Annotated in this window: 72 protein-coding genes and 4 pseudogenes; 40 read left to right on the forward strand and 36 right to left on the reverse strand. The window is 70.5% G+C overall.

Annotated elements, in window-relative coordinates; translation table 11 throughout:
• Positions 1–81: 81 nt before the first annotated feature.
• Together ACFWSK_RS16100 and ACFWSK_RS16105 are read right to left on the reverse strand one after the other, a co-directional pair.
• The gene (locus ACFWSK_RS16100; protein ID WP_383785772.1) at positions 82–348 is read right to left on the reverse strand and encodes a DUF4235 domain-containing protein; all 267 of its coding nucleotides are present in this window, start codon (positions 346–348) and stop codon (positions 82–84) included.
• A 66-nt stretch (positions 349–414) separates the two neighbouring features.
• A complete protein-coding gene (locus tag ACFWSK_RS16105) occupies positions 415–1,458 on the reverse strand; it encodes an NAD-dependent epimerase/dehydratase family protein (RefSeq protein ID WP_383785775.1) in 1,044 nt (347 codons plus the stop codon).
• A 210-nt stretch (positions 1,459–1,668) separates the two neighbouring features.
• Between ACFWSK_RS16105 and ACFWSK_RS16110 the strand changes: the two genes are divergently transcribed.
• On the forward strand, positions 1,669–3,231 hold the full coding sequence (locus ACFWSK_RS16110; RefSeq protein WP_383785778.1) for an FAD-dependent oxidoreductase: 1,563 nt from the start codon (positions 1,669–1,671) through the stop codon (positions 3,229–3,231).
• A gap of 70 nt (positions 3,232–3,301) precedes the next feature.
• On the opposite strand, the gene ACFWSK_RS16115 is transcribed toward ACFWSK_RS16110, so the two are convergent.
• On the reverse strand, positions 3,302–4,486 hold the full coding sequence (locus ACFWSK_RS16115) for an alcohol dehydrogenase catalytic domain-containing protein (protein WP_383785780.1): 1,185 nt from the start codon (positions 4,484–4,486) through the stop codon (positions 3,302–3,304).
• Positions 4,487–4,631: 145 nt separating this feature from the next.
• Here ACFWSK_RS16115 and ACFWSK_RS16120 point away from each other — a divergent pair.
• Both ACFWSK_RS16120 and ACFWSK_RS16125 read left to right on the forward strand, forming a co-directional pair.
• Positions 4,632–5,167 (forward strand): annotated as a pseudogene (locus ACFWSK_RS16120) (isochorismatase family cysteine hydrolase).
• 261 nt (positions 5,168–5,428) lie between these two features.
• A complete protein-coding gene (locus ACFWSK_RS16125) occupies positions 5,429–6,292 on the forward strand; it encodes an SDR family oxidoreductase (protein ID WP_383785783.1) in 864 nt (287 codons plus the stop codon).
• Between the two features lie 21 nt (positions 6,293–6,313).
• On the opposite strand, the gene ACFWSK_RS16130 is transcribed toward ACFWSK_RS16125, so the two are convergent.
• The 4 genes from ACFWSK_RS16130 to ACFWSK_RS16145 form a co-directional block, all read right to left on the reverse strand.
• On the reverse strand, positions 6,314–7,348 hold the full coding sequence (locus tag ACFWSK_RS16130) for an iron-containing redox enzyme family protein (protein ID WP_383785786.1): 1,035 nt from the start codon (positions 7,346–7,348) through the stop codon (positions 6,314–6,316).
• Positions 7,345–7,569 carry a CDGSH iron-sulfur domain-containing protein gene (locus tag ACFWSK_RS16135; RefSeq protein ID WP_383785788.1) on the reverse strand — a complete coding sequence of 75 codons (225 nt, stop codon included), beginning with the start codon at positions 7,567–7,569 and terminating at the stop codon, positions 7,345–7,347. Before ACFWSK_RS16135 ends, ACFWSK_RS16130 begins: the two co-directional genes overlap by 4 nt.
• Positions 7,553–8,254 carry a HemK2/MTQ2 family protein methyltransferase gene (locus ACFWSK_RS16140; RefSeq protein WP_383785791.1) on the reverse strand — a complete coding sequence of 234 codons (702 nt, stop codon included), beginning with the start codon at positions 8,252–8,254 and terminating at the stop codon, positions 7,553–7,555. Before ACFWSK_RS16140 ends, ACFWSK_RS16135 begins: the two co-directional genes overlap by 17 nt.
• Positions 8,255–8,339: 85 nt before the next feature.
• On the reverse strand, positions 8,340–9,596 hold the full coding sequence (locus ACFWSK_RS16145) for an MFS transporter (RefSeq protein WP_383785794.1): 1,257 nt from the start codon (positions 9,594–9,596) through the stop codon (positions 8,340–8,342).
• 60 nt (positions 9,597–9,656) lie between these two features.
• Here ACFWSK_RS16145 and ACFWSK_RS16150 point away from each other — a divergent pair, with 60 nt between their 5' ends.
• The 3 genes from ACFWSK_RS16150 to ACFWSK_RS16160 all read left to right on the forward strand — a co-directional run bounded on the left by ACFWSK_RS16150 (position 9,657) and on the right by ACFWSK_RS16160 (position 12,188).
• Positions 9,657–10,658, forward strand: coding sequence for an ArsR/SmtB family transcription factor (locus ACFWSK_RS16150; RefSeq protein WP_383785797.1), 1,002 nt, complete (start codon positions 9,657–9,659; stop codon positions 10,656–10,658).
• Between the two features lie 101 nt (positions 10,659–10,759).
• Positions 10,760–11,125: a MerR family transcriptional regulator gene (locus ACFWSK_RS16155; protein WP_383785799.1), complete on the forward strand. Its 366-nt coding sequence runs from the start codon at positions 10,760–10,762 to the stop codon at positions 11,123–11,125.
• 46 nt (positions 11,126–11,171) lie between these two features.
• A complete protein-coding gene (locus ACFWSK_RS16160; RefSeq protein ID WP_383785801.1) occupies positions 11,172–12,188 on the forward strand; it encodes a zinc-binding dehydrogenase in 1,017 nt (338 codons plus the stop codon).
• Between the two features lie 114 nt (positions 12,189–12,302).
• Here the strand turns inward: ACFWSK_RS16160 and ACFWSK_RS16165 are convergent, their stop codons facing one another.
• The 6 genes from ACFWSK_RS16165 to ACFWSK_RS16190 form a co-directional block, all read right to left on the reverse strand.
• Positions 12,303–12,965 carry an SGNH/GDSL hydrolase family protein gene (locus ACFWSK_RS16165; protein ID WP_383785804.1) on the reverse strand — a complete coding sequence of 221 codons (663 nt, stop codon included), beginning with the start codon at positions 12,963–12,965 and terminating at the stop codon, positions 12,303–12,305.
• A 376-nt stretch (positions 12,966–13,341) separates the two neighbouring features.
• On the reverse strand, positions 13,342–13,662 hold the full coding sequence (locus tag ACFWSK_RS16170; protein ID WP_383785807.1) for an L-rhamnose mutarotase: 321 nt from the start codon (positions 13,660–13,662) through the stop codon (positions 13,342–13,344).
• Between the two features lie 83 nt (positions 13,663–13,745).
• Positions 13,746–14,831 carry a rhamnose ABC transporter substrate-binding protein gene (rhaS, locus tag ACFWSK_RS16175; protein WP_383785810.1) on the reverse strand — a complete coding sequence of 362 codons (1,086 nt, stop codon included), beginning with the start codon at positions 14,829–14,831 and terminating at the stop codon, positions 13,746–13,748.
• Positions 14,832–14,948: 117 nt separating this feature from the next.
• Positions 14,949–15,998 (reverse strand): ABC transporter permease, encoded by a 1,050-nt coding sequence (locus ACFWSK_RS16180; RefSeq protein ID WP_383785813.1) that lies wholly within the window; start codon positions 15,996–15,998, stop codon positions 14,949–14,951.
• Entirely contained in the window at positions 15,991–17,046 is a 1,056-nt protein-coding gene (locus ACFWSK_RS16185; protein ID WP_383785816.1) for an ABC transporter permease, read from the reverse strand. The genes ACFWSK_RS16180 and ACFWSK_RS16185 overlap by 8 nt, the downstream gene beginning before the upstream one ends.
• Positions 17,043–18,572: a sugar ABC transporter ATP-binding protein gene (locus tag ACFWSK_RS16190; protein WP_383785819.1), complete on the reverse strand. Its 1,530-nt coding sequence runs from the start codon at positions 18,570–18,572 to the stop codon at positions 17,043–17,045. The genes ACFWSK_RS16185 and ACFWSK_RS16190 overlap by 4 nt, the downstream gene beginning before the upstream one ends.
• 619 nt (positions 18,573–19,191) lie before the next feature.
• Here ACFWSK_RS16190 and ACFWSK_RS16195 point away from each other — a divergent pair.
• From ACFWSK_RS16195 to ACFWSK_RS16210, 4 genes are all read left to right on the forward strand, one after another.
• A complete protein-coding gene (locus tag ACFWSK_RS16195) occupies positions 19,192–21,261 on the forward strand; it encodes a DUF4139 domain-containing protein (protein WP_383785822.1) in 2,070 nt (689 codons plus the stop codon).
• 8 nt (positions 21,262–21,269) lie between these two features.
• Positions 21,270–22,832 (forward strand): DUF4139 domain-containing protein, encoded by a 1,563-nt coding sequence (locus tag ACFWSK_RS16200; RefSeq protein ID WP_383785824.1) that lies wholly within the window; start codon positions 21,270–21,272, stop codon positions 22,830–22,832.
• Positions 22,833–23,188: 356 nt separating this feature from the next.
• A complete protein-coding gene (locus tag ACFWSK_RS16205; RefSeq protein WP_383785827.1) occupies positions 23,189–24,388 on the forward strand; it encodes a PP2C family protein-serine/threonine phosphatase in 1,200 nt (399 codons plus the stop codon).
• A 672-nt stretch (positions 24,389–25,060) separates the two neighbouring features.
• A complete protein-coding gene (locus tag ACFWSK_RS16210) occupies positions 25,061–25,657 on the forward strand; it encodes a hypothetical protein (protein WP_383785830.1) in 597 nt (198 codons plus the stop codon).
• 136 nt (positions 25,658–25,793) lie between these two features.
• Here the strand turns inward: ACFWSK_RS16210 and ACFWSK_RS16215 are convergent.
• Both ACFWSK_RS16215 and ACFWSK_RS16220 read right to left on the reverse strand, forming a co-directional pair.
• Positions 25,794–26,800, reverse strand: a pseudogene (locus ACFWSK_RS16215) (IS5 family transposase).
• Between the two features lie 92 nt (positions 26,801–26,892).
• Entirely contained in the window at positions 26,893–27,159 is a 267-nt protein-coding gene (locus tag ACFWSK_RS16220; RefSeq protein ID WP_383785832.1) for a tetratricopeptide repeat protein, read from the reverse strand.
• 509 nt (positions 27,160–27,668) lie between these two features.
• Here ACFWSK_RS16220 and ACFWSK_RS16225 point away from each other — a divergent pair.
• On the forward strand, positions 27,669–28,109 hold the full coding sequence (locus tag ACFWSK_RS16225) for a hypothetical protein (protein ID WP_383785834.1): 441 nt from the start codon (positions 27,669–27,671) through the stop codon (positions 28,107–28,109).
• A 127-nt stretch (positions 28,110–28,236) separates the two neighbouring features.
• On the opposite strand, the gene ACFWSK_RS16230 is transcribed toward ACFWSK_RS16225, so the two are convergent.
• From ACFWSK_RS16230 to ACFWSK_RS16240, 3 genes are all read right to left on the reverse strand, one after another.
• A complete protein-coding gene (locus tag ACFWSK_RS16230) occupies positions 28,237–28,641 on the reverse strand; it encodes an FKBP-type peptidyl-prolyl cis-trans isomerase (protein ID WP_383786155.1) in 405 nt (134 codons plus the stop codon).
• Positions 28,642–29,476: 835 nt separating this feature from the next.
• Positions 29,477–31,051, reverse strand: coding sequence for a DUF2207 family protein (locus ACFWSK_RS16235; RefSeq protein ID WP_383785837.1), 1,575 nt, complete (start codon positions 31,049–31,051; stop codon positions 29,477–29,479).
• Positions 31,048–31,584 carry a LemA family protein gene (locus ACFWSK_RS16240; protein WP_383785840.1) on the reverse strand — a complete coding sequence of 179 codons (537 nt, stop codon included), beginning with the start codon at positions 31,582–31,584 and terminating at the stop codon, positions 31,048–31,050. Before ACFWSK_RS16240 ends, ACFWSK_RS16235 begins: the two co-directional genes overlap by 4 nt.
• A gap of 129 nt (positions 31,585–31,713) precedes the next feature.
• On the opposite strand from ACFWSK_RS16240, the gene ACFWSK_RS16245 reads away from it, so the two are divergent.
• Together ACFWSK_RS16245 and ACFWSK_RS16250 are read left to right on the forward strand one after the other, a co-directional pair.
• Positions 31,714–31,899: a hypothetical protein gene (locus tag ACFWSK_RS16245; protein WP_383785843.1), complete on the forward strand. Its 186-nt coding sequence runs from the start codon at positions 31,714–31,716 to the stop codon at positions 31,897–31,899.
• 267 nt (positions 31,900–32,166) lie between these two features.
• Positions 32,167–32,689 (forward strand): annotated as a pseudogene (locus ACFWSK_RS16250) (PP2C family protein-serine/threonine phosphatase); the annotation flags it as partial.
• A 590-nt stretch (positions 32,690–33,279) separates the two neighbouring features.
• Here ACFWSK_RS16250 and ACFWSK_RS16255 read toward each other — a convergent pair.
• Positions 33,280–35,523: a PQQ-binding-like beta-propeller repeat protein gene (locus ACFWSK_RS16255; RefSeq protein ID WP_383785845.1), complete on the reverse strand. Its 2,244-nt coding sequence runs from the start codon at positions 35,521–35,523 to the stop codon at positions 33,280–33,282.
• Between the two features lie 589 nt (positions 35,524–36,112).
• Between ACFWSK_RS16255 and ACFWSK_RS16260 the strand changes: the two genes are divergently transcribed.
• Positions 36,113–36,766 (forward strand): DUF6357 family protein, encoded by a 654-nt coding sequence (locus ACFWSK_RS16260; protein WP_383785848.1) that lies wholly within the window; start codon positions 36,113–36,115, stop codon positions 36,764–36,766.
• Between the two features lie 350 nt (positions 36,767–37,116).
• Positions 37,117–38,379 carry a DUF6357 family protein gene (locus ACFWSK_RS16265; protein ID WP_383785850.1) on the forward strand — a complete coding sequence of 421 codons (1,263 nt, stop codon included), beginning with the start codon at positions 37,117–37,119 and terminating at the stop codon, positions 38,377–38,379.
• Positions 38,380–38,550: 171 nt separating this feature from the next.
• Here the strand turns inward: ACFWSK_RS16265 and ACFWSK_RS16270 are convergent.
• Positions 38,551–38,820: pseudogene (locus ACFWSK_RS16270) on the reverse strand (IS5/IS1182 family transposase); the annotation flags it as partial.
• 74 nt (positions 38,821–38,894) lie between these two features.
• Complete coding sequence (locus ACFWSK_RS16275) at positions 38,895–39,317, reverse strand: YjbQ family protein (RefSeq protein ID WP_383785853.1); 423 nt, start codon at positions 39,315–39,317, stop codon at positions 38,895–38,897.
• 94 nt (positions 39,318–39,411) lie between these two features.
• Between ACFWSK_RS16275 and ACFWSK_RS16280 the strand changes: the two genes are divergently transcribed.
• The 6 genes from ACFWSK_RS16280 (at position 39,412) to ACFWSK_RS16305 (ending at position 44,845) form a co-directional block, all read left to right on the forward strand.
• Positions 39,412–39,495 (forward strand): putative leader peptide, encoded by an 84-nt coding sequence (locus ACFWSK_RS16280; RefSeq protein ID WP_350692898.1) that lies wholly within the window; start codon positions 39,412–39,414, stop codon positions 39,493–39,495.
• A gap of 218 nt (positions 39,496–39,713) precedes the next feature.
• Complete coding sequence (locus tag ACFWSK_RS16285) at positions 39,714–40,607, forward strand: ABC transporter permease (protein ID WP_383785855.1); 894 nt, start codon at positions 39,714–39,716, stop codon at positions 40,605–40,607.
• Complete coding sequence (locus ACFWSK_RS16290) at positions 40,580–41,359, forward strand: ABC transporter ATP-binding protein (RefSeq protein ID WP_383785858.1); 780 nt, start codon at positions 40,580–40,582, stop codon at positions 41,357–41,359. The genes ACFWSK_RS16285 and ACFWSK_RS16290 overlap by 28 nt, the downstream gene beginning before the upstream one ends.
• 75 nt (positions 41,360–41,434) lie before the next feature.
• Entirely contained in the window at positions 41,435–42,463 is a 1,029-nt protein-coding gene (locus tag ACFWSK_RS16295) for an ABC transporter substrate-binding protein (RefSeq protein WP_383785861.1), read from the forward strand.
• The gene (locus tag ACFWSK_RS16300) at positions 42,460–43,668 is read left to right on the forward strand and encodes an LLM class flavin-dependent oxidoreductase (RefSeq protein ID WP_383785863.1); all 1,209 of its coding nucleotides are present in this window, start codon (positions 42,460–42,462) and stop codon (positions 43,666–43,668) included. Before ACFWSK_RS16295 ends, ACFWSK_RS16300 begins: the two co-directional genes overlap by 4 nt.
• Positions 43,669–43,759: 91 nt before the next feature.
• Positions 43,760–44,845 (forward strand): NAD(P)-binding domain-containing protein, encoded by a 1,086-nt coding sequence (locus ACFWSK_RS16305; RefSeq protein WP_383785866.1) that lies wholly within the window; start codon positions 43,760–43,762, stop codon positions 44,843–44,845.
• A gap of 16 nt (positions 44,846–44,861) precedes the next feature.
• Here the strand turns inward: ACFWSK_RS16305 and mltG are convergent, their stop codons facing one another.
• Both mltG and ACFWSK_RS16315 read right to left on the reverse strand, forming a co-directional pair.
• Positions 44,862–45,710: an endolytic transglycosylase MltG gene (gene mltG / locus ACFWSK_RS16310; RefSeq protein WP_383785868.1), complete on the reverse strand. Its 849-nt coding sequence runs from the start codon at positions 45,708–45,710 to the stop codon at positions 44,862–44,864.
• A 230-nt stretch (positions 45,711–45,940) separates the two neighbouring features.
• Entirely contained in the window at positions 45,941–47,746 is a 1,806-nt protein-coding gene (locus tag ACFWSK_RS16315; RefSeq protein WP_383785871.1) for an ABC transporter ATP-binding protein, read from the reverse strand.
• A gap of 96 nt (positions 47,747–47,842) precedes the next feature.
• Here ACFWSK_RS16315 and ACFWSK_RS16320 point away from each other — a divergent pair, with 96 nt between their 5' ends.
• The 5 genes from ACFWSK_RS16320 to ACFWSK_RS16340 all read left to right on the forward strand — a co-directional run bounded on the left by ACFWSK_RS16320 (position 47,843) and on the right by ACFWSK_RS16340 (position 56,752).
• A complete protein-coding gene (locus tag ACFWSK_RS16320; protein ID WP_383785874.1) occupies positions 47,843–48,286 on the forward strand; it encodes a MarR family winged helix-turn-helix transcriptional regulator in 444 nt (147 codons plus the stop codon).
• A gap of 37 nt (positions 48,287–48,323) precedes the next feature.
• The gene (locus ACFWSK_RS16325) at positions 48,324–51,260 is read left to right on the forward strand and encodes an FAD-binding and (Fe-S)-binding domain-containing protein (protein ID WP_383785877.1); all 2,937 of its coding nucleotides are present in this window, start codon (positions 48,324–48,326) and stop codon (positions 51,258–51,260) included.
• Positions 51,261–51,448: 188 nt separating this feature from the next.
• Entirely contained in the window at positions 51,449–53,368 is a 1,920-nt protein-coding gene (locus ACFWSK_RS16330) for an ABC transporter transmembrane domain-containing protein (protein WP_383785881.1), read from the forward strand.
• Positions 53,365–55,146 carry an ABC transporter ATP-binding protein gene (locus ACFWSK_RS16335; protein ID WP_383785884.1) on the forward strand — a complete coding sequence of 594 codons (1,782 nt, stop codon included), beginning with the start codon at positions 53,365–53,367 and terminating at the stop codon, positions 55,144–55,146. The genes ACFWSK_RS16330 and ACFWSK_RS16335 overlap by 4 nt, the downstream gene beginning before the upstream one ends.
• A 244-nt stretch (positions 55,147–55,390) precedes the next feature.
• Positions 55,391–56,752 carry an NAD(P)/FAD-dependent oxidoreductase gene (locus tag ACFWSK_RS16340; RefSeq protein ID WP_383785887.1) on the forward strand — a complete coding sequence of 454 codons (1,362 nt, stop codon included), beginning with the start codon at positions 55,391–55,393 and terminating at the stop codon, positions 56,750–56,752.
• A gap of 35 nt (positions 56,753–56,787) precedes the next feature.
• Here the strand turns inward: ACFWSK_RS16340 and ACFWSK_RS16345 are convergent, their stop codons facing one another.
• Complete coding sequence (locus ACFWSK_RS16345; RefSeq protein WP_383785890.1) at positions 56,788–58,323, reverse strand: ATP-dependent DNA ligase; 1,536 nt, start codon at positions 58,321–58,323, stop codon at positions 56,788–56,790.
• 67 nt (positions 58,324–58,390) lie between these two features.
• Positions 58,391–59,182 (reverse strand): metal-dependent hydrolase, encoded by a 792-nt coding sequence (locus tag ACFWSK_RS16350; RefSeq protein WP_383785893.1) that lies wholly within the window; start codon positions 59,180–59,182, stop codon positions 58,391–58,393.
• 138 nt (positions 59,183–59,320) lie between these two features.
• Between ACFWSK_RS16350 and ACFWSK_RS16355 the strand changes: the two genes are divergently transcribed.
• Positions 59,321–61,834, forward strand: a complete 2,514-nt coding sequence (locus ACFWSK_RS16355) for a DEAD/DEAH box helicase (RefSeq protein ID WP_383785896.1) — start codon at positions 59,321–59,323, stop codon at positions 61,832–61,834.
• A gap of 34 nt (positions 61,835–61,868) precedes the next feature.
• Positions 61,869–62,741, forward strand: a complete 873-nt coding sequence (locus ACFWSK_RS16360; protein ID WP_383786158.1) for an acyl-CoA thioesterase — start codon at positions 61,869–61,871, stop codon at positions 62,739–62,741.
• Positions 62,742–62,785: 44 nt separating this feature from the next.
• On the opposite strand, the gene ACFWSK_RS16365 is transcribed toward ACFWSK_RS16360, so the two are convergent.
• Positions 62,786–63,016: a DUF6011 domain-containing protein gene (locus ACFWSK_RS16365; RefSeq protein ID WP_383786160.1), complete on the reverse strand. Its 231-nt coding sequence runs from the start codon at positions 63,014–63,016 to the stop codon at positions 62,786–62,788.
• A 121-nt stretch (positions 63,017–63,137) separates the two neighbouring features.
• Between ACFWSK_RS16365 and ACFWSK_RS16370 the strand changes: the two genes are divergently transcribed.
• Genes ACFWSK_RS16370 through ACFWSK_RS16380 form a run of 3 tightly spaced genes read left to right on the forward strand, consistent with a single transcriptional unit; the run spans position 63,138 to position 64,845 of the window.
• A complete protein-coding gene (locus ACFWSK_RS16370) occupies positions 63,138–63,719 on the forward strand; it encodes a helix-turn-helix domain-containing protein (protein WP_383785899.1) in 582 nt (193 codons plus the stop codon).
• Between the two features lie 59 nt (positions 63,720–63,778).
• The gene (locus tag ACFWSK_RS16375) at positions 63,779–64,324 is read left to right on the forward strand and encodes a GNAT family N-acetyltransferase (RefSeq protein WP_383786163.1); all 546 of its coding nucleotides are present in this window, start codon (positions 63,779–63,781) and stop codon (positions 64,322–64,324) included.
• Between the two features lie 32 nt (positions 64,325–64,356).
• Positions 64,357–64,845, forward strand: coding sequence for a glutathione peroxidase (locus ACFWSK_RS16380; RefSeq protein WP_383785902.1), 489 nt, complete (start codon positions 64,357–64,359; stop codon positions 64,843–64,845).
• Between the two features lie 102 nt (positions 64,846–64,947).
• Here ACFWSK_RS16380 and ACFWSK_RS16385 read toward each other — a convergent pair whose 3' ends face one another.
• A complete protein-coding gene (locus ACFWSK_RS16385; protein WP_383785906.1) occupies positions 64,948–66,177 on the reverse strand; it encodes an acyl-CoA dehydrogenase family protein in 1,230 nt (409 codons plus the stop codon).
• 173 nt (positions 66,178–66,350) lie between these two features.
• On the opposite strand from ACFWSK_RS16385, the gene ACFWSK_RS16390 reads away from it, so the two are divergent.
• Positions 66,351–67,001 (forward strand): TetR family transcriptional regulator, encoded by a 651-nt coding sequence (locus ACFWSK_RS16390; RefSeq protein WP_383785909.1) that lies wholly within the window; start codon positions 66,351–66,353, stop codon positions 66,999–67,001.
• A 7-nt stretch (positions 67,002–67,008) separates the two neighbouring features.
• Here the strand turns inward: ACFWSK_RS16390 and def are convergent, their stop codons facing one another.
• Positions 67,009–67,554, reverse strand: coding sequence for a peptide deformylase (def, locus tag ACFWSK_RS16395; RefSeq protein ID WP_383785911.1), 546 nt, complete (start codon positions 67,552–67,554; stop codon positions 67,009–67,011).
• A 115-nt stretch (positions 67,555–67,669) separates the two neighbouring features.
• Here def and ACFWSK_RS16400 point away from each other — a divergent pair, with 115 nt between their 5' ends.
• From ACFWSK_RS16400 to ACFWSK_RS16430, 7 genes are all read left to right on the forward strand, one after another.
• Positions 67,670–68,908, forward strand: coding sequence for a MurT ligase domain-containing protein (locus ACFWSK_RS16400; protein ID WP_173310908.1), 1,239 nt, complete (start codon positions 67,670–67,672; stop codon positions 68,906–68,908).
• Between the two features lie 34 nt (positions 68,909–68,942).
• The gene (locus ACFWSK_RS16405) at positions 68,943–69,671 is read left to right on the forward strand and encodes a type 1 glutamine amidotransferase (RefSeq protein WP_383785914.1); all 729 of its coding nucleotides are present in this window, start codon (positions 68,943–68,945) and stop codon (positions 69,669–69,671) included.
• Between the two features lie 141 nt (positions 69,672–69,812).
• Positions 69,813–70,838, forward strand: a complete 1,026-nt coding sequence (locus ACFWSK_RS16410; RefSeq protein WP_383785917.1) for a 6-phosphofructokinase — start codon at positions 69,813–69,815, stop codon at positions 70,836–70,838.
• 111 nt (positions 70,839–70,949) lie between these two features.
• Positions 70,950–71,900 carry a cytochrome c oxidase assembly protein gene (locus ACFWSK_RS16415; RefSeq protein ID WP_383785920.1) on the forward strand — a complete coding sequence of 317 codons (951 nt, stop codon included), beginning with the start codon at positions 70,950–70,952 and terminating at the stop codon, positions 71,898–71,900.
• Positions 71,901–71,966: 66 nt separating this feature from the next.
• Positions 71,967–72,125 (forward strand): hypothetical protein, encoded by a 159-nt coding sequence (locus ACFWSK_RS16420; protein ID WP_383785922.1) that lies wholly within the window; start codon positions 71,967–71,969, stop codon positions 72,123–72,125.
• Positions 72,126–72,295: 170 nt separating this feature from the next.
• Positions 72,296–73,006, forward strand: coding sequence for a lysophospholipid acyltransferase family protein (locus tag ACFWSK_RS16425; RefSeq protein WP_383785925.1), 711 nt, complete (start codon positions 72,296–72,298; stop codon positions 73,004–73,006).
• A 64-nt stretch (positions 73,007–73,070) separates the two neighbouring features.
• Complete coding sequence (locus tag ACFWSK_RS16430) at positions 73,071–74,117, forward strand: NAD-dependent epimerase/dehydratase family protein (protein ID WP_383785928.1); 1,047 nt, start codon at positions 73,071–73,073, stop codon at positions 74,115–74,117.
• A gap of 66 nt (positions 74,118–74,183) precedes the next feature.
• Here ACFWSK_RS16430 and ACFWSK_RS16435 read toward each other — a convergent pair whose 3' ends face one another.
• From ACFWSK_RS16435 to ACFWSK_RS16470, 8 genes are all read right to left on the reverse strand, one after another.
• Positions 74,184–75,761, reverse strand: a complete 1,578-nt coding sequence (locus tag ACFWSK_RS16435; RefSeq protein WP_383785931.1) for an alpha/beta hydrolase — start codon at positions 75,759–75,761, stop codon at positions 74,184–74,186.
• Between the two features lie 162 nt (positions 75,762–75,923).
• Positions 75,924–76,691: an urease accessory protein UreD gene (locus tag ACFWSK_RS16440; RefSeq protein WP_383785935.1), complete on the reverse strand. Its 768-nt coding sequence runs from the start codon at positions 76,689–76,691 to the stop codon at positions 75,924–75,926.
• Positions 76,688–77,365: an urease accessory protein UreG gene (gene ureG, locus ACFWSK_RS16445; protein WP_383785939.1), complete on the reverse strand. Its 678-nt coding sequence runs from the start codon at positions 77,363–77,365 to the stop codon at positions 76,688–76,690. Before ureG ends, ACFWSK_RS16440 begins: the two co-directional genes overlap by 4 nt.
• 23 nt (positions 77,366–77,388) lie before the next feature.
• Positions 77,389–78,051, reverse strand: a complete 663-nt coding sequence (locus ACFWSK_RS16450) for an urease accessory protein UreF (protein WP_383785942.1) — start codon at positions 78,049–78,051, stop codon at positions 77,389–77,391.
• Positions 78,052–78,082: 31 nt separating this feature from the next.
• Positions 78,083–79,804 carry an urease subunit alpha gene (locus tag ACFWSK_RS16455; RefSeq protein WP_383785945.1) on the reverse strand — a complete coding sequence of 574 codons (1,722 nt, stop codon included), beginning with the start codon at positions 79,802–79,804 and terminating at the stop codon, positions 78,083–78,085.
• The gene (locus ACFWSK_RS16460; protein ID WP_383785948.1) at positions 79,797–80,108 is read right to left on the reverse strand and encodes an urease subunit beta; all 312 of its coding nucleotides are present in this window, start codon (positions 80,106–80,108) and stop codon (positions 79,797–79,799) included. Before ACFWSK_RS16460 ends, ACFWSK_RS16455 begins: the two co-directional genes overlap by 8 nt.
• Before the next feature lie 15 nt (positions 80,109–80,123).
• Entirely contained in the window at positions 80,124–80,426 is a 303-nt protein-coding gene (locus ACFWSK_RS16465) for an urease subunit gamma (RefSeq protein WP_383785950.1), read from the reverse strand.
• A gap of 137 nt (positions 80,427–80,563) precedes the next feature.
• Entirely contained in the window at positions 80,564–81,184 is a 621-nt protein-coding gene (locus ACFWSK_RS16470) for a TetR/AcrR family transcriptional regulator (RefSeq protein ID WP_383785953.1), read from the reverse strand.
• Between the two features lie 113 nt (positions 81,185–81,297).
• Between ACFWSK_RS16470 and ACFWSK_RS16475 the strand changes: the two genes are divergently transcribed.
• The gene (locus ACFWSK_RS16475) at positions 81,298–82,305 is read left to right on the forward strand and encodes an ABC transporter permease (RefSeq protein WP_383785956.1); all 1,008 of its coding nucleotides are present in this window, start codon (positions 81,298–81,300) and stop codon (positions 82,303–82,305) included.
• The last annotated feature ends 175 nt before the right edge of the window (positions 82,306–82,480 follow it).

The raw sequence follows: 82,480 nt of genomic DNA on the forward strand, positions 1-82,480 counted from the left end.
CCGTCTGTTGGCCCGCAAGGAATCCGTAGGCCCGGGGCGGCAGCACCGCCGCCACGGGCCTCCGTGTGCCGTGCCCGGTCCTCAGCCCGGCCAGGCCCCCGTCAGCCGGCGGACGAACGTCGCGCCGCCCCGGTCGGCTGCCGCCTTGACCGCCGCGAAGATCGCACCCTGGATCGCTGCCGCGAGCAGGATCTCGCGCCACCGCCGGTGCTCGTCGGTCGCGTCGGGCGCGTCCTCCTCGCGCTTCACGTGCTTCCACAGGGTCTTGAACAGGGTGCCGGCGACCAGCCCGCTCATGGACCCGAGAATCAGGCCGACCGGCTTGTACGCCACTTTCGCCTTGTCCATCGCTACTCCCCTTCGCTCTCACCACCCGGTCGGTTCTCACCCGGTCGGTTCTCACCCGGTCGGTTCTCACCCCACCCGCTTGCCGGCCAGCGGAGCGGTGTCCTCGCCGGCCCCCTGACGTACGCCTCGCAGGAAGGCGCTCAACGCCTCGGCCGCCGTGTGGGCGGGCCGCCACCCCAGCACCTCGTGCGCCCTGGTGCAGTCGAGTACCGGCAGGCGCAGCACGGCGTCGAACAAGTGCGGGGACGCCGGTACGGCATGTGCCTGCCACGCGGCCGCCAGCGCGGTACGCACCACCGCCCGCGGGACTCGGACGACACGGGCATCGAGCAGCTCGGCCAGCTGCTGGGCGTCGGTCACCGAATCGGCCGCCAGGTTGAAGGCACCCCGCACGTCCAGGAGGACGGCGAGCCGGTACGCCTCTGCGGCGTCGTCGGTGTGCAGCACCTGGAAGCGCAGGCCCTCCAGATCGGGCACGAAGGGCAGCAGGTCGGGCCTGAGCAGGCCGCCGGGGACGTACCGGCCGGCGAAGATACGGCGCTGTTCGCTCGCAGAGGTCTCCTTGAACAGGAAGCCGGGCCGCATCCTGACCACTCTGATCTGCGGGTGGCGCAGTTCGAAGATGTCGAGTACGCGCTCCAGGTACGCCTTCTCCCGGCAGTAGGCCGCGTCCGGCCAGCCGTGGGTGGGCCAGCGCTCGTCGACTCCGGGTTCCTCCTTCGGGCCCGGCGAGTAGGCGCCCACGGACGAGGCGTGGACAAGCGCGGGGACACCCGCCTCGGCCGCCGCATCGAAGACGCGCATGGAGCCGAGCACATTGCTCTGCCAGGTGACCACGGGATCGTGCGTCGGCTGGAACCGCCAGGCGAGGTGGACGACCGCGTCCGCGCCCCGCAGCAGGTCCTCCAGCGGACCGGCGCACTCGGGCTGCGAGAGGTCGACGGTCTCCCATTCCACACCCTCGGTCCACAGCTTCGGCCGTCTGCGCGCCAGGCCGAGGACGGAGCCGACCTCCGGGTCCTGGGACAGCGCGGTGACCACACTGGTCCCCACGTTGCCGGTGGCCCCCGTGACCACGATGCGCTTGCCGGGGGACGGGTCGATGGCCATGAAGCGCTCACTCACTGCCGTTGCCGGGCCGACGTCCCCGCAGCCCCGGTGGCTGCGGCTCCCCCGCCGGCCCGGGCGTTTCTCGTCGGGTAACCAGCTGCCGGGGGAAATAACCTGAAATCAGGTGGAAACCACGGAGTGTGCCGTCGACCGTGCCGGGCACTCGCAGGGTTCGCCGGCCGACCCGTCACCGATCTGGGAGAGCACACCATGACGCATCCGAGCCGACTGCCCGGACAGGACGAATCGTTCTGGATGGAGACCACCGGTAGTCCCGTGCATGCACCACTCACCGAGGACATCGAGGTGGACGTGGTCGTGGTGGGCGGCGGGATCGCGGGCCTGAGCACGGCGTGGGAGCTGACCCGGGCGGGCCGGCGGGTCGCCGTGGTGGAGGCCGACCGCATCGCCGCGGGCGTCACCGGTTACACCACCGCGAAGGTGTCCGCCCTGCACTCCCTCGTGTACGACCGGCTGCGGCGCACCCGGGGCGCCGAAGCCGCGCGGCTGTACGCGCTGTCGCAGCAGGACGCGGTGGAGCGGGTGGCGGACATCGTCCGGGAGCTGGGCATCGACTGCGACCTCGAACGGGTGAGCGCCTACTCGTACGCGGTCGAGCCCTCGTCCCGTCCCGCGATCGAGGCGGAGGCCGAGGCCGCCGTCGAGGCCGGTCTCGCGGCGTCGTACGTCACCGGGACCGAGCTTCCGTTCGACGTCACCGGGGCGGTCCGGCTGGACGGGCAGATCCAGTTCCACCCACGCAAATACCTGCTCGCGCTGGCCGAGGACCTGGTGGAGCGGGGCGGTCTCGTCTTCGAACGGAGCCGGGTGACCGGTCTGACCGAGGGTGCGCCGTGCCGGGTGACCACCGAGTCGGGGTCGTCGGTGACCGCGCAGGACGTGGTCGTCGCCACGCATTACCCGGTCTTCGACCGGGCGATGCTCTTCGCCCGGCTCTCCCCGCGCCGGGAGCTGGTGGTGGCCGCGCCCATCGACGCGGACCGGGCGCCCAAGGGCATGTACATCACGGAGGACGAAGGGAAGCGTTCGGTACGCTCCACACCGCTCGGCGACGGGCAGCGGCTCCTGATCGTCACCGGGGAGAGCTTCACACCGGGCACCGGTGATCCGCGCGAGGCGTTCCTCCGGCTGGACGCCTGGATGCACGCACGCTTCCCGGTGGGACCCACCGCCTACCGATGGGCGGCGCAGGACAACGATCCCAGCGATACGGTGCCGCTCGTCGGCCCGTTCCGCATCGGCGCCCATCACACGTACGTGGCCACCGGCTTCGGTGGCTGGGGCATGACCGGCGGCGTCCTGTCCGGCCGCCTCCTGAGCGCGCTCATCACCGGGACGGGGGACACGTTGCCGTGGGCGGACCTCTACGACCCGCGACGGCTGGGGAGCACTCTGCGCGAGGCCCCCGCACTGCTCGGCATGCAGGCGGAGGTCGCCAAGCACTTCGCCGGTGACCGCCTGAAGGTCACCCACGTCGACTCGGTGGACGCCATCCCTCCGGGAACGGGTGCGGTGGTGCGCGTCAACGGCCGCCGCCGCGCCGTCTACCGCGACCAGGACGGCACGGCCCATGCCGTGTCCGCCCGCTGTTCGCATCTCGGGTGCCTGGTGGCCTTCAACGAGGCCGAGACCTCCTGGGAGTGCCCCTGCCACGGCTCACGCTTCGGTGTCGACGGTGCGGTTCTCCAGGGTCCGGCCGTCCGGCCCCTGGAACCGCTGGACGTGGACGTGTTCGACGTGTTCGACGACTGAGGCGACGAGACGACTGAGGCGACGAGGTGTGCGCCGGGCGAGGGGTGCGCCCGCGGGCGCGGCGACGGCGTCAGGGCACGAGCAGCGTCTTGATCATGCCGTCGGCCTTCTTCTGGAACGTCTCGTACGCCTGCGGGCCCTGTTCGAGCGGCAGGTGATGTGTCGCGAAGGTGTCCACGCCCAGCGGGTCGCCGTCGATGAGCATCGGCAGGATGTCGTCCACCCAGCGCCAGACGTTGGCCTGCCCCATGCGGAACTGGATCTGCTTGTCGAACATGGTCAGCAGAGGCATCGGGTCGGCGGCACCGCCGTACACACCGGATACGGAGACCGTGCCGCCCCTGCGCACCACGTCGATCGCCATGTGCAGCGCGGCGAGCCGGTCCACGCCGACCGTCTCCATCAGGCGCGTCGCGAGGGCGTCGGGCAGCATTCCCACGGCCGCGTGCGCCGCCTTGGCGACGGGCGCGCCGTGCGCCTCCATGCCGACCGCGTCGATCACCGCGTCGGTGCCCCGCCCGTCGGTGAGATCCCGGATGGCGTCGCCCAGGTGCTTGCCGTGCCTGCGCAGGTCGAGGCACTTGACCCCGTACTCGCTCGCCCGGTTCAGCCGGTCGGGCACGAGGTCCACGCCCACGACCGGTTCCGCGCCCCGGTGCAGGGCGATCCGCGCGGCCATCGCGCCGATCGGACCGAGCCCGAGCACGGTGAGCGAACCTCCGGGCGGGACGTCGGCGTACGCCACGGCCTGCCACGCGGTGGGCAGTACGTCCGAGAGGTAGACGAAGCGGTCGTCCGGCGGGCCGTGCGGCACCTTGACCGGCAGGCTGTTGCCGAAGGGGACCCGCAGGAACTCCGCCTGTCCGCCGGGCACCTGGCCGTACAGCTTGGTGTAGCCGAAGAGGGAGGCACCCATGCCGTGCTTGCGCACCTGGGTGGTCTCGCACTGGGACTGCAGCCCCTGGGCGCACATGAAGCAGTGGCCGCACGAGATGTTGAACGGGATGACGACCCTGTCTCCCGGGACGAGGGCGGTCACCTCCGGGCCCACCTCCTCCACCACGCCCATCGGCTCGTGACCGAGGATGTCACCGGGGTCGAGATAGGGGCCGAGCACCTCGTAGAGGTGCAGATCCGAGCCGCAGATTCCGGTGGACGTGATTTTGACGATGATGTCGGTCGGGTCCTGAATCCGGGGGTCGGGGACGGTCTCGACCCGGACGTCCCGCTTTCCCTGATAGGTCAATGCGCGCATGGTCCAGCTCGCTTTCCACGCTGAGTCGTCATTTCTCCTCCGCTGCGGACGCGTGCCGGGTTCCCCTGAGGGCCCCTGCGAAACGTGACAGGGCGGGACCCGGTCCCGGCCGGAATGCGGGGCGACGCGGTGGGAGCATGGAGCCATGGGAAAAAGTGCTCTCATCGTTTCGACATGATGAATACGTACGACCACCCGGACGCGGAACGCCTGATCCGTTCCGTCCGTACCGCGCTGCCACACCTGGTCCGTGTCCTGGAACGCGCCCGAGAGGAAAACGTTCCCGTCATCTACGTCAATGACAATTTCGGTGAATGGCGGTCCCACCACGGGGAGATCATCGAAACGACACTGGCCGGGGCGTACGCGGATCTGGTCGAGCCGGTACTGCCGGACGGCAATTCCCTGTTCGTCGTGAAAGCCAGACATTCCATCTTCTACGAAACGCCGCTCCGCTATCTGCTCGCGCAGTTGAGCGTGGATCATGTCGTTCTCTGCGGCCAGGTCACCGAGCAGCGCGTGCTGTATTCCGCTCTCGACGCGCACATCCGCCATGTGCGGGTGAGCGTGCCGGAGGATGCGGTGGCCCATATCCACAAGGATCTGGCCGAGGCCGCTCTGCGCATGATGGAGCGCAACATGGGCGCCGCCATCCGGACCGCGGAGACGGTCGAATTCTAGGGTGCCCATCGGGGGGGAAAGACTGTCGTCGAGCCGACGGACCGGCATCACTCACCTGACCAAAGGAGACTTCCCACCATGCGCGCACTCGCGGACAGCCGGCAGGGCCGCCCGGAATGCGCAGGGCTTCGAGCGCTGAAACCATGGGTGGGTGCGGGCGCCGGAGACCGGATGGACGGCAGAACCGGCAGCCGGCCAGGCGGACCGGCGGACCGGATCCGGCACCCCGGCGACCCGGCCGCTCGACAGCGAGGAGTTCCGATGACCGCTGGACAGCACGTGCTGAGAGGACGCACCGCCGTGGTGACCGGCGCCGCACGCGGGGTGGGAGCGGCCGTCGCCGGAGAACTGGCCGACCGGGGTGCCCGGGTGGCCCTGCTCGGGCTGGAGGAGGAAGCACTCGCCGCCGTCGCCTCCGCGCTGCCGACCCCCGCGCTCTACCGGCACGTCGACGTCACGGACGACGCGGCGATGGCCGAAGCGGCCGAAGAGGTACGCCACACGCTGGGCGACGCGTCCGTCGTGGTGGCCAACGCGGGGGTGGCCGAGGGCGGCCCCTTCCTCGAATCCGACCCGGTCACCTGGCGCCGCGTGATCGAGGTCAACCTCGTGGGCAGTGCCGTCACGGCGCGCTCGTTCCTGCCTCAACTCCTCGACACCCGGGGCTACTACCTCCAGATAGCGTCCTTGGCGTCGATCGGCGCGGCGCCGATGATGAGCGCCTACTGCGCCTCCAAGGCAGGCGTGGAGTCCTTCGCCCAGTCGCTGCGCGCCGAACTCGACACCCGGGGCGTCGGCGTCGGCACGGGATACCTCAACTGGACGGACACGGACATGATCCGGGACGCCGATCAGCACGCCGTACTGCGTGAACTGCGCGCCCACATGCCGCGGCCCGCCCGGAAGGTCTACCCTGCCCGGTACGTGGCGGATGCCCTGGTGCGCGCCGTCGAGCGCCGCGCGGTCACCGTCTACGTGCCCCGCTGGCTGCGGGGCGTGCAGGTGGTGCGGGCCGCCCTGCCCGGGGTGGTCGTCCGGTACTCGCGGCAGGAGCTGACACGCTCACAGTTCTCCCACACGGGCCTGCTGGGAGCCGGCGGGCGCGCGGCGGCCGGGGAACTCTGAGAGGGCAGTGGGTACGAGAGGTCAGCGGGAGGGCGGGACGGGCGTGCGCAGGGCGGTACGGCCGCCGCGCCAACTCGCCAGAAGGTGCTCGGCCAGCCGGTCCTCCAGCAGTTCCGTGGCCTCGATGCCCAGAACGATGTCCGGCGCGAGCTGCGGCTCGTCCTCCAGCAGTCCACCGATCACGTCCCGGCGGACGACCTGTTCGTGGACCGCGTCCGCTTCCACGTGCTCGTCGTAGAACCGCTGCGCGGCGGCACCGGCCCCGGCGCGGCGCAGGGCCTTCGCCAGCCGCCTCGAACCCGGTGACGAGGTGATCTCCACGGCGGCGAAATGGCCGACCAGAGCGCCGCGCAGACGCCGGTGCAGCCCGAAGAGGGACATCAGGTTCACGGTCGCCAGGGCCTGGGCGGGGGCGGCTTCGAGGTAGCCGCCGTACGCCGTGTCCAGGCCGAGATCCGCCATCAGGTCGGCGAAAAGCCGGGAGTGGATGTTCTCGGCCCTGCCGGCTCCGAACTCGTCGAACTCGACGGCGACCATGGCCGCTTTGGCCCGGCCCCGGAGCCTCGGCACCACCCACAGATGGGGGTCCGCCTCCTTGAGGTGGTAGAGCGAGCGCAGCGCCGCGTACTCACGGAGCTGTTCGAGCGTTCCCTCGCGCTGGAGGTGGTGGCTGACGCTGTGCCCGTCGTCCCCCACGGGTTCCAGGAGCAGCGCGCCCACCGCCTCCTCCACGTCCTTTCCGCCCGAGGTGCCTTCGCGCAGCGCGCGCAGAAAGGCGCCCTCGGCGGCGGCTCGTACACCCAGCAGCGCGGGGTCCCACTCCAGACTCTCGTCCACCTCCGCGAAGCCGCGGTAGTGGAGCTCGTAGAGGACGTACAGCAGGAGGTGCAGATCTTCGCCGTACGGGTCGGCGCGCCCGGTCTCCTCGTCGGAGGGCAGCGCCCCTCGCCGCCCCGCCAGGGTGGCGAGGACACGCTCGGAGAGGGCTCCTCGCGCCTCCGGAAGGATGGGTTCCGGCTCGGGACGGTGGGCGTGTGCTTCAGGGACGGGCGTCACGATGTGGTGTCCTCACCTTCTTCGGCGGTTTTCCGGCGACGGTGGCTGGTGTCGCACCAGGGGTGTATCCGGCTGCGGCGACAGGTGCAGATCGCCACGACGAAGCGCTCGGACACGACTACCCGCCCATCGTCCGTCGTCACCTCGACCGGGCCCTCCACGAGGATCGGGCCGTTTTGTTCCACCACCACACGACGCGGCGGTTCAGTGCTTCCGGGCACGGATCACCACCAGCTCTTCCTTGTCCATATGGGTCGGCAGCAGACCGCGGGCCCGCAGCCAGGCGAGCCGCCCGCGGGTCACGGGTCCGAACGGGATGACCATCCGGTCGCTGACGGACGCCTCCATCCCGGCGCGCGTGAGCCGTCGCACGGTCTCCCCGGGACCGCTGAGGGCCGAGTGCACGATCAGCATCAGCCCGCCGCGGCGCAGCGCGGCAGGAGCCTCGTCACAGATGCGGTCCACGACGATCCGCCCGTCGAGCCCGGCGTCCCAGGCGCGACGGGCGCCCCGCCGGGGCGGGGACAGGCTCGGCGCGGGCACGTACGGCGGGTTGCTGACCACCGCGTCGAACGAACGGCCGCGCACTCCGGACAGCAGGTCCCCGCGGTGCACGGATACGGGCAACCGGGTGAGGGCGGCGTTCAGCCGGGCCGATGCCACGGCCCGGCGGCTGATGTCGACAGCGGTGACCCGGGCGCCCAGCCGCGCGGCATGGAGCGCCAGCAGCCCGCTGCCCGTGCAGAGGTCCAGGACCTCCATGCCGGGCCCGATGCCCTCACGGCGCATCGCCGCCGCCAGCAGCAGGCTGTCGGCCTGTGGGCTGTACACACCCGGCAGCCGCACCAGCCTGCCCGGCCAGGGAGGATCCTGGATGATCCCCACATCGGCGTCTGGAACGCTCACCGCACCTCCCGCACTGGACGACTGCCCTTCCAGGCTCGGACAAACGGCACAGGCCTGCCACTTCTGCGCCGCTCACTTCCCTGCCTCATTTCTTGGGCACAGGAACCCCGACCACGCCTGCCGGATCAGCGTGCCCCCGATCATGTCCGTCAATCTCCGTCCGCGCGCCCCTGGCCGCCGGTCCCGTCCGCCGGAGACCGGGGACGAGCGCCAGGGTGACCGCGGCGGAGGCGGCGGCCATCACGGTCATGGCGGTCGCGGGCGAGGTGAACTGCGCGATGCCGCCCGCGAGCACCGCTGCGAGGCCCTGCATGGTGAACATCCCCGAGGAGTGCAGTCCGAACGCGTGCCCCCTCAGTTCGCCCGGGACCATGGACATCAGACGTTCCTGGAGCAGCAGGCTGGCGGAGAACCCGACCGAGCCCACGGCGACGGCGGCGAGCGCCACGGGCAGCGCCGGGTGCAGGGCGAAGATCAGATACGGGACGGCGAGCAGTAGGAGCAGGGGCGGCGCCCCGAATCTGTCCCGCCAGTGCCGGGGCAGGAAGCGGCCCGTCAGGGTGTCCCCCGCCAGCATGCCCACCGCGGCTGCGGCGAACAGGAGCCCCGCGTGGCGTGGCGCGTAGGAGACGAAGAGGGACTCGCAGCCGACGACGAGTCCGTTGGGCACCCACAGGGCGAGGTAGACGCGGCGCCGCGGCTTCAGCGCCCACAGGCGGGCGTTGGTCCGCCAGGTCTCGCTCGCCGACGGACGGCCCTGGGCGCGCGGCACCCGTCTCGCGAGACCGATGCGGGCCACGGCCGCGGCGACGAGGAAGAGGGCGGCGCCGGCGAGCAGGGCACCCCTCGGCGTCAGGACGTTGACGAGTACGGCACCGGCGGCGTAGCCGCAGATCTGCAGGGTTCCCGCGCACATGTTGAGCACCGAGCGGCCGAGCAGATAGCCCTCTGTGGGGAGGATGTCGGTGAGCAGGCCGTACCGCACTCCGCCGCCGACCGAGCCGAGCATGCCCTGCACCGACAGGATCGCGAAGATCGCCCCCATGGACAGGCCGGGCAGGGCCAGGGCGGTGGTGGCGACGGCGAAGAAGAGCGCCAGTCCGATGGTCGCGGCGCGGGGCGGCAGGCGGTCCGTCGCCGACAACAGGAGACTCGCGCCGATCATCTGGGCCAGCAACGGGCCGAACATGCTGAGGGCGGCGAGCAGGGGCGACCCGGTCGCGTCGTGGACGAGCGTCCCCAGCGCCGTTCTGCTCACCGTCTGGGCCGCCACGTGTGCGGCGGTCGTCGCGAGCAGCGGGGTGAACTCAGGCGTCTCGAAAAGCTCTTGGTACGTGCGCATGAGCGGAGTGTCGGCAGCCGGTGGGACGCGGAGGTAATGTTTCGCGGGGAGGCGAAACCATTGGGCTGGTGGGAAGTCAACGCGGATACGCTCGCGAACAGCCGATTCGTGGTGTCGCCCCTCTGCGAGACGACAGCGGGTCTGATGGTCCTGGCGAAGGACTCGGCCACGCATCCGGCCGAGCGCCGCTGGCTGGACCGTCACGGGCCCGCCTACCGGGAACGGACCTCCGATCCCGTCACCGCGCTGCTGGTGCGTGTCGCGCTGGGCAGGCACCGGTGGATCGCCGACTTCCTGACGCCGGTGCCGCGCCGCGAGGGACCGGCGCAGGGCGCCGCCGACTTCTACGACGAGCTGGCACGCATACGCGAGACACCGGACGACACCGCCCTGGGCGACCTGGAGCTCGCCCACCGCGGACCCCTGCCGGCCCCGTTGCTGCGCCCCGGTCTGCCGGAGCGCATCGCCGACCTGCTGGAGTGGGTGTGGCGGGAGACCGTGGCACCCGACTGGTCCCGGCGGCGGCGCGTCATCGAGGCCGATGTGGTCGCGCGTACGGGCCAGTTGAGCCGGTCGGGCTGGGCCGCCGCGCTGGACGACATGCATCCGGAGATGCGGTGGCTGGGCGACAACCGGCTGCAGATCAACACGCGGGCCTTCCCTCCCCGCAAACTGATGGGTTCACAGCTGCTGCTCGCGCCGGTCACCCCGCGCAGGGGCTGGATCTCCATCGACCGGCCGGACGCCCACGGGGCGGTGCGCGGGAACGCCGTGGTGTACCCGTGCTCCGGCACACTGACGGAACCCGGACGAGCCGCCGCCGCTCCGGAGGCGCTGGCCAGGCTGCTCGGAACGGGGCGGGCCGGCGTGCTGGCACTCCTGGACAGCCCGATGAGCACGACACACCTGGTGGCTCTGACGGGCCAGGGCCTCGGTTCGGTGGGCCGCCATCTGAAGGTGCTCCTGGACGCCGGGCTGGTCGGCCGCCGCCGTGCCGGACGGTCGGTGCTCTACTACCGCACGGCCGTCGGCGACGTACTGGTGCGGGCGCAGGACGCCTAGCTGTATGAGGCCATGAGGCTGCCGAAACCTGAGCAGGTCTTCACTCCGTCGTGGCGCTGAGTGCTGGAAGATCGCGGTGCGCCTGGATGTTGCCTACAGGTATGAAGATCAGTGAGGCTTCCGGAGTCAGCGGCGTGAGTGCGCGATCGTTGCGGCACTACGAGGATGAGGGCTTGATCGTCCCCGGTCGTTGCAGCAATGGCTTCCGCGACTACTGCCAGTCCACTATCGACCGGGTGCTCGTCATCCGCTCATTGCTGGAGTCCGGGCTGCCCGTGCGATTGATCAGGGATTTTCTGCCCGGCCTCACTGACGAGCCTGATGGCGGCGCGGATGTGGTGTGCGCGGAGTTCCTGGGCGAGGTGCAGAGCCATCGCGATCGGCTCGCCGCACGCATCGCCGTTCTCAGCGATCAGCGGGCGGCACTCGATGCGTACCTGCGAGAGGCCCGTCGCACTGACCGGTGACCGTCGCTTGACCTTGACGTAAGTGTGAGACTCCTACGTTTCGTGCATGGAGATCAACGAGCGGCAACGCGGGGCTGAGCAGACGGTACGAGCACTGGTCCAGCGGTCACATCGGGGACCGAAGGACCTGACCCTCACGACTGATCTGCGCCGCCCCACCCCGGGGCCAGGCGAGTACCTGATCCGCGTGGGCGCCGGCGGGGTCAACTTCGCGGACGTCATGCAGACGCACGGAACGTACGCAGGCGGGCCGCCGGCTCCCTATGTGGCGGGCTTCGAGGCCGCGGGCGAGATCGTGGGTGCCGGCCCGGACGTCGAGAGCCCGCTTCAACTCGGCACGCATGTCGTCGGAACCGGCCCGGGTGCCTTCGCGCAGTACATGACGATGCCGGCCGTGGGGGTACTTCCCGTGCCTTCCGGATGGAGCGATGCCGCAGCTCTCGGCCTGGTGCTGAACTGGGCCACCGCCCTGGCGGCACTGAAGCCGTTGGGCGAGATCAAGAGGGGTGACGTGGTGCTCATTCACGCCGCGGCCGGAGGCGTGGGGCAGGCCGCTGTCCGTCTCGCCCGGCACTACGGTGCGCGCGTCATCGCGACGGCGTCACCCGCCAAGCACGACACCGTCGAAGCGCTCGGCGCCGACGAGGTCCTGGACAGCCGACGCCCCGATCTGGCCAGGGAGATCACCCGCCTGACCGGGGGTATCGACCTGGTCCTCGAATCGGTGGGACAGGCCACGTTCGAGGTCAGCCTGGCGGTCACCAAGCCCTTCACCGGACGCGTCGTGGTCTTCGGTGCCGCGTCCGGCGACGCCACCCTGACCACGCACGACCTGGTCTTCACCCACCAGGTCCAGGTCAAGGGCCTGCACATCGGCGCGCTGGCGGCCGCAGCCCCCTCCCTCTACCAGTCGTTGCTCGTCGAGATCGAGGCACTCATCGCCCACGGCGTCTACCCGCCCGGCACCCCCCAGGTTCACCCCCTGGCCGAGGGACCGACAGTGCTGCGGCAACTCGAAGCGGGCCGGACCCGTGGCAAGCACGCCCTCGATCCCTGGCGCTAGGAACGCCTGCGACCCACCGCGACGCTCCGCGTGTCCCCGAGGGACGATGGCGCCTCGTACAGCGTTGTCTGGGAGCGTCCGCACCGTCCCGCCGCAGCTCATGGACGGCCCCGCTCAGCCCCTCGCTGATCGGTGTTCAGGAGCGGGGGCAGCCGAGTCGACCGTGGTGAGCCAGGCGTCGGCGAGCAGTTCGTGGCCGCGCGGGCTCGGGTGTACACCGTCCGGGGCCAGGGCCGCTGCCCCGCTCTCCTCGGCGGCGCGGGGCAGGAGCAGGTCCGCGCGGACCACCTGGGCACCATGGGCGCGCGCCGTGCGCAGGACGGCGTCGGTGCGGGGTGACAGGTCCTCGTACCAGGCTTCCTGGTCCGGGGTGACCGGGAGCAGGAAGGGCGTGATGACCACCAGCCGGGCGGCGAGCTTTCGTGCGGTGTGGGTGAGGACGCGGTCGAGGGATGCCTCGAACTCGTCGACCGGGCTCACGACTCCGCGGTCGTAACGCCGCCAGGTGTCATTGATTCCGATCTTGACCGTGACCACGGTGGGCCGCTCGTCGATGACATCGGTGGTCCAGCGGGATTCGAGGTCGTACACACGATGTCCGTTGACGCCCTTGTTGATGACAGTGGGCCCCGGGCCGGTGCTCCCTCCGGCCCCGAACGTCCGCGCGATCTCGCGCACGTATCCGCTGCCGAGCGAGGCGGGGTCCGCGTAGTCGCGGCCCGCGTCGGTGATGGAGTCACCGATGAACAGGAGTCTGGCGTCTGCCGTGATGCGCATGTCTGCCGTTCTGACGTCGGGTGGTGGGAGGCAACCGTTCTCAGGGTCAACGCGCGGGTCCGGACGGCCGTTCCGGCCGCACCGGCCGGAGAGCCACCGCACGCCGCAGTGTTTCCGCCTCCCGCGCCAGTACGGCGGGGTCGTCGCCGGACACGAACTCCACCAGGACGTCGGGTCGCAGGTACCGTTCCTCCAGCGCCTCGAAGACGCTCGCCCACAGGTCTCAGGAGCGTCGAGCGGCGGCTGCCAGTAGGTGCGGAGGTTGTCCGCATCCACCTCGTCCAGTAGCCGCAGGGTGACTGCCGCCGATACCGCGAATACGACGGACCGTGCCAGGCGGCGCAATCTCCCGGTCCCGGGGCGCCGGCTCACACCGTCAGGCGAGGTGGAAGACCTCGGTGAGCGGGCGCATGGCGGCATCCGGTGCCTGCCCGTCCAGCTCTTCGAAGAAGTGCGCCATCTCCTTCTGCCAGCGGGCGTTCACCTCGGTGGCCTCCATGGCTGCCCGCGCCCGCTCGAAGTCGGGGGTCTCCAGATAGCCGACGAGCAGGCCGTCCTCGCGCAGGAACAGCGAGTAGTTGTGCCAGCCCGCTTCGGAGAGCGCGGCCAGCATGTCGGCCCAGACGGGCTGGTGGCGCTCGCGGTACTCCTCGGCCTTCTCGGCCCGGACCTTCAGAAGAAAACAAACGCGCTGCATGGGTCACCTCCTGCACGGCAGGGGGCCGCCTCGCGAGGCGGCCCGCTGCCCCGTACGGCTCAGAAGTCGAATCAGAAGTCGAGTCAGAAGTCGAACTTGTCGATGTTGCTCTTGTCGAAGACGGTCGGCTTGCCGAGCGAGACCACGCCGTCCTTGCCGATGGTGAAGGTCCCCAGGTCACCCGCCTCGAAGGTCTGGCCCTCGGCGCCGGTGATCTGTCCGGACTCCAGCGCGACGGCCGTGTGCGCGGCGAGCGCGCCCAGCTCGGCCGGGTCCCAGAGCTCGAAACCCTCGACGGTGCCGTCCTTGACGTAGGCACGCATGTCGTTGGGGGTGCCGAGGCCGGTGAGCTTGACCTTGCCCTTGTACTGGGAGCCGGACAGGTACTGAGCGGCCGCCTTGATGCCCACGGTGGTGGGCGAGATGATCCCCTTCAGACCGGGGTACTCCTGGAGCAGACCCTGGGTCTGCTGGAAGGACTTCTGGGCGTCGTCGTCGCCGTAGGCGGTCTTGACGAGCTTGATGTCCTTGTATTCGGGCTTCTTGAGCTCGTCCTTCATGAAGTCGATCCAGGTGTTCTGGTTGGTGGCCGTCTGGGCCGCCGAAAGGATCGCGATCTCGCCCTTGCCACCGATCTGCTCGGCGAGCAGCTGGAGCTGCGTGCGGCCGAGGTCCTCGGCGCTCGCCTGCGAGACGAAGACCTGCCGGCAGTCGGCCTGGGTGTCGGAGTCGTAGGTGACGACGCTGATCCCGTTCTTCATCGCCTGCTTCAGGGCCGTGCACAGAGCACCCGGGTCCTGGGCGGAGACGGCGATGGCGTCGACCTGCTGCTGGGTAAGGGTGTTGACGTAGGAGACCTGGCCGGAGGTGTCGGTGCCGCTGCTGGTACCGACTTCCTTGTACGTGGAGCCGAGCTGACCCAGGGCCTTCTTCCCCCCGTTGTCCGAGGTCGTGAAGTAGGGGTTGTTGACCTGCTTGGGCAGGAAGGCGACCGTCAGGCCCTTCCTGGTGGCGGCGTTGGGGTCGGCGGATCCGGCGACGGCCTTGCCGGCCTCCTTGTTCGCGGAGTCCTTGGTCGTCCCGGAACAGCCCGTGCCGCCGAGGGCCAGTGCGGCGGTGACAGCAAGAGCGACGGTGAGGCGCCGGTGCCTGGCGATGGTGCCGTACATGGTGTTTCCTTTCGCTGCCGTGGCGGCAGGGAGAGCCGGGCAACCGCCCGAGCGGAGACAAGGCTTACGGGACTTAGGGGGTTTACGGGGTTTACGAGGGGGTGCATGCGGGGCGCCCTAGGGCACGGAAGCCGCTCGTGCGGTGGGCTTCGCGGCGGTTCTCCGGCGGGCCCGGGACCGGGCGATCTCGCGGCCGACGCGGGGGGCGAGGACGGAGATCACCAGCAGGACGCCGGTGACCACGATCTGCGACTGGGCGGAGACGTTGACCAGGCTCATGACGTTCTGCAGGGCGCCGAGCAGGAACACGCCGGCGATGGCGCCGCCCAGGGTGCCCTTGCCGCCGTCGAAGTCGATACCGCCGAGAAGTACGGCCGCGATGACGGAGAGTTCGAGTCCCGTGGCGTTGTCGTAGCGGGCGCTGGCGTAGTGCAGGGCCCAGAAGACCCCGGTGAGCGCGGAGATCGCACCGGTCGTCACGAACATGGACAGCTTGAGCCGCTTGACCCGGATCCCCGCGAACCGGGCGGCCTCCTCGCTCGCGCCGGTGGCGAACAGGGAGCGGCCGATCGGCGTGGCGTGCAGCACCACGACGGCCACGGCGAGCAGGACGGTGAACGGGACGGCGGCGTACGGGATGAAGGTGTCGCCGATCCGGCCGGCGCCGAAGTCGAGGTACTGGGTGGGGAAGTCGGTGACGGAGTCCGAGCCGAGCACGATCTGCGCGATGCCGCGGTAGGCGGCCATGGTGCCGATGGTGACGGCGAGGGAGGGCAGTCCGAGGCGGGTGACGAGGAGCCCGTTGACCAGGCCGCAGACGACGCCGAGCAGAAGACACAGCGGGATGATCGCCTCGATGCTCATCCCGGCGTTCCACAGCGCGCCCATGACGGCCCCGGACAGCCCCGCCGTGGAGCCGACGGAGAGGTCGACCTCTCCGGAGATCACGAGCATGGTCATGGGGAGCGCGATCAGGGCGATCGGCAGGGTGTTGCCGATCAGGAACGACAGGTTCAGCGCGTTGCCGAAGTTGTCGACGAAGGAGAACGAGCAGATCAGCAGCGTAAGCAGTAGGGCGCCGACCGCACTGTCCCAGCGCACCGCGCCGCCGAGGCGCGCCAGGCCGGAGACGACGGTGGGGGTGGGAGCCTTGATGGCGTCAGGCATGGCGGGCACTCCTCATCTGTGCGGCCTTCTTGCGCAGGCCCGCGGCCACGCGCAGGGCCAGGATCCGGTCGACGGCGATGGCGAGCAGCAGCAGGAAGCCGTTGATCGCGGTGACCCAGACCGAGCTCACGCCGATGGCGGGCAGCACGCTGTTGATCGAGGTCAGCAGCAGCGCGCCGAGGGCGGCGCCGTAGACGGTGCCGGAGCCGCCGGTGAAGGCGACACCGCCGACGACGACGGCGCTGACCACGGTCAGTTCGAAGCCGTTGCCGGTGGCGGAGTCGACGTTGCCGAAGCGGGCCAGGTAGAGGGCGCCGGCGAGACCGGCCAGCGCGCCGCAGAGCACGTACGCGGTCATGATGCGGGCGCGGACCGGGACGCCGGCGAGCCGGGCGGCCTCCGGGCTGGAACCGAGCGCGTACATGTCCCGTCCGCCGCGGTAGCTGCGCAGGTAGTAGGCGACCACGACCAGGACGGCGACGGCGAGGAGTGCCAGGTAGGGCACGGCCAGGATTCCGTCGTGTCCGAGGTCGACGAAGCTCTTCGGCAGGGCGTCGGCGGTGATCTGACGGGAGCCGACCCAGATCGAGTCGATGCCGCGGACGATGTAGAGCGTGCCGAGGGTCACGACGAGCGCGGGCACCTTCCCGAGGCTCACCAGCGCTCCGTTGAGGCCGCCGAAGAGCGCGCCGAGCGCGACGGCGAGCAGGACCGCGACGAGCGGGTTGCCGCCGTCCTGGAGGTAGAGGCCGGCGGCGAACGCCGAGATACCGAGGACTGATCCGACCGACAGGTCGACGTTGCGGGTGATGACCACCGTGGCCTGGCCGACCGCGACGAGGACCAGGATGGTCGCGTTGAGCATCAGGTCCTTGATGCCCTGTTCGGAAAGGAACGCGGGGTTGGACAGCTGGGTCGCACCGAGCATCAGCACGAGGACGAGGACCACGGCCAGTTCGCGGGCCTTGAACACCTTGTCTACGAGGCGTCGCGAGGCGACGGACTGGGGTGCGGGCTCGTGCCGCACCGGACCGGCCGTTGTCGTCATGCCGCTTCCCTTCCTCGGTCGGCACGGCCTGTCGCCGCCGCCATCACGGTCTCCTCGGTCGCCTCGGACCGGGGGATCTCGGCGGTCAGCCGCCCCTCGTGCATCACCAGGACCCGGTCGGCCATGCCGAGGATCTCCGGCAGGTCGGAGGAGATCATCAGCACCGCCACGCCTTCGGCGGCGAGCGAGGACAGCAGTCGGTGCACCTCGGCCTTGGTGCCGACGTCGATGCCACGGGTCGGTTCGTCCACGATCAGCACCTGCGGGGCGGTGGCCAGCCACTTGGCGAGGACGACCTTCTGCTGGTTGCCGCCGGAGAGCGTGCCGACGACGTCGCCGAGGCGGGCGTACTTCACCTGAAGCTTCACCGCCCAGTCCACGGCCCGGCTCCGTTCGGCGGCGCGGCTCATCAGTCCGGCGCGGGTGGTGGCCGCGAAGCCGGTGAGGCCGATGTTCCGCTCGATGGACATGTCCATCACCAGGCCCTGGGCCCGGCGGTCCTCGGGTACGAGAGCGAGGCCCGCGGCCATCGCCAGGCTCGGCGCACCGGTGCGCAGCTTCCGGCCGAGCACCTCGACCTCGCCGCCGTCGAAGCGGTCGACGCCGAACACCGCCCGGGCGACCTCGCTGCGGCCCGCGCCGACGAGTCCCGCCAGACCGACGATCTCGCCGCGGCGGACCTCGAAGGAGACGTCGGTGAAGACGCCCTCCCGGGTCAGGCGGCGCACACGGAGGGCGACTTCGCCGGCCTCCGTCCGCTGCTTGGGGTACAGCTCGTCGAGATCGCGGCCGACCATGCGGCGCACGAGGTCGTCCTCGCTCAGGCCCTCGATGGGCTCGCCGGCGATCCAGGCGCCGTCGCGCAGGGTGGTGACGCGCTGGCAGAGGTCGAAGATCTCCTCCAGGCGGTGCGAGATGAAGAGCACGGCCGCGCCCTGCTCGCGGAGTGTCCTGACGACACCGAACAGCCGGGCCACCTCGCTGCCCGTGAGCGCGGCCGTCGGCTCGTCCATGATCAGGACCCGGGCGTCGAAGGAGAGCGCCTTGGCGATCTCGACGAGCTGCTGGTCGGCGATGGAGAGACCGCGGGCCGGCTGGTCGGGGTCGAGGTCGACGCCGAGGCGGGCGAAGAGGCCGGCCGTGGCCCGCTTGACCGCACGGTGGTCCACCCGGCCCAGCGAGCGGCGCGGCTGCCGGCCGACGAAGATGTTCTCGGCCACCGACAGGTCGGGAAAGAGCGTCGGCTCCTGGTAGATCACGGCCACACCCGCGTCACGTGCGTCGGCCGGTCCGTTGAAGTCCACCGGTTCGCCGTCGAGCAGGACCGTTCCGGTGTCGGGGCGGTGGACGCCGGCGAGCGTCTTGATCAGGGTCGACTTGCCGGCGCCGTTCTCGCCGGCGAGGGCGTGGGCCTCACCGGCGTACAGGCGCAGGGAGACACCGCGCAGGGCACGCACAGCACCAAAGGACTTGCTCACCCCCTCCAGCGCGAGCACCGGAGTGGTCGCCGGTTCGGAGTGGGTCATGGGTGTTCTCCCGTGCTTGTGCCGAGCAGAAGGCTCGAAGATGAAATGTTTCAGTGGAGTTGCCGGGAAGCTAGCCCCGTCGGCCAGGCACGTCAAGAGGTCTTCCCCACGGAGCACCCGAAACGTCTGGTGGACTCGCCAGAGACCTGATGCTTTGGCCTTGAACTGCACCGGCACGGATTCTCAACAGCGGGTTTCGCGTCTCCGACGACACGATCCGATAACACGCCGGCCATTCGTCGGGAACCCTTGACGGTCACCGCGTGGAGGACTAGTTTCCGCAGTAAATCTGAAACGATTCATGAAATAGGCGCCGGTAATGGGACCCATTTCCGGGCAACGTTCGCCCAGGCCGGTGTGCCACGGCCCCGTACGAGGTGCCGGACAACGCGGCGTAGGTCCAGGAGTTCACCGGCGTCGCGCCCGATGTGTCGCCGCACGTCCAGGAAGCCACGGGCCGGCCGTGCGTACCGGCGCGGAGGCGCCCCGCGTCGAGATGGGCCGGAACAGACCCAACCTGCCCCGCCACACGACACCTTGGGGCCAAGGCGACGCGGACGCGCGGACCGCCCGGGCGTAGGCTCCGCTCAGCATGAACGCGGCGGGGGGGGCGGGGCACATGACGGATGCGTCAGCACAGCGGTGGGGGTCGACCCTCGATTCGGTCGTGGTGTACGCGCAGGGCGCGGTCTGCCGACGTCTGGCCCGGGGCAGCGTGCCGCCTGACGGGCGGGTGCGGGTGACGGGACTGCCCCGCACGCTGGACCCTGGCTCGCTGCGGGCCCGCGTCCTGGGCACCCCCGGGATGCGCGTCACCGAGGCCCGGGTGGACGTCGAGGCCGAGCCGCTCGGCGCGGGCACGCCCGACGGGTTGCGGCGCGAGGTCGAGCGGCTGAGCGACGCGTACGCGGCGGCGCAGGGACGCCTGGACCGGCAGCTGAGCCGGATCGAGGAGGTCAGGGCTCTCCACCCGGTCCCCCCTGCCCGCAAGTGCGAGGACCCGCACCGCCGGACTCCGGTCGACGCGTGGCTGGAGCTCGCCGACTTCGTCGACGAGCGGCTGACGGGACTGCACCACCGCCTCGTCGAACTGGAGGAGGCGCTGCGCGACGCCGAGCACGAGCTCACCGTCGCAGCCGACAGGTTTGCCCGCGCCTCCACGGACGCGCCGTCGGCGCACGTGGAGACCACCGTCTGCGCGGTCCTGACCCTGGACTGCACCGGTGACGCGCAGGTGGAGCTGGAGTACGGAGTGCCCGGCGCCGTCTGGGCACCGTCGTACCGGCTCACCTACCGTCAGGGTGACGGCAGCGGCCACCTGGTGCTGCGCGCCTCGGTCGCCCAGCGGACCGGCGAGGACTGGACCGGCGTGCGCATCGCACTGGCCACCGCCGATCTTCGGCGCCGCACCGACCTGCCGAGGCTCCGCTCGATCCGGATCGGACGCGGCCAGCCCGCCCCCGCGCCTTCCGGCTGGCGCGAGCCCCCGGCCGGGCTCGCCCACCTGTTCTCCGGGTACGACACGGCGGCCCCTGGCCCAGCCACGACCGCCGCACCCGCGGGCGTCCGGGCCGGCTCCGTGTCCGTGGCCGCCGCGGGCGGCTACGCGCCCGCTCCCGTCCCGCCACCGTCCACGGCGCCGCAGAGCTACGGCGGTCCGCCGGCCGCCATCCCGGTGCCCGGCGGCGCACATCCGGCCGCGTCGCGACCGGGCGACAGACCGCGTGCCGGCAGCATGGCCTTCACAGGTGCTCCCGCCGCCATGGCCCCCGCGCCTCCTGGCCGGGCTGCGCCGCCGCCCCCTCCGGCACCGGTGGCCGGTCCGCCACCCCCTCCGGCACCGGTGGCAGGTCCACCGCACCCGAGCGGCGCCGAGCTCGACTACACCGCCCTCGTCCTGTGCGGCCCCGACGAGCAGGGCGGTCGCAGAGGCCGGCTGTTTCCCGGCTCTCCCTTCGACCCGGTGGCAGCCGAGCACCGCCGCCGTGCCGAAGCGGTGGCCGTGCTGCCGCTGCCTGGACAGGCCGTGCGGCCCCGCGAGTCTGCCGGTTCCTTCGACCACCGCTTCGATGCCACCGCCCGCGCCGATGTTCCGTCGGACGGCGCCTGGCACACCGTCACCGTCGGCGAGATCCCCGTCGGCCTGCGTACCGAGTACCTGTGCGTGCCGTCCGTGGAGCAGAGGGTGTACGCGACGTTGGTGCTCTCCAACGCCACTGACCAGGCCTTGCTGGCCGGCCCGGTGGAGGTCACCGTCGACGACGACTTCCTGCTGACCGCCGCGATGCCCACGCTCGCACCTGGTGGTGTCCGCCGGGTGGGGCTCGGGCCGGCCGAGGGCATCCGGGTCACACGCCGTACGAACCTGCACGAGTCGACAGCCGGCCTGCGCAACACCACCACCGTGCTCGACCACCGCGTCCACGTGGAGCTGGCCAACCAGTTGGCGAGGCCCGTCACCGTGGAGGTCCGCGAACGGGTGCCGGTCACCTCCGATCCGGACGTCCGGATCGAGGAACGGGCCGACTGGGCGACCCCAGAGGAAGGCACGGGGCCCGATCGACATGCGCCGGGCACCCGCGTCTGGCGCACGGACCTGCCCGCAGGGGCCACTGCCGCGCTCGACGGTGGCTACGAAATCCGCATCCCGGCCGGCAAAGCCCTGGTCGGCGGCAACCGCAGGAGCTGACACACGCCATGTCCGGGGCCCCGAAGCCGATCGCCCTCCCCGTCACCGCCGTCACATGCCTGGAGGATCGCGCCCACATCGAGCGCACCGTCGTGCTCGACCTGGAGGCCGGGGTCCAGCGGCTGCGTCTCGGGCCGGTCAGTGCGCTGGCCGTCGACCGGACCCTCCACGCCGAGCTGACCGCCGATCACCCCGCGACCGTGCTCGACGTGCGGATCGTCCGCAGCTGGACACCACGCGGGCCGCTGACGTCCCCGGACGACGACTCCGCCCTTCGCCACCGCGTACGTACTCTCGAAGAGGAACAACTGGCCCTGGAGCAGCGCCGCGACCGGCTGCAGGCCCGCCTGGAGCTTCTCGGCCGCCTCGCCGCCGATCTGCTGCGGGACATCCGCGAAGGCGCCGGCTCCGGGGAGACCGAACGGCCCCGCTGGGCCCGCGAGCTGGACCGGGTCGACGACGAGCGCGACGCGCAGGGCGAGCGACTCCGCACCGTGGAGGCCCGGCTGGCCACCCTCGCCGTCGAACTCGGGGACTCCCAGCGGGTCATGCATCTCTCCGAGGAGGAGCCGGCCGAGCTCGTCGGCCACATCGAGCTGACCGTGCAGGCCGCGGCCGGTGGACCGGTCGGGCTGCGCCTGAGCCACCTCACCCCGTGTGCACTGTGGCGGCCCGCCTACCGGGCCGTGCTCGACGGGGACTCCCTGACACTGGAGTCCGACGCGGTGGTCTGGCAGCGCACCGGTGAGGACTGGTCGGACGTACGGCTGACCCTGTCGACGGCCCGCTCGGCGCTGGCCACCGATCCGCCACAGCTGGGCGAGGACCGGCTGACGCTCAGGGACCGCTCCGCAGCGGAGCGCCGCACGGTCGACGTCGAACTGCGCGAGGAGGAGATCGGGGACCTCGGCCCGGCCCCGGTGCTCGGCCTGCCGGGGGTGGACGACGGTGGCGAGGCGCGGGTGCTGAGATCCCCCGCGCCGGTCTCGGTGCCCGGTGACGGTCGCGCCCACCGCGTGCCGCTCTCCGCGTTCACCACGGCCGCGACCAGTGAGTACGCCTGCTCACCGGAGTTGTCCCCCCTGGTCACCCAGGTGGTGCGGTTCGACAACCTGTCCGGCCACGCGCTGCTCGCCGGACCCGTCGACCTGATCCGCGGCAGCGGATTCAGCGGGCGCGGCACGCTCGGCTTCACCGCCCCCGGCGCCCCCGTCGAGCTGGCCTTCGGCAGCTGCGACGACTACCGGGTGGTCCGGCATGCGGAGGAGTCCCGCGAGACCGCCGGTATCACCCAGCGGACCGTGGTCACGCGCACGGTCCGGTTGCACCTGTCCCGCTTCTCCGCTCCCGGGGAGCACGGCGAGCGGGTGGTCGTCCTTCGGGAGCGGATCCCGGTCTCCGAGGTCTCGGCGGTGGAGACACGCCTGCACAAGGGTTCATGCTCCCCGGCGCCCGACGTGGTCGACACCGAGGGCATCGCCCGCTGGGACGTCACCCTCCCGCCCGGCAGCCGCCGCACGGTCACCCTGGTCTACGAACTGTCGGCGAGCGCCAAGGTCACCGGGCTCTGAGTTCGGTGGGCCGCCGCTCGCCCCCGGCGGGCCTTCGTACCCATGCGGCAGCAACACATCCTGCTCGGTGTCCCAATCACGTCACAGAGCGGAATGCCGGGAAGATGCGCAGGTCAAAGGTGGCTTTCCACGTCCGGGGACGGGTGGGGACGGATGGCGTGTCCTGCGCCGTCGTTCCCCGGCCCCACAGGTTGCCGGGGCCGGTGCCGGGGTAGTGGGGCCACGTCGGTGCGCTACCGGCGCGCCACGCCGAGGGGCCGACCGAAGGAGAGTCCGTGCTGCCGGGTGTGACGGACGTACGGGTGAGGCTGGCGAAACCTGGGGAATAAGCGACGACAGACGAAGGGAGGGTTGCCATGGATGGCAGAGATCTAGAGCTTGGCGAGCTTCTGGCCGCAGCGGAGTCCGCGCCGCCCGGGGAGTCCGTCGGCGTAGTCGCGCACGACCTGCGCAAGCGCTTCGGGGCGGAATGTGTGTCGTTTCTGTTCGTCGATCTCATGGAGCAGCGGCTGCTGCGCCTGACATCGCCCGCCGAGGGCGACATGGCGGACGCCGCGGAACCAATCGACTTGCAGGGCAGCATCTACGACACGGTCCTCCGCAACCAGCGCCAGCACGTGGAACCGGATGGTCAGGGCGGACGGCGCGTGATCTCGCCTGTGAGCAATCGCGGCGACTGCATCGGTTTGCTGGAGGTGACACTGCAGTACGCCGATGACGCCGTGCTCGGACAGATCAGCAACGCGGCCCACGCGCTGGCGTACATCATCGTCACGGACCGCCGCTTCACCGACCTGTACCACGCCGGCCGACGCACCACTCGGACCAGCCTGGCCGCCGAGATCCAGCATCAGCTGCTCCCTTCGGCCTCCTGCTGCGAGGCTCCCCAGTTCACCCTCGCCGCAGGGCTTGTCCCGGCCGACGACATCGGCGGCGACACCTACGACTACACCCTCGATCGGGACACGCTGCACCTCTCCATCACCGATGCCATGGGCCACGACACCGACTCCGCCCTGCTGGCCACGTTGGTTACGGGTGCGTTGCGCGGAGCCCGCCGCACAGGCTGCGACGCGCTCCATCAGGCCCGTCGCGCTCATGAGGCCCTGTTGAGCCACAGTCGTGGGCTGGCCACCGGACAACTGCTGTGCATCCGTCTCGAGACGGGCACCTGCGAACTGGTCAACGCAGGACATCCGTGGCCGCTACGCCTGCGGAGCGGTGCTACCGAGGCCGAGGAGGTCCCGCTCGCCGTGAACCTGCCGTTCGGCGTCGCAGCGCCCACCTCCTACCAGCTCCAGGAGCTTCAGTTGCACCCCGGTGACCGCCTGGTCCTGCTCACTGACGGCATGCAGGACCGCGGTGCCGCAGCTGTCGACCTGGCCTCTCTCGTGGGCGACACCCGCGCCTCGCATCCCAGGGAGGCCGTCCGCACCCTGACCACAGCGGTACTGGATGCCTGCCGGGGCAACCTCAAGGACGACGCCACCGTCCTCATCCTGGACTGGCACGGTACCGAACAGTTCGCTCCGCGAGGCGCGCGCGCAGCGCGGTGAACTCCTCCGACTTCGTCATGCCCAGCATCTTGAGCATGACCTGGCCCGAGACGTTCCGGCCAGGTCATGCAGACCGGTGCGGCTACTGCCCGGAGAGCTGCCTTGGCGCTCCTGCCGGACCACCGGCTGCAGGACCTCTCCACACCATTCGCGGAACGTCGTCGGGCTCGCAGGCTGAAGGATGCGCTGCATGCCGTCATCGAGGGACCTCCCCCGCCCCCGTCCACGAACGGTGGACCAGCAGGCAGACGGCGACGACGTCCCGGGTGCGGTCCGTCGGCTTGTCGGGCGGTCGTCCCGGTCCTGGCTGCCAAGCGCCCTTTCGGGCATCTGGAGCGTTCACACACGGCCAGAGGAGCACTCCGGCCGCGCCATAGCAGCGAGGGTTTCCAACAGCACATCGGCCACCAGCTTCTCGACCACAGCGGTACCGTGCTCCGCCATGACTTCGGCCAACTCGGTCTCCCACGGCGCTTCGGTGACCGTCCGGGCTGCGGACCGTGAAGGTTGCGCTCCCGGACCGGCGATGACAGGGACTACGGCTGCGGTGCTAGGACCTGTTCTGAGTCCGGATCACGGGGGCGGTCGGCAGTCGCCGGCATACCCAACAACTTGTCAGACACCGCTGCTACGTTGACGCGAGGATCTTGCTTCGACGTCTGGAGAGGGCGTATGTACGACGAACGGCTCGCCGAGTTCTCCTGCGACCGACTGGACGGCCGTCCAATACCCGACGATCTGCGCGTGCTGCTGGTGGCGCAGTGGGAAGGCCGCACCGACTTCACCCATCTTCTCGACCTCGACTTCTTCGAGGCGGGAGAGGTCCACCCGCTCCTGGACACCAGCTATCTGAGCGAAATAGAACTCGCGGACCCGGAGATGCAGGCCGTCAACGCCGCAGCCGCGGAGATGGCCAAGTACGTCAAACTCGTGGCGAAGGGCGGAAAGGGGTGGATCGGCTACTGGCTGCACCCCGACGAACCCGCGGACCGCGCCTGGCACCTCATAGAGCTGGACACCGAGTTCACCTTCTGGGGCCTGGTCGGCCTCACCCTGACCGAGGGATCCGCAGCCGAGCAGGCAAGCTACCAGGACGAGCCCGATGAGCGCATCGCGTTCACACAACTGGCCGCCGAACTCGCCGAGCTTGGCCTACCGCTAAGCACCCAGGACTACGACGCCCTCGATGACACCAAGTACATGGTGCACCCGGAAAAACTCATGGAGGAGCTGACCGAAGCCGAACGCGAGAAGCGCGGTCTTCGCTGAGCGGGGAGACACCAGCGCCCCGGGTGCCGCAACGGGAGGTGGTTGCCATATTGGCTGCCGCCGGTCATGAGATATCTCGTTCGTCGGTCGAGCGGGCGATGCGAAGACGTGGCCTGAGGCGTGTTCAGAGTCGTAATCACGTGGCGGGGTGAAGGCTACGCAACCAGATGACCGCGCCGCGCAGCTCAAGCCCCGCCATGTAGCTGTCGGGCCTCTTGTCGAAACGTGTGGCCAGCCCCCTCCAGTCCTTGATCTTGTTGATGCACCGCTCCACAGTGTTGCGCTCCTTATACAACTCGGCGTCGTGCGAGACCGGGCGCCCGCCCCTCGCGCCCTTCTTCTTCCGATTGATCGCCTGGTCCGCCTTCTCCGGGATCACAGCCTTGATCTTCCGCCTCCGCAGGTGAGCGCGGTTGGCGCGGGCGGAGTACGCCTTGTCGCCGGCTACGGCGCCAGGTCGGCTGCGCGGACGTCCGACCGGCCCGCGCACCCGCACCCCGGCCAGCACGGCGGAAAACTGCGGGCTGTCGGCAGCCTGTCCGGCGGTGACCACGAACGACAGCGGACGGCAGCGCCGGTCGGCCGACAGGTGAACCTTGCAGGTCAGACCGCCGCGGGAGCGGCCCAGGGCTGCCGCCTTCAACCGCGCCCGACGTCGGCGCCGCTGTCGGCGGCGCTCCTCGCGCCCCGGATCGGGCTCCGCTTCCTCGGCCGCGACCTGCCGCTTGCGCCGCTTTCGTTCCTTTCGCGGTCCTTCCTTTTCGGCCTCGGCGGCCTTCTCCAGGGCGGACAGGACCTCCTCGTCCACGACCATGCCGACCGCGTCGTGGTGGGCGCGGGCGGTGGTGGAGTCCACGCTGACCAGGGACAAGTCCGCCTGCCCGCGGCGGGCGGCCTCGGCGATCACAGCCTCCATCACGGCGGCGAACACCCCGGCGTCCCGCCACTGGGCGAACCGGTCGTAGACCGTGGACCAAGAGCCGAACGCCTCCGGCACGTCCCGCCACGGGCTGCCGGTGCGAAACCGCCAGATGACCCCCTCCAGCTGGTCGCGCAGGCACTCCGGATAGGGCCGTACTGCCCGATCGGCAGGTGAGGGCAGATCAACTCCCAGGCATAGTCGCTCAGTTCGCGTCGCGGCACACAGGCGTTCTATCAGTTCGATCGCGGTCGCCGGAAGCGATCAACTGAACCAAGATCACGACTCCGCACAGGCCCTAGGGCGATCAGGGGCCTCAGGCCGTCGGACGAGCCGGAAAGGCGTGTGCGGTAGGCGCACCCGCCGCGCGCAGGGAGACTTCGTGAGGTTCGTATTCCAGGCCCTGTACGACGAGGCTCGCGGCTGCGGCGAAGTCGCCCTGCTCGGCACGCACGTCCGCTAGGCCCACGTAGAGGGACCCGTTGGCGGAGTCCAGGAGCAAGGCGCATTCGAAGGCCGCAGCAGCCTGATCCAGGTCGCCCATCACGCGCCAGGTGGCCGCTCGTGCGACTGTGGTCCACATGACCCGATCGACGGCGTCGGCGCGGTCGCACAGAGCGAAGGACAGTTCGCGCCGGCCGCAGGCCCGCGGCAGCCGCGACTGCGGCCAGTGACTCCGGTGCGGGAACCCGTGACCGAACCAAGCTCCATCACCGCGTCGTCCATGTCCCCTTCAAGGAACAAGAAGAAGGAGTACGCCTGCGCCAGCACAGCGCACAAGGAGCCCTCCTCTTCGAGGCTCTCCTTCAGTTCCGGGCGTCGGTCCTGCCACAACTCGGCGAGGGCCGCACGGGATTCCGGAGCCGCCGGTGCCGAGGCTATTGACCCCACCAGAAGCTCCACGGCGCCCACCGGGCTTCCGCGGCAGTGCGCCAGCCTCGATACTTTGGTGGGCCATCAACGTATCGGCATTCACACAGGTCAAAGCATCGGTGATGCTGGTTGCCAGGCGTTGCAGCAATGTTGGCCTGTGTTGAGACCTTGCCGGGCCCTGGTGCGCGGGGTGGCGGCCGGGCAGGCTAGTTTGCTCGGATGAGTCTCCTTGATGATGTGGCCGAGCGCGACGGCTGGCGGTGCTGGGTGTGTGACGAAGCGGTCGACCCCGACGAGTCGGTGAACGACCCGCGGGGGCCCAGCGTCGACAGCCGGACTGCCGACCGGAAGGCCAAGGTCGCCGAGCGGCTCGCGCACCGCGGATGCAACACCCGCAAGGGCGCGGTCAAGGTGGTCATCGCCTGGCCGGACCACCTGTACGTGGTCGAACCCGCGCCGCTGATCACCGTTGCCGGGAGACTGGAGCGCAAGGGGGGCCGTGAGATGGTGGGCCGTTGTCCGACCAGGCGGGACGCCCAAGAGGCGGCGGATTGGCTGGTGGACCGGTTCTCCCGACTGGTACCGGGGCTGCCGGTGACCGCCGACATCGAGCCGGGCGGCGGCCAGTTCCTCGTCATCCTGGCCACCGGCCGTCGCTGACCATCACCAGCGCACACTCGCGTCGAGCTGAACCGTCGGCCCACACCGACCTGTCCTGGCAATCTGTCCTTACGTGGGAGCGGCAGGGCCCCAGCCCCTCAGGAGCGCCAGGTTCAGGCCGAGCCGGTCAAGCCGGGCCTACTCCGGCGGGCCCGCCCACCACCGTGAGCAGGTCCACGACGAAGATCAGCGTCGAGCCCGCCGGGATCAACGGAGAGGGTGACTGCCTGCCGTAACCGAGACGCGGGGGAACGATGATCTCGCGCCGGCCGCCGACCTTCATTCCCCTTACCCCCCGGTCCCAGCCCTTGATGACCTTGCCACCGCCCACGGCGAACTTGAACGGCCGGTCCCGCTCCCAGGAGGAGTCGAACTCCCTTCCGGACGCGAACGTGACCCCTACATAGTGGACCTGGACGACCCTGCCCGGCTGCGCCTCGGGTCCATCCCCAACCACGAGGTCCCGGATCGTCAACTCGGTGGTCGCGACACCCTCCGGAACCTCGATTCTGGGCTTCGTCAGTTCGCTCATCACGATCCAATCGCTCGCCACCGGAATCCCTCGCACGGGCCGACCGGACACATGGACATTCCATGCGGCAGGCGATCACGCTACGGCAATGCCCGTGCTCCAAGGTGCACCCCGGGCCCCGGAGGCGGGTCAAGGACCGGTCGATGCGCGCCCCGGAGTGACCGCGTAGGCACCTGCCCGCCGGACGTAATCCAAACGGACATCGTCCACGTGCGGCGGAGTGCAGGCGGTGTCCACTACAGGGAAATGGCCATAGCAAGGCAGGCTCATCAGCTGACTGTCAGGAAGAACTTCCCGACCTCGAGGAGTTCCATGTCGTCAGTGGACCGCACTCCGTTCGATCTTGAGACATATGAGAGCAGGGCGCGTCTCGGGCCGTCTTTCGTCTGCGAGTTATTCAAGGGAGACCCTGACTACACAAATGAGTCGGTCTACGAGGACGCTGACCAGGGCGCGTTTATGCATCGGTGGCGCCGGGCTCGCTTTCGTAGGCTGTGCACTGGTCCTGCGGCTGCTGTCGTTGATCCTCGCGGACCGCACCGGGACCGCCGCGTACCCCATGTGGTGCGTCATCGGGAACAGGTGCACGGCGCGTAAGGGAGTCTCCCCCACCCTCGAAGTGGAGTGAAGCTCAGTGGCCGGCGGACCGGTGGGCATCCGTGCGCGCTACTCAGTCGGTGCGGCCGGACTTCCCCTCTACAGTCCCACCGAAGCGACTCACTGACCGAGAAAGCTCAACCACACCTGGCAGTCCGCATTATCGACGTTCGTGTCCACCAACTTCCGTTGAGGAAACCGTCAGGGTTGCCACCGAATACCCCGAGCATCTTCTTCCTTACAAGGCGTCCTGCTCGGGGGCCCTCACTCGGTCGCCTTCGGGCATCGCGGCCCTCACCAGCTCCGCGGAGCGGATGGTGCGGGTGCCCCGCGAGACCCTCAGCCGCACCTGTGCGCCGGTCGCGATGTCATGCGAGGCCGCGGGCAGCGCCCAGGCGGTGGTCAGGTCCGTGTTCCCTTCGTCCAGGGCCAGGAACCGGGCCACCTCCTTGCCCTTGCGCGACTCCATCCGCAGCACCTCACCGGTGATCGTGTCGGGCTCCCGCCGCTCCATGCAGGCGAGTGCCAGGAAGTACGCCGCCAGCGCGCCGAATGCCGCGATCGCCGCCAACTCGACGAGCAAAGGCCCCTCGTGGGCCGCCGCATCTCTGAACCAGCCGTGGCTGCCGCTCGCGAAGTTGCCGGGCATCATCGCCAGGAACGCCACGAGCGGCGTCCAGCGGCTGAACTTGCCGGCCACCACAAGGCCGAGCAACGCACTGCCCACCCAGCCGGCGCTCAGCACCAGTCCCGGCCGGCGCAGCGAGCCGCCGCTGTGCGCGTCGACCGCTACCGCCCAGTCGGGCTGCCGCAGCATCGCGAAGGCGCAGAGCCCCACCGCGACCACGCCCGCCGCGGCCGCGAACTGCAGCAGCCGGCTCGTCGAGCCGCCGAAACCGGGGCGCAGCCGCGGGTAGCGGATACGCACCGGGCGCCAGGTCCCTCCGTACGAGGACCAGACGCGTCGCCGGTCGCCGGAGTCGAAGCCAAGAAGCCGGCCGGTCCGGATGGTGACGCCGAGCGCGGTCCCGTACGGGAGATAGCGGTCCCAGACCGTCACGGATGCGGGCGGCAGCTGAGCGAAGTCCTCGTGCGCCGTCAGCCAGGCTCGTAGTCCGGCCCAATGTCCGGCGCGTTCAAGGCCCTTCGGTGTCGCCCGCTCGCCCAGCGACCTGCCGAGCAGGAAGGCCAGCGCGGCCCCCGGGGCCACACCGACACAGAGCGCGGCGCGCACGCTGTGCCCTCCCATGACCGCGGCCACGGCGAACAGCGCACCGGGTATGAAGGCGCCGATCAGCAAAGCACTGCCGAGCAACGGCGCGAACCGGTACCGGGACAGGCCGCGCAGCCGGGCCTCACCGATGATCTCCCGGCGCAGCGCCGTGTTCCAGGAGGCGGCGCGCTTGTCGTCGCGGAAGGCGATCGCCCCGATGGGTGCACTGCCGTTCGCCGCGCTGGCGTTGACGCGGTCCAGTACCCGCTGCTCGAACGGCAGCAGCCCCGGTGCCGCCCGGCCGGCCTCGGTGAGGTGAACGGTGCTGCGGGCCGGGTCGTCGCCCGGCTGTCGCAGTTCGAGGAGTCCACGGGCCGCGAGATCCAGCAGGGTGGCCGCGGCGGCATGTTCCACGCCCCGCCAGTGATTGCCGAGCAGGCTGACCACGCCTGGCGGTTCGGGGTCGGCCCCGAACTCCTGGGTCGCGGGCCCCGGCGTGACCACGCCATTCCGGGTGGCGACCAGCGCAAGCCCGAAGGCGACGAGCCAGAGCGCGATCAGGCCGGCGCCGCCCCAATAGAGCTGTTCGGTGAGCGTCACGCGAATCTCACCTGGACGGCATCCTGCGCCACGGCAGCGGCCTCGAAGTACTCCCGCCGCCCATGCGCGCCGCCCAGCCCCGCCACGACGTTCCCCGGGAAGCTCTCGAGGGCGGTGTGGTAGCTCTGCACGGCGCTGTTGTAGAACTGCCGCGCGTACGCGATCTTGTCCTCCGCGGACCTCAACTCGGCCTGCACCGTACTGAAGTGCTGATCCGCTTTGAGCTCCGGATAGCTCTCCCCGAGCGCGAACAGCCTCCCCAGCGTCGCGGTGAGCGCGTCCTCGGCAGCGGCCCGGTCCGTAACCCCGAGCCCGCCGCTTACGGCCGCGCCTCGTGCTGCGGTGACCGCTTCGAAGGTGCCGCGCTCGTGAGCGGCGTAGCCGCGCGCCCCCTCAACGAGATTCGGTATCAGCTCATGCCGCCGCTTCAACTGCACATCGATCTGCGCCCACGAAGCCTGCGTCTGATTCCGCAGCCGAACGAGCCGGTTGTAGGTCCGAACAACCCACCACCCGCCCACGACGACGAACACCGCAACAATTGAACCCACGATGACACCCACGGCGTCGCCCCCAGAGGCCCTGAAAGATCCGACCCCCCTGGCCGATCCACGCGATCTTAGTCCGGCCGTCAAGGCCCGCACGGCCTGGGGCGATCGCCCATGGGATTCCGCCTGCTCGCGTCGGTGATCTGGGGCGAAGCGACGTCGTGCGACGGCATCATCCTCCCGTTCACCAGCACCGAGCTGGATGGCGCGACGAGCGACAACGTGGCCTGCCAGACCCACATCGGGAACCTGACGAACACGATCGTGCTCGGTTGGATCGCGAACTTCGTGGCGTCCTGACCCGCCGCGGACCGGCCCGCCCCACGAGCCCCGTACCCGGCATCACGGTCTGTCGGGTGCGGGGCTCGTGGCTGCGGGGCTGCCGCTCGGCTGAGCGGCATGCCGCTCTTCACGGAGCGGCCGGGCCGATGCGGCTCACCGGCCACGACGGGGGCGGTCACGGCTTTCCATGGCGAAATCGGTCATTCTCCTACTGTCCGGGGGCCAGTGCCCCGGCCGGTGTGGTGACGCCGGTAGCTCGGCCGCCGAGAAGGTCGGCCGTCCAGAGAGGTGCTCGTGGATGAACAGCGCGGGAATGACGCGTGCAGGGGCGATGGCGCCACGAGCCTCCTGGCCGAACTGCACCTGCCCACGGGTGTGCTGACCTGGACGAACTACGGCCACCATCCCCCGGTCGTCATCCGCGGCCACCGGACCGTCGTGCACCTGTCCTGCCCGCCGGCTCCTCCCATGGGAACAGGGCTGGGCCTGCCCGGCACCCTGCGCCGCGACCAGTTGGAGCCCGGGGACCGCCTGCTGTTCTACACGGACGGCATCACCGAGGCGCGGAACCGGGGCGGACAGGAGTTCGGCCTCGACCGGCTGATCGACTTCCTCGTCCGCCACCACGCCGACGGCCTCCCCGCCGGAGACCCTGCGACGGCTGATCAGACACCATATGGACTATCACCACGGTCGCCTCAACGACGACGCGACCGTCATGCTGGTGGAGTGGCACGGCTCGACCCCGTTCCGGCCCCAACAGCTGAAGGCGTTGGTCGGCCTGCCCGCGTCCGCCGCGAATCTCTGAAACAGGCTCACCAGCACGCGACCCGGTCACGAGGCACGCCGCCTGACACCCGGGAAGTGGCCGCGGGACTGGTGGAGCTGGCCTCCCGGGACGCCCTGCCGGCCGCGGCGGCCGGTTCTGTTGCGGGACTCCCGGCACGACCGCGGCCGACCCGGACACCCCGGACGCCCACGCTCTCGGCCAACCCGGCACAGGACCCCGGCGCGAGCCTCGTGTTCGACCTGCTCCGCACCCTGAAGAGCACATCCGGCGGTTGCGTCGACGCGTTGGCATTCAACCCGACAGCCGGGCCCTCGCCCCAGCCACAGCCACTCGGGCGTCCGTCTGGTGGACCCGCGCACGGGCAGGGTGCTCCATCGCCTCACCAGGACCGAAGACCGAGTCCACTCCCTGGCGTTCACACCCCAAGGCCGCACACTCACCACGGGGGCGAAGGCACGGTGGTGCGCCTGTGGGACGGCGGCACGGACGCGCTCATGGCTCAGCTCGGCGCACTCGCACAAGACGCGACCTCGCTGCGCAGGCAACTGAGTGAGTGGCTGAGGTGTCCGCACGGCTAGGAAGGCAGCCGGCGTCCGGTGCCGCCGGGATCAGCCCGACTTCTGCGGCTTCTGCGCGTCGAAGGCGAAGAGAGTGTTCTTGGCCGCGGCCACGATCACTGCACGCCCCACGACGGTCACGCGCGGGCTTGCGCCCTGCTCGCCCGTCAGACCATCGGCCTGCGGATCTGTTGTCCACAGGGGTTTGCCATCGTACGGCGACAACGCGACCACCCGGCCGGTGGCCGAGCTGAAATACAGCGCGTCGGCTCCCGCCACGGGACCCGACGCGCCCTCCACGCTGGTCTGCCGGGACCACTTCTTCCTGCCGGTCGCGGGGTCGAGCGCTGTGACGAGACCGGTCTGCCCGCTCACGTAGACGGTGCCGTCCACCATGCCGGGCGTCCCCGCGTATGTCTTGGCCAGCCTGGAGTACGTGACCTTCCGCGAGGCCGGGTCGACCCGCGCCACCGCGTCGTAGCCGACCAGCGCCGTTCCCTTCAAGTGCCCCTGAAGGAGTACGAGTTTGCCCTTGGCGACGCCCATCGGCACGGCAGGGCCGTCAACCGCGATGGGCCTGCCCAATGTCCCCGAGGTGCGGTCGACCGTGTACAGGGTGGGGTGGCGCACCTCTGAGGCATTCACCTCCGCATCCGTCGCGCACATCGCGATGAGCTGCGGGCCCGCGGGGACGGGAGCGCACTGCGTACCCGCGGGGAACGACGTAGTCCAGGTGACCTCACCGCTGTGCGCGTGCCGGGCCTCGAAGCGGGAGTTGGAAGCGTCGACCGTCACAACGGCGGAACCGACCACGATGGCGTCCTGAGTCCGGCCCGTGACGGCCGTCGACTGGGCGCCGGACGGCACGGACCACAGCTCCCGGCCGTTGTTCGCATCGATGGCCACCACCTCGTTGGGCGGGTCCTGCGGGGCGTCCTGGGCGGCGAAGCGGTAACCGAGCACCGTGTCGTCGGTGGCGCCCGCCAGGTGCATGCCCTGGACGGGGATGCCCGGGCTCTTCGCCGTCCATACTCGCGAGCCGTCCAGGACCCTGATACGGGTCGCGACCACACCCCCGCCCCCGCAGAACAGCGCGTCGCCGCGCGCGACGCAACGAAGCTCGTCGGGGATGTCCTCGCGACCGCCCTGCACGGTCTTGCGCCACGGCCCGAAGCCGTCCGGAAGTGCGGCACCCGGCGCCCCGACGCTGTTGCCCTTGTCGCCGCCGCTGTTCCCCCCGAAGCCGCCCGCCTTCAGCGCGACGACACCCCCGCCGATCGCTGCCACTGCGACCGCGACCGCGGCCGCGAGCACAGGACGCCATCGGCGACGCAGACGGCGGCCGATGGGGGTGCCGGTCCCTGTATGGGGACCGGCCGGGGCGGTGGGGGCAGTCGGCGTCGAGGTGGCCCGCGTCGCGAAGTGCTGCTGGGTGATCACGTCGCGGGTGCGGCCCGCGCCGACCCCGTTCGCGTCGGTCCCGCCGAGGTCGGCCGGCAGGTCCCGCAGCAGCACCAGGAGTTCGTCCGCCGAGGGGCGCCCCTCGGGCTCCTTGTCCAGGCACGACTCGACGACCGCGCGCAGGACCACCGGCACGGCACCCAGCGACGGCTCCTCGTGCACCACCTGATACGCCGTCATGTACGGGCTGTCCGCGTCGAAGGGCCCGTGGCCCGTCGCTGCGTACACCATAAGCGTCCCCAGCGAGAAGACATCGGACCGCGGCCCCACACCACGCGGAGCCTGCAACTGCTCCGGCGACATGAAGGGCGGCGTACCGATGACCCGCCCTGTCATCGTCAGCGTCTGCTGGTCCACTGCGCGCGAAATGCCGAAGTCGATGACGCGCGGGCCCTCGGGCGAGAGCACGACGTTCGAGGGCTTCAGGTCACGGTGGACGACCCCCACCCGGTGGATGTCGCGCAACGCCTCCGCCAGCCCGATGGCGAGCCTCCTCAGCTCCGCTCCGTTCAGCGGGCCTTTCGCGGCGATGCGCTGGGCGAGCGTGTGCCCCTCGATATAGGTCGTCGCCATCCACGGCTGCTCGGCCTCAGGGGCAGCGTCGACCACGGCGGCGGTGAACGCACCGCTCACCCGCCTCGCCGCAGCCACCTCCTGCCGGAAACGGATGCGGAACTCGTCGTCCCCCGCGAACTGCTGGTGGATCAGTTTGATCGCGACAGGTCGCCCCGAGCTCGTACGGGCCAGAAAGACCGTGCCCATGCCACCCGAGCCGAGCCGCGCCTCAAGCGGATAACCGCCGATCTCGGCTGGATCACCTCCGCGCAGCGACACTCTTCCCGACCTCCCGTCCCCCGTGCACTTCTGCCACCACGGGCCTGCGTACCCTGTCCTGCAACACAAACTAGCCGCAGGGCAGTACGGCAGAGCGAAGCGGGTGACAGTACCGCCTGCATCTCGACAGGTCAGCACGGTGAAGGGTGTGCGCGACCAGCAGACGAAGAACCTGCCGTCAGGCTCCACACCACCACGTGGCGACTGCACGCTCCCTGACTTGGTACGGCCGGACTTCCTCTCCACAGTCCCACCGAAAGCGACTGATTACCCGAAGAAGCTCAACCGCACCCGACGGTCCCCGGGTTGTCGACGTTCGTGTCCACCAACCTCCGTTAAGGCAACCCTCAAGGTAACCGATCGCGGATCAGCGGCAATGTGCTGTCATGACGCGGCGCCCGACCCTGCGCCCACTCGCACCGCGCGCGGCGGCGGGCTACCGAGCGTGCCGAACAGGCTACCGGCGCGCGGGGCTGTGGCTCCGGTGGCCGCCGGCTCTTCTGGCAATGCGTCGGCGATGAACGGCAGGTCCTGCCTGTTCTGATGCGACTACGCTGGTTGAAATATCACACTTGAAGGAAGGACGCAAATGGCTCGCCCTTACAACCCCGGACCGAAACAATTCGTCTTCGCTGTCGGTGATGGTAGCGATCAGCAGGTCTCCGTAGGCGACCCTCAGGAAGCGTACGTAGCATTCTCCGCGTTCTTCCGGAATCGAGATTCTGATACCTACACCATCAAAGATGAACCGGCGAGCCAAAGCTTGGTGCTCATGCCCGGTCAAGGTGTGATCGCCCGGATCGAGGTGGCGGATCAGCCTCGGTCGGAATACCTCAAGGTCGACAGGGCCAATCGCTACCTGCCGAGCGCGATGCTGTTTTTCGAGAACGGATATGCCGGCCTCGACTACTTCGGCCAGTGGTTCTCGGACCTCGCGGACCTCGATGCGTCACCGGAGACTCGCGGTGCTACCCGCGCCGCCACGATCACGACCGAAGCCGCGGCAATCGAAGAAGTCGCTCGGATCTGGGCAGATTCGGGCATCGTAGACCCGAGTAACCAGTACTACGTCTTCTTCGACTCGCATGATGTCGGCGATGACCGAGCCGAACGAGCCGAACTGCTCAAGTTGATCGAATTCCTCGGTATCGAACGAGTCGACGCCCCGGCCGAGGCCGCCGAAGGCGAAGTGTGGGTGCGCACCGACAAGCGTCTCGACGTCGAATTTGAACGGTGGTCATGAACAGATGGTTCGGGATGGGGCTGCAACACCGCCGTGATGCTCGCCATGGGCCCAAGGCCAACCGTGTCCAGCCGGTGTCGTTCCGGAAATGACTCGCCTACGCGCCGACCGGTGATTGCCGTATTCCTCTGGTGGTGCGCAGTCAGCGGTTCCCATCCGGTCGCATCCTGTCGAGATCGGTGCCGGATCGAAGTTGCTCCGTACCGGAACTCGGTGGAGTTCAGGTTCAACGCTGGACTCGACCATGACAGGCCTGCTCGCTCCGGGCGGCGTGGGTTTGCACGAAAGCGGCCGGTCAGATCGGTGCAGGCAGGACTCGCCAGTCTCTTCTGATGGGGAAGACTGTGCCCATGAGAGAGATAGTTTTCACGCGCCGGAGCGGCTGGATCCCGAGCGTGATCCGCGAGGCCGGTGAGCTGAAGCTGATGCTCGGTGCCGGGGCCGACGCCAACCATGAGCCTCGCACGTTCACGTTCTCGATCGGGGAAGCCCATCTTGCGGTGATCCGGGAGGACCTGGCCAGACACCTGCTGCTGTGGAGTGCGGTCCTTCCGCTGTGCGACGCCGCCGGAACCCGGGGCCCGCTCGAAGAGAACGCTGCAGTCGCGCTCCTGGACCCGATCCTCCTCTCCGCGCCCGCGGACGTCGACGCGCTCTTCCAACGCATCCGGTGGGACAGGGGTCGGCTCATCGCCCATGGGGCTGACATCGATCTACTCGAGCGCGGTCAGGTCTGCGCGGCGATGCGCGCGGCGACAGAGACGTCCAACGGGAAACGAGCTCAGGAGTACCACGCGGACCGCCGTCGCGCCGAGCGCGGAGCAGTACTCGGTCCACTCGACGCCGCGGTACTGAGGTACACGGGCCAGTACCTGCACGGCGCGACGGTTCCGAAGCGGATGCCCGATGCCGTCGACCCCGCGCTGCTGCCGGAGGTCATGCGTGTGATCGCCACCGCGGAGCAGGCATGCGCCGGGATGCGGATCGGCCTCGATCCGCGACGGGGCAAGCGCGCCACGGACAAGCGCGCCTGGGATCGGATGGCGACGACGGTCGACGCGGCCGTGCGCCGTGCACACCCTGAGCTCGTCGATGACGCGGTGCGTACCGTGAGCTTCCTGATGTGCTCGGAGGCTGCGGACCACTCCAGGAGCACCCCCATGGAGGACGACGAGGAGGCTTCCGGCGACCGCGCCGACTTCGGCGAGAGCGCGAGGAAGACGATCCTGTCGTTCACCGACGACAAGGGCGTCGAGAAGAAGTGGAACCAGGACAATCCCCGCACTGCCACTGCGGAGTTCTGGGAGTTCGTCGGCGATCGCTCTGCCGCGGACAACGAAGTGTTCACCATCGAGGACGAGGAGATGGGCGAGGGGATCCAGCTCCACTTCTACGCGGATTCCATCGCCCGGATCACGACGGTGCACGAGGGTAATGGCGAGTCGGATCCGGAGTACCGGGTCGAGTACAGCCTGGTCGCCGGGATCAGCGGGTACCGGAACCTGGTGAGCGCCTTCGTCCGCGGCGGCTGCGCCTCACTTGAACAGCACGGCTCTTGGATGTCGGATAACGCTGAGTTCGAGCGCGCGCGCCAGCAGCGCGACGCCAAGTAGTCAGTCTGGTCAACAGGGCGCATAACGAGTAGGGCCCGAAGTCGGCCAGTGGCCGGTTCCGGCCACCACGTATCTCGCGGACCTGGCCGTCCCGGACGTCAAGGCGAAGCCGAGTAGGCCCGGCGGGCAGGGTGCGGGGCTCGACGACCAATTCTCAGTAGGGGCATGGGGCTGGGAGACGTCGTGCCGATTGGCGCTGGTGAGTGACACGGCGAGCCGGGTGCCGTGCCGGTCGACGATCATTTGGTGTGTGCTGCCTGGCCGGCCTCGATCGACCGGCGAAGGGCCGGTGCGGGAGCCCTCTTTGAAAGCCCTGGCATGGGAGCCGTCTATCGCCGCATCGTCCGGGGCCAGCAGACTTGTCGCGAGTAGCTCGGCCGGCAGCAACTCGTGCAGACGGTTCAGACGCCCAGCCTCGGTCCAGTGCTACAGCCGACGCCAGGCTGCGCCCGATCAGCGCACCCCTCAGTCGGGGCGGCCGGACTCCCCCTCTCCGGTCCCACCGCAGCGACGCACTATCCGAAGAAGCTCAACCGGACGTTACGATCCGTATTGTCGACGTTCGTGTCGACCAGGCAGACCGACTGCCACGTACCCAGTTCCAGTCGCCCCCCGAGCACGGGCAGCGTGGCGTGCGGCGGCACCAGGGCCGGGAGTACGTGGTCACGGCCGTGGCCCGGGCTGCCGTGGCGGTGTTGCCACCGGTCGTCGGCGGGAAGCAGCGTGTGCAGCGCGGCCAGTAGATCGTCGTCGCTGCCCGCCCCCGTCTCCAGCACGGCGATGCCGGCCGTCGCGTGCGGCACGAAGATGTTGAGGAGGCCGTCCCTGCCGCGGGCGGCGGCGGTGAGGAACTGTTCGCACTCCGCCGTCAGGTCGGTGACGGTCTCGGTCGTTCCTGTGGCGATGTTCAGGACGCGTGTGGTGAAGGTTTCCGACATGGATCCCATTCTCCCGCTTACAGGATGGGATCGCGCGTCCAAGGAACGAGACGCCCATTGACCGGTTGCTTTCGGCGTCGATACCTTCGGCGCCATGTTCCGTTCAGCTCTGCTCACTTCGCGCGGTCACATCGACCTGCTGCGGGTGGCCTCCGCCGCGTGTCGCCGCGGCTGCTGACGTTCCCTCAGCACTTCTCCCCACGGTGACCGGGCGCGCGAGGCGCCCGCTCCCGCCGTGCGCGTCCGTGCACCGCCTCACCATCTTCTCCTCGTTGCGCCTGCCGCTGCGTCCGCGCGCCCGCCTCTCCTAGCGGGCCCGGCGCCTCGGCCTGCGGCGCGGCGCTGTACGTGGCGTCAGGGGCGCGTTTCCCGCATTCACCCGCTCGTGGAGCCCTCATGACCGTTGGCCATGCCCCGCCGGATATATCGCCGGTATCCGGAAAGTCCTTCCCGCCCTCCCCGCCCTCCCCGCTGCCGGTCGCCCTGGAGCCGGTCGTCCCCGTCTCGGCGTCGGGCCTCCGGCTCGGGTCCGTGCCCCGATGGGTGCGGCGCACGATCGGTCCCCTGCTGCTTCTCGCTCTGTGGCAGGTGCTGAGCGGCGCCGGCGTCCTGCATCCCGAGGTACTCGCCTCCCCCGGCACCATCGCCCGCGCCGGAGCGGACCTGGTCGCGGACGGCACGCTGCCGTCCGCGATGGGCGTGTCGCTCCGGCGGGTGGCCGTGGGGCTCCTGCTCGGAGGGGTCGTCGGTACGGCGCTGGCGCTGATCTCCGGGCTCTCCCGGCTCGGCGAGGACCTGGTGGACGCGAGCGTGCAGATGCTACGGACCGTTCCCTGGGTCGGCCTGATCCCGCTGTTCATCATCTGGCTCGGGATCGGCGAGGCCCCGAAGGTGGCCCTGATCGCGCTCGGCGTCGCCTTCCATCTGTATCTGAACGTGTACGCCGGAATCCGCGGCGTGGACTCCCAACTCATCGAAGCAGGACAGTCGTTGGGGCTCAGACGATGGGGACTGATCCGGCACGTGGTGCTGCCGGGAGCGTTGCCCGGTGCCATGACCGGGCTGCGCTACTCGCTCGCGACCGCCTGGCTGGCACTCGTCTTCGGCGAGTCGATCAACGCCGACGCCGGTATCGGCTTCCTGATGAACCAGGCCCGGGAGTTCTTCCGTACCGACGTCATCGTCGTCTGCCTGGTCGTCTACGCCTTCCTCGGCCTCACCGCCGATGTCATCGTCCGGATTCTCGAAAGGCTGCTGCTGCAATGGCGACCGACCTTCACGGGCCAGTGACGGCCCCGGCACCCGGCCCCGGCACCCAGCCGGAGGCCGCTGTACGGATCGAGGGACTGACCCGGTCCTTCGACGGCAGGCCGGTGATCGACGGGCTCGATCTGACGCTGCGGGCAGGGGAGTTCACCGCCCTGCTCGGGCGCAGTGGCTGCGGAAAGTCCACTCTGCTGCGCGTCCTCGCCGGTCTGGACCGCGAGATCGAGGGCACGGTGCTCGTGCCGAGGCGGCGGGCCGTCGCCTTTCAGGCGCCGCGGCTCATGCCGTGGAAGCGGGTCTGGCGCAATGTGCTGCTCGGGCTGCCGGGCAAGCCCGAACGGGCCGTTGCCGAGCGGGCGTTGGAGGAGGTGGGGCTTTCGGAACGTGCGGGGGCCTGGCCCAAGACCCTTTCCGGTGGCGAGGCGCAGCGCGCGTCCCTGGCCCGCGCGCTCGTCCGCGAACCCGATCTGCTGCTGCTCGACGAACCGTTCGGCGCGCTCGACGCGCTCACCAGGATCAGGGCTCAGCAGCTCGTGGCCGAACTCTGGCAACGCCGGGGCTGCGCGGTGCTGCTGGTCACCCATGACGTGGACGAGGCGCTGCTGCTCGCCGACCGGGCCCTCGTGATGCGGGACGGCGGGATCGCCTACGACACGCCCGTGGACCTGGACCGGCCGCGCGGTGTGGGCAGCCCCGGGTTCGCCGCGTTGCGGTCGCGGCTGCTGTCCGAACTCGGCGTCGAGAGCGCGGACGGCGGCCGGCCCGGCGCCGCCTGAGCCGCTCGCTCCCGCTCTCCGCCCGCGCGCCCGCACCCCCCGTCGTACGACCTCCCAGGAACAGGAAGAACCTTCATGAAACGCCGTACCCTGCCCGCCCTGCTGCTGCCGTTCACCCTGCTGCTCGCCGCCTGCGGCGGGACATCTGCCGCCGGGACCTCCCGCAATACCGACGGCTCGGGTGCCATCACGCTGAACGTCGGTGACCAGAAAGGGGGGTACGAAGCCATCCTGCGGGCGTCCGGAGAGCTGGACGATCTCGACTACCGCATCGCCTGGTCGACGTTCACCTCCGGGCCACCACTCCTGGAAGCGGTCAACGCCGGGGCCGTAGATGTCGGAGGGGTCGGAAATACCCCGCCCGTCTTCGCCGCGGGTGCCGACTCGAAGATCGTCGTGGTGGGCGCCACCCATGGCTCGTCGGCCGGCGAGGTGATCGTGGTCCCCAAGGACTCACCGCTGAAGAGCCCCGCACAGCTCAAGGGCAGATCGATCGCGGTGGCGCAGGGCAGCTCCGCCCACTACCAGTTGATCGCCTCCCTGAAGAAGGCCGGCCTGTCCGTCTCCGACGTCGAGCTCAACTATCTGCAGCCCGCCGACGCGCTGGCCGCTTTCAGCCGGGGCAAGGTCGACGCCTGGGCGATCTGGGACCCGTACACCTCGCAGATCCTGCGGAGCACGAAAGCCCGGGTGCTGACCACGGGTGAGGGTGTGGTCAACGGGCTCGGCTTCCAGGTGGCCTCGCCCTCCGCCCTCGGGAGCAAGGAGAAGTCGCAGGCCATCGGTGATCTGCTGGTCCGGCTGGAGCGGGCGCAGAGCTGGGTCTTCGAGCATCCCGAGGAGTGGGCGAAGGTCTGGGCGAAGGAGACCGGGCTGCCGTACGAGGTGGCGCTCGACGCGGTGAAGCGCAGTTACGGCACTCGCGTCCCGGTCGCCGTCGATCCGGCCGCGATCGCCTCCGAGCAGGCGATCGCCGACACCTTCGCCGAGCTGAAGCTGATCCCCCGCCACTTCTCCTTCGAGGAGTACGTCGACACCCGCTACAACCGTGATCTTCCGCCGTCCTCCACGGCTCCCCGCTCCTACGGAAGGGCATCCTCATGACCGTCTCCCTGCACTGGTTCCTGCCGACCGGCGGTGACGGCCGGACGCTGGTCGACCGGCACGCGTACACCGACGGCGGAATCAAGCGCGACCGGATCACCCCGGTAAGCGGGATACGCGCTCCCGATATCGAGTATCTGACCCAAATAGCCAAAGCCGCCGAGCAGTTGGGCTTTGAAGCGGTACTGACGCCGACCGGCACCTGGTGCGAGGACGCCTGGCTGACAACGGTCGCGCTGGCGCAGCACACCGAACGGCTGAAGTTCCTCGTGGCCTTCCGTCCCGGGGTCATCTCCCCGGTGCTCGCCGCGCAGATGGCCGCCACGTACCAGCGGATCACGCGGGGGCGGCTGCTGCTCAATGTGGTGACGGGTGGTGACTCCACGGAGCAGCGGCGCTTCGGCGACCATCTGGACCACGACCGGCGCTATGCGCGGACCGCCGAGTTCCTGTCGGTGGTGAAGGGCGCGTGGAGCGGGCGGCCGTACGACTACGCGGGCGAGCACTATCAGGTCGACGGCGCGCTCACGGCGCTGCCGCCCGACCCGCTGCCCGAGATCTTCTTCGGTGGGTCGTCTGCCGCTGCCGGGCCGGTGGCGGCCGCGCATGCCGATGTCTATCTGACCTGGGGCGAGCCTCCGGCCGCGGTAAAGGAGAAGATCGACTGGATCAGGCGGCTGGCGGAGGAGCAGGGGCGCACCGTCCGCTTCGGGATCCGGCTCCACACCATCTCGCGCGACTCCGCGCGCGAGGCATGGGCGACTGCCGACCGGTTGCTCGGCGATCTCGACCCCGAGACGATCGCCGCCGCGCAGCAGGCGCTGGGGCGGAGCGAGTCGGTGGGCCAGCAGCGGATGCTGGCGCTGCACGGCGGGTCCCGCGACAAGCTGGAGATCTCACCGAATCTCTGGGCGGGCGTAGGACTGGTGCGGGGCGGTGCGGGAACGGCCCTCGTCGGCAGTCACGCGGATGTCGCCGACCGGATCGAGGAGTACCACGCGCTCGGTGTGGAGCACTTCGTGCTGTCCGGTTACCCGCACCTGGAGGAGGCGTACTGGTTCGGCGAGGGCGTCACTCCGGAGCTCGCGGCGCGCGGGCTGCTGTCGACCGTCCCGGCTTCGCCTCTCCTCTCGGTGCCCGCGGCCAACGGGCGCCCGGCATCGGCCCCGGGAGGCGCCCCGCTGCTTGTCGCCGGGGGTCGCTGAGCGGGCACCCTGCCGACCGGTCCTGGATCTTTCCACGCGGGGGAAGATCCAGGACTCGGGCACAGTTGGTAGAAGTGTGAACAACTTCGGGATGCGCGAGATGGATGTCGTCGTGGTGGGGGCCGGGCAGGCCGGCCTGTCCAGCGCCTACCACCTGCGGCGAGCCGGACTGGAGCCGGACCGCGACTTCGTCGTCCTCGATCACGCACCCCGCGCGGGCGGCGCCTGGCAGTTCCGCTGGCCCTCCCTGACGTACGGGAAGGTCCACGGCATGCACGCGCTGCCCGGAATGGAACTGACCGGCGCCGATCCCGCCAGCCCCTCGTCCGAGGTGATCGCCGCGTACTTCGACGCGTACGAACAGCGCTTCGACCTGCGGGTGCACCGGCCCGTGGAGGTGAGCGCCGTCCGCGAGGGTGCCGCCGGACGGCTGCTCGTGCAGACCTCCGAGGGTATGTATGCCACGCGCACCCTGATCAGCGCCACGGGCACCTGGGACCGGCCCTTCTGGCCGCGCTACCCGGGCCAGGAGACCTTTCGTGGGCGTCAACTGCACACGGCCGACTACCCGGGCCCCGGTGCGTTCGCCGGACGACGGGTGATCGTCGTCGGAGGTGGCGCCTCCGGCACCCAGCATCTGATGGAGATCGCGGACGTGGCGGCCGAGACGTTCTGGGTGACGCGTCGGCCTCCGGTGTTCCGGGAGGGACCGTTCGGCGAGGACGAGGGGCGCGCCGCCGTGGCCCAGGTGGAGGACCGTGTACGTCGGGGGCTGCCGCCCCGGAGCGTGGTGAGCGTGACCGGACTGCCGCTCACCGAGGCCGTCCGGGACGCCCGCGAGCGCGGAGTCCTCGACCGGATCGAGATGTTCGACCGGGTCACCCCGGCCGGGGTGGCCTGGGACGACGGCAGGACCGTCGAGGCCGACGTGATCGTGTGGGCGACCGGATTCCGGGCGGCGGTCGACCATCTGACGCCGCTGAAGCTCCGTGAGCCCGGCGGCGGCATCAAGCTCGAAGGCACCCAGGTGGTACGGGACGAGCGCATCCATCTCGTCGGGTACGGCCCGTCGGCCAGCACGATCGGCGCCAACCGCGCCGGCCGGGCGGCGGTCCGCTCGGTCAAGCGGCTCCTGGACCGGGCCGGACACGCGGACCCCGCTCCGGTCCCGGCCTGACGCAGGGCGGCGGGAGTCAGCCCGTGGCGGCGGAGCTCCGGTTGCGGTTGAACTCCTCGACGTTGGTGCGCTGTTCGTCGTAACTGTCGGTGAAGCGGGTGTCCCCCGGCCCGACCGTGACGAAGTACAGCCACGGACCCGCCGGCGGCCTGATGGCCGCCTGCATGGCCTGCTCCCCCGGATTGCCGATGGGGGTCGGCGGCAGCCCCTTGCGCTCGTAGCTGTTGTACGGGCTGTCGATCTTCGTGTCGCCCGTGGTGGTGTCCAGAGTGGAGCGCTTCAAGGCGTAATTGAGCGTCGAGTCCATCTGCAACGCCATGTCCTGGGCGAGCCGGTTGTAGATCACCCTGGCCACCTTGCCCATGTCGGAGACGGTGTCGGCCTCCGCCTGCACGATCGCCGCGATCGTCACCGTCTGGTAGACGGAGACGCTGTTGCGCTCCGCCCCGGCCGTGATGTGATCCGCGCCGAACCTCTTGGCGGCTGTCTCCACCATGTAGCGGAGCAGGCCCTCGGGTGTCGTTTCGTCGTCGACGGGATACGTCGCGGGGAAGAGGTAGCCCTCCGGATTGCCGCCGGCCGCGGCCGGGAGGGGCAGTTCGGCCCTGGGCACGGCCTTCTCGGTGCTGCCCGGGGCCAGACCGAGCGCCTTGTCGGCCGCCGCGTACACCTGGGAGGCCCGCCACCCCTCGGGGATCACCAGGGAGCGGGGCGGCTCCCGCTTCTCCTCCGACCCGAGAAGCAGCAGCGGCAACAGTACGGCCGCCGCCACGACGAGGACGGCGCCGATGAGCAGCACCAGCCGCCCGCGCCGGGTCGGCCGGAGTCTGGGGCGGGGCGGGGCGTCCGGGGACTCGTTCACCATGCGGGCACGTTAACCCGGACATATGCACCGATCCGGTACCTGGAGGCCGACGACACGAGCCGCACTGGCTGGCTCGTCCGACCTCTGCTCCACCGGCGCCGCCGCCGCTCCCCTCCCACGGGAGCGGCGGCGCTGCCGTGTGCGCCGCCTTCGGCCCTGGGGCGGCTGAGCCTTCGGGCGCGCGGGAGGGCCTTGGCGCACACCACCCGCTTCGAGCCCGCAGCCCTGTGTCAGGGGGCGACCGGTGCCAGTCGCGTGTCGCGGGCGATCAGGGCCGCGTACCGACCGTGCTTGCCGAGCAGTTCCTCATGGGTGCCGCGCTCCACCGTGCGCCCGCCGTCCAGCACGATGATCTGGTCCGCGCCGCGAACGGTGGAGAGCCGGTGCGCGATGGTGAGCGTGGTGCGCCCTGCGGAAAGTGCGTCGATCGCCGACTGGACGGCGTGCTCCGTACGCGTATCGAGAGCGCTCGTCGCCTCGTCGAGGATCAGCACGGGAGGGTCGCGCAGAATCGTGCGGGCGATGGCCAGCCGCTGCTTCTCACCGCCGGAGAAGCGATAGCCCCGTTCGCCGACGAGCGTGTCGTAGCCGTCGGGCAGTGAGGCGATGTGATCGTGGATCTGCGCGGCGCGAGCCGCCGCCTCGATCTCCTCGTCGGTGGCCTCCGGCTTGGCGAAGCGGAGGTTGTCGGCGACGGAGGCATGGAAGAGATAGGTCTCCTGGGAGACCACGCCCACGGCCCTGGCCAGGGTGTCGAAGTCCAGGTCCCGCACGTCGACCCCGTCGATGGTGACCCGGCCGCCGGTGACGTCGTACAGCCGGGGAACGAGATAGCTGAGGGTCGACTTGCCGGAACCGGTGGGTCCGACGACGGCGAGGCTGCCGCCGGCGGGCACGGTCACGTCGATGCCGCTGAGCGTGGGCCCGCTCTTCTCGTCATAGCTGAATTCGACGTCCTCGAAGGCGACCTCTCCGCGGATCTTCTCCAGCCGCACGGGCTTCTCGGGCTCGGTGATGTCCACCGTCAGGTCGAGATACTCGAAGATCCGCTGGAAGAGGGCGAGGGACGTCTGCATCTGCACTCCGGTGGAGAGCAGGCTCACGGCAGGGCGGAACAGGCCCTGCTGGAGCGAGACGAAGGCGACGAGCGTGCCCAGCGAGACGGCGGTGGCGCCCGACTGGAGCGTCATCCCGGCCGCCCAGTAGATGACGGCGGGCATGGCGGCCATGACGATCCCGATCGTCGACATCCGCCAGCGCCCGGCCATGCTGGAACGCACTTCGAGGTCGACGAGGCGCTCCGACTCCTCGGTGAAGTTCTTGGTGAGCGATTCCGAGCGGCCCATGGTGCGGCCGAGGAGGATGCCGCTGACCGAGAGGGACTCGGTGACGGTGGCAGCCATGGCCGCCATCTGCTTCTGGCGCTGCGTCGTGATCCTCTTGCGCTCCCGGCCCACCCGACGGCTGATCCACACGAAGACCGGCAGCAGGAGCAGGGAGACGACGGTGAGACGCCAGTCGAGCGCGAGCATGGCTACCACGGTGGCGATGACCGCGGTGAGGTTGGAGACCAGCGAGGTCGCGGTCGAGGTGACGGTCGCCTGCATTCCGCCGATGTCACTGGCGATGCGGGACTGCACCTCACCCGTGCGGGTCTTGGTGAAGAAGGCCAGCGGCATCCGCTGGAGCTGGGTGTAGACGGCGGTCCGCAGATCGTGCATGACGCGCTGACCGACGGTCGTGGAGATCAGGGTCTGCACCACACCGAGGACGCTGGTCATCACGGCGGTGAGGATCATGCCGAGGGCGAGCAGCGAGAGCAGGCCCGTGCGGCCCTGCGGGATCGCGGTGTCCAGGATCTCGCGCAGCAGGAACGGGGAGGCCACCGACACCAGGGACGAGGCGCCCACCAGGAGACCGACCAGAGCGAGGCGGCCTCGGTAGGGGCGGAAGAGACGGAAGATGCGGCGCAGCTCGGCGGGCGGCTGTCCGTCGTCCCTGGGCTGGGGAGCCCACGTGGGTTCGTCGGGTTTCATGGGCTCCTTCGGCAGGCGTGCGGGAGTGCGGCTTTGGAGAGCATAGCTCATTGTTACCTATACTCACAATGAACATGGTCCTGATATTGTTCCCCCATGGACTCCCCCGATTCCGACGGCCTGCTGGCCGAGCAACTGCTGCGGCTCACCCGCAGGCTCCACCGCATCCAGAGCCGCCAGCTGGAGCCGATCGGCATCACGCCCGCCCAGTTCCGGCTGCTGCGCACGGTCGCCCAGTACGACGGCCCGCCGCGGATGGCCGATCTGGCCCAGCGCCTGGACGTCGTCCCACGCGCCGTGACCAGCCTGGTCGACGGCCTGGAGGCGAGCGGCCGGGTGCGCCGCGCTCCCGACCCGGCCAGCCGCCGGGTGGTCCGCGTCGAGATCACCGACGGGGGCCGTGCCACTCTCCGGTCCCTGCGCAGCGCGCGCCGGGCCGCCGCAGAGGAGATCCTTGCTCCATTGACCGCCGATCAGCGCGAGGTGCTCGGCGGCCTGCTGTCCGCTCTGGTCGACGGGATGCCGGAGCGCCACTGCTGACTCGGCGCGGAGCGCCGCACCTCCGAGGGGACATGTCATGCCGCTGCTGGAGCCGAAGCCGGAAGCCCTCCGTCCGGGTACGGCGCGCACGCCGTCCCACGACCGTGTGCCCGACCGCATGGCACACGGCACCCCCGAGCCGCTGCGCTCCGAGCTGGTGGCCCTGCTCGGGGCCGACCGCGTGCTGTGGAAGGTCTCCGACCTCGTGCGGTACGCCTCCGACGCCAGCCCCTACCGCTTCCTCCCCGAAGTGGTGGTCGTGCCGGAGGACATCGACGACATCTCCGCCATCCTGTCCTACGCCCGCGGCAAGGGCCGCGAGGTGGTCTTCCGGGCGGCGGGCACCAGTCTCAACGGCCAGGCCCAGGGCGAGGACATCCTCGTCGACGTACGCCGCCACTGGACGGGGATCGAGGTCCTGGACGACGGGGCGCGGGCCCGGATCGGTCCCGGGACCACCGTCATGCGGGCCAACGCCGCCCTCGCCAGGCACGGCCGGCTTCTGGGCCCCGACCCGGCCAGTGCCATCGCCTGCACGGTCGGCGGTGTCGTCGCCAACAACGCGTCCGGGATGACGGCGGGGACGACCCGCAACGCGTACCGCACCCTCGCCTCACTCACCTTCGTCCTGCCCAGCGGCACCGTCGTCGACACGGCGGACCCGGCGGCGGACGAGCTGCTGGCCCATGCCGAACCACGCCTGTGCGAAGGGCTGCTCGCGCTCAGGGCGGAGATCGAGGCGGACCCCGGGCTCACCGCCAGGGTCCGTGCCAAGTACGAGATCAAGAACACCAACGGATACCGCCTCGACGCGTTCCTCGACGGTTCGACGCCCGTGGAGATCCTGCGCGGGCTGATGGTCGGCTCCGAGGGCACCTTCGGTTTCATCTCCGAGGTCGTCTTCGACACCCTTCCCCTGGACCGCAGGGTCTCGTCGGCGCTGCTCTTCTTCCCCTCGCTGTCGGCCGCGGCGGCGGCCGTGCCCCGCTTCACCGAGGCGGGGGCGATCGCGGTGGAGCTCATGGACGGCAACACCCTGCGCGCCTCGGTCAGCGTGCAGGGTGTCCCGGCGGACTGGGCGACGCTGCCCAAGGAGACGACGGCGCTGCTGGTGGAGTTCCGCGCACCTGACGAGGCCGGACAGGAGGCGTACGAGCGGGCGGCCGACGAGGTCGTCGCCGGTCTGGAACTGGTCGCGCCGGCGCTGTCGATCACCAACGAGTTCACCCGGGACGCCGCGACCGTCTCCGGCTACTGGAAGGCGCGCAAGGCGTTCGTCACCGCGGTCGGCGGCTCACGCCCTGCCGGTACGACCCTCATCACGGAGGACTTCGCCGTACCGCCCGCACGGCTCGCGGAAGCCTGCCGGGCGCTCCTGGAGCTCCAGGCGGAGCATGGCTTCGACGCCGCTGTGGCAGGCCATGCGGCCCACGGCAACCTGCACTTCCTGCTCGCTTTCGACGCCGCGAAATCCTCCGACGTCGACCGGTACGCCGCGTTCATGGACGCCTTCTGCCGCCTCGTCGTCGACCGGTTCGACGGCTCGCTCAAGGCCGAGCACGCCACGGGACGCAACATCGCGCCCTTCCTGGAGCTGGAGTGGGGCCCGAAGGCGACGGAGCTGATGTGGCGGACGAAGCAGGTCATCGATCCCGATGGGGTCCTGGCGCCGCGCATCGTCCTCGACCGCGACCCGAAGGCCCATCTGCGCGGGCTGAAGACGATTCCGAAGGTGGAGGCGGTCGCCGACCCGTGCATCGAGTGCGGCTTCTGCGAACCGACGTGCCCCAGCGAGGACCTGACCACCACACCGCGCCAACGGATCGTGCTGCGGCGGGAGATGATGCGCCAGAGCGACGGCGCCCCGGTGGAAGCCGGTCTGCTCGATGCGTACGGCTACGACGCGGTGGACACCTGCGCGGGCGACTCCACCTGCAAGCTGGCCTGCCCGGTCGGCATCGACACGGGGGCGATGATGAAGGGCTTCCGCCGTCGGCGGCACTCGCCGCGCGAGGAGCGGATCGCGGCGCTGACCGCGAAGAACTTCAAGGCGGTGGAGGCCGCGGCGCGGCTGGCGGTGGCCGCGGCCGACCGGATCAGGGACCGGGCGGGCGACCGGCTGCTGGAGTCCGTCACCGGGCTGGCCCGCAAGGCCGTACGCCCCGATCTGGTCCCCGAGTGGCTGCCGGAGATCCCCGGCGCGGCCGCCAGGAAGCTACCCCGTACCTCCAGGGCCGGCGCCCACGCCGTCTACTACCCGGCATGCGTGAACCGCGTCTTCGGCGGACCCGGCCCACGGCGGGAACCGTCCCTGGCCGAAGCCGTCGTCGCCGTCTCCGCCCGCGCCGGAAAGCCGGTATGGATCCCGGACGATGTCGCGGGCACCTGCTGCGCGACGATCTGGCACTCCAAGGGCTACGACGAGGGCAACACGGTGATGGCCAATCGCATGGTGGAGGCCGCCTGGGGCTGGACGGCGGGCGGCAGGCTTCCTCCTATCGTCGACGCCTCGTCGTGCACGCTGGGCATCGCGCACGAAGTGGTGCCGTACCTCACCGAGGACAACCGGGAGCTGCACCGCGAGCTGACCGTAGTCGACTCGCTCGTGTGGGCGGCGGACGAGCTGCTGCCGGAGCTGACGGTGGTCCGCAGGACCGGTTCGGCGGTCCTGCACCCGACGTGCTCGATGGAGCACCTGGGAGATGTGGGCCATCTGCGCAGGGTCGCCGAGGCGTGCGCCGACGAGGTGGTCGTGCCCGACGACGCCGGGTGCTGCGCCTTCGCCGGCGACCGCGGCATGCTGCACAAGGAGTTGACGGCGTCAGCCACCGCCAAGGAGGCGGCGGAGGTCAACAGGCGTGCGTACGACGTGTATCTGTCGGCGAACCGGATGTGCGAGATCGGCATGGACCGGGCGACCGGCCACCGCTACCGGTCGGTGCTGATGGAACTGGAGTGGGCGACCCGCCCGTAGAGCACCCGTGCAGCACCGGAACGCCGCCGGACCGGCGGCCGGATTCGTGCCCCCCGAGCAGCCGGGACGCGGAAAACCGTTTGCCACGGGCCGGGGCAGGACGCGAACCTTGCACGGTTTGCTCCCCCCACCCGTTCAACGATTCCGCGAGGTCCTCGGACCTCCGCCCTTCCGAGCCCTGGGACGTCATGCAGATTCGCGATCTTCCGTATTCAGATCCTGGCGATCCGGATGTCCGGTCAGGTCCACGGTTCCTGTTCTGGCTCGGGCGCAGTCAGCTCGCCGGACAGCTCAAGTCCCTCTCCTGGGGCCTTCTTCACCAGTGCGCCATCGCCGGGCTCCCGCTCACCGTCGGTCTCGCCGTCCAGGCCGTCATCGACCGCTCGGGCCGCGGCCTCCTCGTGGCCGGCGGCCTGATCGTGGCCCTCGGTGTGCTCATCGCGGTGGGCGACACGATGCTCCACCGCACCGCCATCACCAACTGGATCACCGCCGCGGCACGCGTCCAGCAGTTGCTGGCCCGCAAGACCGCCGAGCTCGGCTCCGCGCTCACCCGGCGGGTCGCCGCCGGCGAGGTCGTCGCCGTCTCCACCGGCGATGTCGAGAAGATCGGCTGGTTCGTCGAGGCGCTCTCCCGCTTCGCCGCCGCGGCCACCGCCCTCGTACTGATCTGTATCGGCCTCGTCCTCTACCTCCCCACGCTGGGCGTGCTCGTGGCGATCGCCATGCCGGTCCTGGCCCTGGCCGTCCTGCCCCTCCTCCCCCGGGCCACCCGGCGCGCCGACATCCAGCGCGAGAAGGCGGGCAAGGCGACGGAACTGGCCTCCGACACGGTCGCCGGTCTGCGGGTGCTGCGCGGCATCGGCGGCGAGGAACTCTTCCTCGGCCGCTACCGGCGCGCCTCCCAGGAGGTACGGAAGGCCGCCGTCCGCAGTGCGCGGATGTGGGCGCTGATCTCGGCGATCCAGGTGCTGCTGCCGGGTGTTCTCCTGATCTCGCTGGTCGTGTACGGGGCCACGCTGGCCCGGGACGGCCGTATCGAGGTGGGCCAGCTGGTCACCGTGTACAGCGCGGCGACGCTGATGCTGTTCCCTCTGCGGCACGTCGAGGAGATCGCCATGGCGTACTCCTTCTCCCGGCCGTCCGCGAAGCGCGCGGTCCGGGTGCTGTCGCTGCACCGCACCGTGCAGCCGTCGACGATCGAGGGCATGGCTCCGGTCGGGGACCTGTACGACCCGGCCACCGGCCTGATGGCTCCCGAGGGACTGTTCACCGCTGTGGTCTGCGGTGATCCGGACGAGGCGGGCCGGCTGGCCGAACGGCTCGGCGGGCACGTCCAGACAGAGGACGACGCGGCCGACATGACCGACGCGGCCGCCACCGACGACACGTCGCCGAAGCCGAAGCCGGAAGCGGAACCGGACCGGAAGCCCACGCCGAAGGCGCCGTCCGTACTGCTCGGCGGCGTGGCGCTGGACGAACTGCCGCTGGACTTCGCACGGGCGGCGGTACTCGTGCAGGACAAGGACCCCGTGCTGCTCTCCGGCACACTGCGCGAGCTGCTCGATGTGCCGTCCTCCGGTCTAGTGACCGCCGAGGACGCCCTGGCGGCGGCCCAGTGCGGTGACGTCCTGGACGCGCTGGCCCAGGCTTCGCCCGAAACGGACGGCGACCCGATGCGGACCCGGATCACGGAGCGCGGCCGTTCGCTCTCCGGCGGCCAGCGGCAGCGTCTCGCCCTGGCCCGTTCCCTGGTCACCGACCCGGAGGCACTGGTGCTCGACGAGCCGACGTCGGCCGTCGACTCGCACACGGAGGCCCGGGTGGCCGCCGGAATCAAGCGGCTGCGCCAGGGCCGTACGACCGTGGCCTTCGCCTCGTCGCCGCTGCTCCTGGACCTCGCCGACCGGGTGGTGCTGGTCCACGACGGCTCCGTCGTGGCCGTCGGTTCGCACCGCGAGCTGCTGCGCGGCGAGCCCCGGTACCGGGCGGTCGTCACGCGCGAGACCGAGGACGAACTCGCGGCCCTGGCCGCACACGACGGGATCACGGAGACCGCACAGGCCGACGGGATCGAAGCGATCGAGGAAATCGAGGAGAGGGCATGATCGGCGTCGCACCACCGGCGTACGACCCGGCCGCCCCGGAGTCGGCGACGACCCTGCCGGTCGGCACACCGACGACCGTGCGCGGCTACGTACGTGACCTGTTGCGGCGTCACCGCACACCGTTCGCCGTGCTGATCGCGGTGAACGCGGTCGCGGTGATCGCCTCGATCACCGGCCCGTACCTGCTGGGCGGACTGGTCGAAGACCTGTCGAACGGGGTCACGGACCTCCATCTGGAGCGCACCGCGGCGGTGTTCGCGCTCGCGCTCGTCGTGCAGACCGTGTTCACACGGACCATGCGGCTGCGCGGCGCGATGCTCGGTGAGGAGATGCTCGCCGATCTGCGCGAGGACTTCCTCGTACGGTCGGTCGGGCTGCCTCCGGGGGTCCTGGAGCGGGCCGGGACCGGAGATCTGCTCTCCAGGATCACGACGGACATCGACCGGCTGGCGAACGCGATGCGCGAGGCCGTGCCGCAGCTGGCGATCGGCGTGGTGTGGGCAGGGCTGCTGCTCGGCGCACTCACCGTGACGGCCCCGCCGCTGGCACTGGCCGTACTGATCGCCCTGCCGGTGCTGATCGTCGGGTGCCGCTGGTATTTCCGGCGGGCGCCCTCGGCGTACCGCTCGGAGGCCGCCGGGTACGCGTCCGTCGCGGCGATGCTCGCGGAGACCGTCGACGCGGGCCGGACCGTGGAGGCGCACCGTCTGGGCGCCCGCCGGGTCGCGCTGTCGGACCGGCGGATCAAGGAGTGGACCGCCTGGGAGCGGTACACGCTGTTCCTGCGCTCGGTGCTCTTCCCCGTCATCAACGCCACGTACGTGACGATCCTCGGCGCGGTGCTGATGCTCGGCGGCTGGTTCGTTCTGGAGGGCTGGCTCACCGTCGGTCAGCTGACGACGGGAGCGCTGCTGGCGCAGATGATGGTCGACCCGATCGGTCTGATCCTTCGCTGGTACGACGAGTTGCAGGTCGCCCAGGTCTCGCTGGCCCGGCTGGTGGGCGTACGCGACATCGAGCCGGACGCGGGTGACGACAGGATCGGCCCGGACGGCCGGGCGGTCCGGGCGGACGACGTGCACTTCGGCTACCGCGCCGGCGTCGACGTCCTGCACAAGGTGACCCTGGACGTGGCTCCGGGTACGCGGCTGGCGCTGGTCGGTCCCTCGGGGGCGGGCAAGTCCACGCTGGGCCGGCTGCTGGCCGGGATCTACGCACCGCGCTCGGGTGAGGTGACTCTGGGTGGTGCTGAGTTGTCTCGGATGACGGCGGAGCGGGTGCGCCGGCATGTCGCCCTGGTCAACCAGGAGCACCACGTCTTCGTGGGTTCGCTGCGTGACAACCTGCTGCTGGCCCGCACCGGCGCCGATGACGCCGAGCTGTGGGCGTCACTCGCCGCGGTCGACGCGGACGGCTGGTCCAGGGCCCTGGACAAGGGGCTGGACACCGAGGTCGGTTCGGGCGGGCTGGCTCTCACGCCGGCGCAGGCGCAGCAGATCGCGCTGGCCCGGCTGGTGCTCGCCGATCCGCACACGCTGGTGCTGGACGAGGCGACCTCGCTGCTGGACCCGCGGGCGGCCAGACACCTGGAGCGCTCGCTGGCCAGGGTCCTGGACGGCCGTACGGTGGTGGCCATCGCGCACCGGCTGCACACCGCGCACGACGCGGATGTGATCGCCGTCGTGGAGAGCGGCCGCATCAGCGAACTGGGCAGCCACGACGAGCTGGTGGCCGCGGACGGTGCGTACGCGGCGCTGTGGCGGTCCTGGCACGGCTGATCCGGGTCGCCGGCCCCCGGAGGATGCGAACGTGGCGAGCCGCACTCACCAATGTGTGGCAGGTGGATGTTCCGAACGATCCTTCGGGGGCACGGCGAGGGGCGCTCTTACTCCTGAGCCGCCATGCCCCGGGACGCCGTCAGGAGGCGAACTCCGATGCGGCCGGTAAGGATGAGGAGTGACCCACCCGGAATCAGGGGCAGTCGAGTACAGGACCGCGTAAGCCCGAGAAGGGACGCACACCGTGGCACGACCCAGGATTCTCGTTGTCGGCGCCGGCTTTGCCGGGGTCGAGTGCGTACGCCGACTGGAACGCAGGCTCACCCCCGGCGAAGCGGAGATCACGCTCGTCACGCCGTTCTCGTACCAGCTGTACCTGCCGCTCCTGCCGCAGGTCGCCGCCGGTGTACTGACTCCCCAGTCGGTCGCCGTCTCGTTGCGCCGCAGCCGTCGCCACCGCACCCGGATCGTGCCGGGCGGGGCCATTGGAGTGGACACCGACGCGAAGGTCTGCGTCGTCCGGAAGATCACTGACGAGATCGTGAACGAGCCGTACGACTACATCGTGCTCGCCGCGGGCAGCGTCACCCGGACCTTCGACATCCCCGGACTCGTCGAGAACGCCCGGGGTATGAAGACCCTCGCCGAGGCCGCGTACATCCGCGACCACGTGATCGCCCAGCTCGACCTGGCCGATGCCAGCCTGGACGAGGAGGAGCGGGCCTCCCGGCTCCAGTTCGTCGTGGTGGGCGGCGGGTACGCGGGCACCGAGACCGCGGCCTGTCTGCAACGGCTCACCACCAACGCCCTCAAGCACTATCCGAGGCTCGATCCGAAGCTCATCAAGTGGCATCTGATCGACATCGCCCCGAAGCTCATGCCCGAGCTCGGGGACAAACTCGGCAAGGACGCCATGGAGATCCTGCGCAAGCGGGGGATCGAGGTCTCGCTCGGCGTCTCCATCGCCGAGGCGACGGCGGAACAGGTGACGTTCACCGACGGCCGGGTCCTGCCCTGCCGCACGCTGATCTGGACGGCGGGCGTCGCCGCCAGCCCGCTGATCGCCACCCTGGGTGCGGAGACGGTACGCGGACGCCTCGCCGTGACTCCCGAACTCTCCCTGCGCGGCTCGGACGGCGTCTTCGCCCTCGGCGACGCCGCCGCGGTGCCCGATCTGGCGAAGGGCGACGGAGCCGTGTGCCCGCCCACCGCCCAGCACGCCATGCGCCAGGGCCGCACCCTGGCCGACAACCTCATCGCGACGTTGCGCGGCATGCCGCTGATGCCTTACGAGCACAAGGACCTCGGCCTGGTCGTCGACCTCGGCGGCCGGGACGCGGTCTCCAAGCCGCTCGGCATCGAACTGAAGGGACTCCCCGCCCAGGCGGTGGCCCGCGGCTATCACTGGTCGGCGCTGCGGACGAACGTCGCCAAGACCCGGGTCCTGACGAACTGGATGCTGAACGCGATCGCCGGTGACGACTTCGTGCGGACCGGTTTCCAGCTCCGCAGTCCGGCGACGCTCAAGGACTTCGAGTACACCGGCGCCTATCTCACCCCGGAGCAGGTGCGGGCGCACACGGCCGCGACAGTGATCCGCCACTGACCCGGTCCTCCTCTCTCCCGGCGGGCCCGCTCCGCTCAGGTCTGCCGGGAGAGGACCGTCTCGACGGTGTCCGCCTCCTGTGGCCGCTTGTCCTCGCGGTAGCGCAGCACCCGGGCGAACCGCAGGGTGACCCCGGCGGGGTAGCGGGTGGAGCGCTGGAGGCCGTCGTAGGCGATCTCGACGACGAGTTCGGGGCGTACGGTCACCACGTGGCCGTCGTCGCCGGTGGAGAGCTCGCCCAGCCGTTCGGTCTGCCAGGCGAGCATGGTGTCGGTGAGCCCTTTGAAGGTCTTGCCGAGCATCACGTACGAGCCGTCGGACCCCCGCGCCCCGAGATGCAGGTTGGACAGCTTCCCGGTCCGCCGCCCGTGCCCCCATTCGGCCGCGAGCACCACGAGGTCCAGGGTGTGCACCGGCTTCACCTTCAGCCAGGAGGCCCCGCGCCGGCCGGCGCTGTAGGGCGCGTCCAGGCTCTTGATCACCACGCCCTCGTGGCCCCGCGCCAGCGTGGTGGCCAGGAACGCGACCGCGGACTCGCGCGGGCCCGCGTCGGCCGGCTCCGTGACGAGGACGCGGCGGACCCGCATCCGCTCCGGAACGAGTCCGGCCAGCGCCGCGTGCCGTTCGGTGAAGGGCAGGTCCAGAAGGTCCCGGCCGTCGGCCGACAGCGCGTCGAAGAAGACGGGCACGACGGGGACGGTGGCCGCCGCCCCGGCCACATCGCGCCGTGAGCCCACCCGGGCGGCGGTCTCCTGGAAGGGGCGAGGGCGGCCGTCGGCCCCGAGCGCGATCACCTCGCCGTCGAGAATGAACCGCTCGCCGGGGAAGTCACGTACGGCTGCGGCGATTTCCGGCAGGCGCTCGGTGATGTCGTCGAGCGTCCGGGTGTAGAGGCGGACCTCGTCGCCGTCCCTGTGCGCCTGGACGCGGATGCCGTCGAGCTTCTCCTCGACGACGCAGGTCCCCAGCTTGTCGATCGCTTCGGCGACCGAGGCTGCGGTGTGCGCGAGCATCGGCAGGACGGGGCGGCCCACGGTCAGCCGGAACGCGCCGAGCGCCTCCGGCCCCCGCGCCAGCAGGTCCCTGGCGACCGCTTGCAGCGATCCGGCGAGCATCACGGCCCGCCGTACGTCCTCGGGCGGCGCCCCGGCGGCCCGGGCGAGCGCGTCGGCGGCGACGGCGTCCAGGGCGCCCTGCCGCACCTCTCCGGTGAGCAGGGCCCGCAGGAAGCGCTGTTCGTCGGCGGTGGCGGCGCCGAGTAGCCGTTGGAGGCGTGCGCGGCGGCCGGCCTGGGAACCGGCGCCCGACAGGGCTCCGACGGCCGTCAGCTCGGCGTCCACCTCCGCGACGGTGAGCGTGGGCTCGGCGGCGGGCGGCACAGGGTCGCGCAGCGTGCTCCAGCCGATGCCGAGCCGCCCCTGCGGAAGGCGGCCGGAAAGATACGGGATGACGATCGGGACGTCGTCCGGCGCGGTGTCCCGGAACAGGTCGGCCAGCAGGGCGACCTTCCGGGACCGTGCCGACGTGGCGGCGACGTCCAGGGACACACGGGAGAGCCGGGCAAGCAGCATGCGGTCATGGTGCTACGGCTCGTCGCCCGCCGCCGTGCAGGCACGAGGGAAGGGCGACGGAAAGGGGTCAGATGACGTTGAGGGCGGCGGCGCCGCCCACTCCCCCGAGCAGCATGAAGGCCGGCATGAGCACCTTCAGCTCCACCCAGCTGCCGGCCCGGAAGCGCAGCGCCTTGGGCGGTCCGATCGGGTACCAGCGCCTACGTCCCAGCGGGATCGGCCAGAGGATCGGGCAGCCGGAGACGGTCAGTGCGTCGCCGATGTCGTGGACGAGCGCTCCCAGCACGATGGGCAGCCCGAGCCACAGGTACTCCTGGCCGGGGGCGGTGAACAGCCAGTCGGAGCCGTTGCCCGCCTTGTCCAGGACACCGGCCAGGGTCCAGGCGCTGGTCGCCCCCAGGAGCCATACCAGGACGTCGCTGGACATCCGGGCGGCCCGCCACAGCAGTCCTTCGACGGCGAGCACCAGATGGACGAAGAGGATCGCTAGGACCGCCCACCGGCCGCCGTTGACCGCCGCGACCGAGGCGCCCGCACCGATCAGCACGGCCCACAGCCAGGTGTGGGTCAGCGTCCGGTGGCCGCCGGTCCTGCGCGGGTCACCGGGTCCCCTGGTCGCCTTGTAGACGGCGTAGGAGAGCTTGTCCACGATCTCGCACATACCCTTGGAGATCGGCCCGAAGGCCCGCGAGATCGTCGCCGACTTGTGGTCGAGGTCGGGGGCGAGCGCGGCGCCCGCGCAGATCAGACCACCCACGACCAGGACGGGCCAGGGCATCGGATGGCCGGCCGCGGCCGCGGCCGCGCCCACCCCCAGCCAGGCCGCTGCCCCCGACAGAGAGTGTGCCGGTCCCATCATGGTCGTTCCCGCCCCCGTAGATCTCGCGCGGCCATGGCCTGTGCGGCGCAGCCGAGTTGAGTGGGCAGCGTATCGTCCGTGATCTTCGACTGATCGTCCGGTTCCCTCATCCGGGCGGAAGACAGGCAAGATGGGGGTGTGACCCTTATCGATCAGCTGCCCCCGACCGACGACCCGGACGCCCTCTTCGAGGCCTTCTCGTCATGGACCGAGACCCAGGGCATCACCCTCTATCCCGCTCAGGAAGAGGCGCTGATCGAGGTCGTCTCCGGGGCGAACGTGATCCTCTCCACGCCCACCGGCTCCGGAAAGAGCCTGGTCGCCGCCGGCGCGCACTTCACGGCGCTGGCCCAGGACAAGGTCACCTTCTACACCGCGCCGATCAAGGCGCTGGTCTCCGAGAAGTTCTTCGATCTCTGCAAGCTCTTCGGCACGGAGAACGTCGGCATGCTCACCGGCGACGCCTCGGTCAACGCCGACGCCCCGGTCATCTGCTGCACCGCCGAGGTGCTGGCGTCGATCGCGCTGCGCGACGGCAAGTACGCCGATGTCGGCCAGGTCGTGATGGACGAGTTCCACTTCTACGCGGAGCAGGACCGCGGCTGGGCCTGGCAGATCCCGATCCTGGAGCTGCCGCAGGCCCAGTTCGTCCTGATGTCGGCGACGCTCGGCGACGTCGCGATGTTCGAGAAGGACCTCACGCGCCGCACCGGCCGTCCCACCTCGGTGGTGCGCTCGGCGACGCGGCCGGTCCCGCTCAGTTACGAGTACCGGCTGACGCCGATCACCGAGACGCTCACCGAACTGCTGGACACCCGGCAGTCCCCCGTCTACATCGTGCACTTCACCCAGGCCGCGGCCGTCGAGCGCGCGCAGTCGCTGATGAGCATCAACATGTGCACGAAGGAGGAGAAGGAGAAGATCGCCGATCTGATCGGCAGCTTCCGCTTCACCACCAAGTTCGGCCAGAACCTCTCGCGTTACGTGCGCCACGGCATCGGGGTGCACCACGCCGGGATGCTGCCCAAGTACCGGCGCCTGGTGGAGAAGCTCGCCCAGGCGGGCCTGCTCAAGGTGATCTGCGGTACGGACACCCTCGGCGTCGGCGTCAACGTCCCCATCCGCACCGTGCTGTTCACCGCGCTCACCAAGTACGACGGCACGCGGGTCCGTACGCTGCGCGCCCGGGAGTTCCACCAGATCGCCGGCCGTGCCGGGCGGGCCGGGTTCGACACGGCGGGCTTCGTCGTCGCCCAGGCCCCCGAGCACGTCATCGAGAACGAGAAGGCCGTCAAGAAGGCGGGCGACGACGTGAAGAAGAAGCGCAAGGTGGTCCGTAAGAAGGCCCCCGAGGGCTTCGTCGCCTGGTCGGAGACCACCTTCGACAAGCTGATCCAGTCCGATCCGGAGCCGCTGAGCTCCCGCTTCCGGGTCACGCACACGATGCTGCTGTCCGTGATCGCGCGCCCCGGCAACGCCTTCGAGGCGATGCGGCATCTGCTGGAGGACAACCACGAGCCGCGCAGGGCTCAGCTTCGTCACATCAGGCGGGCCATCGCCATCTACCGCTCGCTGCTCGACGGCGGCGTGGTGGAGCAGCTGGACAAGCCGGATGCCGAGGGCAGGATCGTCCGGCTGACCGTCGACCTCCAGCAGGACTTCGCGCTCAACCAGCCGCTGTCCACCTTCGCGCTGGCCTCGTTCGATCTGCTGGACGTCGAATCCCCTTCGTACGCCCTGGACATGGTCTCCGTCGTCGAGTCCACCCTGGACGACCCCCGGCAGATCCTCGCCGCCCAGCAGAACAAGGCGCGGGGCGAGGCGGTCGGCCAGATGAAGGCGGACGGGATCGAGTACGAGGAGCGGATGGAGCTGCTCCAGGACGTCACGTACCCGAAGCCGCTGAGCGAGCTGCTGTGGCACGCGTACGAGGTGTACCGCACGAGCCACCCGTGGGTCGGCGACCACCCGGTGTCACCGAAGTCGGTGATCCGGGACATGTACGAACGGGCCATGACCTTCACGGAGTTCACCTCGCACTACGAGCTGGCGCGTACGGAGGGCATCGTCCTGCGCTACCTGGCCGGCGCGTACAAGGCCCTTGAGCACACGATCCCGGACGACCTGAAGTCGGAGGACCTGGAGGATCTGATCGCCTGGCTCGGCGAGATGGTCCGCCAGGTGGACTCCAGCCTCCTGGACGAGTGGGAGCAGCTCGCCAACCCGGAGGTGGAGACCGCCGAACAGGCGCAGGAGCGGGCGGACGAGGTCAAGCCGGTCACGTCGAACGCGCGCGCCTTCCGGGTCCTGGTCCGCAACGCGATGTTCCGCCGGGTGGAGCTGGCCGCGCTGGACCGCGTCCGCGAACTCGGCGAGATGGACGGCGATTCCGGCTGGGACGAGGACGCCTGGGGCGAGGCGATGGACGGGTACTGGGACGCGCACGAGGACCTGGGCACCGGCCCCGACGCCCGCGGGCCGAAGCTCCTGAAGATCGACGAGGACCGGGAGCACGGCCTGTGGCGGGTCTGGCAGGCTTTCGCCGACCCGGCCGGGGACCACGACTGGGGCATCAGCGCCGAGGTCGACCTGGCCGCTTCCGACGAGGAGGGCCGGGCCGTCGTCCGGGTCACCTCCGTGGGTCAGCTGTGACGTGGAACAGGCTTCGAGAGTGGAGAAGAACCCTATGACGAACCCCGCCGAGCGCCTGGTCGACCTGCTCGACCTGGAGCGGATCGAGGTCAACATCTTCCGTGGCCGCAGCCCGCAGGAGTCCCTCCAGCGGGTCTTCGGCGGCCAGGTCGCCGGGCAGGCTCTGGTGGCGGCGGGCCGCACCACCGACGGCGACCGACCGGTCCACTCGCTGCACGCCTACTTCCTGCGCCCGGGACGCCCCGGCGTACCGATCGTCTATGAGGTCGAGCGGGTACGGGACGGCCGGTCCTTCACCACCCGCCGGGTCACTGCCGTGCAGGAGGGCCGGACGATCTTCAACCTGACGGCGTCCTTCCACCGCCCGGAGGAGGGCGGCTTCGAGCACCAGCTGCCGCCGGCCCGCGAGGTCCCCGACCCCGACGAGCTGCCGACCGTCGCCGACGAGGTGCGTGAGCACCTGGGCGCCCTGCCCGAGGCGCTGGAGCGGATGGCCAGGCGCCAGCCCTTCGACATCCGTTACGTGGACCGGCTGCGCTGGACGCACGAGGAGATCAAGGACGCGGACCCGCGCAGTGCCGTGTGGATGCGGGCGGTCGGCCCGCTGGGCGACGATCCGCTCGTCCACACCTGCGCGCTGACGTACGCGAGCGACATGACGCTGCTCGACGCGGTGCGGATTCCGGTGGAGCCGCTGTGGGGGCCGCGCGGTTTCGACATGGCGTCGCTGGACCACGCGATGTGGTTCCACCGGCCGTTCCGGGCGGACGAGTGGTTCCTGTACGACCAGGAGTCGCCGATCGCCACGGGCGGCCGCGGGCTGGCCCGAGGCCGTATCTACGACCGCCAGGGCCAGTTGCTGGTCTCGGTGGTGCAGGAGGGGCTGTTCCGGCGGCTCGACGCCTAGGGACGGGGCGGCCGCGCAGGGGGCCGCCCTGTCCGCCGCGCGGCTCAGATGCCCGGCAGTGTGTCCTGGTCGACCTCGTGGCGGCGCGTGCGGATGTCCGGTGCCGCGGGGTGCAGTTTGGCGTCGCAGGCGGGGCCCAGGCCGGTGCGGCGTGATGCCGTACCGGTGAGGGGGCGTCCGCACATCCGGCAGCGCACCAGGCGTCGGCCCGTGGCCGCGCCGGTCTCGGGCAGCGGTTCGGCCCCGGGCGCGGCGGGCGGCGCGGGGAGAGGCACGGGAAGGGGCTCCGGTTCGGGGGACGGCACGCACCGATCCTCTCAGGACCCGCCGCTCCCCCGCCGCACCGAGTGGGCCCCGGACCGAACCGTATCCCCGATCAGGGATATCCTCTCTGATATGAGAGAGCCAGAGGGGCTTGAGCCCGGCTCCGTGGACGCCCGGCTGGCTGCCCGGCTGGGCGAGCTGCGCACCGAGCACGGCTGGTCGCTCGACGAGTTGTCCCGGCGCAGCGGAGTGAGCCGCTCGACGCTGTCCCGGCTGGAGCGCGGTGAGCTGAGCCCCACCGCCACCCTGCTGGGGCGGTTGTGCACGGTGTACGAGCGGACCATGTCACGCCTGCTGATGGAGGTGGAGACGGAGCCGCCGCTGCTGGTGCCGGCCGAGCGGCAGTCCGTGTGGCGGGACGAGGCTTCCGGCTTCGTCCGCCGTTCGGTCTCGCCGCCGCACGCGGGACTGCGCGGTGAGGTCATCGAGGGCAGGCTCGACGCGGGAGCCACCGTCTCGTACGAGGGCCCGCCCGTACCCGGCCTCGAACAGCACCTCTGGGTTCTGGAGGGCGCACTGGAGATCACGGTCCACGGGAGCCTCCACTCGGTACGCACCGGCGACTGCCTGCGCTTCCGGCTGCACGGCCCCTCCCGCTTCCACTGCCCGGGGCCCGACCCGGTCCGTTACGCCCTCCTGATCGTCCTTCCGTGACCGTGACCACCCCCGGCCACGGCTCCGCCCCTCCCCGCGCCCAGAAAGGCACCTGCGACATGACCGAGATCGTCCCCGTCACCGGCCCCGAACTGGTCACGTACGCCGATGAGCTGGCGGCCCTCCTGGTGGACACCGTCAACGGGGGTTCCTCGGTCGGCTTCCTCGCTCCGCTCGACCGCGGCGAGGCAGCCGCGTGGTGGCGGGAGCGGGCCGCGTCCGTCGAGGCGGGCCACCACCTGGTGTGGCTCGCCCGCGACGGGGAACGGGTGGCCGGCACCATCGGCCTGGTCCGCCCGCCCCTCCCCAACGCCCGCCACCGCGCCGAAGTGGCGAAACTGATGGTCCGGCCCTCGGCGCGCGGACAGGGGCTCGGCCGCCGTCTGCTCGCGGCCGCCGAAGAGGCGGCGGCCGCGTCCGGTGTGACCCTGCTGATCCTGGACACCGAGTCGGGCAGCCCCGCCGAACACCTCTACCGCTCGGCGGGCTGGACGGAGTGCGGGTCCATTCCGGACTACGCGGGCAACCCGGCCGGTGTACTCAAGCCGACCACCTTCTACTACAGGACAGTGGGCGGCCCCGGCGCGCCCGGGGCAGCACAATGAAGACCGACACCACGCGACCGAGGAGTAGCTCCATGACGCTGTACGACATCCCGCTCCACACGCTCACCGGCGAGCCGACCACGCTCAGCGCCTACCGGGGCCAGGCCGTCCTGGTGGTGAACGTGGCCTCGAAGTGCGGGCTCACCCCGCAGTACGAAGGTCTGGAGCGGCTCCAGAAGCAGTACGGCGACCGCGGCTTCACCGTCCTCGGTGTTCCCTGCAACCAGTTCGCGGGCCAGGAGCCCGGTACCGCCGAGGAGATCCAGAGCTTCTGCTCGGCCACGTACGGCGTCAGCTTCCCGCTGCTGGAGAAGCTCGACGTCAACGGCGACGGCCGCCACCCGCTGTACACGGAGCTGACGAAGCTCGTGGACGCCGACGGTACCGCCGGTGACGTCCAGTGGAACTTCGAGAAGTTCCTGATCTCCCCGGCGGGCGAACCGGTCGCCCGCATCCGCCCGCGCACCGAGCCCGAGGCCCCCGAGGTCGTCGCGGCCATCGAGGCCCAGCTGCCGGCCTGAGACCCGGGGCTCGATCGCCGGACGGGCTCGAAGACCAAGCCCGTCCGGCGTTCGGGGACGGAGCGGTGACCGGAGCACCCGGTGCGCCTCTCCGTCACCGCGCTAGCGGATCGGCATGCCCGACAGCGTGCGGGCGATCACGAGGCGCTGGATCTCGCTGGTGCCCTCGAAGATCGTGTAGATCGCGGCGTCCCGGTGCATCCGCTCCACCGGGTACTCACGGGTGAAGCCGTTGCCGCCGAGGATCTGGACGGCCTGGGCCGTGACCGTCTTCGCCATCTCGCTCGCGTAGAGCTTCGACATGGAGCCCTCGGCCGAGGTGAACGGCTTGCCCGTGGTGGCCATCCAGGAGGCGCGCCAGACCAGCAGCCGGGCCGCGTCGATCTGCGTACGCATGTCGGCGAGCTGGAAGGCGATGCCCTGGTTGTCGATGATCGGGCGGCCGAACTGCGTACGGGTCCTGGCGTAGTCGAGCGCGACCTCGTACGCGGCACGGGCCGTACCGACGGCCATGGCGCCGACGGCGGGGCGGGACGCCTCGAAGGTGGCCATCGCGGCGTTCTTGACGCGCTCGCCGCCGCCGGACCTGGCCCGCTCACGGGCCCGGGCCATGCGCTCGTCGAGCTTCTCCTTGCCGCCCAGCAGGCAGCTGCCCGGCACCCGCACGTCCTCCAGGACGACCTCGGCGGTGTGCGAGGCACGGATGCCGTGCTTCTTGAACTTCTGCCCCTGGGAGAGCCCAGCGGTCTGCGGCGGGACGATGAACGAGGCGTGCCCCTTGGAGCCGAGCTCCGGGTCGACGACCGCGACGACGACGTGGACGTTGGCGATTCCGCCGTTGGTCGCCCAGGTCTTCGTACCGTTGAGGACCCACTCGTCCTTGGCCTCGTCGTAGACGGCGCGGGTGCGCATCGCACCCACGTCGGAGCCCGCGTCCGGCTCGGATGAGCAGAAGGCGGCGACCTTCACGTCGTTCGCGTCGCCGTACATCTGCGGAATCCAGGTGCCGATCTGCTCCTCGGTACCGTTGGCGAGGACGCCCACGGCCGCCAGGCCCGTACCGACGATGGAGAGGGCGATGCCCGCGTCCCCCCAGAAGAGCTCCTCCATGGCCATCGGGATGCCGAGGCCCGTGGGGTCGAAGAACTGCTGGGCGTAGAAGTCGAGGGAGTAGATGCCTACCTTGGCGGCCTCCTGGATGACGGGCCAGGGCGTCTCCTCACGCTCGTCCCACTCCGAAGCGGCCGGCCGGATGACATCCGCCGCGAAGCCGTGGAGCCAGTCCCGGACCTGCTTCTGGTCGTCGTTGAGCTCGAGCGTGAACTCGGCCATGTTTCCCTCCATGCACTGCCGTAATAGACGTACGTTACTTGCGGTAACTACAGTCTGTTACCGACAAGTAGGCACTGTCAACCACCCGGAGTCCGATCCGCGTCATCCCCGAGCATGGTGTTACGTTGCCCAGGCGGGAAGAAAAGGCATGGCCAGGGGTGGGGAGACACGACATGGAGACCGCACGACAGGCCGAGCGTCAGCGGAGCGCGGCCGAGCGCCGTCGCCGCGAACTGCTCGAGGCGGCGGACCGGGTGGTGCTCAGGGACGGGCCCAAGGCGTCGATGAACGCGATCGCCGCCGAGGCCGGGATCACCAAGCCCATCCTCTACCGTCACTTCGGCGACAAGGGCGGGCTCTACCGCGCACTCGCCAAACGTCACACCGATGCCCTGCTGAGCGCCCTGCGCGCGGCCCTCGACGCGCCCGCCGACCGCCGGGAGCGGGTCGAGGCGACGCTCGACACCTACCTCGCGGCGATCGAGGCCCGCCCCCAGGTCTACCGCTTCCTGATGCACCCGTCCGACGACGCCGCCCCCTCGCCCGAGCAGGGATTCGACGTCGGCAGGCACTCGGCCCCGCTGCTGCGCCGCCTCGGCGAGGAGCTGGGCAAGGTGATCGCCGAGCGGGTGGATCTCGGTCCGGACAACGAGCAGATGGCCCGCATCTGGGGCCATGGAATCGTCGGCATGATGCATGCGGCGGGCGACTGGTGGCTGGGCGACCGCCCGTGCTCACGCGCCCAGTTGGTGCGCAGCCTCGCCGATCTGCTCTGGGGCAGACTCGCCGAGGCCGGCGACCGGCCCGGCGGTCCGGGATTCTGAGCCGCGCTCAGCCGGTCGGCCCCCACGGCGCCCGCCGGACCGCGCGCAGCGCCCTGGCGCGGCGCAGTCCGGTGAGCCGGTCCGTGTAGACGGTGCCTGCGAGGTGATCGCACTCGTGCTGGAGGCACCGGGCGAACCAACCGGTGCCGGTGATCCGCACGGGTTCGCCCTCGACATCCACCCCGTCGACGACGGCGTGGTCGAAGCGCTCGGTGCCGGCCTCCAGGCCCGGAAGTGAAAGACAGCCTTCCGGTCCGCGTACGGTGATGCCGTCCACCTCGATCAGTTTCGGATTCACGACATGGCCCAGGTGACGAAGATCATCGTCATCCGGACAGTCGTACACGAACACCTTCAGCGGGACGCCGATCTGGTTGGCGGCGAGCCCGACACCCTGCGCCGCGTACATCGTCGCGAACATGTCCTCGACCAGCTGGGCGAGGGCCGGCCCGAAGTCGGTGACGTCCTCGCAGGGGCTGTGGAGGACAGGGTCGCCGAAGAGACTCATGGCACGAATGAGTCCGGAACTGCCGGGGATCGGGCGGTTTCGCATGGCGGCAAGCGTACGTTCCGCCACGGGCCGCACCTTCCCCGTGGTGCCGCGGTGCGGTCGTGGCACCGGACATCGATAGGCTGGGCGCGGACCGATGCAAGGAGGATCTAGGACGATGGCAGGCAACACGGAGCCGTTGTCGCCGCGGGCCAAGCTCGCCGTGACGGCGGGCAAGGCCGCGGCGGCGGTGTCGCGCGCTGCGGGGCGCGGCAGCGGATCGGTGATCGGCGGCCGGGTGGCGCTCAAGCTCGACCCCGACCTGCTGGGGCGGCTGGCGCAGCACCTGGACGTGATCCTCGTGTCGGCGACGAACGGCAAGACGACCACCACCAGGCTGATCGCCGAGGCACTGCAGGCCGCAGGGCCCGTCGTCTCGAACGCGCTGGGCGCCAACATGCCGGCGGGGATCACCTCCGCGCTGGCCGGCGGCTCGGACGCGAAGTACGGCGTGATCGAGGTCGACGAGAAGTACCTCGCCGGGGTCGCCCGCGACACGACACCCAAGGTGATCGCGCTGCTCAACCTCTCGCGCGACCAGCTGGACCGCGCCGCGGAGACCCGGATGCTGGCCGAGAAGTGGCGTGAGGGCCTGTCCGGCTCGAAGGCCGTGATCGTCGCCAACGCCGACGACCCGCTGATCGTCTGGGCCGCGTCCTCCTCCCCCAACGTGGTGTGGGTGGCGGCCGGTCAGGCGTGGAAGGACGACGCCTGGTCCTGCCCCTCGTGCGGTGGTGTGATGCAGCGCCCCGGCGACGACTGGTTCTGCGGCGAGTGCGGTTTCCGCCGCCCCGCCCCGAGCTGGGCGCTGAACGGCGACTACGTGCTCGACCCGCACGGTTCGGCCTGGCCCATCCACCTCCAGCTGCCCGGGCGGGCGAACAAGGCGAACGCCACCAGCTCGGCCGCGGTCGCCGCCGTCTTCGGCGTGCCGCCGCAGGTCGCCCTGGAGCGCATGTACCAGGTGCAGGCCGTGGCGGGCCGCTACGACGTCGTCACCTTCCTCGGCCGTGAGCTCCGGCTCCTGCTGGCGAAGAACCCGGCGGGCTGGCTCGAAACGTTTTCCCTGATCGATCCGCCGCCCACACCGGTGATCCTCTCCGTCAACGCGCGCGGCGCGGACGGCACGGACACCTCCTGGCTCTGGGACGTCGACTACACCCAGCTGTACGGCCACCCGATCTTCGTGCTCGGTGACCGCAAGCTGGACCTCGCGGTACGCCTCGAGGTGGCCGGTCTCGACTTCCGGGTCTGCGAGACGCTGGACGAGGCCGTCCAGCTGGCGCCGCCCGGCCGTATCGAGGTCATTGCCAACTACACCGCCTTCCAGGATCTGCGCCGTCGTGTCGGCAACTGACCCCGGCCCCGGCCCCCTCCGGAGAGGACGAAGCATGAGCAACAACAGCCTGCGGCTGGTGTGGGTCTACCCCGACCTCCTCAGCACCTACGGCGACCAGGGCAACGCCCTCGTGGTGGAGCGCCGGGCCCGGCAGCGCGGTCTCGACGTGCAGCGCGTCGACGTCCGCAGCGACCAGCCCATTCCCACCTCCGGTGACATCTATCTGATCGGTGGCGGTGAGGACCGGCCGCAGCGGCTCGCCGCGGAGCGGCTGCGCCGTGACGGCGGCCTGAGCCGGGCAGCGTCCAACGGCGCGATCATCTTCTCGGTGTGCGCGGGCTACCAGATCCTCGGCCACGAGTTCATCAACGACCTCGGTGAGCGCGAGCCGGGCCTCGGTCTGCTCGACGTGGTCTCCACACGCGGCGAGGGCGCCCGGTGCGTCGGCGACGTACTCGCGGACATCGACCCCAACCTGGGGCTGCCGCCCCTGACCGGTTTCGAGAACCACCAGGGCATCACCCATCTCGGCCCGACGGCACGGCCGTTCGCCCGGGTCCAGTTCGGCCGGGGCAACGGCACCGGGGACGGCACCGAAGGCGCGTACAACGACACGGTGTTCGGCACGTACATGCACGGACCCGTGATGGCACGCAACCCGCTGATCGCGGATCTGCTGCTGAAACTGGCTCTCGACGTGAACGCGCTGCCGCCCACGGACGACCGCTGGTACGAGGCGCTGCGCTCCGAGCGCATCGCCTCGGCGACGCAGCCCGCCTGAGGCCGTTTCGGCTCAACTGAGCGGCGTCCAGCAGGCGGACGGCGGGTTCGGTCCCGCCACCCTGCGCCGGTAGGGTGGCGGGGATCAAACCGGACGACGTGGTCCGGTCGTCGGCCCCACGTTGCAAAGGTTTCCCGGGCAATGCGAATTGGTGTGCTCACCTCCGGCGGCGACTGCCCCGGCCTCAACGCCGTCATCCGTTCCGTCGTGCACCGCGCGGTGGTGGACCACGGTGACGAGGTCATCGGCTTCCACGACGGCTGGAGGGGCCTCCTCGAGTGCGACTACCGCAAGCTCGACCTCGACGCGGTCGGCGGCATCCTCGCCCGTGGCGGCACCATCCTCGGCTCCTCCCGGGTCCAGCCCGCCCATCTGCGTGACGGTGTGGAGCGGGCCAGGGGCCATGTCTCCGACCTCGGTCTGGACGCCGTGATCCCGATCGGCGGCGAGGGCACGCTGAAGGCGGCCAATCTGCTGTCCGAGGCGGGTCTGCCGATCGTCGGGGTGCCGAAGACGATCGACAACGACATCGCCTCCACCGACGTGACCTTCGGCTTCGACACCGCCGTAGGCGTCGCGACCGACGCCCTGGACCGGCTCAAGACCACGGCCGAGTCGCACCAGCGGGTACTGATCGTCGAGGTCATGGGCCGGCACACCGGCTGGATCGCCCTGCACTCGGGCATGGCGGCCGGTGCGCACGCCATCGTCGTCCCGGAGCGTCCCTTCGACATCGACGAGCTGACCGCGCTCGTCGGTCAGCGCTTCTCGGCCGGCAAGAAGTTCGCGATCGTCGTCGTCGCCGAGGGCGCGAAGCCGCGCGAGGGCTCCATGGAGTTCGCCCAGGGCACCAAGGACATCTACGGGCACGAGCGCTTCGCCGGAGTGGCGACGCAGCTCTCCATCGAGCTGGAGCACCGGCTCGGCAAGGAGGCCCGCCCGGTGATCCTCGGCCATGTGCAGCGCGGCGGTACCCCGACCGCGTACGACCGGGTCCTCGCCACCCGCTTCGGCTGGCACGCGGTGGAGGCGGCGCACCGCGGCGAGTTCGGCATGATGACGGCGCTGCGCGGCACCGACATCACCATGGTGCCGCTGGCGGCGGCCGTGGAGACCCTGAAGACGGTTCCGGCGGAGCGGTACGCCGAGGCCGAGTGCGTGCTCTGACCCGTTCGGGGTCCATGGACTGCCCCCGGCCGCAGCCGCGGCCGGGGGCAGTTCTACTCTGTACCCGGACAAGCGGCACGAATCGGGGATGTCCCCAGCGGGAGTGAACAGATGGACCACAGCGGGCACGGCATGAACATGGATCTGCCGCCGTTCACGCTGGGACGTGGGCTGGAATTCTCCGCGGACCCGTTCTTCCTGGTCGGCTGCGTGCTGGCACTCGCGCTGTACGGGTACGCCGTGCTGCGGCTGCGCAGGCGCGGGGACGGCTGGCCGGTCAACCGGATCGTCTTCTTCGTCCTCGGTGTGCTGTCCATCGCCCTGGTGATGTGCACCAAGCTCAACGACTACGGCATGGTCATGTTCAGCGTGCACATGGTGCAGCACATGGTGATCAGCATGCTGTCGCCGATCCTGCTGCTGCTCGGCGCGCCGGTGACACTGACGCTGCGGGCGCTGCCGGTCGCCGGGCGGGACCGGACCGGTCCGCGCGAAGTGCTCCTCATGCTGCTGCACAGCCGGTACATGAAGATCATCACGCATCCCGTGTTCACGATCCCGCTCTTCATCGCCAGCCTGTACGCGCTCTACTTCACGCCGCTCTTCGACTTCCTGATGGGATCGAAGCCCGGCCACCTCGCGATGATGCTGCACTTCCTCGCCGTCGGCCTGGTGTTCTTCTGGCCGATCATGGGGATCGACCCGGGTCCGCACCGGCCGGGCTATGTGATGCGGATGCTTGAGCTCTTCGCGGGCATGCCGTTCCACGCGTTCTTCGGGATCGCGCTGATGATGGCGAGCCAGCCGATGGTGGAGACGTACAAGAATCCGCCGGCCTCGCTCGGCATCGATGCGCTGAGTGATCAGAACTGGGCGGGCGGTATCGCCTGGGCGTTCAGCGAGATCCCCTCGGTGCTGGTGCTGATCGCGCTGGTCTTCCAGTGGTACCGCTCCGAGCAGCGGACCGCGAAGCGCTCGGACCGGGCGGCCGACCGGGACGGCGACAAGGAGCTGGCCGCCTACAACGCGTATCTCGCGTCGTTGCAGGCGCGCGGACAGTAGCGCGGAGTACCCCCACGGGGCGACCATGGGCTCAACGGCCGCGCGGCCGGTGAGGAGCGTGCGCGCATGTCCGGTTCCGTGAAGACCATGGGAGTGCTCACCCTCGGGGCGCTGGTTGCCGTGACGGCATACACGGTGGCGCTGGGGAGCAACGGCTGGCTCTGGTTCGGCTGGGTGGTGCTGGGCCTGGCGACGATGGGAATGGCGGCCACGCAGGAGAACTGATCCGCTCCGACGGAGCGGCGCACCACCGGTCGATGTCCGGCACCGGCGTGGTGACCGATCAGTACGGCCCCGCGCTCGCGGGGGGCGCCTTAGACTGACGGTCTCCCCGCACCACGATGACCTGGCACGACACAGCCCTGAGCCGACTGGCAGAGCGAGGTGCACCCTCCGTGTTCTATTACGTCCTGAAATACGTTGTGCTGGGACCGGTCCTGCGCCTGTTGTTCCGGCCACGGATCGAGGGACTGGAACACATTCCCGCTGATGGGGCGGCCATCGTCGCCGGTAATCACCTGTCGTTCTCCGACCACTTCCTGATGCCCGCGATCATCAAGCGCCGCATCACTTTTCTCGCGAAGGCGGAGTACTTCACGGGACCCGGTCTCAAGGGCAGACTGACCGCCGCCTTCTTCCGCAGCGCGGGGCAGATTCCGGTGGACCGCTCCGGCAAGAACGCAGGTCAGGCCGCGATCCGCGAAGGGCTCGGCGTACTGGCCAAGGGCGAGCTGCTGGGGATCTATCCGGAAGGCACCCGCTCGCACGACGGCCGGCTGTACAAGGGCAAGGTCGGGGTCGCCGTGATGGCGATCAGGGCGGGCGTGCCGGTGGTCCCGTGCGCGATGGTCGGCACCTTCGAGATCCAGCCGCCCGGCAAGGTCGTCCCGCGGATCAAGCAGGTCACGATCCGTTTCGGTGAGCCGCTCGACTTCTCCAGGTACGCCGGCCTGGAGGACCAGAAGGCGGCGATCCGGGCCGTCACGGACGAGATCATGTACGCGATCCTCGGTCTGTCCGGCCAGGAGTACGTCGACGAGTACGCGGCCAAGGTGAAGGCCGCGCAGGCGGACCAGCCGAAGAAGTTCCCGCGACTGCGGCGCTGACCGCCGATCTGCGCTCAGCGAAGCTTCGTGGCCCGGCGGCGGCCCGCGCCCTAGCGTCTCCCTCATGAGCAGAGGAAACGCGTACGTGCTCGGCGCGACAGGACAGATCGGGCGGGCGGCCGTCACGGCGCTCGTCGAGGACGGCTGGGAGGTGACGGCGGCCTCGCACGGCGGCGGCCGGGACGGCACCTGGCCCGACGGGGTTCGCGGTGTCCGCCTCGACCAGGACGAGGACGGGGCGCTCGCGGCGGCCCTGGGCGAGGGCTGTGACGTCCTGGTCGACATGGTGGCGTTCGACGGGGCACACGCCCGGCAGCTGACCGGTCTCGCGGACCGGATCGGTTCGGCGGTGGTCATCTCCAGCGGCGCGGTGTACGAGGACGGCCGGGGCCGCAGCTTCGACACCCAGGACCGTCCCGACGGGGGCCCGCACTACCCGGAGCCGATTCCGGAGTCCCTCGCCACCGTGGCGCCGGGTGACGGGACGTACGCGACGCGCAAGATCCGCCTGGAGCGGGAGCTGCTGGCCGCCGCGGACGCCCTTCCGGTGACGCTGCTGCGGGCGGGGGCCGTTCACGGGCCGCACTGCCGCACCCCGCGCGAGCTGTACTTCGTCAAGCGCGCCGTCGACGGCCGGACACGCCGGGTGCTCGCCTACGGGGGCACCAGCCGCTTCCATCCCGTCCATGTGTCGAATGTGGCTGAGCTGATCCGGCTTGCCGCGCTCCGGCCCGGCAGCCGTGTGCTGAACGCGGCGGACCCCGAGGCTCCGACGGTCGCCGAGATCGGGACGGCAGTCGACGAGGTGCTCGGCACGAAGACCGAGACCGTGCTGCTGGCGGGTGCGCCGGCCCCGGGCCGGGTCGGAGAGACCCCGTGGAGCGCGGCGCACGACATCGTGTACGACATGACGGCGGCGGAGCGGGAGCTCGGCTACCGGCCGGTGACCGGCTACGCGGAGTCGCTTCCGGAGACCGTGGCCTGGCTCGCCGGGCGGCTCGACGGCCGGGACTGGAAGGACGCCTTCCCGAAGATGGCACGGAACTACGGCGACATCTTCGACTACGCGGCGGAGGACGCCTGGCTGGAGGCGTACGACCGGGGCGTGTGAGACCCGGGGCAGGCGTGGGGCGGCCGGATGTGCGTCCGGCCGCCCCTCGCCCCGTGACGGAGGTGCTTACGGCTTCGGTGTGGCGTGCGGGGCGCACGTCACGTCGTGCCGGTCGGTCTCCCCGGTGAGCAGGTAGGTGTCCACCCGCTCGTTGACGCAGGGGTTGAGCACACCCGTGACGCCGTGCGAACCGGCGTCCTTCTCGGTGATGAGACGCGAGCCCTTGAAGCGCTTGTGCAGCTCGACGGCTCCCTCGTACGGAGTGGCCGCGTCACGCGTGGCCTGCACGATGAGCACGGTCGGCAGACCCTTGCCGGTCTTGACCTCCAGCGGCGTCTGCTGCTTGGCCGACCAGGTCGAACAGGGCAGGTTCATCCAGGCGTTGGCCCAGGTCATGAACGGGTAGTCCTTGTGCAGCCGGGTGTTGTCCCGGTCCCACCGCTGCCAGTTCGTGGGCCACTTGGCGTCCGCGCACTCGACGGCCGTGTAGACGGCGTTGCCGTTCTCCGCGGACGCGTTGCCCGCGAGGTCCGACATGTCGGGGCCCGCGGCGTCGACCAGTGCCTGGGTGTCGCCACCCCGGTAGGCGCTCCAGACCCGGGCGACGGGCGCCCAGCTGGAGTCGTAGTACGGGGCGCTCTGGAAGAAGCCGATGAGCTCGGCGGGGCCGACGACCCCGCCGATCGGGTCCTTCTTGGCGGCGGAGCGCAGCTCCAGCCACGCCTGCTCGACCTTCTCCGGCGTGTCACCGATGTGGAAGGTGGCGTCGTTCTTGGCGACCCACGCCTTCCAGTCGTTCCAGCGCATCTGGAAGGCGATGTCCTGGTTGAGGTTGGCCTCGTACCAGATGTTGTCCTTCGCCGGGTTGACCACGCTGTCGACGACCATGCGGCGCACATGGGTCGGGAAGAGCGTGCCGTAGACCGCACCCAGGTAGGTGCCGTAGGAGACGCCCAGGAAGTTGAGCTTCTTCTCACCGAGCGCGGCGCGGATGACGTCCAGGTCGCGCGCGGTGTTGGGTGTGGTCATGTGCGGCAGCATCTCGCCGCTGCGCTCGGCACAGCCGTCCGCGTACTCGGCGGCCAGCTTGCGCTGCGCGCGCTTGTCGGCCTCGTTGTCCGGGACCGGGTCCGCCTTCGGGGCCTTGACGAACTCCTGCGGGTCGATGCAGGAGATCGGCGCCGAGTGGCCGACACCGCGCGGGTCGAATCCGACGAAGTCGTACGCCTTCGAGGTCTTCACCCAGAGCGGGTTCTTCGTGACGATCCTGTTCGGGAACCTGAGCCCCGAACCGCCGGGGCCGCCCGGGTTGTAGACGAGAGCGCCCTGGCGCTCCGCCGCGGTGCCGGTGCTGACGGCCCGGTCCACGGCCAGCTCGATCTTCTTGCCGTTCGGCTTCGCGTAGTCGAGCGGGACGGTCACCCAGCCGCACTGGATGGGCTTGGAGAGCGCCCAGTCCGCGGGGCAGTCCTGCCAGTCGATACCGGCCTGCGCCGCGCGTGCGGCGGCGAGCTTGACGCCGTACGCCTCGGAGCCGCTGTGGTGACGCCCGTCGGCGCCGGCCGCCGGTGCGGCTATCGCGCCCGCTATGAGCGTGCCCGCGAGCAGAGTGCCGGCCGAACCGAGCACTGCTGTGCGTCTCAAGTGGAACCTCCCCCATATCCGATGCGCCGCGGGGTGGCGGCGCTGTTCATCGGGACTTCCGGCAGATCCTTTCGTCTGTGGGGTTCCTGACAACAGGGCGTACACATGTTTCTTTACCGAACCAATAACCGGTGACCCCGGTCCCGCTCAGCGAACTCCCCCTCAGTCGCGGGCTGTCAGGACGCGCAGGGCCTCGTCCAGCACCCCGCGCAGGAGCCGTGCGTCGGCCGCCACGGCGGTCACCAGCACGGCTGGTCCGGCGAGCCGGGTGAGTGCGGCGGTCGGGGACAGCAGCCGGGACTCCGGGCACGCCTCCTCGAAGTCCGGGTCCACGACCAGGAGCTGTCCGACGGCCCGGTGTCCGCCGAGTACGGCCCCGCCGTCCCAGCCGCCTGGCGCGCCCGGACCGTAGGCGAGTTGCTGGTCCAGCAGCGGCCGGCCGGCGCGTCGCACGGTGAGCCGGGTGGTGAGCGTGCCGGTCGTCTCGCCGTGCCGGCCGAGGATCTGTTCCTCCCGCAGCACCAGGCGTGCGGAGGAGGCGAGTTCGGCCCGGGTGGTCATGCGCAGCTCGCTGCCGTACGCGGAGACGAGCTGCTCAGGGAGCCAGCGGAGCTCCGCGCCCTCCCCCACGGTCAGCCGCACGTCGTACGTCGCGGGCCCGGCGTCCTGCGCAGCTCCGGGAAGGGCGACGGTGGCGGCCGCCGCGTCGACGGTCAGTCGCGCGCCGTCCCCGATGTCCGCCGCGATGGCGAGCCGGTCACCGCCGAGGGGTGCGGTCATGGCACCGACGACGGTGACGCGGGCGTACGGGGCGAGCGGGGACCGGGTACGGCGCAGGGCGAGAGGTCCGCTGCTCTCCAGGACGGGCAGCGCGGTGGCGCCCCTGCCGTCGGGGACCGCGGTGATACGGGCCGTGGCCTGGACACTCATGCGGTCCAGGCGGCGAGCTGTGCGCGCACCCAGTCGGCGACGGGGCGGACGCCGTCGCCGGACGTCAGGGAGGTGAAGACCACGGGCAGTTCGCCCCGCTGCTCGGCGGCGTCCCGGGCCATCCGGCCAAGGTCGGAGCCGACGTACGGGGCGAGGTCGGTCTTGTTGATGACGAGGAGGTCGGCGGTGGTCACACCGGGGCCGCCCTTGCGGGGGATGTCGTCGCCGCCCGCCACATCGATGACGAAGACCTGGGCGTCGACCAGTCCCCTGGAGAACGTGGCGGTGAGGTTGTCGCCGCCGGACTCGACCAGGATGAGATCGAGGGGGCCGACCGCGTCCTCCAGGTCCTCGACGGCTTCGAGGTTGGCGGAGATGTCGTCGCGGATCGCGGTGTGCGGGCAGGCCCCGGTCTCGACGGCCTGGATGCGCTCGGGCGGCAGGACGGCGTTGCGCAGCAGGAACGCGGCGTCCTCGCGGGTGTAGATGTCGTTGGTGACGACGGCGATGGACAGCTGGTCGCGCAAGGTGCGGCAGAGGGCGGCGACGGTCGCGGTCTTGCCGGAGCCGACCGGACCGCCGAGTCCGATGCGCAGGGCGCGCCGGGTGCCGTCGGGTCGTGCGGCGTCGGCGCTCACGGCGGCCGGGCCGTCGTGGCTGTGGTCGAGGTGCATGGGGCGGCTCCTGAAGGGTGAGGTTACGAGGCGAAGAGGCGGACCGGCCAGGCGGCGTGCGCTTCGGCGGCGATGTCGAGCAGCGGTGCCGAAGCGGCGGGCAGCGCGTCGAGGCCGAGGCGAGCGGCGGTGGCGGCCTGCCCGGCGACCCGGTCGAGTTCGGGGGCGAGGCGGGCGAGGACGGCGGTGGCCTCGAAGGGGTCGAGGGAGAGCAGCCGGACGACCGCGGTGGCCGGCCCGCTGACCGTCTCGTACGCGACGCAGTGCGCGGCATCCTCGGGCCCGAGTCCCGCGGACCGCGCGGTGAGGCCGAGGACGACGGGCTGGTGGGCGCCGCGCGGCCGGGCGGCGGCGAGCGCGGCCAGTTCGTCGCTGGGCCAGGTGGCCCGTGCGGCCCGCATCAGCTGGCGGCCGAGCTTGCGCGCGACGGCCCGCAGGGCGGGTGAGGGGGTGCGGGCATCGGCGGCCTCGTCGAGCGCCAGCGGGTCGAGGCCGTGGGCGGCCGCCGCGGCGAGTGCGGCGGAGGTGAGTCCGGTGGTGTGGAGCCGGCCCCGGCAGAAGTCGGCGAGGTCGTCGGCGTTACGGATGCGTCCTGCCTTGACGGCCGGTTCGGCGCCACCGGAGTGGGCGTGGCCACCGGCGGGGAACCGGCCGTCGGCGAGGACGAGCAGCGCTGCGCGCGTCATGGATGACTTTCGATCAGGACAGCTGGAGGCGTCAGAAGAGGAAGTAGCGCTGTGCCATGGGGAGTTCGGCGGCCGGTGCGGGGACGACCGGCTCACCGTCGATGGTGACGGCGAAGCTGTCCGGGTCGACCTGGACCTGGGGCAGCGCGTCGTTCTCCCGCATGTCAGCCTTGGTGACGCCACGGGTGCTGGTGATCGGGACGAAGCGTTTGCCGAGGCCGAGGCGTTCCGGCAGCCCGTCCTCGATGGCGGCGCCCGCCACGAAGTTGAACGAGTTGGCGGCGGGCGCGCGGCCGAGTGCGCCGAACATCGGCCGGGGCATGACCGGCTGCGGGGTGGGAATGGACGCGTTGGCGTCGCCCATCTGCGCGTAGGCGATCTGTCCGCCCTTGATGACCGTCTGCGGTTTGACCCCGAAGAACGCCGGGTCCCAGAGGACGAGGTCGGCGAGCTTGCCGGTCTCGACGGAGCCGATCTCCCGGTCCAGGCCCTGGGCCACCGCGGGGTTGATGGTGTATTTGGCGACATAGCGACGGATGCGGCGGTTGTCGGCCCGCCCGTCGCCCGGCAGGGCGCCGCGCCGCTTCTTCATCACGTGCGCGGTCTGCCAGGTACGCATGACGACTTCGCCGACGCGGCCCATCGCCTGGGAGTCGGAGGAGATGATCGAGATCGCGCCGAGGTCGTGGAGGATGTCCTCGGCGGCGATGGTCGAGGGCCTGATCCGCGATTCGGCGAAGGCCAGGTCCTCCGGCACGGCCGGGTTGAGGTGGTGGCAGACCATCAGCATGTCGAGGTGTTCCTCGATGGTGTTGACGGTGTGCGGCCGGGTCGGGTTGGTGGAGCTCGGCAGGATGTACGGCTCCGAGACCACGGTGATGATGTCGGGAGCGTGCCCCCCGCCAGCGCCTTCGGTGTGGTACGCGTGGATCGTGCGTCCAGCGATGGCGGCGAGGGTGTCACCGACGAAACCGGCCTCGTTGAGGGTGTCCGTGTGGATGGCGAGCTGGGCGCCGCTCTCCTCGCACACCTTCAGACAGGCGTCGATGACGGCGGGTGTGGCCCCCCAGTCCTCGTGGATCTTGAACCCGAGCGCCCCGCCCCGGAGTTGGGCGCGCATCGCGTCGCCGGACATCGTGTTGCCCTTGCCGAGCAGCCCGATGTTGACCGGGTAGCTCTCCAGCGCCTCGAACATCCGGGCAAGGTGCCAGGCGCCGGGGGTGACCGTGGTGGCCTTGGTGCCCTCGGCCGGTCCGGTGCCGCCGCCCACGAGGGTGGTGACTCCGGCGGACAGCGCCTGGTCGACGATGGTCGGCGAGATGAAGTGGACGTGCGCGTCGACGGCGCCCGCGGTCAGTACCTTGCCGTTCCCGGCGATGATCTCGGTCTCTGGCCCGATGACCAGGTCGGGGTGCACCCCGTCCATCGTGTCGGGGTTGCCGGCCTTGCCGATCCCGGTGATCCGGCCGTCCCGGATGCCGATGTCCGCCTTGACGATGCCCCAGTGGTCGATGACGACGGCGCCGGTTATCACGGTGTCGGGAGCGCCTTCGGCGCGGCTGGTGCGCGCCTGCCCCATCGACTCGCGGATCACCTTGCCGCCGCCGAACACCGCTTCGTCACCGGCGAGTCCGGGGCCGCCGGAGCGGTCCTCCTCGATCTCGGCGAACAGGTCGGTGTCGGCGAGCCGGATGCGGTCGCCGGTGGTGGGTCCGAACAGGTCGGCGTAGACCGCGCGGTGGAGCTCAGGCATCGAGGGCACCTCCGGTTTCGCCGCGCAGTCCGTGGACGACGCGCAGTCCTGCGATCGGGACGAGTTCGACGTCGACGGGAATGCCGGGCTCGAAGCGGACGGCGGTTCCGGCGGCGATGTTGAGCCGCTGCCCGCGGGCGGCGGCGCGGTCGAAGTCCAGGCCGGGGTTGGCCTCGGCGAAGTGGTAGTGCGAGCCGACCTGGACGGGCCGGTCGGCGGCGTTGAGGACGGTGAGGCGGGTGACGGCACGGCCCTCGTTGAGCGGCACGGGCTCGTCCGCGTACAGGATCTCTCCGGGAATCATCGCTGCGCTCCCCCGTCAGACGATCGGGTCGTGGACGGTGACGAGCTTGGTGCCGTCGGGGAAGGTGGCCTCGACCTGGACGTCGTGGATCATCTCGGGAATGCCCTCCATGACGTCGTCCCTGGTGAGCAACTTCCTTCCGGACGCCATCAGTTCGGAGACCGTACGGCCGTCGCGCGCACCCTCCAGCAGATGCGCGGCGATCAGGGCGACGGCCTCCGGGTGATTGAGCCGCAGTCCGCGCGCCCGGCGCTTCTCCGCCACGTCGGCCGCCACATGGATGAGCAGGCGCTCCTGCTCGTGCGGGGTGAGTTGCACGCTTCCACCTCTTCGTCTTCCGCCCAGTACCTGCCCTGGACGCAGCGGGACCCTATCCGCCTTCAACGGTCTGTTGATCTTGAAGCGGGGTCCTGCGGCGAGGTATTGCACGTTAAGGCGGAAGTTTTTCCGGCGCGTTAACTGGCCCTTTGCATTTCCATGGACATGAGCCCCCGCAGACCGTCCTCCAGGACCTCCGGCTCCACGTCCCCGAACAGCGCCAGCTGGACGATGAAGCCCTGGGCCGTCGCGATCAGCGTGCGGGCGACGCGGTCGGCGGGCGGATCGGCGCGGAGCATGCCGTTGGCGCGGTACGCCTCCACCAGCTCGGCCCAGGCCGCCCGGAGGCCGCCGTACGCCTCGCCGAGTGTCGTGCCGAGCCGTTCGCTGCGCAGGGTCTCCGACCAGACCTGGACGATCAGACCCGCGTACGCCCGCGGGTCGAGGCCGAACGGCCCGCCCGTGAAAAGCGCGCGGGTGACCCGGCCGATGAGCACATCGGGCGTGGGCGGCGGGGTGGTGCGGGCGGCCTCCTCGAAGGCGCGGCGCACTCCGCCGACCGCCTCTCCCGCGATGGCCGCGATCAGGTCGTCCTTGCCGGTGAAGTACCGGTACACGGCCCCGGCCGAGAGCCCGACCTCCTTCAGCACGTCCTGCATCGAGGTGCCGTGGAAGCCGTCACGGGCGAAGCAGCGGGCCGCGCCCTGGAGGATCTGGCGGCGACGGGCGTCTAGGTGTTCCTGGGATACACGAGCCATGGCCTCAACCTAAAACGAACGTTCCTTCTTGACAACCCGCGAGTATCGACGCGACAGTGAAGTATCTAAAACGAACGATCCTTCTCTATGACTCCCGATTGGAGGCCCCCCTCATGCCTCACGCGCCGCTCACCTCCTCCGAGCGCAATCGCCGCACCGTGGCGGTGATCCTTCTCGTCCCCATGGTGGTGGCCCTGGCCCTGTGGGCCTTCGCCTGGCCCGCCGCGCGGATCGCCCCACGCGATCTTCCCGTCGGGATCGCCGGAGCCGCCCCTGCCGCCGACCGGCTCCAGGAGCGGATCGAACAGCGCGCGGGCGCCTTCGAGATCCACCGCTACGAGGACGAGGCCGGGGCCCGCGCCGCGATCGAGGACCGGGTCGTATACGGCGCCGTCGTCGCCACGCCCGTCGGCCCCCGGCTGCTCACCGCCACCGCGGCCGGCCCCGTGGTGGCCCAGTTGCTGCGTGAGGCCGTCGCCGCGTCGGCGCCGCCCGGCACCGACATCCCGGTCACCGACGTCGTGAAGGCCCCGGCGAGCGATCCACGCGGCAGCGCCCTCGGCGCGAGCGCCCTGCCCCTGGCCATCGCCGGGGTCGCGGCCGGAGCCGTCGTGACCCTCCTGGGGCTGCGGGGCACCCGGGCCGCTCTCGCCCTGACCGGCGCGGCGGCGCTGGTCGGCATCACCGCCGCGGCCCTGGCGCACAGCTGGCTCGGGGTACTGGCCGGCGACTGGTGGGCCGAGGCCGGCGTGCTCGCGCTGACCGTACTGGCCATCGGTTCGGCCGTGGCAGGACTCGCCGCCCTCCTGGGGCCGAAGGGCATCGGCCTCGGCGCACTCCTCATGGTGCTGCTCGGCAACTCGTTCTCCGGTGTCACCAGCGCACCCGAGATGCTTCCCGGCCCCGTCGGCGTGATCGGCCAGTGGCTGCCGCCGGGCGCGGGCGGATCGCTGCTGCGGTCGGTCGCCTTCTTCGACGGCAACGCGGCCGGCGGCCCGGCACTAACCCTCGCACTGTGGTCGGTGGCCGGCCTGGCCGCCGTCGTCCTGGGCGGACGGCGCCGCGGCGAGGACGAGGCCGCCCCGACGGTCGTCACACCAGGGCCCGCCCCGACGCACTGACGCCGTGAGGCACTGACGCCAGCCCTGACGCCCCTGACGCCCTGACGCGTGCATCGGGCCGCCGGGGGGCCCCCCCCCCGCGGGGGGGGGGGGGGGGCGCGGTTGCGGGCCCGGCCGCGGGGGGCGGGAAAGCCGGGGGGCCCGGGGGGGGGGGCCGGGGGGGGCGCGGCGGGGA

The sequence above is a fragment of the Streptomyces sp. NPDC058620 genome, assembly GCF_042717135.1.
Classification (GTDB): domain Bacteria; phylum Actinomycetota; class Actinomycetes; order Streptomycetales; family Streptomycetaceae; genus Streptomyces.

Coding starts and splice junctions, on each gene's coding strand:
- ACFWSK_RS16265 (WP_383785850.1), top strand. CDS start 37,117: ATGAGAGAGATAGTTTTCACGCGCCGGAGCGGCTGGATCCCGAGCGTG.
- ACFWSK_RS16440 (WP_383785935.1), bottom strand. CDS start 76,691: ATGAGTGTCCAGGCCACGGCCCGTATCACCGCGGTCCCCGACGGCAGG.
- ACFWSK_RS16380 (WP_383785902.1), top strand. CDS start 64,357: ATGACGCTGTACGACATCCCGCTCCACACGCTCACCGGCGAGCCGACC.
- ACFWSK_RS16180 (WP_383785813.1), bottom strand. CDS start 15,998: ATGCCTGACGCCATCAAGGCTCCCACCCCCACCGTCGTCTCCGGCCTG.
- ACFWSK_RS16345 (WP_383785890.1), bottom strand. CDS start 58,323: ATGCTGCTTGCCCGGCTCTCCCGTGTGTCCCTGGACGTCGCCGCCACG.
- ACFWSK_RS16185 (WP_383785816.1), bottom strand. CDS start 17,046: ATGACGACAACGGCCGGTCCGGTGCGGCACGAGCCCGCACCCCAGTCC.
- ACFWSK_RS16285 (WP_383785855.1), top strand. CDS start 39,714: ATGACCGTTGGCCATGCCCCGCCGGATATATCGCCGGTATCCGGAAAG.
- ACFWSK_RS16125 (WP_383785783.1), top strand. CDS start 5,429: ATGACCGCTGGACAGCACGTGCTGAGAGGACGCACCGCCGTGGTGACC.
- ACFWSK_RS16145 (WP_383785794.1), bottom strand. CDS start 9,596: ATGCGCACGTACCAAGAGCTTTTCGAGACGCCTGAGTTCACCCCGCTG.
- ACFWSK_RS16375 (WP_383786163.1), top strand. CDS start 63,779: ATGACCGAGATCGTCCCCGTCACCGGCCCCGAACTGGTCACGTACGCC.
- ACFWSK_RS16455 (WP_383785945.1), bottom strand. CDS start 79,804: ATGCCTGAGCTCCACCGCGCGGTCTACGCCGACCTGTTCGGACCCACC.
- ACFWSK_RS16450 (WP_383785942.1), bottom strand. CDS start 78,051: ATGACGCGCGCAGCGCTGCTCGTCCTCGCCGACGGCCGGTTCCCCGCC.
- ACFWSK_RS16470 (WP_383785953.1), bottom strand. CDS start 81,184: ATGGCTCGTGTATCCCAGGAACACCTAGACGCCCGTCGCCGCCAGATC.
- ACFWSK_RS16210 (WP_383785830.1), top strand. CDS start 25,061: ATGTACGACGAACGGCTCGCCGAGTTCTCCTGCGACCGACTGGACGGC.
- ACFWSK_RS16460 (WP_383785948.1), bottom strand. CDS start 80,108: ATGATTCCCGGAGAGATCCTGTACGCGGACGAGCCCGTGCCGCTCAAC.
- ACFWSK_RS16195 (WP_383785822.1), top strand. CDS start 19,192: ATGACGGATGCGTCAGCACAGCGGTGGGGGTCGACCCTCGATTCGGTC.
- ACFWSK_RS16245 (WP_383785843.1), top strand. CDS start 31,714: ATGGGATTCCGCCTGCTCGCGTCGGTGATCTGGGGCGAAGCGACGTCG.
- ACFWSK_RS16190 (WP_383785819.1), bottom strand. CDS start 18,572: ATGACCCACTCCGAACCGGCGACCACTCCGGTGCTCGCGCTGGAGGGG.
- ACFWSK_RS16420 (WP_383785922.1), top strand. CDS start 71,967: ATGTCCGGTTCCGTGAAGACCATGGGAGTGCTCACCCTCGGGGCGCTG.
- ACFWSK_RS16475 (WP_383785956.1), top strand. CDS start 81,298: ATGCCTCACGCGCCGCTCACCTCCTCCGAGCGCAATCGCCGCACCGTG.
- ACFWSK_RS16405 (WP_383785914.1), top strand. CDS start 68,943: ATGAGCAACAACAGCCTGCGGCTGGTGTGGGTCTACCCCGACCTCCTC.
- ACFWSK_RS16260 (WP_383785848.1), top strand. CDS start 36,113: ATGGCTCGCCCTTACAACCCCGGACCGAAACAATTCGTCTTCGCTGTC.
- ACFWSK_RS16205 (WP_383785827.1), top strand. CDS start 23,189: ATGGATGGCAGAGATCTAGAGCTTGGCGAGCTTCTGGCCGCAGCGGAG.
- ACFWSK_RS16350 (WP_383785893.1), bottom strand. CDS start 59,182: ATGATGGGACCGGCACACTCTCTGTCGGGGGCAGCGGCCTGGCTGGGG.
- ACFWSK_RS16110 (WP_383785778.1), top strand. CDS start 1,669: ATGACGCATCCGAGCCGACTGCCCGGACAGGACGAATCGTTCTGGATG.
- mltG (WP_383785868.1), bottom strand. CDS start 45,710: ATGGTGAACGAGTCCCCGGACGCCCCGCCCCGCCCCAGACTCCGGCCG.
- ACFWSK_RS16105 (WP_383785775.1), bottom strand. CDS start 1,458: ATGGCCATCGACCCGTCCCCCGGCAAGCGCATCGTGGTCACGGGGGCC.
- ACFWSK_RS16415 (WP_383785920.1), top strand. CDS start 70,950: ATGGACCACAGCGGGCACGGCATGAACATGGATCTGCCGCCGTTCACG.
- ACFWSK_RS16385 (WP_383785906.1), bottom strand. CDS start 66,177: ATGGCCGAGTTCACGCTCGAGCTCAACGACGACCAGAAGCAGGTCCGG.
- ACFWSK_RS16160 (WP_383785801.1), top strand. CDS start 11,172: ATGGAGATCAACGAGCGGCAACGCGGGGCTGAGCAGACGGTACGAGCA.
- ACFWSK_RS16230 (WP_383786155.1), bottom strand. CDS start 28,641: ATGAGCGAACTGACGAAGCCCAGAATCGAGGTTCCGGAGGGTGTCGCG.
- ACFWSK_RS16400 (WP_173310908.1), top strand. CDS start 67,670: ATGGCAGGCAACACGGAGCCGTTGTCGCCGCGGGCCAAGCTCGCCGTG.
- ACFWSK_RS16320 (WP_383785874.1), top strand. CDS start 47,843: ATGGACTCCCCCGATTCCGACGGCCTGCTGGCCGAGCAACTGCTGCGG.
- ACFWSK_RS16300 (WP_383785863.1), top strand. CDS start 42,460: ATGACCGTCTCCCTGCACTGGTTCCTGCCGACCGGCGGTGACGGCCGG.
- ACFWSK_RS16280 (WP_350692898.1), top strand. CDS start 39,412: ATGTTCCGTTCAGCTCTGCTCACTTCGCGCGGTCACATCGACCTGCTG.
- ACFWSK_RS16315 (WP_383785871.1), bottom strand. CDS start 47,746: ATGAAACCCGACGAACCCACGTGGGCTCCCCAGCCCAGGGACGACGGA.
- ACFWSK_RS16155 (WP_383785799.1), top strand. CDS start 10,760: ATGAAGATCAGTGAGGCTTCCGGAGTCAGCGGCGTGAGTGCGCGATCG.
- ACFWSK_RS16305 (WP_383785866.1), top strand. CDS start 43,760: ATGCGCGAGATGGATGTCGTCGTGGTGGGGGCCGGGCAGGCCGGCCTG.
- ACFWSK_RS16200 (WP_383785824.1), top strand. CDS start 21,270: ATGTCCGGGGCCCCGAAGCCGATCGCCCTCCCCGTCACCGCCGTCACA.
- ACFWSK_RS16220 (WP_383785832.1), bottom strand. CDS start 27,159: ATGTGGACCACAGTCGCACGAGCGGCCACCTGGCGCGTGATGGGCGAC.
- ACFWSK_RS16225 (WP_383785834.1), top strand. CDS start 27,669: ATGAGTCTCCTTGATGATGTGGCCGAGCGCGACGGCTGGCGGTGCTGG.
- ACFWSK_RS16390 (WP_383785909.1), top strand. CDS start 66,351: ATGGAGACCGCACGACAGGCCGAGCGTCAGCGGAGCGCGGCCGAGCGC.
- ACFWSK_RS16295 (WP_383785861.1), top strand. CDS start 41,435: ATGAAACGCCGTACCCTGCCCGCCCTGCTGCTGCCGTTCACCCTGCTG.
- ACFWSK_RS16335 (WP_383785884.1), top strand. CDS start 53,365: ATGATCGGCGTCGCACCACCGGCGTACGACCCGGCCGCCCCGGAGTCG.
- ACFWSK_RS16165 (WP_383785804.1), bottom strand. CDS start 12,965: ATGCGCATCACGGCAGACGCCAGACTCCTGTTCATCGGTGACTCCATC.
- ACFWSK_RS16360 (WP_383786158.1), top strand. CDS start 61,869: ATGACGAACCCCGCCGAGCGCCTGGTCGACCTGCTCGACCTGGAGCGG.
- rhaS (WP_383785810.1), bottom strand. CDS start 14,831: ATGTACGGCACCATCGCCAGGCACCGGCGCCTCACCGTCGCTCTTGCT.
- ACFWSK_RS16275 (WP_383785853.1), bottom strand. CDS start 39,317: ATGTCGGAAACCTTCACCACACGCGTCCTGAACATCGCCACAGGAACG.
- ACFWSK_RS16330 (WP_383785881.1), top strand. CDS start 51,449: ATGCAGATTCGCGATCTTCCGTATTCAGATCCTGGCGATCCGGATGTC.
- ureG (WP_383785939.1), bottom strand. CDS start 77,365: ATGCACCTCGACCACAGCCACGACGGCCCGGCCGCCGTGAGCGCCGAC.
- def (WP_383785911.1), bottom strand. CDS start 67,554: ATGCGAAACCGCCCGATCCCCGGCAGTTCCGGACTCATTCGTGCCATG.
- ACFWSK_RS16370 (WP_383785899.1), top strand. CDS start 63,138: ATGAGAGAGCCAGAGGGGCTTGAGCCCGGCTCCGTGGACGCCCGGCTG.
- ACFWSK_RS16410 (WP_383785917.1), top strand. CDS start 69,813: ATGCGAATTGGTGTGCTCACCTCCGGCGGCGACTGCCCCGGCCTCAAC.
- ACFWSK_RS16170 (WP_383785807.1), bottom strand. CDS start 13,662: ATGCAGCGCGTTTGTTTTCTTCTGAAGGTCCGGGCCGAGAAGGCCGAG.
- ACFWSK_RS16290 (WP_383785858.1), top strand. CDS start 40,580: ATGGCGACCGACCTTCACGGGCCAGTGACGGCCCCGGCACCCGGCCCC.
- ACFWSK_RS16115 (WP_383785780.1), bottom strand. CDS start 4,486: ATGCGCGCATTGACCTATCAGGGAAAGCGGGACGTCCGGGTCGAGACC.
- ACFWSK_RS16430 (WP_383785928.1), top strand. CDS start 73,071: ATGAGCAGAGGAAACGCGTACGTGCTCGGCGCGACAGGACAGATCGGG.
- ACFWSK_RS16325 (WP_383785877.1), top strand. CDS start 48,324: ATGCCGCTGCTGGAGCCGAAGCCGGAAGCCCTCCGTCCGGGTACGGCG.
- ACFWSK_RS16100 (WP_383785772.1), bottom strand. CDS start 348: ATGGACAAGGCGAAAGTGGCGTACAAGCCGGTCGGCCTGATTCTCGGG.